The sequence below is a fragment of the Mycobacterium sp. genome (assembly GCF_965229105.1).
Taxonomy (GTDB): Bacteria; Actinomycetota; Actinomycetes; order Mycobacteriales; family Mycobacteriaceae; genus Mycobacterium.
Genome location: NZ_OZ245858.1, coordinates 4,105,296 through 4,220,397 on the forward strand (window position 1 = coordinate 4,105,296; position 115,102 = coordinate 4,220,397).

Below are 115,102 nucleotides of genomic sequence, written 5' to 3' on the forward strand. Positions count from 1 at the left end.
GAAACCCACCATCACGATGTTCAAGAGTGAAACAGCCAGCTGGGCTGCCGGCTTCGGCGGCCAGGGACCGGTGGCAAACGTCGTTGACTATCCGCTCGCGTAGCCTCGGGGACGTGTTCGAAGCACTGGAGGGTCTTCGCCAGAATGGAACCCACGAACCCGGCCTCGACCCCGGCCGAGTAAGTAAGGGAGGTCCGCTGTGGTCGCCGAGCCGTTTGAGGTCAGCATCACCGACGCCGACATCGCGGATCTGCGTGAACGGTTGAGACGGACGCGGTGGCCCGAACCCGAGCCAGTGGACGACTGGTCACAGGGAATGCCGCTGGCGTACACGCAGGAGCTTTGCCGCAGCTGGGCCGAGGACTACGACTTCGGATTCACCAATCGGCTCAACGCGTTTCCGCAATACCGTGACACCATCGACGGGCTGGGCATCCACTTCCTGCACGTCCGATCACCGGAGCCGGACGCGTTCCCGCTGGTGATCACCCACGGGTGGCCGGGCTCGGTGCTCGAATTCCTGGACATCCTGGGCCCGCTGACCGACCCGCGTGCGCACGGCGGGGACCCGGCGGACGCGTTCCACGTGGTCGCACCGTCGCTACCCGGGTACGGCTGGAGCGACAAGCCGTCAACGACCGGGTGGGGCGTCGACCGCATCGCGCGCGCCTGGGACACGTTGATGGTGTCGCTGGGTTATCAGCGCTACGGCGCGCAGGGCGGCGACTGGGGTTCGGCGGTATCCGGCGCGTTGGGGGAGGTGGCGCCCCAGCGGGTCGTTGGTGTGCACCTGAACATGGCGTCCGTGGCGCTGGGCACATTTGATGATCCGACGCCCGCGGAGCTGGCGAACCTCGCGGCCGCCAACGAGTTTCAGCGCACCGGCCGGGGATATTCGGGCCAGCAGGCGACGCGGCCGCAGACGCTGGGCTACGGCCTCACTGACTCGCCGGCCGGCCAGGCTGCCTGGATTGCCGAGAAGTTTTGGGCCTGGACGGATAACGACGGCCACCCCGAGGACGCGGTGTCGCGGCAGAAGATCCTCGACGAGATCTCGGTGTACTGGTTCACCGCCTCGGCCACGTCATCGGCGCGCCTGTACTGGGAGAGCTTTGGCAGCTTCCGTGACAAGGTCACCGCGCCGTCCGGGCTGTCGGTCTACCCGCGCGACATCACCCGGCCGTCGCGGCGGGAGGCCGAGCTGCGGTTCACCGACCTACGCTGGTTCGAGGAGCTGCCGCGCGGTGGCCACTTCGCCGCGCTGGAGCAGCCGGAGTCGCTCGTCGAGCAGGTGCGCGGGTTCTTCCGCCTCTTTCGCTGACTTTTTGTCAGCGCGAAATAGTCACGGCCAGTGACGATTACGAGGGCTTCCCGTCGGCGGGGGAGTCGGAACTCCTGGGTCAGATGCCTCCGGAGGCGGTGATGATCTGGCCGGTGAGCCAGCGAGCCTCATCGGAGGCGAGAAAGGTGGCCACGGCCGCGATGTCATCGGGTTGACCGGCACGCCGCAGGGGAGTCTGTTCGATGATGGCCGCCGCCGTGCTTGAGTCGACGAGTCCGTTGTTGCGGGTGGCTTCGGTCACCACCAGCCCCGGACAGATGGCGTTGACGCGGATTCCCCGTGGGCCAAGCTCTTTGGAGTGCACCTTCGTGAGCGTATTGACGGCAGCTTTGGTCGCGGCATAGATGCCGAGATTCATCGGCGCGAGCTGCGAGCCGTTTGAACTGATGTTGACGATGCTCGCACCGGCGTCGGCCTGGGCAGCGAATCGCTTCGAGGACAACAGCAGTCCGAGGACGTTGACGTTGAACTGATCGTGAAACGATTGTGCGGTCGAATCTTTCAGTGGGCCCGGCTGGAAGATCGCTGCGTTGTTCACCAGGATGTCCAGTGTTCCAAATGACGCGGCTGCGTGATCGTAGAGGGCATCGACCTCCTCCTCGATCGCGATGTTCGCGCCGATGGCCACCGCCTGCCCACCCGTGGCTTCGATGCGCCTGACGGTGTCGTCGCCTCCAGATCTACTGGTCGCGTAGTTCACGACGACGTTGGCGCCGGCTCGCCCGAGCGAAAGGGCGATGCCCGCGCCGATCCCTTTCGATGCACCGGTCACCAACGCCGTCTTGCCGCTGAGCGTGCTGTCGTTCCCGGAGGTCATGTGTCCGTTCCTCTCCGGCGTCGTGTGGTCCGTCCGTATCCTGACTTGACAGAAATACGGAGAAAGATTTCCGTTTTACTGTAGACAAAGCGGAGGATATTTTCAACTTTGTCATGGTTGGTCTCGAGCTCCGAAGATGTTGACAGCCAGCGCGAACCGCTGTGCGTCAGCGGCCCTGGGTCAGGTCGTTGAATTCCCGCTCCAGTGGCGCGTTCATGGGCAGCGGGGTGATGGCGGCGCGGTGGGGGACTAGGGCATCGAAAAGTAGGACGAGGTAACGCCGCCAGAGGTCAGGCTGCTCCGTCGAGCTCAGTAGGCTCAAAGCCATTGCCAGGGCTGCGATGTCGGCGCTTTCGATGTCCGGTCGCAAGGTGTGGTCACGTCTCGCTCGCGCGATGAGTTTGTCGACCGCCGGTGCCATACGGTTGCGTACATCCGGCATTCGTTCGTCCCGCGGCACTCGGCCGGCCAGCACGTCCCGCATCCCGCGGTCGAGTGACTGCACCTGAAGTAACTGCTCGAGAAACCATTGGAGCCCGGCGGCACCGGTGGGTTGATCCAGGGCTGCGGTGGCGAGCTCGACGAGGTTGTCGATCCGCGATTCGAAGACCGCCAGGACGAGGTCCGAACGTTGTGAGAAATGTCGGTATACGGTGCCGACCCCGACGCCGGCGCCGACCGCGATGAAGTCGTATCCGACATCCACGCCATGCTCAGCGAATGCTTCGGACGCCGCATCGATCACCCGTCGGCGATTGCGTACGACATCGCGCCGTACCGGCTTGGCGCCTTCGTCATTTTCTGACATCCGCCTCATGGTAACCGGGAATGGAAAAGTCATGGGGGAGTGAATCGGTGCTGAGTGCCGTGGAAGCTGACCGGTGTTGTGCGGTAGATGTTTTGGCCGAAATGCTCGCCGGTAGCCAATGTGCTGATCAGGACACCGGCTAGATCGTGGTCACCCGTTGTCCCGCCATGTGAGGATCTGCTTGAGAGACGTGAGGTCGTAACCGTCGTCGGCGGTGAGTTCGGTTTGGAACAACGTGACTCCTGCCTCGCGGAAGGCATCGGCGCTGTCGGCGTCCGCCCAGAGCGTTGAGCGTTCGATATCGGCGCCCTTGCGGCCGAACGTTGCTGCCAGCTCATCGACGCGGTCGCTGGACTTGCGGAACGCGTCAAGGTCCTGGAACGCGTGCCAGATATCGGCGTGCCTGGCAACAGCGGGCAGCGAGCGCTTGGGCCCCGTGCCGCCGATGAGGATCGGCAGTTTGCGCACGGGCGGCGGAACGAGTGCGGCGAGCCGCTTCTCGATGCGGATCAGGCTCTCATCGAACAGATCGAAGCGGGACCCGAAGGTGCCGAAGTCGTAACCGTAAGTGGTGTAGTCCTTTTCGTACCATCCCGCGCCGAGACCCAGAATGAGCCGACCGCCGCTGATGTGGTCGACGGTACGCGCCATGTCAGCGAGCAGGTCCGCGTTGCGGTAGCCGACGCCGGTGACGAGGAGCCCGATCTCGGCGTGTGAGGTGATCTCGCCCCACGACGCAAGCGCGGTCCAACCCTCGAAGTTTGCGACGTCGGGTTGCTCGTCGAACATGACCGGCTTGCCGTCGACGATGCCCTTCATCGCTGGGCGGTGGAAGTGGTCGTAGCCGAAGATCACGTCGACGCCAAGGTCGTCGGCGGCCAGGACGGCGTCGCGCCATGTGCGGTAATCGGGCGTGCCGCCGGGCTGGATCTGCACGGCAACGCGGACGGGACGGGTCATGGATGCTCCTGAGTCAGGGAAAGGCGACTCTTGAGCCAAGTGCAACGGCCGCGGAGTTATTCCGGATCGGCACCTCTCGGTTTTGAGCGAGTCATTCCAGAATCGCCCGCGCTGCGCGTTCGGCGATCAACATGACCGGCGCGTTGGTGTTCCCGGAGGTGATGGTGGGCATCGCCGAAGCATCAACCACTCGAAGACCGGCGACCCGGTACACACGACAATCGGTGTCGAGCACCGTGGCGGCCGACCGCGGCAGACCGCGGGCGTCGAAGGCTCCCATCGCACAGGTGCCGACCGGATGAAAGATGGTGGTACCGAGTTCACGGGCCGCCTGCTGCAGGTCTTCGTCGCTGACCAGTTGCGGGCCGGGAAGCAGCTCTTCTGGACAGTAGCGGGCCAGGGACGGCGCCGCCATGATCTGCCGGGTCATCCTCAAGCCCCGCACGGCGGCTTGGCGATCGGCGTCAGTGGACAGGTAATTGCAGGAGATTTGCGGGTAGGTCAGCGGATCTGCACCGGCGATGCGCACATGACCGCGCGAGGTGGGTCGCAGATTGCAGACTGAGGGTGTGATCGCTGCGAAAGGGTGCAGCGGTTCGCCGAACTTGGCCAATGACAAGGGCTGCACATGCCACTCCAAATCGGGACTGGCCAGCGCGGGATCGCTTTTGGCGAAAGCTCCCAGCGTGGAGGGCGGCATGGTCATGGGGCCCGACCGCAGCAGCAGGTACTGAAGTCCCATGCCTGCCCGGGTGATCCAGTTGCGGTACAGCGTGTTGACGGTCCGGGCGCCCCGCACCCGGTAGACCGTTCGCAGCTGCAGGTGGTCCTGGAGGTTTTCACCCACTCCCGGCAGATCGACGGCCACCGGCACCTGATGCTGGGTGAGTAGTGCGGCCGGGCCCAGGCCCGAGGCCTGCATGAGTTGCGGTGACCCAATCGCTCCGGCGCTCAGGATCACCTCCCGACGGGCCTGGACGTCGATGAGCTGGCCATCTTTGAGCAGTCGCACACCGGTCGCGCGGCGCTGGGCTGTAGTCCAGGCACCGCGACGCTGACCATCCTGGACCTGGTCGTCCATCAACAGCTTCAAAGCCTGGGTGTGGGTGTAGATGGTCAGATTAGGCCGATGGGCTACGGGATGCAGGAACGCGTCGGCCATCGACCAGCGGCGGCCGCGGCGTTGGTTGACATGGAAATACGCACTGCCAGCGTTGTTTCCGCGGTTGAACTCGTCGATCGGGGCGATGCCCATCTGGGCGGCGGCGGCCTGCCAGGCGTCCAGGATCTTCCAACGCACCCGCGGCCGCTCGACGGCGATCTCACCGCCGGCGCCGTGCCACTCGTCGGCGCCGCCGAAGTAGTCCTCCAACTGCTTGTAGATCGCCAGGGTTTCGCCGGCACCGTCCTGGCCACCCCACAGCCATCGGTCGTCACCGGTGGCCTGTGCCCACAGGTCGTAATCGCTGGCTTGTCCGCGCATATGGATCATGGCGTTGATCGACGAGCTGCCGCCGATCACGCGGCCCCGCGCATAGTGAATGCTGCGGCCGGCCAGACCTGGGTCAGCCTCGGTCGTGAAGCACCAGTCGGTGCGGGGGTTGGCAATGGTGTACAGGTAGCCCACCGGCACCTTGATCCAGAACCAGTCGTCTTTACCGCCGGCCTCAAGCAGCAGTACACGGTGATCAGGGTTGGCGCTGAGCCGGTTGGCGAGCAGGCAGCCCGCACTGCCTGCTCCGACAATGACGTAATCGAATTCAGCATCGAAGTCAGGGAGGGGGCTCATCTTCGGCATCGTTGCTCCATGGCGTACACGATCGCACGTGGGTGATCACGTCGTCGGGAGACAAGAGTGCGTCGCGTGTAGCTGTCGCCCTCCGGCAAGTGGCTACCAGAGAATGGTGACCCTGACAGTACCTGTATCACGGGGATCTCCTTGGCGTCGGGAATACCGCCTACCTTGGTCCAGTCCGACCAACACGAGAGGCGACATGTGGTAAACGGCCAATTCGCTACCCATACAGAACTTTTCGATCTCAGTGGTAAGCGCGCGCTCGTCACCGGTGGCACCAGGGGCATCGGGATGATGATCGGGCGCGGGCTCTTGCAGGCGGGCGCGCGCGTCGTCATCAGCTCACGCAACGCTCAAGCGTGCGCTCAGGCACAGGAACAGCTGTCCGAATTCGGCGACGTCTGGGCGGTCCCCGCCGACCTGACCCGCCACGATGAGTGTGAGCGCCTCGCTCACCTCGTCACGGGCGACTCGGGGCGTCTCGACATCCTCGTCAACAATGCGGGCGCAATGTGGGACGAGCCGTTGGCGACGTTCCCGGACGCAGCCTGGGACACGGTCATCGACCTCAACCTGAAGGCGCCGTTTTGGCTGGTCCAGGCGCTGCTGCCGGCACTTCGCAGCGCGGGTACCGCCGACGATCCCGCGCGGATCATCAACATCGGGAGCATCGCCGCCATCCACATTCCCAACCGGCCCAACTACTCCTACTCCAGCAGCAAGGCTGCGCTGCATCAACTCACCAGAGTGCTCGCCAAGGAACTGGGCCCGCAACACATCACGGTGAACGCGGTCGCGCCGGGACCGTTCCCGTCGACGATGATGGCAGCAACCCTCGACGAGCTCGGCGAGGCGATCGCGGCATCGGCCCCGCTGCGCCGAATTGGCCGCGACGACGACATGGCGGGCGTCGCCGTGTTTCTCGCCAGCCGGGCGGGCGCGTACCTTACCGGCACGATCGTCCCCGTCGACGGAGGGATTGCCACGACCGCGTGATGCTCCAGGGTATTGGCGGTACCTCCCTTCGCTTGCCGTGCGGGCCTACGGTGAGTGGATGGCCGCCACGCTTGATCTGCGCACCGAGATCCGAGAGTTTCTGAGGTCGCGTCGCGCCCGTATCGCGCCTGAAATGGCCGGACTGCCCGCCTACGGTGGGAATCGTCGGGTCAAGGGTCTACGTCGAGAAGAGGTAGCGCTACTCGCTGGGGTCTCGGTCGAGTACTACGTGCGCATTGAGCGCGGCGGCCTGGCTGGCACCTCAGAGGGCGTGCTCGACGCGCTGGCCACGGCCTTACAACTCAACGAAGCCGAGCGCGATCATCTGTTCCATCTCGCACGCCAGTCTGCGGCGCGCGGTGGTCGACGACACCGCAAGACTCCCGCGACGGTGCGGCCGGCGCTGCAAGATGTGCTCGACGCTATTACCGGTGCGCCGGCGTTGATCCGTAATGGGCGCTACGACGTACTCGCGATGAATCACCTTGGCCGGGCGTTGTATTCACCGGTGCTGGCCGACCCGCGACGGCCCGCCAACACCGCCCGGTTCGTCTACATGAATCTCAGCGAAGCCGAGACGTTCTTCGTCGACTACGGCCAGACGGCGCGAAATGCGGCCGCGATGTTGCGTATGGAACTGGGGCGAAATCCCCACGACGAGGAACTCATCGCCTTGGTGAGCGAATTGTCAACGTGCAGTGAGCTGTTCCGGCAGCAGTGGGCATCTCAGGACGTCCGAATGAAGGGATACGGGAGCAAGAGCGTGAACCATCCGGTGGTGGGCCGGCTTGACCTGAATTTCGAGTCCATGGATCTGCCCACCGAACCTGGCCTGCAGTTAAATGTCTACACCGCACCTGCGGGATCGCCGGCCGCTGACAATCTGGCCCTGTTGGCGTCGTGGGCCAGCCAGAAGACGTTAGCGACCGAGCTTCATGCCTCCAGCGGATAACCCGCCCTTGAGTCCGTCCGCGTCAGGGTAGGGCAACCGCGGTCTGTTCCTCGGCGGAGCCAATCGCACGCCGAGATTCCATCAAGAATCCGACAAGGGCGCTCAGCGATCCTTTTCTCAACGCAGCCGATTCCCGGCCCAGAGAGGAAAGACATCATGAACAAGACCTTCGCCCGCAACGTTGTCACCGTCGGCCTTATCGGTGGTGCTGCCATCGGTCTTTCCGGTGTCGCGCATGCCGAGACCTACGGGGATCCCGACGGAATGGCCGGATGGCAGATCGCGCAGGCATACAACGATTGCGCGATCATGGCCGCTGCTGACGTGATCGGCCAGATGACCGGGAACGAGCCAGCCGAAGACGAGATCGTCAACTACGCCAAGGACACTCGCAGCGTATCCCGGCCCGGAGACATGATCTTCCGCTTCGACAAGTTCGACGGCGACCCAGATGGCGGCACCGTCTTCGCGGATCTGCCGGTCGTGCTTGGTCACTACGGTGTCAGCTCAAAATTCATCGAGAACGCCAGCCTCGGTTCCATCGAGCATGTATTGGCCAACGACGGCGCCGTCATTGTGAACCTCAACGCCGAGTTGATCTGGGATACCGAAGGTGACCGCACCGAGTCCGACCACGCGCTGGTGGTTACCGGCGTCGACACCGATAACGGGATCGTGCACCTCAACGACAGCGGTGGCGACGACGGCGCCGATGAGCAGGTCAGCATCAGCACCTTCAACGCCTCTTGGGCCACGAGCGGAAACGAGATGGTGGTCACCACGTAGCCCCCGACATGGCGCGCAGAACACCGACACACCGTTGTCGCGCCAGTGTCTGAAGCTGGTGTCATGAACGAGAACGCAAACATGGTGGATAGAAATGCAACTGCTTCGGATGCGGCGCTGGCGGTGTGGTTGGAGATGTGGAACTCCGACAGTGAGATCGCACGTCGGATCTGTAGCAACGATTTCCGGGTTCATTTCCTGAACTCCGATGCCGATGGGTCGAACCCGGGCGACGACGTGCTGGGCGCGCAGAGTTTCGCTGGGTTCCTGGATGTGTTTCGCGAGCGTCATCCGGATGTGGTCTTCACCGAGGTCACGCGGGCTGTGGACGGCGCGCACGGGCGGATGCTGTGGAACATGCAGGTCGGGGATCTTGCGGTGGGCGGGATCGATGTCTTCGACTTCACCGACGATGGACTGATCCGCGAAGTGTGGTCGGTGAATGGGACGCGCGCGCACCTCACCTGAGACCGGGGGAGACTCACACTCATGAGGAGAGCCGAGCGGTTGTACGCGCTGGTCGATCTGCTGCGCGGATCACGCCGGCCGTTGTCAGCCGCTCGGCTCTCGGAGGAGTTCGAGGTGTCGAAGCGCACGATCGAACGCGACATTCAGTCCCTCCAGCTTGCGGGGGTCCCGATCTACGCCGACCACGGAGTGTCCGGCGGGTACTCGATCCTGCGGGAACACTCACTGCCGCCGCTGAATCTCTCGGTGCCGGAGTCGTTGGCGGTCCTCGCGGGGCTTGGTTTGTTGGAGAACTCGCCGTACGGTGCGGCGGCGCGTCGGGCGCGGGCCAAGGTCCTCGCGATCAGCCGCGAGGATCAGCTAGCGCCAGTCGACGAGGCGTTGGCGTCGATGTTCGTCATCGACGCCCAGGCGTCGTCTGAGGCGGCGATCTCGCTGATTCCCGAGGCGATCGCCGCGCGCCGCGTCATACGGCTGGATTACACCTCTGAGGACGGCGAGACCCACACCACCCGTGACGTGGAGGCGATGGGCCTGTTGCGCGGAGGTGATTCGTGGATGTTCGTGGGATGGTGTCGGCTGCGCAAAGGCATCCGCGGATTTCACCTCGACCGCATTCGGCACCTGGAGATCACCGGAGAGGTGTTTCCCGAGCGCGATCCTGCGGTGCTGGACACGGACCTGTCGCGGTGGCGCACTCGGCGGCTCGGATGACGTGTCAGGCCGCGTTGCGACGGTTCACGCAACACTGCTGACGATCGCCATAACCAGCCCACCCAGGGTCAGCACCCCGACCATCACCGCGGCGGCGATCGCCCGGCCCCGTCGGTGCCGGCGTGCGTCGTAGATCGCCACCGCGATGCCGGCGAAGATCAACGCTGCATAGGCAGCCAGGCCCAGCGTCAGCGTCGCCGTCGACGCGGCGCTGGCCAGGGTCTCGTTGTGCACGCCGTGAGCCTACGACGCGAACGGAAGTGTCACGCCGCCAGGCAGTTCGGACCCCTGCCTGACGATCCAGCGCCTTAAACTAAGCGTTACATGTAACATTGCTCCATGGCGGTGAGGGACAGGGTCGGCGAGTACCGACGACGGATGCGTGAGCGTGGCCTCAGGCCGCTGCAGGTATGGGTGCCTGACGTGCGGACCGAGACCTTCGCGGCCGAGGCGCACAGGCAAGCCTCACTGGTGGCGAGGGCGGAAGCCAACAGTGACGACCAAGACTTCATTGAGGCGATCTCGGCGCGGTGGGACGAGGAGTGAATCGAGGGGAAATCTGGACCGTGGCCGGAGGTGTTTACGCGGCGAAGCCGCGCCCGGCGGTAATCGTTCAGGATGACCTCTTCGATGCCACGAATTCGGTCACCGTAGCGCCGATGACCGGCACGCTGCTGGATGCTCCGCTGATGCGCATTCGCGTTGTTGGCGGCGGAGATGGGCGACTTTCGGGACTCGACCACGATAGTGACGTGATGATCGACAAGCTCACGACGGTCCGAAGGTCGAACGTCCACACCCGGGTTGGCCGGCTGACAGCCGAGCAACTCGTTCAGGTCGAGCGGGGAATGATGGCATTCCTCGGCCTTGCTCGATGAAACGCGCCGAGTACCACGTCGCGGTTTCGTAGCGGAACGATGCCGGGGGATCTGCAGACTTAACTCGACGAACGCAGGATGTCGTCCGGGGACACCGTTTCGACGAACGCGCGTGCCGCTGCGGCAAGTTTCGTGTCCACGGTGGCCGGCGCGTCCGCTTGCAGTTGGTTCAGTGCGATGTACTCGGCTGGGTAAGTGTCCGGCCAGTTCAGTTTGGTGGCTATTCGCCATGCGTGATCCTGCAGTGATCGGTCGCCGAGGAGCCGGATCCGCAGCCCACGGATGCTGTCGAGAACCTTCCTGCCCGTCCGTTCCTCGATCTCGCCGCGGTGCACCGACTCGTAAACGAGTGCGAGCACCTGAGAGCGCAGCAGCGTGGGAGTTCTGAAGGCGCGAGGTCTTGACCAAGGATGGAATGGCTCAGCTGAGCGACGACGATTTCGATGGCGTCGAAACCTTTGGTGACTCTTCGTGGCCAATCTCGGTGAGATCGCAATACAGAAAACCATCACGTTGTTGTTCCCCAGGATGGAGTTCACCCGAGGGCGCAACCGGATGTGCTCGCCGAACACACCGGTCCTTGTCACTGCTGTGTATCGCGCCAGGCCAGCATTTGTTCGACAACGGCGAAGTCGTAACCATCGATAGTGGGGTGAATCTCGGTGGTGAAGGTGGTGACGCCGGCGCGCCGAAACGCATCGGCGTTATCGGCGCCATGCCATCGCACCGAACGCTCAATGGCCGAGCTTTTGCGGCCCATCTCGGCGGCGAGGTCGTCGACCCGGGCGGCGGCGTCGCGGAATTCTTCTACAGTTTGCAAGTTGGTGTGCCAGATGTCGGCGTGCCTGGCAACGGCGGGCAGTGCGCGTTTGGGGCCGGCGCCGCCGATCAGAATTGGAATCTTGCGTAGCGGGGCGGGTTGAAGCATCGTTAGTCGCGCTGCGATGCGTTCCAACCCGGCGTCGAGCAGATCAAACCGCGACTTCACCGTGCCGAAGTCATATCCGTAGGTCGTGTAGTCCTTCTCATACCAGCCGGCTCCGATGCCCAGGATCAGTCGGCCGCCACTGATGTGGTCCACGGTGCGGGCCATGTCGGCGAGCAGATCGGGGTTGCGGTAGGCGATTCCGGTCACCAGAGTCCCTATGTCGGGGCGCTGGGTGATTTCGCCCCAGGTGGCCAGCGCGGTCCATCCTTCGAAATTGTTCACGTCGGGTTGCACCTCGTCGAGTACGGGCAGGCCGCCGGTGACACCGCTGGCCGCCGGCGCATGGAAGTGGTCGTAACCGAAGATGATGTCGACACCCAAGACTTCGGCATGGATCACCGCGTTGCGCCACGTCCGATAGTCCGGCGTCCCGCCGGGCCATAGTTGCACTCCGATGCGTATTGGTCGACTCATGTGCTTTCCCATCAATTCTGTTTCTGTAGTTCACGATTGGGCGTGCTCGGTCGTGCTCAGCCCCTCAGAGGGCAGGACCCGGCTGCCCCTCCCATGGCTGTCCTGCTTCGGCGCTACGCCGCGTCTTCACCACCGTAGGAGCGACCTGACATAGAGGCAAATAGTGGCAACGTATGCTCTGCATTGACATTTCCTATGGCAGACGAAGGTGGATGCGTATGAACCTGCGCCAATACGAATACGCACTCACCGTCGCCGAGGAGGGGTCCATGACAGCCGCAGCAGAACGTCTGCGGGTCACCCAGCCGTCGCTGTCGCAGCAGATCGGCACCTTGGAGAAGCACCTCGGGGTGCAGCTGTTCACGCGCACCCCGAGCGGGGTGACGGTGACGGTGGCCGGGCGGGCCTTCCTCGCGGAGGCGACGATCGCGACAACCGCCTCCCGGCGCGCCATCGCTGCCGCCCGCGCCGCCAACGGGGAACTGTCAGGCGAACTCGTCATCGCCGTCCACATGGGTCTCGGTGCACGCCAATTACCCCAGGCTTTGGGGCAGCTCCGCAATCGCCATCCGAAGCTGCAAGTGACTCTCCACGAGGAGCCCGATCCCGCGGACATGGAACGATTGCTGCGCCAGGGAGCACTGGACATGGTCCTTGTGCACCGCATCCCCGTCGGATGTTCCTTCGACACTCATCCGCTGGGTGAGGAAGCCTACGTCGCCGTCTTGCCGAAGGGGCACCCGTGCCATTCCGACGGTGCCGCTCTGCGCCTTGAAGATCTGGCGTCAGAGGGGTGGATCCGGTTCCGGCGCACCAGCCTGCTCGACGACTATCTCGCCCGGCTGCTGGCCACTGCGGGCCTCAGCCCGCACACGGTGGCCCGAGCGTCACAGATCTCCACTGCTGTGCGGCTCGTGGCGCAGGGATTGGGCGTCACAGTGGTCCCGGCGTCGGCTATTCCTGAAGGCTTCGAAGAACTAGCCTGCCCACTACTACCCGCCCTGACCGAGCCCGTTCTCGTCGGCGTGCGGCGCAATCCGGGTTCGGCGGAGACGGCCATGCTCGACCATCTCAGCCAACAGAACTGGTGCGGCACAAGCCTCCTCACATAGGGCCTCGGCGTCGACGACGTCAGCTGGCCCGTGCGGGTGAGGGAGGGCCGCTCAAAGTGTTCCTGATTCACCAGATGAAAACGGCGTACTTTACTGGTAACGCTGCATATTCGATTCCTGCATATTCGCGCGGGTTGAGCAGCTACGCCTCTCGTACCAGCGTCTCACCGGTGATACACTTGGCCGCATGGACACGGTGACGGTGCGCGATCTTCGGAACAACGGGGGAGAAGTCCTGCGTCGCGTCGAGCACGGCGAACGCATCGTCGTTACTCGCGACGGTGCGCCGGTGGCTGAGCTCCGCCCTCTGCCCCGATCTAGCGCCGGCCCGGCCGAACTCATTCGTCGCCGCAAGAATCTTCCGCAGGTGAGCCCCGATGCGCTCCGGCGCGACATCGACAATCTGATCGACCCGTCGCCGTGACAGAAGCTTCGAGCCAGGGGATGCTGGACACCTCGACGGTGATCCTTCTCGGCCAGATATCCGACCCCTCCGAGCTTCCCGATGAATCGGCGATTAGCGCGATAACGCTCGCCGAGCTTTCCGTAGGTCCGCACGTAGCGCGCGACGATACCGAGCGCAGCGCCCGTCAGCAGCACCTGCAGCAGGCCGAGGCGGACTTCGATGTTCTTCCGTTCGATGGTGATTGCGCACGGGCATTTGGCGCCGTCGCGGCGGCACTGCGCGCATCGGGGCGTAAGCCCGCGGCACGCGCGTATGACGCGCTCATCGCAGCCAGCGCGATCGCGCATGCGTTGCCGCTCTACACCTGTAACCCATCCGACTTCGCAGGAATCCCGCGACTTGAGCTCCGGTCGGTCACCCATCCTCATCACCAGTAGACGCGACGCTACTCGACTGCGCGGTGCCGAAAAACGTTGGGCAACAATAGAATATGCAGTACGCTACCGGTAACCCGCCATATTCGATTTCGCCGTATTCTCCGCTCCGCAGGCCGAGCTGACCCAGCACTTGGCGCGAGAAGCGGGCGAGCGCGGGATCGACCTACGGTGGGGGCACCGCCTCACCGGCTTCACGCAGCACGACGGCTCGGTCACCGCTCAGGTAGAGGGACCGGACGGCCCGTGGGAGCCAGCGAACGCTACCTGGTCGGCGCAGACGGCGGGCACAGTCGGACGGCCAGGAAACCCCAAGCCAGGCGGGGAGGAACCTACCCGTGAGGTAACACCGGGGTCGACCGTGCACTTCACGTGGGCCACCGGGGTTCGCCTGCAACCGTGCCGAGACGGCCCAACAGGCTACCTTCGTGCGTGTGAAGCATGCCCCGGCCCCGGACGTCTCCTTCGCAGGCTACCCGTCGGCCGGTTGCGAACGGGGGAGGGCGCGGAATGTGAACTGCTCAGGACCGCTTCCTGTGGGGCTGCGATGAGCCAGGGGTTGCTCGCTGTGATCGACTTCGGATCGTTCACCCTTATTGGCATCGGACTCGCGTTTGTCGTGCTCTGGGCGATCGATCGAAGTCGCGTTCATGCCTTGTTGTACGCGGCATCGATCCTGTGTTGCTTCGCCTCGAATTGGGTGCTGTCGTTTAATGGTGACGTAGCGCTTCTGTCGTCGATACACGGAATCTTGCTCCCGATCGGGTTCGTGTTGCTCGCCGACGGACTGCTGCGCCAATACGGTAAGCAGCTCGGCTGCGTCACCGCGATCGTAGTCGTCGTCGTACTGGCCGCCGGGGTGTGGTGCTTCGCGTATGTGGCGCCGATGGTAACTGGGCGCATCATCACTCAGAACCTTTGCCTCGGCCTGTTGCTGTCATTGACGACAGCACGCGTGTGGACGGCGTATCGGCGGCGACCCTCCGACCTGCTCGTAGTTATCGCCATAGTGCTGCTGTCGACCGGCATGTTCGGAAACGTCGTCCTTGCTCTGTTCTCGGACCTGCCACGTGAACTCACCACCGACGCTGCGATCGACCAGTTTGCGAAATCCCCTGTCGTGATCGGGATTACTGGTGTGAGCGCGGTCATTTTGCCGATGGCCTTGGTGGCTCTCCTCGCTGCGATCGCGGTCGACATAGTGGGCGACCTTCGTTTCGAACGGGACCGCGACGACCTCACTGGTCTACTCAACCGGCGCGGTTTTACCCAACGAGCTGAGAACATCCTGCGTAGTGCCTCCTCAGGCGCGCTGATCCTGGCGGATCTGGACTTCTTCAAAGAGGTCAATGACGAGCTAGGGCACGCTGGTGGGGATTTTGCGCTGACAACCTTCAGCGAGTTACTTCGCACTGCACCGGATATCGGCCAAGTGACCGGTCGCGTCGGGGGCGAGGAGTTCGCGGTACTCGCACCAAATGCCAGCATAAGGGAGGCGTATGCCTTCGCGGAGTCCGTGCGTGCCCGGCTCGCGGCGACGTCCATTTCGTATGGCAGCACTAGCACGTGGCTGACCGCGAGCTTTGGCGTCGCAACTGCGACGGCGCCAGTCTCTTTGCCTGAGCTGATGGATGCGGCCGACCGGGCGCTATATGACGCGAAGGCGATGGGCCGCAATTGCACGGCTCATCGCCAGTAGCCGTGGGCACCGAATACCGCGTGTTGCGCTGCGGCGGTTGCGGCCGGTAAGCCAAGCGCCGATGAGACTTGGCCGCAATCCGATGACCGTCAGGTCGATTGAGAAATCCGCCAACTCGAACGAGACCGGACAAGCGATAGGCGAGAATCGTTGGTCCGCAGCGCAATACCACGTACTCTAGTTGACATAATGTGGCTTATCGGCACAATATCTACGTGGGAAAACAACGCCGGGAACGGTTCTATGCGCACTTGTCCGATCCGGAACTAGTTGAGAGTAATCCGGGAAAACCTGAGAGCTGTCCGACTTCTCGCCTGCGTTCCAGAACTATCTGACAGCGCCACCCGCCTAGGCCTCCGCCCATGCACCTGCGCTTATTCGGCTGGCGAACCCATGGCGCCGAGCCTGAATCTCCGAATACCTGAGAGCGCCGGACCGGACGATTGACGGTCCAGAACTACCTGACACCGGCGGACACTCGCGACCTCGAAACCCTGCGCCCTAAGCTCAATTCGTCACAGTGACGTTACCACCGCGGTGCAGTGTCTCCCATTCGTCCAGCCCACAGCCGTGCAGATAACAATAATGTGGATAACGTTGATTATCCATCATTCATCTGGAAGCCTGATGCAGTGTCGAACGAGACAGATCCCGGACTCTCCGTCGCCGAAGACGCGCGCCAGGCCGCCTCCGCGCCGGCGGGTGCTGACTGCGAGATCCCCGAGTGGTTCCAGCAGTTCTCGGACCACCGGCAGGCCAGTAAACCCTCGGCGCACACGATGAAGGCCTATCGGCAAGACTTTATCGCCATCGCCAAACTGCTCGCAGACGGTGAACCAATCCAGCTCAGTCCAGCTGACATAACTCGCGATTCGATGCGTGCAGCATTCGCGGCATTTGCCGCCGATCACGAAGCCGCGTCGATCCGGCGCTGCTGGTCCACATGGAATGTGTTGTGCACCTTCCTCTATACCAACGAACTGTTGGCGGCCAACCCTATGCAGCTCGTTGGGCGCCCGAAGTTGAAGAAGCCGCTGCCGAAGGCTCTCCCCCGGACCGCGGTGGAAGCGCTGCTCTCTGCTGTCGCGCAGGAATCCGATACTCGCCGAACAGATTGGGAAGAAAGGGATCTCGCTCTCATTCTCACTGCACTTCTCGCTGGACTGCGGGCGGAAGAACTCCGACTGGTGGACGTGGGAGACGTGCGGACGCTCGACGACGGCTCTGCAGTAATCAACGTGAAAGGCAAAGGCGGCAAAGAACGAAGTGTCCCGATTGAGGCGGCACTGCTGGCGGTGATCGACACGTATATGGACAGTCGTGCCGGCCGGTTCCCTCAGGGGAAGAAACGCTCATCTACGTCGAGAAGCACGCCCCTGTCAGGGTGGCCATCTTCCGCACCGCTATTCGTCGGTCGAGATGGAGAACGAATCACGCGCGGCACTCTGCAATCTCGCATCAAGCGCGCCTTCAAGCGCGCCGGACCGGATGCGCGCCCGGTGCCGGGCGCCTTGGTACACGGCCTGCGTCACACCTATGCCACTGAACTCGCCACGTCGAACGTCAGCGTCTATACCCTCATGAAGCTCCTCGGCCACGAGTCGATGACGACATCGCAGCGCTACGTAACGGCCGCAGGTATCGAAACGCGAAGTGCTGCAGCGCAGAATCAGCTGTACGAATTGATTCCGACCACGAAAGTTGGTTCCCATGAACCCGCGTAGAGACTGCCAGGGGGCAAGGTGAAGCATGCCTAAGCAAGCAAGCGTCCAAGAGACGTTTGGCACCACGGGACAAAGTAGAGTGACCGCACAGTTCGAAAGAATGAATTGGGGCGTTGCGCCAAACCCGTACCACGATCTTGGAACAGACCTGTGGCTCATGGCTCGTGACGACCGCCGTTTCGACCTCGGTTTGCTCGTAGGCGCACAGGTCAAAACGAGCGAGTCGAAATCGGCGACGTCCAAATACTTCAAAGAGCCAAAACGCGAAGATGGCAAGGTCGTTGGATGGTGGTATCGCGAGTCGTCGCGCGATGACCACTTCGATGACTGGATAAAGCACACGATTCCGCACATCGTCGTACTGCATGATCTGAAGTCGGGCAAGTCGTACTGGGTGCACGTCACAAAAGATGCGATCATCCGGACCAAAGCCGGAACGAAGATCCTTGTACCGAAGAATCAGCAGATCAATGCTTCCAATGCGCAGCGACTTCTGGACGTCGCCATCAGTCAACGGGGAACGAAGAGCACATGGGAGGGGTCCATCTGGACAGACACTGCCGCACTCGGGCCCGAGGACCGTATTCGGTACGCACTGTTGACTCCCCGGCTCATGGCCAAGCGTCACCAGCCACGGGTCGACAACGATGAGAACCCCCCTGAAGCGATCGCGATGCTGGTCCAGCATCGACTGATGGAGCTGGATGGTTCTCGCGATCTCGCCGAGCATCTCCCGGGAATCGACCCGCCGCGGTTTCTGTCCGCACAGGAAGCAATGGCCTCCGACGATTGGGAGTGGAACCTGTACGGCGCCCTGCACAGTTACGTGCACAACGGCGACCCCGATGTATTCACGCCGCTGGTGGACGCGGCGGAACCAAGCACAGCGCAGCACGCGGCCGCCAGCGCAATTGGCGCTGCGACGTTAATTGAATCGGGCAGAATCCGTGAAGCGCTGGCCCTTTCTGCTGGCGCACTATCGAGCGCAACGAGCCTCGACCCTGTTAACTTCGCATGGATAGAGGTGCAGCAAGCGCGGTGCCTTCTCGAGCTAGGCAAGTACAAGAAGGCGCGGGAGTTAGCGATCCATGTTCAGCGCATTCAGGCGGCCGCAGCCGACGATCCGACCGCGATGGCGATCGCGGCAAGCGCCGCAGGCATCCTTTTACGTGCGAGCAACTGGAGCGTGCCAAGTTCAAACTTCCTGTCGGGCAACGACACTGCCGCGGGCTGGTGGCGAAACCAGACGATCGCTACAGGTCTGGAAATGTTCCTTGATGACAGGTTCGCATTGTGGGCCTCGGAGAGCGCTGAGTCTCCCAAACACCTGGGCGACACGTGGCGACAACTGAGGACGGCGACCCTGTTGAGCGGATTCGCCGGAGACCACGGCGCCTGGCGCACGGAGTACTCGCAGCTCGCTCAGTTCGTCTTTCAGGCTCACTCGGCCGGCGGCCTGTCTGCTGAAGCTTGCGCAGGCTTGCTGACCAACTTAAGGCTCGCTGGCGACGTCGACAGTGTTAAGAGTTGTGTCCAAAGACTCTTGATGGGCGGACCTGAGGAGGCGGTGCAGACGGCGTGCGCATCCGTTGACCTGCGAAAGTCGACGCATAGCACTGGAAGATCCGATCTAGAACTGATCGCTGCGGGCGTGGAGGTGCTTGACGAAGGTCGGATTGACAACTTCATTCGCGGATGCGTCGAGATCCTCGTGGATCAGCGGCGTTACGCGAAACGGGTCCGGCCCACGTTCCTAGTCCACCATTACGTGCTCCAGACCCTCGAAGCGCTTATGGGGAGTACATCAGCATCAGTGGAAGCTCGTCGAGTCTTTGTCGACTATTTCCTCGCGCTACCCGCGATCGAGGACCAGTCGATGGCGCACTCATTAGCACGTGTGCTGAAAGCGGTGCCCAAGAACGTAGGGACTGCCCCGAGTTCAGTTGACTCGCGGGGTGTGAATTTCAGGCCGCGGTTGCGGCTGGGGTGTGGAGCAGTTCGAACTCTATCGGGGTGAGCTTGCCAAGGGCGCGTTGGCGGCGGCGTCGGTGGTAGGTGCGCTCGATCCAGGTGACGATCGCCAGTCGCAGTTCGGCTCGGGTGGACCACCGTTGCCGGTCGAGGACGTTACGTTGCAATAGTGCGAAGAAAGACTCCATGGCGGCGTTATCTCCACATGCCCCGACGCGGCCCATGGAGCCTCGTAACCCGTTGTGCGACAGCATGTACACGAATTTCCGTGACCGGAATTGGCTGCCGCGGTCGGAATGCACGATCGTAGCGACGGGCGAGCGGACGCCGACGGCGTGACGCAGGGCGGCCACGGCCAGCGACGCCTTCATCCGCGAGTCGATCGAGTAGCCGACGATTCTGTTGGAGTACACGTCCTTGATGGCGCAGAGGTAGAGCTTGCCTTCATCGGTGCGGTGCTCGGTGATGTCGGTTAACCAGATCTCGTTGGCGGTCTGGGCAGAGAATTGGCGGCCAACGAGGTCGTCGTGCACGGGTGGCCCGGCCTTCCTGTTCAGTCCGCGCTTCTTGGCGAAGACCGACCAGATGCGTTCTTGCGAGCACAGTCGAGCCACTCTGTTCTCGCCGGCGATGATCCCGAGTGCGGGGAGTTCATCGGCGATGAAGCGGTAGCCGAAGGTGGGGTCGTCGGCGTGGATGTCGAGGGCGGCGTTGATGAGATGTGCATCGTCCAAGTCGCGTTGTGTCACAGGGGCTTTGCGCCACTTGTAGAACGCTTGGGTAGAGAAGCCAAGAACCCGGCAGGTCACCGTGACGGGGACACCGTCTGCGGCAAGATCAAGGACCAGCGGGTACATCATTTTGGGTTGACGTCCCGCGACAAGTAGCCGACGGCACGGCGCATGATCTCGGCTTCTTGCTCGAGGAGCTTGATCCGTTTGCGCGCTTCACGCAGCTCGGCAGAGACGTCACCCGCGGCCGCGGTTGCTCCTTTTCGGTCGATACCGTCTTCGCGGTCGGCGATCTTGAGCCAGCGATGCAGGCAGGCCTCGGAGATGCCGAAGTCCTTCGCGATCTGACGTAGCGGCGCCTCACCCTTGCGGGCTACAGCGATCACGTCAGCGCGGAACTCGGCGGGAAATGCTTTCGGCACGGAATTGATCCTTCCAGCAAGGACGAATCCTCACAGGTCAGGAGTCAACCAAACTGGGGGCAGTCCCGTGTCGAAATTGATGATGGACTGCGCCGACAAGTACAGCTGTGCGCAACGGCGATTGGGACCAGACGATTCCCGTGCGGTCAGTCGTTGGAGGGTCCTGCAGTCTCATGTCTTCCTGCATTTGCGCCGACACTCTCACCGAATTCTGGACGGCGCCGCTGAATACTTTCCGCGACTACTTGAGAGCTTGCAGCTCACAGGTTTACCGCGCTCTCAACATATCCAGGATCGGACAGCACTGACCTGCACTGACCCTTCATCGACCACGACGCCGACCACGCTTCTTTTGCGCAGGTGCGCGCCATTGCCGCAAGCAACTCCGTCATCCTCTTCGCTGCCAACCGCAAGTCGCGTGGTCCGGTGAGCCGTAGGTCTCTCGATGAACCACTTTGTCGGTCTGCCCATTGATTCCACGGCGGCCCCATCCACTGCTGTCGGGCCACCACAAAACGTCACTGTGACGAATGGCTATGTCCTGCTGGGTTATTGGCCATTTAGGTGAGACTGATTCTGCGATGGCTGCTGAGGAGCTTCCTGGCTTCGGCCCCTCGTGTTCCGCGTGCCGATGACGTTTCGCTGCCGGCCGCGCCGGCGGCGGTGCACGGCTTGATCCGGACGGAACAGTCAGTGGCGCAAAGCTTTCCGCGCACTCCCCTCAACTCTGCGCCCACTGACATATCGTCACTGTGACGATATGTCCGATCACGCGGGCCTCTCCGCGCAGTGCTTTTCGTGCAGATCTGATCGTTTCGATCTAAGCCAGTGCCGGCAGCACCACATCGGTGAGCAGTTGTACGGATTGCCAGGCATGTTCGACGGGCATCCCGCCGACCAAGGGATGCAGCACAATTGGCCCGAAATTCGGTGTCTGACGGACTTCGTCGACGAGCTGCTCAGGCGTCATCACACGATACCGGCCGGAGGCTCGCACCTCTTCGAGGGTTTGTACGCCGGGCAGGTGCATATGCGATCGGGTCGCGCCGTCAGCCCACTGTCCGTAGGTGACTGCTTCCCACAGGATGTGCTCACCGTAGTCGGCCCAGGCTTGGTCTGGATCGGGGTGCAGGTAGATCATCCCCCGCACCACCGGCGGCGGCATGATGACCAACGGCCGCACCCCAGCCGACCTGCAAAGCTCGGTGTAGTAGGCCGCCAAGTCCGGCCGGTGATCCGGAAGACTCAAGGGCAGTCCGAATCGCGCCGCACGCCGGGCTGTGGCACGTACCGCGCCTCCGACGTAGAGCGGGGGGTGCGGGCGAGTCCTGGTCACACAGCCATCCGAGGCGCCGCCATCCCACACGCGCAGCATCGTTTCGAGCAGCTCGTCCATGAGGTCACCGCGGCGGTCGAAATCGACACCGAGAGTGTCGTATTCGACGCGGCGATAGCCTAGCCCCAGTGTGGTGTGTAGTCGGCCGCCACTGGCGGCGTCGACCAGGGCGATGTCCTCGGCGAGGCGGACCGGATTCCACAGGGGCCCCAACGCGCAGTCCACGCTGGCGATCATGGTCCTGGTCCGTGCCAGGAACATCGACGCCGCCATGATCGGGTTGCAACTCCAGCCGTGCCCGGTCACATGATGCTCATCGACGCTCACCACCGAGACGCCCCGGGTATCGCCCCATTCGGCGAGTTCCAATGCCGTGGAGATCATCGTGCCTCGAACCTTCGGATCGCCTCCGGGCGAGGCGAAGTTGAAGCGCAGTACTGCCAGTGCCATTGCCGGGCTCCCTAATTGCTGAGTAGCTGTAGGAACGCCGCCCAGTCGCCGACGACGGCGCGATCGACGATCTCGATGCGGACACCGGCCGGATCGACGAAGTAGGCAAACAGCGAGGGCTGCGACGACGGCGAGTCTGCCGTGACTTCAAGCCGAAAGCCGCAATTGTGCAGCGCATCTGCAGTTTCGGTGAAGGAATCGGTGAAGTAACCCAAGTGGTGCACGGCGTTCCCGGGCGCACTCACCCACGGTGTGCCGGGCACGGCCTGGATCAACTCGATGTGCGGTGCTTGCAACGAGTAGACGAACGACATCTCGACGCGCCGGACGTCTGATCCGATGCGTACGGTCACGTCGTTGCTCATGGGTCTGGTCCAGCGGTAGCCGGCCATCTCGCCCAGGCGTGCCATCTCAGTTTCCAGGTCCGAGACGATGATCCCGGTGTGGTAGAGGTCAGAAGCGTTGAGCGGCAGGGCCATCGGTGAAAGTCCGTTTCTCTGTGTTAAACGCAATCGGATGCGGCGTCGACGACGAAGACCGCGCCACTGGTGTAGGCGCTCTGCTCGGTGCACAGGAAGGCGATGGTCGGTGCGACTTCGTCCACGGTGCCCAGCCGTCCGAGCGGGATGTGCGCAAGTTCGGCCGAGATGATGTCGGGCACCGTCTTGGCCGGCGCCATCATCGGCGTGTCGATGGTTCCTGGCGCGATCGCATTGACCCGGATCCCCTGGGGCGCCCACGTGACGGCGAGGTTGCGGGTGACATTGATGATCCCCGCCTTCGCCGCCGAATATCCCGGCACCAGCGGCACTGCGCGCAGCGCCGACATCGACGCCACATTCACGACGCTGGCTCCGCCAGGCATTTTCGAGGATGCCAACACCCGCCGTAGCCCGACGGTGAGCCGATAGGTTCCCGTCAGGTTCATGGCCACCGATAACGCAAATCCGTCGGGCTTGGACTCGTCGAGTCCATTCGGAAAGTTCGCGCCGCCGTTGTTGATCAGCACGTCCAGCTCGGTGATGGTGGCCGCGAGGTCGTCGACGGACTGCTCGTCGCTCAACGCCAGCCGGTGGTATCGCATGCCGGAGAGGTCGACGTCGTACTCCCCTGCCGCGGATCGGGTTCCGGTCACGACCACGGTGGCCCCGGCGTCGCGGAACAGCGTCGCGGTGGCCAACCCGATGCCACTGGTGCCGCCGGTAATGAGCACGTTGGTGCCGGTGAAATCGAAAGTGACACGAGCGGTCATCGGTATGCCTCGATCTGTTTGGTCAGCCACGCGCGTTCCCAGAAGTTGGTGGCCTCGGCGAGCAGGGTCTCATGGGCGGCGCACAGGAGCGCTCGGGCCTGTGCGTGGTCGGGGTCTACCGCAATCACGTTGTCAGCCAGGGCAATCGCACGTACCGCGCGGCCCGCGGCGAGGTGGTCCTGCGCACTCGCGAGCAAAGCGTCGGCACCGGCCAGTTCGACCACGTCGGTGGCAACGTCGGCGGGGCTGAGTGGGTACAGCTCACTGGTGGAGCGGTGGTGGAACCAACCGGTGTAGTTCTCCCAGATCGCCCTGACGTCCCAGGCGACCTTGCCGTAGCCTTGCCCGACCTCGAGGTGCGGTGGCAACGAGATGTCGCGCATCAGGGTCTGAACGTCTTTGCCGGCATTCATGCCGGCAACGGTTTCGTCGTGAATATAGGCGACAGCGTCGCGCAGCCGGGTGAGTTCGGCATGGATCCGGTCCGCGCCGGCGATTGCATCGAAGTGCCCGGTGATGAGTACTTCCGGACGCAGGTCACGGACCCGTTCGATTGAGGAGATCGCGGTCAGTGCGTCCCGGTAGCGGTCTCCACGCATGGTCACCAAGTTGGGGATGTGACCGAAGATCGGGCCGAAGACGTTGCCGCAGAGGCAGATCGACTGTTCGGGCAGCCAGACGACCAGCGAGTCGGTGGTTTCTCCACCGGGTGTGGCATACAACTCGATGCGGCGACCGCCCACGGTAAGGGCGCGGGTGTCCTCGACTTCGAGGTCGATGTCGGGGCTGGCCTGCGCCGGCAGTCGGCCCGGGAAGCGGCGTTGAATGGCCTTGATGCCCGCGGTGAGGGTGTCCGAGAAGGCGAAGGCGCTCTTGTGGGATCGGTAGACGGCCAGTCGTTCGTTGTCGTCGCGCCATTGGCGCCAGTTGGCCTGGCCGACGATCTGCGTGTCCGGGTCCCGCATGACGTCCACGCCACCAACGTGGTCGTAGTGGCCCTGGGTGAGGATGATGTAGCGCGTCGGTGAGGTGTCGACGGCGTCGAAATTGGCTCGGTGGACCGGGCTTTCGAAGCCCATGCCGGTGTTGACGATCACCCGCCCGTCGGAGGTGGTCAGCAGGTAGGTGTTGGACAGGCCTGGAGATTCCCAGATGCCGGGCGCGACTTCGACGGCTCGGGGTGCGGTCGCGGGAGCGAGGGCGTCGGCGCCCGGCCGGCTGCGGTAGACGGGTTCGAAGCCGGTGGGTGAGGTGGCGTTCATCGTCGTCTCCTAGTTTCTGCTGGCGTGTTCGGGGCGGACGTCGAAGCGATCAAAGTAGAAGCCGAACCGGGACCGTAGTTCGTCCGGACTGACGCCGAATTGGCCCTGCAGGTCGTATCGAATCGAGCCGTGCTTGCCGCGCGGGTTGGCGTCCAGGTACGCCTGCAGGGCCGTGCGCGCCGGCGCCGTCAGGTCCACCCCACCCTTGGCGTACAGCTGCTCGATCAGGTCGAGTTCGTGTCCGTTGAGGTTATGAAAACTGATGTCGATACTGCGGTCAGGCGAAACGAGTTCCCGATCGCGCACACACGCGCTCAACAGCCGGTGCACCCGGTCGGCCCAGTACTCGACCAACCATTCGGGATCTACGGTCTTGCGCCGCAACCGATCTGCATAGGCCATCATCGTGATCGCAGATTGGATGACCGCCACCGGGTCGCGGTGAGTAAAGGCCACGGCCGCATCGGGAAATGTCGCCATGAGTGGCCCGAGCTGTTCGCAGTGCTGCGGCGACTTCAGCACCCAGGTCCGCGGCCCCCGCAGAAACGTCAAGGCCTGCAACACCCTTTTCATATAGGCGTAGTGCACCGTCTGGTCGAGCTGGAGGTAGAAGTCGCGCCACCCAGGCACGCGGGCGTGCCATTCCAGAACGTAGGCCGCGAAGTCCAGGTCGAGAATCTCGACCTCTTCCTCGATGGCCTCAGGGAAGCGATCGTGCATCGCCGCCACATGGGGGGTGCTCATCATCATGGCGTCATGCTCGGCCTTGGCCGCGCTGTAACGCGGATCGACGCCGAACACGTCGGGTCCCCGTCCCGGCAGTGGCAGCGGTTCCTGACTCTCCCAGTAAGGCAGGGCCCGACGACGGGTATCGGCGGCCAGCAAGTTCACCAGATGTGTTGTGCCCGAACGTGGCATCCCGACCACGATGAACGGCTTCTCGATCTCGATCGCCTCGATCTCGGGATAGCGCTTGATCAGCGCCGCCAGGGACAGCCGATTGCGCAGCAGTCGCACCACTCGGGCTCGCAGCGTGCCCCTGCTCAGCTGCGTCAGCCCCTCGTCGCCCTCGATCGCCCGCACATAGGCGAGCAGCCGTTGGGTGACGCCGGGGTCGCCGAGATCGTCAGCGCCGGCCAGAACAACCGCCTCGCTGAGCAGGCGGTCCACGTCGAGGTCAACCGGTCGGGCCTCGGTGTAGTCGAGGATCTGACGCTGAACCTCGGTCAGCCGTGGTGCGGCCAGATCGTCGAACTCCAAGACACCGGTATCCATGAACGTCTCCCGTCGAGACTTGCATGCCGTCGAATATTCGACGTAGGCTTCGATATTATGACGCAGGCGACCGTAACCGGTGATGACGTTGACCGTCAAGCGACCTCTCCCCCGACCGAACGCGCGATCAAAATCGTGGAGCTCTTGGCCGCGGACAGCGCCGGCTCGATGACGCTGACCCAGATATCACGCACGCTGGAGATCAGCCGCCCGACGTGTCACGCGATCCTCGCCACCCTGACCGAGCATCGGTGGGCGGTTCGCGATGGGAACACCAACGGGTATTCGCTGGGGCCGGCCGTCGTGGCTCTGACCCGCAACGCCGGCGAGCGTCCCTTTCAGCACCTACTGCGCGAGTTACACACTGCCACTGGGCTTCCCACATTCGTTGCGCGGCGCGAAGCCGATATGATCGCGGTGATTGAGGCCGCCGGTGATGCGTCGCGCGGTCCGGCGTTGCAGCCCGGATTTCGGATGCCGCTGGTGGCTCCGTTCGGCCGAGACTTCGTCGCCTGGGCCGACGTCAGCACCCAGCAGCGCTGGCTCGACGGAATCGGTGAGCCATCCAGTGCGCTACGCGCTCGACTGTCTGAGGTGCTGGCCGAAGTGCGGGACCGCGGTGTGGTCCTGGAGCGACTCACCCCCGAATACGTGAGCGTCTATTCGGCCCTGCGTGCCATGGGCTCTCACGCCGGCGCCGACTCCATCACGATCCGGTTGGCGCAAGCCTTCGCTGACCTGACCGTGGTGGACTTCCTGCCTGGCGAACTCGACAGTCACACGACCGTCGCCATCGCCACGGTATCGGCGCCTATCCGCAATCCCGACGGCGCTGTCGTCATGTCGGTCACCGCCGCACCCTTCGGCGAACTCACCGCGTCAAAGGTCCGCTCCGTGAGCGCGCACGTGCTTGCCGCGGCCGCCGCCATGGAGGCAGCGCGTTGACCACCCTCGACTTTCGCAGCCGCCGACCTCACAAGAAGGGCCTGTCATGAAGAGAGCAATAGTCACCGCACCCGGAAAGATCGACGTGGTGGATGCTGAGCGGCCCAGCACCGGGCCGCGCGACGTGCTCGTTCGGATCCGCGCCTGTGGCATCTGTGGTTCGGACTCGCTCTACATCGCGATCGGCGGTCTTCCCCCGCACCACGGATGCATGCCGCTCGGGCACGAGGCTGCCGGTGAGGTCACCGAGGTGGGTGCTGAGGTCACCGGCATCGCCGTCGGCGATCATGTCGTCATCGACCCGATGGCCACGCCCGGCGACATCATCGGCAACGGCGGCGCCCAGGGCGGGCTCTCCGACTACCTGCTGATCGCCAACGCTCAGCGCGGCGTCGGCCTCGAAGTCGTCCCAGAGCACATTCCCTTCGAAGTCGCTGCCCTCAACGAACCCATGGCCGTGGCACTACACGCCGTCAACCGATGCAACCCCACACCTGGCGCCAAAGTGCTCATCTTCGGTGCTGGCCCCATCGGTCTTGGCGCCGTCCTGGCGTTCAGATCTCTTGGTGTGCACCAGATCGTCGTCGCCGATGTCATCGGATCTCGCCTCGAGAAGGCGCTGCAGGTCGGCGCCGACGCGGTCATCAACTCCGCCGAGGAGGACTTCGCCCAGCGCATCGTCGCCATCCACGGAGCCGGGGAAGCCATGTTTCCCGGAAAGGCTGACACCGACATCTACCTCGACGCGGCCGGTGTCCCCGCAGTCATCGAGTCCGCCATTGCCGTCGCCAAGAAGGGTGCCACACTCGGTGTCGTCGCGGTCCACAAAAAGCCGGTCCCCGTCGACTTCCTCAGCGTCATGAGCAACGAGATCACGTTGGTCGGCTCCATCGGGTATCCGACCGAAATCTTCGCTGTCACAGCGGATCTCGTGGCCAATTGGCAGAAGTACGCCCTCATCATCAGCCATACCATCGACTTCGCAGAACTCGATGACGCACTCACCCTTGCTTCCGACCCCGCCGCCGCAGACAAGATCGTCGTCACCATGAACTGACCGCGCCACTCCCCCTGCGCCTATGTCGCGTCGTGCAGGACATCAAACGGGCCAGCGCTCGGTGATCATCTCGGTCATTGCATTCACCCAGGCATCATCAAGGGCTGCGTCCTGGCGGATGAGGATCCGCAGAATCGCGGTGCCCGCCACCACTTCAGCGAGCATCGGTAGCTCGTCGTCACCGCGGCGTTCCTGACCGAAGTGGGATTCAAACGCCGCCAGATTCCCGGCCAAACGGCCGATCATCATGCTGTGCACGTCGGGGTCGGCGACGGTGTCGGCGATCAAACCCGGCAATGCCACCCGCACTTCCGGTCTGTCGAACATCGCGCGGATGGTCTCGACCAAGGCCCGGATGTCCTGACGGATATCAGTAGGACCGTCCGGCGTGGCGACCGCCTCGGCCGATAACACCGCCTCATGGACGAGCTGTGCCTTACCTGACCATCGCCGGTAGATGGCGGCCGTCGTCGTCCCGGCCCGTGCGGCGATCGCGGACAACGTCAACGCGGAATAACCCGTCTGAAGAATCAGCTCACGGGTGGCCGCGATGATCGCGGCGTCGATCCTGCCATCGCGTGGTCGCCCCGGCGTCGACCGCGCAGGCGCCTTGCCATCTCCGCGCTGATCTGCTGTCATGGTCCCAGTGTAGTTCCAATACAGTGCGCATCGTATCTGATGGAGAAATGTGTGAATCTGAGCCCGCTCGACGAGTACCCGATCCATCAGGCCCCGGCCCCGGTCTCGTCACCGGCCACGTCGGATCGCAATTTCTATGATCGGTCGTATTTCAACGTGCTCGACCGGGAAGGCCGCTTCATGGCCCTCACCGGAATTGGCTACTACCCGCGTCTCGGCGTGAAGGACGCCTACTTCCTGGTCCGGCGCGGCGACACCCAGACGGCCGTGCACTTCAGCGACGCGCTCGACGATGACCGTCTTCACCAGAACGTCAACGGTTACCGTCTCGACGTCATCGAACCACTGCAGGAATTACACCTGACGGTGGCCGAAACTGAAGGTATCTCCGCCGACCTGACCTGGCGCGGACTGTTCCCTGCCGCCCTGGAGCGACAGCACGAAATGCTGACTGAGCGACGAGTGACGTTGCAGGCGTGCCGTTTTGCCCAGGTAGGCAGTTGGCAGGGCTGGATCGACGTCGACGGTGACCGGTTGACCGTCGACCAGACCACCAGTGTGGGAAGCCGTGACCGGTCCTGGGGCATCCGACCCGTCGGTGAGCCTGAACCCGCAGGCCGTCCTGACACCGCATTTCAGGGAATGTGGTGGCTCTACCTGCCGTTGGCCTTCGACGACTACCAGTTGTTCCTGATCCTGCAGGAAGATCCCGACGGCCACCGCAGCCTCTACGACTGCACGCGGCGTTGGCGCGACGGCAGGGTTGAACAGCTCGACGGTGTGCGCGCGACGATCCACTACACCCCCGGAACGCGGATCCCCCACGGTGCCCACGTCGAATTCATGAACCGATCCGGAGATCGAATCCAGCTCGATGTCGAGTCTAAGCTGTTCGCGCCCATCGCTTTTGGCTCCGGCTACGGTGGCGATTCGTCATGGTCGCACGGCACCTGGAAGGGCGGACCGTTCGCCGAACGAGTCAGCTTCGACCTGACCGATCCGGAAGTGATGGCCAGGGCGGCGTTCAGTCTCATCGATCACGTCGGTACAGCGGTGTGTACCGAAGCCGACGGGACCGCCCGCAAGGGCGTCGGGCTGTTCGAGCACGCCATCATCGGCCCGCACCATCCGTCGGGCTTCTCCGACTGGACCGACGTGGCGGGCTAGGCGCGGCGAGATGAAAATCATGACAGCGTTGTTTGGCCCGACTGATGTGGTCGAACGAGCGGCACTTCTGCGAGAAGCCGGTGCGTCCGGCGTCTTCACATTCGAGGGACCCTTCGACGTGTTCACACCGCTGGTGCTGGCATCAGCGGTCAAGGGTCTGGACCTCATGTCCAACGTCGCGATCGCGTTCCCCCGCAATCCAATTCAGCTGGCACATCAAGCCAACGACCTGCAGCTGCTCGCCGAAGGCCGGTTCATCTTGGGTCTGGGAACGCAGGTGCGGGCACAGATCGAGAAGCGCTACGGAGCGGACTTCGACCGGCCGGTCGAGCGGATGAAGGAGATGGTGGGCGCGTTGCGGGCGATCTTCGCCACGTGGAACGACGGTGAACGGCTGGACTTCCGCGGCCAGTACTTCCACCACACGTTGATGACGCCGACCTTCAACCCCGGGCCCAACCCATTCGGTCCGCCACCGATTTATCTCGGGGCGCTCGGTCCGCGTCTGACCCGGGCGACCGCCGAAGTGGCCGACGGACTGCTGGTGATGCCGTTCGGGTCGAAGCGGTTCCTGCACGAAACGACGATGCCGGCCGTGCGTGCCGGTCTTGCCGCGGCCGGACGCAGCGAGAACGACTTCTCGGTGGTGCCCGAGATCATCGTCTCCGTCGGTTCCGGAGCCGACGATGACCACACGGCAACCCGAATGTTGTTGGCGTTCTACGGTTCCACTCCCGCCTACCGGCCGGTGCTTGACGCTCATGGTTGGGGCGATCTGCAGCCCGAACTCAACGCAATGTCCAAGCAGGGCCGCTGGCAGGAGATGTCCACGCTGATCGACGACGAGATGCTCCACACCATCGCAGCGTGCGGCACCCCGGCCGAGGTGGCCAAGCACATCCGCGACCGCGTCGACGGGGTGTCCGACCGGATCTGCCTGTACCAACCGGGCCCGATCGCGGTCGACGCACTGGCCGAGATCGTCGACGAGCTGAGTTGAGTCATGCCACCGACTGAGAACATGACACCGAGAACGATCGAGTTCGACGACATCACCGACGACCGCTTCGGCGGTAAGGCGGCGGGTCTTGCCGAACTGCGACGCCTCGGCCTGGCTGTGCCCGTGGGATTCGTCGTCGCGGATGCGTCCGCACCGGGCCCTCTTGATGCCGCGGCCGAACGGTATGCCCAGCTCGTCGGCGCCGCGGCCACCCCGGTGGCTGTCAGGTCCTCTGCGGTCGGCGAAGACGGCGCCGACCAATCTTTCGCCGGCCAATACGACACCGTCCTCGGCGTGGATTCGGTCGACGGTTTCGTCGCGGCCGTGCGAAAGTGCGCCGACTCGGTGGGTTCCCTACGCGCAGAGTCCTATAGCGGCCACAGTGCGGCCACCATGAACGTGGTCGTCCAGCAGATGGTCGATGCCCGTGCGGCGGGAGTGGTGTTCACCGCAGATCCAACGACAGGCCGGCGCGATCTGATGGTGATCGATGCCATCGCCGGGCTCGGCGAAGCTCTCGTCGACGGCTCCGCCTCCCCCGACCATCTTGTCCTGAACGCCGACGGCACCCCCGCCGTGCACGAGGTGGGAGAAGAACCGGTCCTGTCGTCCGACGAGATCGACGAGATCAGATCTGGTGCCCTACTCGCCGCCCAATACTGGGACAAGCCACTGGATCTCGAATGGGCGATCGACCAGTCCGGCACGCTGTGGTGGCTGCAGGCACGGCCGATCACCACGCTGCCCGGGGACCTCAACGAGATGGATTCACCGGTCGCAGGTGTCAACCACGTCTACACGCGCTGCAACATCGGTGAGATGATGCCGGGTGCATTCTGCCCGCTCACCGCGTCGGTGTCGGGATACGCCATCGATCACGCCATGCAGACGACCCAGGTGGTCGCACGAGCTCAGGACGGTTACGAGAAGCCGTGGCTTCAGGTCGGCTACTTCTACGGACACATGTTCTTGAACATGACCGAAGGTACGGCATTGAGCTCGGGCATCCTGGGGAACTCCCTGGAACAATTCTCGATGTCCATCTGCGGTCGGGTGGTTGACGAACTCGAGGCCAAACCGCCGAAACCGTTCGCCCGCAAGCTCGTCAACACGGTTCGGCTCGTCACTCATGCGTTGTCTGCCGGACCGGCGATCCGCCGGCTCGACAGCCAGATCGCTGGATTCCAGATCCCGTCCGGCAACGACCCACAATTGCTCTTGGATCAGCTGGAGTCCGGCGTCGACCTGTATTGCGAGGTCACGCTCACCCATGTGCGGTCATCATCGCGTGCCGCCGTTGCAGCCAACGTCCTGGAGAACTTTCTGACCAAAGAAGCGGTCAAGAACGGACGCAGCAAGGAGGAGGGCCAGGCCGAGGCGATGCGGTTGATGGCGGGGGCTTCCGACGTCGAAAGCGCCGTCATGCTCGCCGAACTCGACGCGGTCGTGCGGACCATCGCCGCCGACCGTGCGGCCGCCGACGGCTTCCTCTCTGCCGCACCGGACGACGCGATCAACAAGCTGAGTGCTGACGGCAACGCCAGCGGTATTGCGCTGCGGCAGTTCCTGATTCGACACGGTCACCGTGGATACCGGGAGCTGTGTATGCGTGACCCGTCCTGGGCCCAGGACCCAGGTGGTCTGGGATCGATGATGCAGGTCATGTTGCGGGCCGCGCTCGACCCGGCAGACCGCGGTCCGGTCCGCAAACAGCCCGACGCGCCCACATCGTCAGCTGTCAGATTCCTCGCCCGTCTGGCCCAAGGCGGTGCGCGCGGGCGCGAAGAGACCAAATCCAAGATGGCCCTGATGGCACACGCGCTCAAGCGCGGGTATCGCCATCTTGGCGAGGTTCTCGCCCAGATGGGACAGCTCCCCGATGCCGATCTGGTGTTCTTCTTCGACCGTGCCGAGTTGCACCGCATTGTCGCCGACGCGGACATTTCTGGGCTCGTGCAGCGGGCGCTGCGGCGTCGCGAGGCGCTGGCGTTCCAGGATTCGCTCGAATTCGACGATGTCTCGGTGGGACGGCCCAAGCCCATTACCGCGAAGCCACCCAGCGCCTATACCGACGATCAGATCGTCGGCCGGCCTGCCAGCCGAGGAACAGTGGAAGGCACTGTGCGCGTGGCGAAGTCAATCCGAGATGCGCGCGACGTGCAGCGCGGGGAAATCCTGGTCGCACCCGTCACCGACGTCGGGTGGACGCCGTACTTCACCGTCATCGCCGCACTGGTCACCGATATCGGCAGCTCGGTGTCACACGGCGCTGTGGTGGCGCGGGAGTACGGTCTGCCCTGCGTCGTCAACACTCTGGTGGCTACCCAGGTGCTGAAAACCGGTGACCGGGTGCGGGTCGATGGCGACCGCGGTCTGGTGACTCGCCTTCTGCCATAGCCGATTCCGCCTCGGCCGAAGCGCCAGCTATTCGGGATCCGGCTCGAATTCTGCTGCGGTGAATGCCGAGACGGGCAAGTCGCCCGTCGCGCTCAAGCGGTCGGACATCTCTCGCGCCACCGACTGCAGCTGCTCGACGAGATCGGCGTCGCGGGCCGGGTCGAGCTTGCCCAGGCACATCACGGCCGCCAGCGGTCGGTCGTTGGAGCCAAGCAACGGGACTGCGATACCGCGGCCGGTGTCGAACCTCTCGAAATCATCGACCGCGTAGCCCCGCGCCCGGATCATCTCGAACTCACGTTGCATCCGGTCGAAGTCGACGATGGTATTCGAGGTGAATTTCCGCAACTCGTTGGCCGTAAAGACGCGCCGGACCTCGTCATCGGGAAGGTATGCCAGCAGCAGCTTTCCGTCGGCGCTGGCGTGCGCCGGTTGTGGTCGGCCAGGCTCGAATTCGATGAGCTCGGTGTTGACCCCCGCGACACGGATGAGCTGTACGGTCGTGCCGCCGATGAGGGTGCTCAGCACGGTGTCATGCCCAGACCACTGCGCGACCCGGGCCAGGAACATCCGCGCGTCATGCACGACGGGGTTGGTCGTGACGGCGACACTGCCGATCCCGACCGCACCCATACCCAGGCGGTACTTGCTGGTGCGAGAGTTCTGCTCGACCCAACCGACCTGCACGAGCGTCGACAGCAACCGGTGCACGCTGGCTGGCGAAAGCTGGACGAACTGCGCCAATTCGACGATGCCCACTGGGTAGGGGTGCTCGGCAAGGGCGGACATAATGCTGGTGGCGCGTTGGACCGCACGCACATGCCCTGAATCCCGGCCGACGGGCTGGGATGAGGGTGGTTGCTTCACGTGACCTCCGATGCCGGATCACAGGATACCGACGTGTCACTGCGCCGCGCCGGGGCCGGTCAGCGCATGACAAGCCCGCCGTCCGCGCAGATCGTCTGTCCCGTGACGGCCTGAGCCCCCGGCGAGGCGAGAAACGCCACCACCGACGCGACGTCCTCGGGCACGAGCGGCCGAGGAAGTGCCTGCCGCAACACCACCGCTTCGGTCACCGCGCTGACCGGTCCAGGCCCGGTCTCCGGTGATGTCAGGCCCGGCGCCACACAGTTGACTGTGATGCCATCGGCGCCAAGGGACCGCGCCAGCGCCCGCGACGCCCCGACGAGTGCGCCTTTACTTGCGATGTAGGGCAACATGTCCGCCGCCGGCGGCGGGTCGAAAAACGTGTCAGACACGACCATCACCACCCTGCCGAAGCCGCGCGACGCCATCTGTGGCGTCAGTTCCTGGGCAAGCCACAACACCGACTCGACGTTGACGGCCATCACCTGGTGGAAGAGGTTCGCGGAGAGATCGTTCAGCGTGGATCGCGAAAAGTTGACCCCAGCGTGAACCAGTACGTCACAGCGACCGTGCCGTGCCAGTATGTCGCGGGCTGCCGCGCGGACCTGCGCCTCATCCGCCAGATCCACGCCCTCGTCCCCAACACGGTCCAGGGTCACCACCTGGTGGCCGCAATCCGCCAGGGCCGCGACGATCGCGCTCCCGATGAAGCCGGCACCACCGGTCACTACGGCGACGGGACTGTCGGCGACGTCATCCAAGGTCGACCTCATCCATTGAACTGCGAGGCCAGCCCCGCAAGTGCCCCGTCAATATCGGATCCAATCCCACCGCGGGCAAGATCGGCCATACCCTCGGGCACATCGACCTCGATCAGATACTCAACCTCGCTCCCGGTGCCGGACTCGGTCACGGCGAAGGTTGCGTCGAGCTTCGTCATCGGCGTCGGCTGACCGGGAACGAGACCGTAGGTAAGGGTGCGGGCGGCATCGTCGCGTGCGGTGATCCGGTCCAGGACGGTATCGCCGCGGGTGAAGGTCACCAGCCGATCGCCACCTGGTTGAACGGCGACCTTTTCGATGTGCGGTTGCCACGAGGCATAACCGCTGAAGTCACTGACGAACTCCCATACTTTGTTGGCCGGAGCTGGGAGTGAAATGGACTTGCTGACGGTGACGATGGTCATGGGTTTAACCTCTTCTTTTCGATGAAATGTGTTGCAGGACTCGGAATCAGTTCACTGCCGGACATCCGCACGGGCCAGCTCGAGGCGTGCCGTGGCTTCTTCGGGAGTGAGCATCTCCAGCGTTCCGGCCAACGGTCCTGACATGCCCTGCAACCAGCCGCCGGTATACAGATCGCCGGTGTCGACAGGCTCTGCACCGATACTCCTGAGGAGTTCACCGACGAGGGCCTTCGCGTCGGCGTCGTCGCCGGCGACGTAGACCGCTTTGGTCTCCTCCGAACCCAATGCCTCGACCATGAACGGGATCGGCGTGATATTGAAGGCCTTGACCAGGTGAGCGCCGGGGACATAGTCGGCGACGATCTCGCTGGAGATTCGGTCGCCGATATCGATGAGGCCATCCGGACCCGGCTTGCTGCGGTTGTTGGTGGTGTCGACCACCACTACCCCAGTCCAATCCGATACCACGGCAAGCGCTTCCGCGGTCTTGCCCCAGGGCGTCGCGACGATCACCAGGTCGCTCGCGGCGACCAGGTCGGGTACCTCCGCGGCGCTGCAGTGCGGTCCGAACCGGGCAGTCAGGTCGGCCAACGATGCGGGCCCTCGCGAATTCGAGAGCGTCACGTCGTGGTCTGCTGCCACGAAAAGCCCCGTGAGCGCCTGCCCCATCCGTCCAGCTCCGATGATTCCAATTTTCATGACGATCCTCTTTCTTGTGGTTGTTCGGCTTGTGTGTGTTCCTCGGCTTCGCTGGTCCGCTCGGGGCCACCCAGGTAACTGGCCTGGATCAGACCGCGGTCTCGGCGCAGTTCAGCGGCGTCGTAGCTTGCGCTACACGCACCGTGCGCCATCAAATGCGCTCGGTCGGCGATCTCGAGTGCGAGATGCACGTGCTGCTCGACCAACAGGACCGCGCACCCGCTGGCATCGGCGTACGCGCGGATCACCGGGAGAAGCTTCTCGACGATTACCGGCGCCAAACCCAGGCTGAGTTCGTCGAGCAACAGCAACGAAGGCTGGCGGGCCAGAGCTCGACCGACTGCCAGCATCTGCTGCTCACCCCCAGACAGGACTCCTGCCCGACGATCGGCAATCGGCTCCAACGCAGGAAAATACCGATAGGCGACGTTGGCATCGATTCGTTCCCCGCGGGGTCCGAGCCGAAGATGTTCTGCCACAGTCAATCCGCGAAACAGTCCCCGATCTTCTGGCACGTGAGCAATGCCGAGCCGTGCGCGCGCGGCGGGGCTCAACGCCGCCAAATTCTGGCCATTTATCGAAATGGAGCCGGCCGACGCCCGCGCCAGGGCCGAGATCGCACGCAACGTCGTGGTCTTTCCTGCACCGTTGGGCCCCAGCAGCGCCACCACCTCACCCCTGCCGAGTTCGATGCACACGTCGCGGATGACCTCGACCCGGTGGTAACCGGCGGTGAGCCGGTCGATATGCAATACCGTCTCGCTCACGCGTCCTCCACGATGCTGACGTCTTCAGATGCGGCCGAACCCAGATAGGCCGAGATCACCCGTGGATCTCGGCGAACCTCAGCAGGCGGGCCCGACGCGATCACCTGACCGAACTCCAGGACCACCACGTGGTCACAAGTGGAGAAGACGAAACTGATGTCGTGGTCGATGAGCAGCATCTGGTGACCCTGAGCCCGAAGACCCCTGAGTTGCCTACCAAGCGCCGCGCTCTCGTCGGTATCGAGGCCGGCCGCGGGCTCGTCCAGGCACACCACTTTCGGAATCTCGCCGACAAAGGCTCGCGCGATACCGACGAGCTTGCGTTGGCCCTCCGACAACTCCTCGGGCATCGCCTCGGAGATATCGCTGATGCCGAGTGCATTGAGTGCGTATTCGACTGGCGGACGGGATTTCTCGGCGTTGACAAAGAGTTCACGTACCGTCGCCCAGAGAGTGGGCTGGCGGGCCGCAACGGCCAGGTTGTCGGCCACCGTAAGGTCGTCGAACAGCTCCACCGCCTGCCATGTCCGCGCCAGTCCTGCGTGCCGACGGGCATGTGGACGCATTCGGCTGATGTCACGGCCGTCTACCTCGACCCGACCCGAGCACGGCGCGAAGCCGGTCACGGCGTCGATGAACGTGGTCTTGCCCGCACCGTTGGGTCCGATCAACCCGACGATCTGGCCGCGCCGCACCTCGATATCGACCTCGTGCAGCGCCCGGACCCCGTCGTAATGGACACTGATCCCCCGTGCTGACAAAACAGGTGTCGCCATCGTTTAGACGCCTTCCCGCTGGGTGGCCAGCACCAACGGCCGCGGCTCGCCGGTTCCTGAGTCCCGCTCGCGTTGTTTGCGTTTCGCGGCCGACGCCACCAGCACCCCGTCGGGCCAGACTCTGAGCTGGACGAGTAACCCAAGGCCGATCATCAGCTGCATATAGATCGCGACCTGGCCCTCGGGGAGCACCCAGGTCTGCAGGATGAGCGGTACCACCGCACCGGTCGCACCGAATCCGGCCAGCACCGCCCCCTGCGCCAACGTCATTCCCAATACAAAGACGCTGGCCACCAACATGAGCGCGATCATCGTGTCGTAGCTGCTCGCCGAGACGGTACGGAAGTTGTACGCGTACATCACCCCGGCCACTCCCGCCAGAAAAGATGCAATTGCGAAGCCCTGCAGCTTGATTCCCCGCACGTTGACACCTGCGGCTGCCGCGGCCCGTTCGTTGGAACGCACTGCCAGCATTCGGCGGCCGAGGTCTCCCCTACGAAGATTCGCCACGAACAGGTAGCACGCCGTAGCCACCACCAGGGCGAAGAACCCGAAGACCGGGCTGGGCAGGGATCCATCCAACCCGCGGAAGGCCGAATCCGGGCCGAGATTGAAACCCAGGAGCGACGGGGATCGCACGGGTGCGCCGGTCTGACCGCCACCCCAGTCCGCGTTGGCGAAGATGGCTTGTTCGATGGCGATCGCGGCCGCGAGGGTCACCACGACCAGGGTGACTCCCCGTACCCGCAAGGCGCTGGCACCGATGAGAACCCCAAGTCCGGTCGCTACGGCGACGGCGATGAGCGGGCCGAGCGGAAAGCCGATACCCCAGCCTGTTTCCAGGTGTGACAACGTGAACCCGGCAACTCCGGCCAACGCCAACTGCACCACCGAGAGCTGGCCGACGTAGCCCATGATGACAACGAAGGACAGGCACAGGATCGTCGCCACCAGACCCGTGGCGACGGCTTGGCGGAAGTTCGCCGGGAGCACCACCAAGGCGATAGCGCAGGCGAAGACGACGGGTGCGACGCGCACCAAGAGCCGATCCTGGCTGGGCACCTTCGGCAACGACCGTTCCACCAAATCCCCGCGCTGCGGGAGGCTTGAGCCACGCCACCACAGGGCGATGACCACCAAGAAGAACTCGGCGAGCTGTTGCACCCCAGGAAGAGCGAAGCCGTCTTGGGTGGGGAACCAAGACTGCTGCGAGGCGTAGAAGAGCAGTGACTCCCCCATCCCAATCAGCAGACCGGCCGCGCAGGCAACAGCGAACGAGGTGAAGCGAGCGAACAAAGCGGCGGCCAGAGCCGGGACGATCAGCAAGGGCAGCGTCGTGGCGCTGATGCCCACCACCGAGGTGGCCAGCACCCCCACGAACCCGGCGACCACATGACCCAGCACCGTGTTCCCCAGTGAGATCGTGTCCGGCGACAGCCCAGCGAGGACCGCTGAACTCTCGTTCTCCGAGGCCGCCCGGGAGGCCAGCCCAAAGCGGCTGAACCGGTAGAGAATTGCGAGTCCGCCAGCCAGAAGCACCACGATTCCGGCCAAGATGAACTGGGCTGCGGGGACCGCCACACCGAACACGGGCACGGAGCCCTCGGTCAAGACAGGTGGGCTGGACTGGGGCGAGGTGCCAAAGGAGAGCATCACCACGGCCTGGCTGAGCAATAGCACCCCAAGCGACGCCACAAGTTTGGCCAGCGGTGAAGCACTGCGCAATGGCCGCACGGCAGCGAACTCCACGAACAGCCCGTAGATGACCATGAGCAGCAATGTCACGATGATCGCCGGAACGGTCGTCAATTCGAACCCGAAGAAGCCGGTGCGCAGCGACCAGAACATATAGCCGGCGACCATGACGGTCGCGCCTGCGGCGAGGTTGATCACCCCGCTGCCGCGCCAGCTGAGCACCACGCCGATCGCGATGGCAGCGATCACCGCCCCCGACCCGAGCCCGAGCAGGGCGAACAGAACAAACGTTTGCATCAGGCAGGCGGTCCGACCTGCACACCGAAGTGCTCTTGGGCCAGGTCCGTTGCGAACGTCTCCCACTGCAACCCGATATTGGTCCGCGCGGTGGAGATGTCACGGTAGTAGCGCTGCATCCGCGAACCGTTGGTTCCGCCCTCGCTTGTCCCGGAGGTTCGGAACAGCAACTCGACGGCCTCCCAAGCCAGGTTGACCGCGTGGTGCGTGCTGGCATTGATCCGCATCAAACGCTCGGCAGGGAACCCGGTGTCATCGATGACGGCTTCCTGACACAACTGCATGTAGTACTGACTGGACCGGAGCAGTACATCCTCGGCTGCACTGATCTTGCCGCTGGCCAAACCCCAATAGCGTTGGTAGTCAGGAATATTGAACCGGGGAACACCGTGCGGTCCCGGCGTCTTCTTGGCCCGAATGATCCGCTCGTACTCGTCCAATGCGGCGTAGGCGCAGCCCACCAGGATCGCGGTGATCTCAAGTTGGAGGTAGCCCATCGGATTCCCGGCATACATGGGATTGCCGTGCAGTTCGTAGCCCGGCGTCTCCAGCCCGCCGCCGCGGCCCAGCAGGCTGCCACGGACCACGAACCGATCGGGTATCACGGCACCATCGACCTGGATGCTGTTGGAACCACTGCCGCGCATCCCGAACGACCGGTGCCGCCAGTCGTCCATCAAGGTCCAGTCGGCGCGGGGAACCAAGGCGAGCCCTTGGCTCCCTGACGCGCCGTCGCCCTCGTTCAGCCGGACCGCGAGCATTGCGTAGGTGGAGTACGGCGAGCCCGAGCAGTAGTCCCACGTCCCCTGCAGCTTCCACTGCCCGTCCCCGGTCCGGGTCGCAGTGCCCATCGGCACGCCACGCAAAGGAGCAGCGAAGTCGCCGTCGGCCGACAGAACTTTTGACTGGACCGCCTCGTCGTACAGACCGCCGAGCTGCAAACCGTGTCCGGCCGCCAGGCACAGGCACCAACCGGTGCCGGGGCATCCGCGGGCGATTTCGACGATCATGCGCAAGAAGGTGGGCACATCGAACTCGTAACCGTCGTAGCGACTCGGCAGCAGGGTCCGGTAGAAACCGGCCTGTTTGAACAGTTCGTGGGTCTCGGGCGAATAGGCGCCCCGCTCCTCGGTGGCGTCCTGCTCGGTGATCAGATGCTCACGCATAGCGGCCGCACGTTGCACCAGTTCATCGGGGCGCAGGCCCGGCTCGGGGGCAAGGATCGAGGTCTTCGACATTGTGGTCATCAGGACTCCTTAGGTTCGGTCGTCAAGAATTTGGGGGTGGTGGAACATCGGCGTTAAAGACCCGACGGGTCGAGCCAGCTGCTCGCTGCCGTGAATGAGTTGCCGCCGGTATGCTCGAACACCCGGGTCTGGGCGCCGCAAAGAGCCGGCCAGCCTGGGTACGCACCACATTTGACTGTCTGGCCGGCCAACACCATTGGCCCAGTGAATGATTCAGCACTCTGTGCCACGCTGGCGGGCGTCGAATTCGCGCCGCCCGCCTCGTTGAGCAAGCGCGTTGCTGTCATCACCAATCCCCAGGCCAGTGTGGCGCCGGAGTTGGTCTGGATGTCGCCGCTGAGCCCGGCGGCCCCGGACTGCTCCAGGTAGGCCTTCACATCCGGCAGTGAGCTGTCTGCGACGTTGCTCTGGGTGGACAGTTGCAGCCATGCGGGTGCCTCGCCGCCAAGGCCCTGGGCCACGTCCTCGGAGAAGCAGAATGACCCGCTGGAAATGATGGGGGCAGTTACCGCAAGCGATTTCAGCGCTTTCGCCGCGGCCACGCAGTCGGCAGCAGCAGAAACCAAAGGAACGACAACGTCAGCGTGTTGGACGTTGGCGGCCACCGCTGCTGCCGTCAGGTTGGTCGACGCTGGATCGAACCCGACGGCCTTGAGCTCAATGCCGAGCGGGCTCAGCACATTCTTGAGTTCGGCCACCCCGGCGGCGCTTTATGCATCCTGCGGATAAATCGCCGCCACCGTTTGCGCCCCGATACTTCGGAGGTAGGTGCCCATCCCGCCGAAGATCGTGCTGGGATTGCCGTTGTAGATGTAAACGTTCTTGCCTGCAGCGTCGGGCGGGCTGACCGAGTTGGCCATCAGAAGCGGTTTGCTGCCCTGCAGCACCGCTTGGAACGATCGGCCGCCCGCTATCAGCGTGCCGAACAAGACTGCTTTGACCTTGTCGTCGTTGGCCATCTGAAGTCCGCAGGCATTTCCCTCCTGCTCGTTGTCCACGACGTAGCAGGTGCTCAGCTCCAAGGGATGTCCGTCGATGCCGCCGAGTTTCTCGTTGACGTACTTGACTGCGGCTTGAGCACCTGCGGTCGCATCGGGAAATTCCAATGACCCGCCCTGCTGGTTGACCCAACCGATCGTGACCGGTTCCAGGCTCGTGTCAGCGCCACCGGACTTGCCTCCGACATACCCCACCAGATCGGTGATCGCCCACGGGTCTGGCGCAACGGTGCTGGCTGTTCTTGCGCTCTCGCCTGCGGTGACGCCGGCCGGAGTCGCACAACCGCCCGTCAGAGCGAGTGCCGTACTGATGGCGACGACGCCGGCGCTGCGGCGCCATCGTGGCCGAGGGCCCGCGATTGCTGTCGTGATGATGTGCCCGCTCCTCGCCCGTGTGAACCGTCGAATCGAGGCTCTGACATTGCCTCACATTTGCGGAACTTAATTCCACTATACGGAATCTAGCACGGATGATGGCACGGGAGCTGTGAGGGGAATATGAACTTCAACGACTGTCGGGTGTCCGGATGCAGCAGGGAAGGATCGTCGAAACCATTGCTATATAACAGGATCGGCTGCGCGCCCCAACTGTCCTGATCCCCGATCGTGCTACCGGTCCGCGTCAGAACCCCGGTTCCCCGCGACCAGCAGGCCTACGCAGGCGACCGCGGAGGCGCAGACCAGGATGATGCCGGCCGGTACCGCTGTGCGTTCACCGGCAATGCTGACCAACGGCGACACGATGGCCGCCAGCAGGAACTGGCTGGCCCCGAGCACCGCAGATGCGGTACCGGCTGCCCTCGGCGTTGCGCTGAGCGCCAGTGCGGTGGTGTTGCCAAAGATCAGGCCCATCCCGCCGACGATGGTGAGCAGTGGCAGTGCCAGCCAACCCGCCGCGACACCCGTGATCGCCAGCGTCAACACCGCGACACTCGAGGTGAATACGACGCCGAGACCGATGGCCGCCAGGTGGTGGACCTCACGGCGCCGCGCGAGCTTCGCCGACAGAGCGCTTGTCGCCAGTAGGGCCGTTGCGTTCAATCCGAACACCGCGCCGTACTGTCCGGCAGAGAGCCCCATCATCGTCTGGTAGATGAAGGGCGACGCCGAGATATAAGCCATCAGGGCGGCGAAAGCGAAGGCGAAGGCCGCCGTGTTACCCAGGTAGGTCCGCGACCACAGACTCATCAAAGGTGAACCGGCTGCGATCTTTTGCGCTCGCAACGCCGCGCGGCGTTGGTCGGTGTGGGTCTCGCGAACGACGATCAGCACGGCGAGCAACATCGCTACGGATAGGCCGAAAATAATTCCGAGGGCGCCGCGCCAGCCGATCGGCCCGACGAGGAAGCCGCCGGCCAGTGGCGCGATGACGGGGGCGATACCACCCACGATCATCATCAGACTGAAGGCTTGCGCCGCAGCCTTTCCGGTCGCCAGGTCACTGATGATGGCCCGGCCGATCACCATTCCGGCGGCGCCGGCAAATCCCTGGGCGAGGCGTGCGGCGATCAGTATCTCGACAGTCGGTGCCAGCACTGTCACCGCGCTGGCGAGCACGCAGACCACAGCGCCGGCAATCAGCGGCTTCATCCGGCCGAAGCGGTCCGAGAGCGGCCCAAAGACCAACTGCCCCAGTGCGAGTCCGATAAGAAACGCGGTGAGTGTGAGCTGGACGACCGATGCGGTGGTGTGCAGCTGGGAGACCATCGTCGGGAAGGCGGGCAGATATAAATCCGTCGCGAATGGCGCGACGGCGGACAGCAGTGCCAGCGTCACCAAGAGCGCCGAGGTGATGGTGGCACCTTCGTGTGTCGTCGGCGCTTTGGTCGGCATGCTGCCAATGCCTGGCATCGGAACTCCTGAATTAGTTATCGAATGATAATTATCATTGTATATCTACCCGGTAGAGTGTCGTTGTGAGCAAAGATGCGGACCGCAGCGGCGCGTACGTGGAGTTGGCCGATCAAGTCTTGGCGTTGGCTCGTGCCGTCAAGGCGCGTGACTATGGCGACCCACAGGTGGTGCGGCTCAACGCCACCGAGGTCAGCGTGATGCGTTTCGTCGCTGGGCATCCGGGGTGCAGTCCCAGTTCGGTGGCCACGGCCATCGGCTTGCAGCGCAGCAATCTCAGCAAGGCGTTACGCGGGCTGGAGGCCAAGGGCATGGTCGAGCGCGAGGTAGACACGCACGACAACCGGCAGGCCGGATTGAAACCGGGACCACGGGCCGCGGAGAACCTCACGCGCTTGCACCGGTCTTGGACTGGCCTGCTGGAAGTGGCCGGTCAACGGGTGTCAGATGCGGATCTCGAGACGGCGCTACACGTGCTGCGCACGCTCAATGGCGCGCATGACGGCTGACCACCAGGCGGTCAAGTCCCGTAAGTCATCATCCGTTGACATGCTGCGCATTGATGCCTACGCTAAGTCAACATTTGTTGACAAGTGCGGACTCACAGGGGATGACACTCATGATCGACCACACAACCGATTCGAAGAACAAGACCGTCGGCGCGCTGCTTGCCGCCGCGATGGCATCCAGCGCATTCGCCGCTGCCGCAGTGGGTTACGCGCCCACGGCCAATGCGACGTGTGCATCATTTTTCGGCATCGGAAACAGCGCCTCCTGCGTCAGTAACCTCACCAGCATCGCGATCGCGATCGGCGCGGGTGCAACGGCCGATGCCAGTGGACTGTTCGGGGCCGCCATCGCCGTCGGAACCGACAGCAGTGCCGGGAACGCCGTCGCGGGTGCGCTCAACTTTTCCACGGCGTTCGGTGAGCACGCGGTGGCCCTCGGTGGTGGTCTCGCTTCGCTGGCCGTCACGGTCGGCGACAACAGCGAGACCGCTGCCGGCATGTTGTCCGGAATACCTGAATTCGGCAACTCCGCGATCAATCTGGGTAACAGCTCGCAGGGAACCACCAACTCGGTGACAGCCAACGGCATCATCAGCAACGCAGTCAACGGTCTGGGTAATGCGATGACGCTCAACGCAACTGGCATCCTCACGCACGTCGGAACTCTCGGCGGCGATCACAGCGTCAACCACACCGATCCCAACACCCTCACGATCGCCAGCATGGGAATCCATGCCTTCGGCTCGAATAACGACGTCACCGTCGGAGGTCCACTCGCAGTCGCCATCTCGGTCTTCCAAACCGGCGCGACCGTCACCCAAACAACCCCAGGGGTAAACCTCAACGGGCTGTCCAATTCCGGCGCGGCCGCACCCAAGGGCGCTGCGGCGCGCACCGTCAAGAAACCGGCGGTTGCGAAGAAGGCGGCCAGCAAGAAGGCCAGCGCTGCGACCTCCAGCCGCCGCGACAAGTAGGCCCGCCACCAGGGAACTGGTTACTGTGCGATCTGATGAGACAGTCATGGCGCGACCAGTTCCCCCTGGCTCCAGAGATCGTCATGCTCAACCATGCGTCGTACGGATTGGCCACTGCGGACATGCTGGCGCACTGCGCAGCGCAGCGGCGTGAGCTGGAGTCTGATCCCAATATCAACCTCGGTGACGCCCTGCAGCAGCGCCTGGTGTCGATCGCCGAGCTGGTCGCCACCGAGCTGGGACTGCCGCATCCCGGGATATGCGCCCTGACATCAAGTGCCACCTCGGGCGCGGCAGCGGTCCAACGATCGTTACCGCTTGCCCCCGGTGACACCGTCGTGGTCCTGGACTGCGAATACTCGTCGGTCATCCGCGGCTGGCAGCGACGCTGCGATGACGTCGGAGCCCGGCTGTGCATCGTGCCGGTTGCCCTGCCGCTGCGCGACGACGCCGAACTGCTCGATCATCTGTCGCGAGCGGCCGGCGATGAGGCGACCATCCTGCAGTTCAGCGCGATCACGTCGTCTGCTGCGCTGGCACTGCCGGTCGACAAGCTGGCCCGCTGGGGCCACGAGCGCGGCGCAACAGTGGTTGTCGACGCCGCTCATGCGCCGTTCCACATCGACGTCGGACACTGGCAGGGCGTCGACGCGGCCTTCGGAACTCTGCACAAATGGCTTCCGGTCCCCCGCGCGGTCGGCATCATCTGGGCGACCCCAGCAGTAGCGCCCCGGCTGCAGCCCGCCGAGACGTCACTGACCGTGGACGAGCCACTTCTGGCCGAACGCTTCGGTTGGCCAGGCACATTCGATCCCGCATCGCGACTGGCCGTCCCGGCCGCGATCGGCATGCACAGGGAATGGAATTCAGTTGGCGCGATTGCCCATTGCGCGAGACTGGCCGACTACGCCGACGAGGTGTTGTCGGCGATCGGCGCCGTCCCCACCGGCGGGGTCGGTCTGCGTCCGCCGCGGCTGCGGGCGTATCTACTGCCGCACGCCAACCTCACTGAGCTGAAGCAGACACTGCTGGACAACAACATTCGCGCCTGGGCAGGTCAATACGACGCATCCTCATGTCTCATCCGGGTCGCCTCGCATGTGTACAACGATGACGACGATATCGACCTGCTCGCGCGCACCCTGCGAGGGTTGATGTCCGGCCATCGCGCGTAATAACCTGACCGACCGGCTTTGCCGTGAGAAGGTGGGCCTGGATGGACAACGCATCGCACGACATGAACCGCGCCACCACAAGCGCCGGGCACACCGTCCTCGCCGAGGCCGACAGTGGGTCCTACCGCTCCTTGCGGCAACGGCCCGTCACCAGGGCCGAGCGGTACGCGCTGGGCAAGCGCCTGCGCAAGAAAGTACCGCGCAGTTCGTTGGCGGACTGGACTCCCCCGGTGGATCGGCCCGACCCCGTTGACCTGATCAATGTCAGTCACCAGGGCAGAGTCGATCGACTCATCCCGGTCCGGGTGGGCCGGATGATCGCCTCTCCGTACGGTTTTCTGCGTGGCACCGCCGTGGTGATGGCCGACGATGTGGCCCGGCTGCCGTCCACGGGGATCACCCCGGTGGTATGCGGTGACGCGCATCTGGGCAACTTCGGTTTCTACGCCTCCCCCGAGCGGGATCTGGTCATCGACCTCAATGACTTCGACGAAGCGCACCCCGGTGGCTGGGAGTGGGACCTGCGGCGGCTGGTGGCCAGTATCTGGGTCGCTGGCCGAGAGAACGGAGCCTCGGAGCAGCACTGTGAAGACGCGGTCCGGTCATGCGTCAAGGCCTACCGTCTGGAGCTGCGCAGGCTGGCCGACCTGCCCCTGTTCTCGCGTGCCTTCGTCCGCTTGGACGTCGACAGATTGGCCGCCGAAACGGCAGGGTCGCTCCAAGCAGAGGTGGCTCGTTCGGCCGAGCGGGCACGTCATCGAACCGGTGACCGCGCGTTGCCCCGCTTCACCCGCGAAGTGGCGGGCGTGCGCACGATCGTCGAAGAGCCGCCGCTCATCACCCGACTGCCGGAATACGAGGCCGAGTTACTCGCACAAGCGCTCGACGACTACCTGGAAACGCTGTCCCCCTATTGGCGTCGGGTGCTGGGCGGCTACACCTTGGTTGATGTCGCGCACAAGGTCGTCGGGGTCGGCAGCGTCGGCTTGCGCGCCTATGTGGCGTTACTGGAAGGCTCCTCGCCGGAGGACGTCGTGTTCCTACAGCTCAAGCAGGCCCGCCGGTCAGTACTCGCCCGTTACGTGCACGGCGAGTCGGCGTGGCATGCGCATCAGGGGCAGCGGGTGGTGGAGTACCAGCAGTCTCTGCAGACGGTGAGCGATCCGCTGTTGGGCTGGACCAGCATGGCAGGCCGGCAATACTACGTGCGGCAATTCCGAAATATGAAGGGCCGCATCCCATTAGATGCAATCGATGCAGCCACGCTGTCAGATTATGCCGCCGTCGTGGGCGCGCTGCTTGCCAAGGGGCATGCCAGAACCAGCGGTGCCTCGATGATCGCGGGCTATCTGGGTGGTTCTAGTCGCGTGGACAAAGCGCTGGCGGTATTTGCGCGGCGGTACGCCGACCAGACCGAAGCCGACCACGGCGCCCTGGTCGCCGCCGTCGACCGGGGATTGCTACCGGTCGAGCGCGGGGTCTGACACGCGAGGCCGCGCAGGGCCGGCCCCAGGGTGTCGCGGTACCGTCCACCTGTGAGCCAAGGGCCCAATCCGCATGCCGTCCGCTGGCGGCTCGAAGAGCGTTACCGACAGTTGGCCGCGGCACGCCAGGTCCGGCCCATCGCGGCGATCCTCACCCGTTTCAGCGACATCGATGGGAGCACGCTGGGCATCTTGGTGTCGGTTCAGCTGTTCACCACGGTCATCCCGTTGATCATCATCGGATTCAGCTACCTCACTGGCTTTGCCGACAATGCCAGTCCCGGAACGGTTTTCACTCGCGCCCTCGGCCTGGTATCGCCACTGACGGACCATGTCCGCGACGCCTTCGGGCATTCGTCAGGATTGCGGTCCAGCTGGACTTTCATTGGTGTCGCAGGCTTTCTGGTGTGGGTGATCCCCATGGGGATGAGCATCGCCAGCATCTTCGCCAAGGCATGGCGCCGTGAACAATTCGGGCTCTTCGGCAAGGTCTGGCGCGGCGTAGCGTGGTTCGCGTTGTATCTGGCGATGATCGGCGTACGTGAACGGATCGCGTTCGGCGGTGATCACCACGGCGCCATGCGGGTGCTCCGCTTCACCGCTTCCCTTCTGCCATGCTGGATTTTCTGGTCGCTGACGCCCATCCTGCTGGTCCGCGACGGTGGTCACGGCCGGAAATATGTGGTGTTCGCCGGCCTGGCCGGCGTCGTCATCGATGGGACGATTCTGCCGATCGCCACCCGAATTCTGTTCCCGCCGCTGCTCAACGGATGGGATGAGTTGGGCGCGATGGGCGTGGCCATGGCGTTGTTGACGTGGTGTGGGGTGATCGGCACCGGATGGGTGGTCACGGCATGCGTGGGGGCCGTGTTATGGGAACGATCCGCCCCGCCCACGACTGTCATCGAGTCCCAGGAAGATGACATCAAGGACCGGGATTGAGCGGTCAGGGACGACTCCCTACGTTACGGTCCGGTCAGCGGATGATTCGGCAAACGCGAACGGAGTCTGGTTGGTATGGGGGCAGCGGCGCATATCGGACGGGTCGGCGGGCTGGCGGCGGCGTTGGGCATCGGCGTCGCGGTGCTGTACGGCTGCGGTGCGGCGTCCGCGGATACGGCTGGGCAAACCACCTCCACATCGTCGTCGGCGAATGCGCCCTCGCCCGGCCCATCGGCCAAACACACCGCGCCACGATCGCACTCAACCGCCGCGAAAACGGCATCACCCGGAAAGCGCCGCGCTGCAACGCTGTCCACAGTCAGCACGGCGGTACCCGGCACCCCGGTGACGCCAGCCCTTGATGTACCGGCGGCATTGGGCTTGGCCGTGGCGCGTAAACAGTCCGCGCCGGCCACGACACCGACCGCATCGGTATCAGCGACACCCGCCTTCACCCCCGGCGTGGCTGTCACACAAACTCCGCCGTTGGCTTTCCTGCAGGAAATCCCGGTACTGGGCCCGACTTTCGTGACCCCCATCGTCACGGCCATCCACCAGATTCCGATCTTCGGCGACCTGATCCACCCGCTGGTCGGCTACCCCGTCCTACCAGGGGCGCCGGCCAACGCGCCCGTCGCGCGCGACGTCAAACTCACCTCGTTCGACGGAACGCAGATTTACGTGCACTTCATGCCGGCCGCCGGCCTCCTGGACGGGCAGCAGGCGCCTACCATCTTCGAGGGTCCCGGCTTGGGGATGCCAGGCAGCACCAGCCTCAACGGCACCCCGCTCGACGGCATCTTGACCGACTTCCTTGGTGCGGTACAGGTGGGGACACTTCGCAATGCCGGTTACAACGTCGTCACCTGGGACCCGCGCGGCGAGTTCAGTTCCGGTGGCCAAGCTGAACTCGACTCCCCCGAGTTCGAGGCGAAGGACGTCTCGGCCATCATCTCCTGGGTCGCCACGCAACCCGAAGTTCAGCTCGACGGTCCCGGTGACCCACGGTTCGGCATGGTCGGCCCGTCCTACGGCGGCGGTGTTCAGTTGGTGACCGCGGCCACCGACCACCGGGTCGACGCCATCGTTCCCGCTATCGCTTGGAACTCGCTGAACACCTCGCTCTACAAAAGTGAGGCGTTCAAGACCGGCTGGGGCTCGCTGTTGACCCTCGCCCTGCTCGCCACCCTGGCGCGGCCGAACCCGGCGATCTACCCGGCAGCGATCTACGGCGCCCTGACCGGAACGTTGACGCAAGCCCAACAAGACCTCCTGACCGAGCGCGGCCCCGCCGATCTGCTCGGCGATATCACCGCGCCGACTCTGCTCATCCAGGGCACTGTCGACACGCTGTTCACCCTGCAGGAGGCGAACCGCAACGCCTTGACGCTGATCGGCAACGAAGTCCCGACGAAGGTGGTCTGGTTCTGCGGCGGTCACGGCCTGTGCACGAACAATCTGCTCGACGACACCGACGGCAAGCTGATCACCGCAGACACCCTGGCCTGGCTCGCGCGCTACGTCAAAGGCGACCAAAACGCAGACGTCGGACCGCAATTCGAGTGGGTCGACCAGAATGGGCAGTACTACTCGTCGACCACTTACCCCGCCCCGGCCGGCAGCACCATCGTCGTATCGAGCAATACCGGCGGCGTACTTCCCCTGCTGCCCTTCCTGGGTGGCTCGGGGCCACTGCTGGTGGTCCTACCCATCGGCGGGACGAAAGCGCTGAACGCCTACAACCTGGCGATCCCCGCTGCCACCAACACGACGTACATCGTGGGCACACCAGAACTCAGCCTGACCTACTCCGGCGAGGGCATCAGCACCCACGTTTACGCCCAGCTTGTCGACGACACCACAGGTCAGGTGCTCGGCAATCAGGTCACCCCCATTGCGGTCACGTTGGATGGGCAAACCCACAGCATCACCGTTCCGCTGGAACAGGTGGCACAAACTCTCAACCCAGGCCAAAGAGTGACTCTGCAGCTGGTCGCCTCGGCCGCAGATTACGGAACACTATGGACGGCAGGAACACTCAGGGTGTCGAGCATCCAGCTGACGTTGCCGACGATCACCGGCGCGGCGCCCCTGGCAACTGTGTGAAACAACCGCTTCGGGCCGAGCTGAGCCGGGTCGCCGAGGGGGCAGGGCCCGCGTCGGCTGATGCTATGACTGCCCTCGGCGACGGACCGGTCGAGAGGCGCCTGCGTGCGGCGATGTGTGCGTTGGCGCGGCACCGAGGCAGCGACAGCAGCACCTGCCCGTCTGATGCGGCCCGGGCAGTCGGCGGCGACAACTGGCGCGAGCTGATGGCCGGTGCCCGCGACATCGCCCGCGACTTGGCCAGCTCCGGTGACGTCGAGATCACGCAGCGGGGTGAGGTCCTTGATCCCGACGCCACCTGGCGCGGCCCGATCCGCATCCGGATCAGGGCCTCTTGATCAGATGTCGGTCTGCGAGCACTAGCTTGCGACGTAGACCGTATTGGTCGAATATCCGCCGGTGAGCGGGTTGGGGAAGCGCACGATCGTCGCCTCGGAACGGTCGAAGACCTCGGCGAGGACCGCCTCGAAGTCGGCGTCGGGTGGATCATCGGACCACAGCGCGAAGACTCCCCCGGGATGCAGGTGCCCGGCGAGCCTTCGCAGTCCCGCAGGCGTGTAGAACGTGCCGTGGCTCGGGTGCAGGAGGTGTCGCGGCGTGTGGTCGATGTCGAGCAGGACGGCGTGGAAGCGGCGGCCCGGCGCCTCCGGATCAAAACCGACGTCGCTGTCGGCCATCGCGAAGAAGTCGCCGTGTTGAAGGCGGACCCGCGGATCCGACACCAGTTCGGCGGTGTCGGGAAGTAACGCACGCTGGTGCCAGCCGATGACCTCTGCCAGTGCGTCGATCACGACGAGTGAATGAAGGCGGGAATCGTTGAGCGCCGTCACCGCCGTATAGCCGAGTCCCAATCCCCCGACGACGACATCCAGGTCGGCATCGACCGCCTCCGACAACCCGAGGCGCGCAAGTTCCACCTCGGCCACCGTGAACAGACTCGACATCAAGAACTCGTCGCCGAGCTTGACCTCATACACCTCAACGTTCAGCGATGGCTCGATACGCCTGCGCAGGCTGATGACACCCATGGGAGTCTGCGCCCAATCGAGTTCCACGAAGCGTGCACTCACGACCCACCACCGATCCGCCCGCGATATCGCTCGCCGAGAAGGCTCGGCTAGTGAACCCTACAGACAGTCAGCGGGTTGGCGCCGGGACCGTCGACGATCAGAAGAACCGTCTCGCCACCTCACCGAATGCCTCGTCGCTGGCGATCAGCACGGTGTCCACATCAGCCTCGGTCAAGGCAGTCGACATGAACCAATTGTGTTTGGGATGGACGAAGACGCCACGGGCGGCGCACTCGCCTGCCCAGGCCAGAGTGAGCTCATGGTCGGTCTCGCCGACGAACGACATGTACGGCATGGTGACCGGGCCGGTGATGTTCACCGCCAGTGAGTGCGCCGCCGCCTGTTGACGCAGACCCGAGACGAGCTGGTCACCACGCGCGAACATATGTGCCACACCATCGCACTCCTCAAGCAGCGCAACGGATGTCAGCGCGGCCACCATCGGCACCGCCGAGAACCAGAACGTCCCCGTGACGAAAAAGGATCCGGCCGCTTCGCGCAGCCACTCGGCACCCATCACCGCGGCGATCGGGTAGCCGTTGCCGATCGCCTTGCTCCACGACGAGAGATCCGGACGTACGCCGTACTGTTCCCAGCTGCCGCCGAATGACATTCGGAACCCGGTGCGTACCTCGTCGAGGATCAGGGCGGCGCCGTTCTCGTCGCAGATGCGCCGAAGTCCTTGCGCGAACGCCGGATCCACCATCTCCAGGTCGGAGCCGGCGGGATCGTGGCGGAACGGTGCCGCGATGATCCCGGCGAGATCACCGGCATGTTCGGCGACCAGTTTCTCGACACTGGCCAGATCGTTGTAGGTGTAGTACGCCAGGCCGGCGCGGTCGGAGGGCAGTACACCGGTCGTGTCGGGATTACACCAGGGCAGCGCACCGTGATAGGTGCCCTCTTCGACCAAGATGACGGAACGGCCGGTGTGGGCTCTGGCGATCGTCAGGCACAGCGTCGTCACGTCGGAACCGTTCTTGGCGAACATCGCCCAATCCGCATGCTCGACAACGTCGACCAACTTCTCGGCCAATGTCACCATGTGTTCGGACGGACCGTTAGCGGTGTCGCAGATCAGCCGTTGCCGATTGACGGCCTCTTCGATCCTGGGGTGCTGGTAGCCATGGATGATCGGGCCCCAGGAACAGAGCAGGTCGATGTACTCGTGGCCGTCGGCGTCCCAGATCCGCGAACCCGACGTGCGCGATACGAACTGCGGAGCCCCCGGCCACAGACCGCGCGCATCCTGATGGCCGTACATCGCGTTGGGAATGACCGCTTTCGCCCGGTCCAGCAGGGCGTCAGACACAGGATGGGCGGGTGCATTGAGAATAGAAGTCATGTGCGCCTTCGTGGGCAGGATTATCCGCACGGCGCCGTTGTCGTGGATGCTGATAGCAGGCTCGCAGAAGCACCGAGCCGCGGCAACCCGAAAGGCATGACCGTGTCATCTGAGCACACCTTCTGGCGCGACGCCGAGCAACATCTGGTGCGCTATGGCGCAGAGTTCGTCCCGCGGATCATCACCAGCGCCGAGGGCAGCTACGTCTACGACGACGCGGGCCGGCGCATCCTTGATTTCACCTCCGGCCAGATGAGTTCGATTCTGGGACACTCTCATCCAGAGATCGTCTCGACGGTGTGCGCGTCGGTGCAATCGCTGGACCACCTTTACAGCGGAATGCTCAGCCGGCCGGTGGTGGAACTCGCCGCCCGCCTGACGGGCACGCTGCCGCAACCGTTGAGCAAGATGCTGCTGTTGACCACCGGCGCCGAATCGAACGAAGCGGCCATCAAGATGGCAAAGCTGTACACCGGTAAATACGAGATCGTCTCGTTCGACCGGTCCTGGCATGGGATGACATCCGGCGCGGCGTCGGCCACCTTCAGCGCCGGGCGGCAGGGGTATGGACCGCCGATGCCGGGCAACCTCACCCTGCCAACACCAAATGCGTACCGGTCGCCGTTCCGTCGCACCGATGGCAGCTATGACTGGGAAGCCGAGCTCGACTACGGCTTCGATATCATCGACGCCCAATCCGCCGGCAGCCTGGCCGCCTGCCTGGTCGAACCGATCCTGTCCTCAGGCGGGATCATCGAGCCGCCGGATGGCTATTTCCGTCGACTCAAAGAGTTGTGCAGCCAACGCGGCATGTTGTTGATCGTCGACGAGGCGCAGACCGGGCTCGGCCGGACGGGTCAGTGGTATGCCTTCCAGCGCGACGGGATCGTGCCGGACCTGTTGACCCTGTCCAAGACCTTGGGTGCCGGTTTACCGGTGGCAGCGGTGGTAACCAGCGCGGAGATCGAATCGCGCTGTCACGAAAGAGGTTTCCTGTTCTTCACCACCCATGTGTCCGACCCGCTGGCGGCATCGGTGGCCTTGACGGTATTGACCGTGGTGGACCGGGACAACCTCGTCGCGCGGGCCGAGCTGCTCGGCAAGCAGTTGGCCCAACGGTTGGACGACCTACGAGACCGCTACGACCAGGTCGGCGATGTCCGCGGCCGGGGCCTGCTGCAAGGTATCGAATTGGTGACCGACAAAGTCAGCAAGAAGCCGGCCGATCAGCTCGGGAAACGTGTCACCGCAGCATGTTTGGATCGCGGCCTACACATCAACATCGTGCAGCTGCCAGGCATGGGCGGGATCTTCCGCATCGCTCCCCCGCTGACGGTCAGCGACGACGAATTGCATGCCGGAGTCGATATCCTCGACGAGTCGCTACGAGCTTCGTTACGTTGATTGGCCTGAGCCCAGCCGCACCGCGCGTGCACTCTGGTACATGCAGATCGCGGCGGCCGCGGCGACGTTGAGGCTCTCGGCACTGCCGGGCATGGGGATCCGCACCCGACGATCAGCCAGAGCAGCGACATCGGCTGGTAGTCCCTGAGATTCGGGCCCGAACAGCCATGCTGTCGGCGCCCCCAGCAGCGCCTCTGCGCCATCCAGATCGAGCTCGCCGTCCACGGTGGTGGCCAGGGTCTGCAGACCGGCGGCCTGTAGTGCCGCGACGGCAGCGGCGGCGTCGGGCTCTTCGACGACCGGGATGGAGAAGATGCTGCCGGTGGAGGCGCGCAGGCATTTCCCGTTGTACGGGTCGACGCTGTGTCCGGCCAGCACCACCGCGGCGGCGCCCATCGCATCGGCGATCCTGATCAAGGTGCCGGCATTGCCGGGCTCGGAGATGTCGACCGCCACCGAGATCAGTTGCGGCGTACCGGCCAGCACATCGGCCAGCGTCGTCTGCGGCACTTCGCACACCGCGACCAGACCGACCGGAGTAACGGTGTCCGACAGGGACTTCGCGGCCCGCTCGGTGACCAGATGCACCGGGGCGTGCACCAACAACGAACCGAATCGGTCAAAGGCGGCCTCGGTGGCGAACACCTCGGACACCAAACCGCGCCGTAACGCTGCCTCAACGAGGTTAGGTCCCTCGGCGAGAAAGCGTTCGGCGCTGCGGCGACCGACGGTTCGGTGCAGTTTGAGCGCTGCCGACACTCTCGCGGAGCGTTCGGTCAGCGGGCCTTCGGCCAGACTCAGGCGGCTTCCCCGGACGGCGCGTTGACGTCCTCGGGCAAGGCGGCCTTGGCGATCTCGACGAGCGCGGTGAACGCAGCGGGATCGCTGATGGCGATCTCCGAGAGGTTCTTGCGGTCGACCTCGACGCCTGCGAGCTTGAGGCCCTGGATCAGGCGGTTGTAGGTGATGCCGTTGGCCCGGCCAGCAGCGTTGATCCGCGAGATCCACAGCTTGCGGAAGTCACCCTTGCGGGCCTTCCGGTCGCGGTAGGCGTAGGTCAGTGAATGCAGCTGCTGCTCTTTGGCTTTGCGGTACAGCCTGGAGCGCTGGCCGCGATAGCCCTTAGACGCCTTGAGGACTGTGCGCCGCTTCTTTTGCGCGTTGACTGCGCGCTTCACGCGTGCCATGGGGTGTTCCTATTCTTCAGGTCTCGTTCAAACTACAAATCGGGGTACGGGATTAACCGTTCAGCATCTTGTTGACGCGCTTGGTGTCGTTCGCAGCCACAACTTCGCGGCCGTCGAGACGGCGGGTACGCCTGCTCGACTTGTGCTCGAGCAGGTGGCGCTTACCCGCCTTCTGGCGCACGATCTTTCCCGTACCCGTGCGACGGAACCGCTTCGAAGCGCCGCTGTGGGTCTTGGCCTTGGGCATGTGTCCTCAGTTCTTTGTCTTGATTCAGTGGTTCTTCGGTGAATCAGGTCTGCGGTGGATCAGGTGTCTCGGTGGGCTCCGCCGCAGCGGGCGCAGCAGGAGCAGCGGCGGCGGTGGCCCGCTGAGCCGGCGGCGCGGCGGCGTCGTGTGCTGCCCTGGCCTTGGTCTTGGCACCACGGTGTGGTGCCAGCACCATCGTCATATTGCGGCCATCCTGCTTGGCTGACGTCTCGACGAAGCCATAGTCGGCGACGTCGGCACCCAGCTTCTGCAGCAGGCGATAGCCAAGTTCGGGGCGCGACTGCTCACGTCCACGGAACATGATGGTCACCTTGACCTTCGACCCGGCTTCGAGGAAGCGGACGACGTGACCCTTTTTGGTCTCGTAATCGTGCGGGTCGATCTTGGGGCGAAGCTTCTGTTCCTTGACGACGGTCTGCTGCTGGTTCTTGCGAGACTCGCGCTCCTTGAGTGCCGTCTCGTACTTGAACTTGCCGTAGTCCATGATCTTGCAGACCGGTGGCTTAGCGTCAGGCGCTACTTCGACAAGGTCGAGATCGGCGTCTACGGCGACGCGGAGAGCATCCTCGATACGCACAATCCCTACCTGCTCGCCGCCAGGTCCAATCAGGCGAACTTCAGGTACGCGAATGCGCTCGTTGATACGGGTCTCAGTGCTGATGGGGCCTCCCGGGTTGTTCCTCTGGTCATGACCGACCACGGGAAACAACGAAGAACAGCCTGAGGAAATGCCGCACCATCAGCATTTTCTGTTCCATAGAACAGAAAAGCCCTGCAGTTGCAGGGCCCAATGCCGACCGGTCGCGGATAAACCGCCTGCGTAACACGCAGAACAGGCACCGTTAAGATGCCTATGACCGGACCGTTGAGCCGTAAAGCCAACGGTGGGAGTGGGACTCCACTTGCTGTCCTGGCGTTAGCCGGGACGGTCGCGCATGCCAGTCTAGCAGGCATGACCGATGATCCCAGAATCGCGCCAGACGATTCCGTCGACCCTGATGAGCTCCCGCTGCGGGAGCTCGCTGACATCCCTGCCATCGAGGTGATCACCAGGGCTGCGGTGATGTTGATGAGCGCAACCGCCGAGAAGCTCGGGTTGTCGTCACCAGACCCCGATGACAGCCCACACCGCGATCTCGACGAGGCTAGGCGCCTGATCGTCGCACTCGCCGGTCTGGTGACGGCATCCGTCGAATATCTGGGTCCACATGCGGGCCCGGTCCGCGACGGACTGAAGACGCTGCAGTTGGCCTTCCGGGAAGCCAGCGCCGCCCCAGATGAGCCCGGTCAGGGTCCGGGCGAGAAATACACCGGCCCAGTCTGGTAGGTCCCACACCCATTCCCAGGTTCTAGCGAATATCCTCGCGGCCTATGACCCTCGCTACCCGCTCGACGAGCAGGCCGACATCTCGGTATCGGTGGGTACCTGCCGCCGCCGGCTGGACCATCGGCGTCATCGCGACCCTGTCGCTGTTGGCGAGCGTGTCACCGGCAGTGCGCTGGGTCATCAAGATCCCGCGGGAATTCGTCAACGATTACATCTTCAACTTCCCCGACACGAGCTTCGCCTGGGCGTTCGTGCTGGCCCTGCTCGCGGCCGCGTTGGCGGCCCGCAAGAGCCTCGCCTGGTGGCTACTGGTGCTGTACATGGTCGCGGCCAGCGTGTGGAACATCGGCGACCTGATCACCGGCGACGTGTCGGTGATGGACGATGTCGGCGAAGTCATCGGCCTGGTCTTCCACGTCGCGGCGATCGCCTTCCTGGTGCTGGCCCGCAAAGAATTCTGGGCCAGGGTCCGCCGCGGCGCTCTGTTCAAGGCAGCCGCTGTCCTGGTGGCCGGGATGGCGGTCGGGATCCTGGTCGGCTGGGGTTTGTTGACGATGTTCCCCGGCTCGCTGGATCACGATGAGCGGCTGCCGTACGCGGCCAACCGGGTCGTGGTGTTCGCCGGTGTCGATGCCGACGCCTTCTCCGGGCACCACCCGCATGTCTTCGTCAACGCGCTACTCGGCCTGTTCGGCGCGCTGGCCCTGATGGTCGCGGCGGTCGTGTTGTTCCAGTCGCAGCGCGCCGAGAACGCGCTGACCGGTGAGGACGAGTCGGCCATCCGCGGGCTACTTGAGCTGTGGGGCAAGAACGACTCCCTGGGCTATTTCGCCACCCGCCGCGACAAGTCGGTGGTGTTCGCCCCCAACGGCCGGGCCGCAATCACCTACCGCGTCGAGGCGGGTGTCTGCCTGGCCAGCGGTGACCCCGTTGGTGATCCGAGGGCATGGCCCGCGGCGATGGCCGAATGGCTGGCGCTCTGCCAGGAGTACGGCTGGGCGCCGGGGGTGATGGGTGCGAGTTCGGCCGCGGCGCAGGCTTTCCGCGAAGCCGGCCTCAACGCGATCGAACTCGGCGACGAAGCCATCCTGTATCCCGACAGATACAGACTGTCCGGGCCGGATATGAAACCGGTCCGCCAAGCCGTGACCAGGGCCAGGCGCGCCGGCCTGACGGTACGCATCCGTCGCCACCGCGAGCTCTCCACCGAGGAGATGGCCGAAGTCACCAAGCGGGCTGACCGCTGGCGCGATACCGAGACCGAGCGCGGCTTCTCCATGGCGCTGGGGCGCCTCGGTGACCCGGCGGACTCCGACTGCCTTCTGGTCGAGGCCGTCCGTGCCGCAGCCGATGGCGACGGCGACGGCACGTCCGAGGGCGACGTCGTCGCTATGCTGTCGCTGGTGCCGTGGGGCACCAACGGGGCCTCCCTCGACCTGATGCGCCGCGCGCCGGATTCCCCCAACGGCACCATCGAATTGATGGTCAGCGAGCTGGCATTGCAGTCCGAAGGCATTGGGGTGAATCGGATTTCGCTGAACTTTGCGATGTTCAGGTCCGCCTTCGAAGAGGGTGCGCAGCTGGGTGCGGGTCCGGTGGCCCGGCTCTGGCGGGCACTGCTGGTGTTCTTCTCCCGGTGGTGGCAACTGGAGACGCTCTACCGGTCGAACATGAAGTACCAGCCCGAGTGGGTGCCGAGGTTCGCCTGCTACGAGGATGCGCGGCTGATCCCGCGCGTCGGCGTCGCTTCGGTAATCGCCGAGGGTTTCTTGGTGCTGCCGTTCAGTCGTCGCGGTAAACAGCACACCGGTCAACACTCGGCGGTACCGCAGACCCTGGTGGAGACTGGCCTGCTACATGAGGACGGCTCCACTCCCGACGTCAGCGGGCTCAGTGTCGACGGTCCCGAGGAGAATCGGGCACCCCGCCTTCCCGAACAAGTCCGGGTTCGGATGGCCAAGCTGAAGTTGCTGCAGGACAACGGGATCGACGCCTATCCGGTTGGCAAACCGCCGTCGCATACCGTGGCCCAGGCCCTGGAGAGCCCCGATGGTACGACCGTGAGCGTGTCGGGTCGGATATTGCGCATTCGAGACTACGGCGGGGTCCTGTTCGGACAACTGCGCGACTGGTCCGGTGAAGTGCAGTTGCTCCTGGATAACACATCGCTCATCGAGGGCGACACCGCCGGCTTCACCGCCGCCATCGACCTCGGTGACCTGGTCGAGGTGACCGGAGCGATGGGAGTCAGCAAGAACGGCACCCGCTCGGTGCTCGTCCACAGCTGGCGGATGATCGGCAAGTGCCTACGGCCACTGCCAGATAAGTGGAAGGGGCTCACTGATCAGGAGGCGCGGGTGCGTACCCGCTACGTCGACCTGGCCATCAACACCGAGGCCCGCGATCTGATCAGGGCCCGCAGCCACGTCCTGCATGCGATCCGGGAAACGTTGTTCGCCAAGGATTTCCTCGAGGTCGAGACGCCGATCCTGCAGCAGATCCACGGCGGTGCGAACGCCCGGCCGTTCATCACCCACATCAACGCCTACGACCTCGCGCTGTACCTGCGGATCGCACCGGAGCTCTATCTCAAGCGGCTCTGCGTCGGTGGGGTTGAGCGGGTGTTCGAATTGGGCCGGGCCTTCCGCAACGAAGGGGTGGACTTCAGTCACAACCCGGAGTTCACCCTGCTGGAGGCATACCAGGCACACGCTGACTACAACGTCTGGATCGACGGCTGTCGCGAGCTGATCCAGAACGCCGCGCTGGCCGCCAACGGTGCACATGTCGTCATGCGACCGAGGGAAAACGGCAGCCTTGAGCCCGTCGACATCTCGGGCCAGTGGGCGGTCAAGACCGTGCACGGCGCCGTCTCGGAAGCCCTCGGCGAGCACGTCGACACCGACACCGACCTTGCGACCCTGCGACGGTTCGCCGACGCCGCCCATATCCCGTACCAGACCCACTGGGATCCCGGTGCCGTGGTGCTGGAGATGTACGAGCACCTCGTCGAGGACCGCACGGAGAATCCGACGTTCTACAAGGACTTCCCGACCTCGGTGTCACCGCTGACCCGACCGCATCGCAGCCTGCCCGGTGTCGCCGAGCGCTGGGATCTGGTGGCCTGGGGTGTCGAGCTCGGCACCGCCTACAGTGAGCTCACCGACCCCGTCGAACAGCGGCGCCGGCTGCAGGAGCAGTCCCTGTTGGCGGCGGGTGGTGACCCAGAAGCGATGGAACTCGACGAGGATTTCCTGCAGGCGATGGAATACGCGATGCCTCCAACAGGCGGTCTTGGCATGGGTGTCGATCGTGTCGTCATGCTGATTACCGGCCGCAGCATCCGCGAGACATTGCCGTTCCCGCTGGCGAAGCCACGATGAGAAACGTTAGCTGGCAATCACCGGGACGGGTGACAGCTCCCTCACAGTGACCGGTAAGCAACGCCGTCCACGATGGAGCCCGTGACAGCTTCGCTGCCCCCGGTTGTGCTGGGCCACGCCACCTCTGTACTGGCCGATCCGGCCGGGCCCGCACAACACCGAATCTCGTTGATGCACGGCTGGATACCGATCACGGTCCAGGTGCTCGCCATGCTCCTGTTGCTGCTTGCTGTCGGCTGGCGCTCACGTCGCTGGCGTGTGCTGTGGGTGCCCGTGGCCGCCGGTATCGGTATCGGACTCGCCGGGTGGACGCACTGGTATATCGCCTCGGACGGGTTGGCTGATGATCCCGCTCCGAAACAGTTGTGGGTGTGGGTCGCCCTGACCGGCGCCGCGGCGGCCATCTTGCTGCTGGGGTGGCGCAGTGCCCGGTGGTGGCGCCGCGGAGTGTCCGTACTGGCGCTGCCACTGTGCCTGCTCAGCGCGGCCCTCGCCCTGAACCTGTGGGTCGGGTACTTCCCGACGGTGCAGACCGCGTGGAACCAGATGACCGCCGGGCCGCTACCTGATCAGACCGATCGCGCCACCGTCACCGCGACAGTGGCGCAGGTCCAGGCCCAGCATGTCCTGCCCGCCAAGGGCAGCGTCATCACCGTCACGATCCCGTCCACCGCATCCGGCTTCAAGCACCGCGATGAACTCGTCTACCTGCCGCCGGCCTGGTTTGCCACCAGTCCCCCGCCCAAGCTCCCGACAGTGATGATGATCGGCGGCGAATTCAACACCCCGTCGGACTGGCTGCGTACCGGCAACGCCATCAGCACCGTCGACGCCTATGCCGCCGCACACGGTGGCAACGCACCGGTACTGGTGTTCGTCGATGCGGGCGGCGCGTTCAACAATGACACCGAATGCGTCAACGGACCCCGCGGCAACGTCGCCGACCACCTCACCAAAGACGTTGTGCCGTATATGAGTGCGAGCTTCGGGGTCAGCACGAACCGTGCCAACTGGGGGGTCGTGGGCTGGTCGATGGGCGGCACGTGCGCGGTGGATCTGGTCTCGATGCATCCCGACATCTTCAGCAGCTTCCTCGACATTGCCGGTGACCTGACCCCCAACGCCGGTAACAAAACTCAGACGATCGACAGACTCTATGGCGGCGATTCCTCGGCCTGGGCGGCCTTCGACCCTGCCACCGTGATCGCCAAGCACGTTCCCTACCAAGGGGTGTCGGGGTGGTTCGCCATCTCGGGCACCCAGTCGACCCAGCCACACCGCAACGAACAGGCCGCGGATGCTGGTGCCGTCGGTCTTGGCGGCCGGGATGCCACCGGTAACCCCGGTGATCAGACGACCGCGGCCACCACCCTGTGCGGGTTGGGCCGGGCCAACGGGTTCACCTGTGCGGTCGTCGCGCAGCCCGGTAAACATGACTGGCCCTTCGCCGAGAAGGCTTTCGTCGCGGCACTGCCCTGGTTGGCCGGGGCGCTCGCCACGCCCGGCGATCCGGTGGTCACGCTGCCGGGTGCGACCGCGGGGATTACGGTGCTGCCCACACCGGTGGGTCCGACCAATCCGACCTTGCACGCCCAAGGCGCCGGTCCGTAGGTGTCGGACCCTGGTGTCGGAGGCCGGGCGTAGCGTGGCGACCATGCCTGAGGAATCGCGCGGCCGACATGCACGCCCCGACGAACCAGACGATGCGCTCGAGGTTGTCGATGCCGAGGTGCTTCCGACGGAGCCCGCGACATCGGTTCACACGCTGACCGTGCCCGACGCCGGATACACCGACCGCGGGGTGCCCACCTTCGATTCGGTGCGCGAGAAGATCGAGACCCGCTACGGCGCCTCGCTGGGCGCTGCCGAACTGGACGCCGAGACGCCGGAAGGCCGCACCGTCGAGCAGCAGTACGAGGACAGACATCAGGCAGCGGCGGCGCGTCTGGCTCAGATCCGAGCCGAGATGCACCCCGAACAGGCGCCGTCGGGAGAACACCGAAAGCCCTGACACGTGCGCTCATTCAGTGTTGAGGAACGCCGTGCACGTCTGGCGCGTCGGCACTTTCTGTCCGACGGCGCCCTGGGTGCATCCATCCCCGACCTGACCGGCGCACTCGTCGGCTGGCACGCCACCGACCCGGCTACCCCGTACCTCTCGCTGTGGGCGAGGCTGCCGGGTTTCACCATCGCCGATCTTGATGCCGAAATCTATGACCACCGCACCGTGGTCAAGCAGTTGGCGATGCGTCGCACGCTCTGGCTGGTCCAGACATCACACCTGACGATGGTTCAGCCCGGCGCCAGCGACCGGGTTGCTGACGATGAGCGTCGCCGGCTGATCGCCGATGTCGAGAAGGCCGGTGTCGCCGATGATGGCGGCCGCTGGCTCGATATCGCCTGCGCGCGAGTGCTGAGCTATCTGCGCGAACACGGGCACGGCAGCAGCACGGAACTGCGGGCCGCGATCCCTGAGTTGGCGGGCACGTTCGATCCCGCACCCGGAAAGCGTTGGGGCGGAGCCACACCGCTGGCGCCGCGGGTGCTCACCGTGCTGTCGGTCCGCGGCGATATGGTCCGCGGACCCAACGACGGGTCATGGACCCATTCGCGGCCGCGTTGGGTGGGCACCGCGGACTGGTTGGGTGCCGACATCGACGTGATGTCCGCCGATGCGGCGCGCGCGGCGTTGATCACCACGTGGCTGCGGGCTTTCGGGCCCGCCACCCTCACCGATATCAAATGGTGGTTCGGCAGCACGCTCACGGCTGTCCGCGCGGCACTGTCGACCATTGATGCCGTGCAGGTCGATCTGCACGGCTCACCGGGGTACGCGCTACCGGATGATCTGGAACCCGAGCCCGACGCCGAGCCATGGGTGGCGCTGCTACCCGGCCTTGACGTCACCACCATGGGGTGGTCGGAGCGCGACTGGTATCTGGGCGAGCATCGCAACCAGGTGTTCGATACCAACGGCAACGGCGGACCGACCGCCTGGTGCAACGGTCGGATCGTGGGCGGCTGGTATCAGGACGCCGACGCCCGGGTGCAGCTTCAACTCCTCGAAGATCCCGGGCGGGCCGGCATGAAGGCGCTTGCCCGCCGAGCCGACGAACTGACGGCGTGGGCCGGCGGCGTCCGGGTCAGCGCCAGATTCCCCTCGCCTTTATCGAAGTCTCAGTCCATAGCTGGCGCCGCCGCTAGGCGCTGACTTTGCGTTTACGCGGAGCCCGCTTCTTCTCAGGCGCCGCCGGTGTTTGCTTGCCGAGCACCTCGGCGAGGAACTTCCCGGTGTAACTGGCCGGCACTGCGGCCACATCCTCCGGGGTGCCCTCGGCGACCACGGTGCCGCCGCCGGCACCACCTTCGGGACCCATATCGATGATCCAGTCCGACGTTTTGATGACATCAAGGTTGTGTTCGATGACGATCACCGAATTGCCTTTGTCCACAAGTCCATTGATGACCTTGAGAAGCTTGCGGATGTCTTCGAAGTGCAGACCGGTGGTGGGCTCGTCGAGGATGTAGACGGTGCGCCCGGTCGACCGCTTCTGCAATTCGGCGGCCAGCTTGACGCGCTGCGCCTCACCACCGGAGAGCGTCGGGGCCGGCTGTCCCAGCCGCACATAGCCGAGCCCGACATCGACCAGAGTCTTCAGATACCGGTGGATGCTGGTGATCGGCTCGAAGAACCCCGATGCCTCTTCGATCGACATATCGAGCACTTCGGAGATGGTCTTGCCTTTGTAATGCACCTCGAGGGTTTCCCGGTTGTACCGGGCGCCGTGGCACACCTCGCACGGGACATACACATCCGGCAGGAAGTTCATCTCGATCTTGATGGTGCCGTCACCTGAACACGCCTCGCAGCGACCACCTTTGACGTTGAACGAGAACCGCCCCGGTTGGTAGCCGCGGACCTTCGCTTCGGTGGTGGCTGCGAACAACGTGCGGATCTTGTCGAACACCCCGGTGTAGGTGGCCGGGTTGGAGCGCGGTGTCCGCCCGATCGGCGACTGGTCGACGCGCACCAGCTTGTCGAGTTGGTCCACCCCGTTGATCCGCAGGTGCCGGCCGGGCACCTGCCGCGCACCGTTGAGTTTGTTGGCCAGCACCGAGGCCAGAATGTCGTTGACCAGGGTGGACTTACCGGAGCCAGACACCCCGGTGATCGAGGTGAGCACACCCAGCGGGAACGCCACGTCGATCTCGCGCAGGTTGTTTTCGCGCGCACCCACCACGGTGAGCTGACGACGACGGTCGATCGGCCTGCGGATCGCCGGAATCTCGATGCTCTCCCGACCCGAAAGGTAGGCGCCGGTGATCGAGTTGGGGTTGGTCAGCAGATCCTTGTAGGACCCACTGTGCACCACGGTGCCGCCGTGTTCGCCGGCCGCAGGTCCGATATCGACCACCCAGTCGGAATGGGCGATGGTGTCCTCGTCGTGTTCTACGACGATCAGCGTGTTACCCAAATCCCTTAGGCGCGTGAGAGTTTCGATGAGCCGACGATTGTCACGCTGGTGCAGTCCGATCGATGGCTCATCGAGGACGTACAACACTCCGGCGAGTCCCGAGCCGATTTGGGTGGCCAGCCTGATCCGTTGCGCCTCACCGCCGGAGAGCGTGCCCGCGGCCCGCTCCAACGACAGGTACTCCAATCCGACGTCGAGCAGGAACCCCAACCGTGACTGGACCTCTTTGAGCACCTGCCCGGCGATCGCCGCTTCACGGTGACCGAGGGTCAAGGCGTTGAGGAAGTCGGCGCAGTCTGCGATGGACAGGGCGCACACTTCGGCGATTGACTTGTCGCCGCGCTCCCCTCCGGACAGCGTGACGGCGAGGATCTCGGGCTTGAGGCGGGTGCCGTTGCAGACCGGGCATGGCACGTCGCGCATGAAGCCGTCGTAGCGCTCCTTCATCTGCTCGGACTCGGTCTGCTCCATCCGGCGGTGCAGAAACGGCATGACGCCCTCGAAGTCGGCGTAGTACGACCGGGTGCGCCCGTAGCGGTTCTTGTACTTGACGTGCACCTGCTCGTCGGAGCCCTCGAGCAGGGCCTTGCGAGCCTTGACGGGGAGCTTCTTCCACGGTGTGTCGACATCGAATCCGAGCGCCTCACCCAGGCCCGACATCATCCGGGTGAAGTACTCCGATGTGTGGCCCATCGACCACGGCGCGATCGCGCCCTCGGCCAGGGTCAGCTCGGGGTCAGGGACGACGAGTTCCGGATCGACCTCTTTGCGGATGCCAAGTCCGGAACATTCCGGGCAGGCACCATAGGGCGAGTTGAACGAGAACGATCGGGGCTCAAGGTCATCGACGGCCAGGGCGTGACCGTTGGGACAGGCCAGCTTCTCGGAGAAGCGCTGCTCGCGGTGCGCGGCGCCTTCTTCCTGGTCGACGAACTCGAGCACGACGATGCCGTCGGCCAGGTTCAGTGCCGTCTCCACCGAATCGGTGAGGCGCTGTTTGGCGCTCGCCTTGACGGTGAGGCGGTCGACGACGACCTCGATATCGTGTTTTTCCTGCTTCTTGAGCTTTGGCGGATCGGTCAGCGAATGGACGACGCCGTCGACGCGGACCCGGCTGTAACCCTGAGCGTTGAGCTTTTCGAAGAGGTCGACGAACTCACCCTTGCGGGTGCGCACCACCGGCGCCAAGACCTGGAACCGGGTGCCTTCTGGCATCACCAGAACCTGGTCGACGATCTGTTGGGGTGACTGTTTCGCGATCCGCTCGCCACACACCGGGCAGTGCGGGCTGCCCGCGCGGGCATAGAGCAGACGCAGATAGTCGTACACCTCGGTGATGGTCCCGACGGTTGACCGTGGGTTGCGGTTGGTCGACTTCTGGTCGATCGACACCGCGGGCGAGAGCCCTTCGATGAAGTCGACGTCAGGTTTGTCCATCTGCCCCAGGAACTGCCTGGCGTACGCCGACAACGACTCCACATAGCGCCGTTGTCCTTCGGCGAAGATGGTGTCGAACGCCAGCGACGACTTACCCGACCCGGACAGTCCCGTGAAGACGATCAGCGAGTCGCGGGGCAGATCAAGGTCGACGCCGCGCAGGTTGTGTTCACGCGCTCCCTTGACGATCAGGCGATCAGCCACCCGGCCCCTTCCAAAAACTCGTTCATGCAGTACACAAGGCGGTCAGTGGCGGCCATTCGGGCCACCACAGACGTCGCCGTCCATGCTAGGTGTCCCCACCGACAAGAAATCCCCGGCAGCGATAACGTGACCACCATGACTGTCGTCGACGATAAGTACACCGGCCACGTCGAGCCTGGTAGCGGCGCACGCCGCGTCCTGCCCGGCGCGTCGATCGTGAAGGTGTCGGTGGGCCCGATGGACAACAACGCCTACCTGGTCACCTGTTCCCGAACCGGCGAATCCCTACTCATCGACGCCGCCAACGATGCCGAGACCCTGGTCGATGTGGTGCACCAATACGCCCCCACAGTCTCCCTGATCGTGACATCACACCAGCACATGGACCACTGGCTTGCCCTCGAGGCGCTCGCCGCGGCGACTGGGGCACCGACCGCGGCACATGAACTCGATGCCGAACCGCTCCCGGTCAAGCCGACGCGGATCCTGGCCGGTGGCGACACCGTGACTGTCGGCGACCTGTCCTTCGACGTCATCCACCTACGCGGGCACACCCCGGGCTCGGTGGCGCTGGCGTTGTCGGGAGACGCCGTGGGCGGGATCACTCAACTGTTCACCGGCGACTGCCTCTTTCCCGGTGGTCCTGGACGGACAACACGCCCGGAAGATTTTCAAACGCTGCTCGGTGACCTGGAAACAAGGGTCTTCGATCGGTACGACGACGCCACGGTTGTCTATCCCGGTCACGGCGACGACACCACGCTGGGCAACGAGCGTCCACACCTCGATGAATGGCGCGCGCGGGGCTGGTGAGATTCGAAACTCAATTTTGGCGTTACGGGTTCAGTCGCTGCCGACCACGCGTGACGAAGAACTGCCGGTGGTCTTGATCCTCGATGGGGACGGCCATGGCGGTCGCGGACGGTTTCGACGCCGTACAAACCACCAACACGTACTTGAGCGCAGCGCGGGAGCCCTAACCTTGGCACGGCATAGGACCGTCAAGGGAGACACGAAATGAAGATCAAAGCAATGCTCGCTCTGTCGGTGGTGTTGGTGGGGTCCGCAGCACTTGCACCACAGGTTGCCGCCAACCCTTATTCCGGGATGGATGACGCGCATGTTCAGATCTTCAGATCCCCGTCGGGCAATATCCACTGCGAGATCGACTTCCAACGCGACCCGCGCATTCCTGACGGTGCGTACTGCATGTCGTTGAACCCCTTGCAGAATGCCCAAATCCGGGCTGATGGGTCACTGGCGAGTGTCTGCACCGATGGCGTAAGTTGCGGCAGTAATGGCCCGCAAGATGAAGGGGTCCTTGCCTATGGTGCGAGCGCCGTCCTCGGGCCATTCACCTGCTTGTCGGAGCAATCCGGGATGACCTGCACCGCCAACGGCCGGGGCTTCAAAATCTCGACAGCCGGTATCGCGCCGGTCTAACCGGAAGCCACTCCCATCAGGTGTAGTTGTCGCGCCGCAAGATCTCGTACCGGAGTCGCTTGATGATCGCCTTCCCCGGCTATCCGTTCTTTCCAGGCGGTCCTGGACGGACAACACGCCCAGAGGAGCTCGAGTCTCTGATGAGCGACCTCACGGCACGGGTGTTCGACACATACGACGACGCTACGGTGATCTACCCCGGCCACGGTGACGACACCAAGCTTGGCGCTGAGCGACCGCATCTGGCCGAGTGGCGCGAACGAGGCTGGTGATTCCATCCGAGGGCTGCCGACTACGGGAGATCAGGCCCGTGACCATCACCGAAGTAACACCAGTTCTGGCCAACGTGCCTGTACCAGTCGGCGCTACACACCGCACATGGCTTGAAGGTCCTGCGAGACTGCGCCTTTCACCTAGGCAGGACAGACCTCCAGGTCCAGATTCCACTCCGTCGTGACAGTAAGAAGCGGATCGGGTGCGGGGTCTATCAATGGAATGATCTCGCCCACGAGGTCCGCATCTCCGCAGCCCTCAAATAGGGCCACACACGGTTGAGCGTCAAGCCGAGACAAAAACCTCACGGCAGCCACACCGCTGTCGTAGAGGTCACCAGCAATCGTCTGGGTAACCACGCGACGACTCGTCGTGATTTCGTGCAGATCAAGGTGTTTCATGTCGTTTTCGATCAGAAGCGGGGCGTGCCTGTCTTCTATCTGTTGACGCACTGCCCCGTCCGTTAGGTCAATCATCGGGCCGTCAAGTCTCAGTAGCGCTGGAACTAGTACGTTCTGGCGGCGCCAGCTTGCAGTCACCGGCTCCGAGGCGAAGTCTTCAGCCGCTTCGGGCCCGTATCGCTCGATATGCCTGAGCTTGGCACCGAGATTTGGCCGGAGGTCTGCCAGCACTTCGCGGAGGCAGGTTTCGGGCAAGTCCGCCAGATAGAGAGTGCGGAAGCGGTGGTGAAGGTCGTCGAAGCGATGGTTGAAGCTGTATAGCTCGAGCGGCGTGAATGCAAGTGGACTTGCGTGGTAGCCAACTCTCCACAGCAGCAGTTCGGAGCCGACTTTGGTCACGCCTGAAAGCTAGCGACCTGTCTAGCCGCTTGCACGACCATCGCGAAATCAGCCGTGTCGGACGCGTCGCCGAGAACTTCGACTGGCGCACGATCGTCGAGACGTGTATTTGTGCCAAACAACCAGGCTCGAGCAGTCTTGTCGTCGTACGCATCAACAAGCATTCGGACAACTTTGTAGCCCTCACGCAGCCTGCGTTCGGCTACATCGTGCGGTTCCGGGCCGCCTGCCCGCGCGTATCGGCCGATCTGTTTAGCATCCGCAAGTCCTGCGAGGGCTGCGGTGATTCGTTGTCCGACCGTTTCCTGCAGGTAGCCGGCGATTTCACGAATTGAGCGGGTTGTCGCCTCGAAATCGAGCCTCTCAGCGGCGCTGGCTGTTAGAACAGACATTCTGGGACCTCCGGACGGGCTGTATCCAGCCACAAGGCTACCACTAGACCCACTACAAACAACACCTATAACAACACCATAAATCACCACGCCCGGTGGTATCGGCAAGACCTGGCAGCCCGGGGACTTCGAAAACTGCTCGACGACGTCTCCACCCGGTTGTTCAGCGTCTACCCGGACTCCACGGTGGTGTATCCGGGCCACGGCGATGACACGACCCTCGGCGCTGAGCGGCCGCACCTGGCGGAGTGGCGCGAACGCGGCTGGTAACAGCTATCGTGCCCACCCCCATTATTAACTAGGGCGTTAAATTGTATTCATCCTGCTGCGGTCAGATGAACTTTCAACGCCTCGATGACTCGCGTGGGTTTTCCGCGTGGGGTTCTGCGGGCTCACGGACGGGGTGGGGCGATGCAGAATTCATCAGGTACGGGCTCGGAATTGGCAACGACGAAGGCGCGCACCGGCAAGAAGACTGATCGCCGGCGTCAACCGTATGCGTGGTTGGGTGCGGGCGCGCTGACGCTGGGGGTGGGAGTGGCCCTAGCCGGTGCTGGAGCAGCCCATGCCGACGACAGTGCCACCACAAGTTCGGCGGCTGCGGCGAAGACTCAAAGTTCCACGCCTGCAGCCAAACCCATCCGTCATACCAGCGGCCCGAAAGCGAAAACCCGAACCGCCACAACGAGTTCGGCCAAGCCAACACCATCCGCCGGTGCCCTGACACCGACCGCGGTGAGCACCCCGCGACCGGTGAAGACCACCCCGGTCGCATCCGGACCTCGCACCCAAGCCGCTACGACACCGGCCGTCGCGTACGTCACCCACCCCGCACCACCGCTCAACCCCAACGACTTCGGTCCCGTCCTGGGCACGGTCGTGCGGATCGTCAACGAAATCCACTACGTCATCACCGATCAGAAACCGATCGTCAAACCGTTCCAACTCCCCTCGGCCCCAAATCAATCGGTGATTGTCGGCACCCTGGGCGCCTACACCGCCAACGGTGACCCCTACGCCGCCACCATCACCGGCGCCCCCACCAAAGGCACCGTCGCCATCGACGCCGCCAGCGGCGCCTACGTCTACACCCCCAACGCCGCCCTGGCCACCACCGGCGGCACCGACACCTTCACCATCACCGCCACCGACACCGCCAACCACCCCCTGGCCGGCCTACTCGAACACCTCTTCGGCATCGCCGCCCACAGCACCACCGCAACCGTGTCGGTGACCGTGGCCGCAGCCACGGCGACGACCGACACCACCGCCTACTACATCACCAACACCAGCTACCAAAACCTCCAAATCGCCGGATACGCCGTCAACCAAGCCGCCCTCTCACCCGCGGTCGGCCAAGTCATCCAATCACCGGCCACCGCCTCCAACGGCGACCTGACCCAGGCACTGTTCCAAATTGCCGACGGCAAAACCGTCACCGTCTACCTCAACCCCGTCGGCGTCATCCACGAAGGCGTCATTCAAAACTATTCGATCAAGAACCCGCTGACGTCGGCGGTAAGCGCAGACGGCAGCTACCTCTACGTCACCGGAGGTGACAATGGTGTCGCGACCGTATCGGTGATCGACACCACCACCGGCTTGATTGCCGCGACGATTCCCGTCGGCACTGACGTCAGCGGAATTGTGATCACACCTGACGGCTCTCGCCTCTACGTCAGGAATAGCGGCAGTGCGACGGTGTCGGTCATCGACACTGCCTCCAAACTCATAACCGCTAGCATTTCCGTGCCCGGCAACGTAAATCCATTCGGCATTGCGATCAGCCCTGACGGCAAATACGTCTACACCGCCAACGGTGACAACACGGTGTCGGTGATAAGCGCCAATCCCACTGACCCGCAGTACAACACCGTCACCGCCTCGATCGACATCGGTGTTGGCTTCAGCCCTAGGGCCATCGCAGTCAGCCCGGATAGCACCAAGGTCTACGTGATCAACTACAGCGATGACACCAAGGGCAACCTTACGGTGATAGACACGGCGAGCAACACAATCGTGGCGACTGCTGCCGGAATCCCGTATTCGGTGGATTTGGCGGTCAGTCCTGACGGCACACGCATCTACGTCACTGATGAGCCGACGAATGCTAGTTATTCGAATGGGTACGTGACCGTGCTCAACGCGGCCACCCTCGGCATCGAAACGACCATCCAGATCGGTTACCCGGTCGGCCTGGCGGTCAGTCCCGACGGCAAACACCTAGTTGTCGCTAACGCCGGCAACCCTTTTGAACACGGCACGAGCAGCGTCGCGGTGATCGACACTGATACTGCCAGTCCGGATTACAACACCGTGGTCAACAGTTACTCCGTTGGCGATGGCGCTTTGGGGGTGACCTTCAGCTCCGATGGCACCTCCGTGTACGTCACGAGTGCAGAAAGCGGTACCGTCGCGAGAATCGGTGTAGCGACAAGCGGTAAGCCCGACGACGGTGGGACTGCGAGCTACGTAGTCACCATGACCGGGGGGGCTACGCCGACCTGCTCGGCAACAGGCGGCAATCAATGCCCAACGGGCGGCACCAATACCTACCTTGAAGATGCGCCGGGCACGGTGTATCACATTCCGTCCGACCAGGCCCAGGAGCAATCGGACGTGTTACAGAACCTGGTCGACGACGACACGTCGAACGCCACCTTCTACAGCAAATCCCCGGCGACCATCGGCTACACCAACCCCCTGAAAGCCCAAGGCTTCAGCCCCTATATAAACAACACGACATCAGCGTCGACCAGTACGTACACCACTACCACCACCACGTCTACAGCGACCAGTACGACGTGGAGCGTCTCGGTGAAAACCACCGAGGAAGCCAAAATGGGCGACCTCACCTTCAAAGCCGAAGAGAGCGCAACCGACACGTGGGGGACGACGACGACCAACACCGCGACCTACACCCAAACGGTGACCCAGACCGTCCAGCCCGGTGAAACGCTCTACCTATACACCGAAACTCCGGTCCAGCGCTTCTACGGGGACTGGACCGTGGTGTACGGCAACACGACCTACACCCTCGAAAACGTCTGGTACGACACCCCGTACGCAGCCAACAGCATCTATCCCAGCTACATTGCGGCGTACACCTGCCAGACTGGATCCGCGCAGTGCAGCCAACTGGCCTCCGGTGACCTCAGTGGATACCCGGACTCATTTCCCACCAGCGCGCCGACCTACCCTGTCGCCGAATCCAACCCCGACTCCAGCTACACCTCCGGAACCGCCATCCTGGTCTGATCTCGCCCATGGTGAGATTGCGGCGGTATGCCCGGAAGTGCGAATGATGTTCCATCGCTTGCTGTTCACCACATCTACCCCTGCCGTCCAGTGCGGGGTGCGCGGTGGGGCGCTGGGCACTGCTACATTCCGCGTGTCATCTTCTTGCAAGCTACGGACAGGGTCGGGCAATGCTGAATCATCGGGTACACAACGGAATTCAGCACCAGTGACGGGCAAGAGCGCCGCCCGTCGCCGGCGTCAACCGTATGCGTGGTTGGGTGCGGGCGCGCTGACGCTGGGGGTGGGAGTGGCCCTAGCCGGTGCTGGAGCAGCCCATGCCGACGACAGTGCCACCACAAGTTCGGCGGCTGCGGCGAAGACTCAAAGTTCCACGCCTGCAGCCAAACCCATCCGTCATACCAGCGGCCCGAAAGCGAAAACCCGAACCGCCACAACGAGTTCGGCCAAGCCAACACCATCCGCCGGTGCCCTGACACCGACCGCGGTGACCACCCCGCGACCGGTGAAGACCACCCCGGTCGCATCCGGACCTCGCACCCAAGCCGCCACGACACCGGCCGTCGCGTACGTCACCCACCCCGCACCACCGCTCAACCCCAACGACTTCGGTCCCGTCCTGGGCACGGTCGTGCGGATCGTCAACGAAATCCACTACGTCATCACCGATCAGAAACCGATCGTCAAACCGTTCCAACTCCCCTCGGCCCCAAATCAATCGGTGATTGTCGGCACTCTGGGGGCCTACACCGCCAACGGTGACCCCTACGCCGCCACCATCACCGGCGCCCCCACCAAAGGCACCGTCGCCATCGACGCCGCCAGCGGCGCCTACGTCTACACCCCCAACGCCGCCCTGGCCACCACCGGCGGCACCGACACCTTCACCATCACCGCCACCGACACCGCCAACCACCCCCTGGCCGGCCTACTCGAACACCTCTTCGGCATCGCCGCCCACAGCACCACCGCAACCGTGTCGGTGACCGTGGCCGCAGCCACGGCGACGACCGACACCACCGCCTACTACATCACCAACACCAGCTACCAGAACCTGCAAATCGCCGGATACGCCGTCAACCAGGCCACCCTCTCACCAGCCGTCGGCCAAGTCATCCAATCACCGGCCACCGCATCTAGCAGTGGCCTGACCCAGGCACTGTTCCAAATTGCCGACGGCAAAACCGTCACCGTCTACCTCAACCCCGTCGGCGTCGTCCACGAAGGCGTCATCCAGAACTATGCGGTACAGGAGCCGATTGCTTTGGCGGTAAGCCCCGACGGCACCTACCTCTACACCGTCAATGCGTCCAACAATTCCGTGTCGTTCATCAACATCTCCACTGGCATCACCACTGCGACGATTCCGGTCGGCACGTTTCCCGACGGAATCGTGGCCACGCCGGATGGTTCGCGCCTGTACGTCACCAATCTCTCGGACTCGACGGTGTCGGTGATCAACACCGCCGCCAACCTCGTTGTCGCCACCATTGCCACCGGCGCGGGTGTGGGTATAGGTGGGATCGCGATCAGCCCTGATGGCGACTATGTGTACACCGCCAATGCCAGCAATAACTCGGTATCGGTGATCAGCGCCAATCCCACCGACCCGCAGTACAACACCGTGATCGCCACCATCAACCTGGGCACGGACCCTTTTGCGACCTATCAGGTAGCGGTCAGCCCGGACAATAACCGGGTGTACGTCTCGGGCACGGGCAAGCTCCAGGTGATCGACGCGGTCAGCAACACCGTCGTCGCCACCGTTGCAGGAATCGCTAATGCCGGCGCCGTGGCGGTCAGTTCCGACGGCGCCCGCATCTACGTCGCCAACGCCAGTAATTCAAACGGCTCCATCACCGTGGTCAACGCCGCGACCCTTGCCGTCGAAGCGACCATCGCGCTCCCTGCCGACCCGAGCGGTATGGCGGTCAGTCCCGACGGCAAACAGCTTTTGGTAACCAGCTACTACGGTGCCGTTGCGATCGTCGACACCGACACGGCGAGCGCGAACTACAACACCGTCATCAACACCGTCACCGTCGGCGACGGTGCGCTCCCGGTGATCTTCAGCCCTGACGGCACAAGCGCGTACGTTGGCAACTTCCTCAGCGACACCGTGTCGAAAATCGGCGTCGCGCCGAGCGGCTCGCCCACTGATGGTGGGACGTGGGGATACGTGATCACCATGACCGGGGGGGCCACGCCAACCTGCGCGTCCGCGGGTAGCAATCAGTGCCCGGTCGCCGAGACCACCGCCTACCTCGAGGATGCGCCCGGCACGGTTTATCACATCCCTGCCGACCAGGCGCAACAGCAATCGGATGTGCTGCAGAACCTGGTCGACGACGACATGTCGAATGCCACCTTCTACACCAAGTCCCAGCCCAGCGTCGGCTACACCAACGCACTGAAAGCCCAAGGCTTCAGCCCGTACTCAAACAACACGTCGAACCCGTCGACCAGTAACTTCACCGCGACCACCACAACCTCCACGGCGAGCAGTTCCACCTGGAACGTGACCCAGAAGGTCACGGAGGAAGAAAAGATGGGCAACCTCACCTTGAAAGCTGAAGAGAGCGCGTCCTACACCTGGGGAACAACGACCACCAACACCCTGACCTACACCCAAACAGTGACCCAGACAGTGGACCCCGGCGAAACGCTGTACCTGTACACCGAGACCCCGGTCCAGCGCTTCTACGGCGACTGGAGCGTGGTCTACGGCAACACCACCTACTACCTCGAAAACGTCTGGTACGACACGCCATACGCAGCCAACAGCCTTTACCCCAGCTATCTCGCGGCGTACACCTGCCAAACCGGATCCGCACAGTGCAGCCAACTGGCCTCCGGTGACCTCAGTGGATACCCGGACTCGTTTCCGACCAGCGCGCCGACCTACCCCGTCGCCGAATCCAACCCCGACTCCAGCTACACCTCCAGCATCAGTTCACGTATCTGAGCCATAGGCGCGCCGATCCAGACAACTGGCTGGTTGCACCCACCCGCCGACAACGCAGCCACCGCGTCAGTACAGTGCCTGCTCATGGAACGTGACGCCGACGTCATTATCGTGGGGGCCGGCCTGTCCGGCCTCTACGCCGCCAGGGAGCTCAAGAACGCCGGCTACCAGCCGCTGATCTTGGAGGCCAACGACCGCACCGGCGGCCGCATTCTGACCGAATCACCCATCCCCGGGATTCCGCTCGAGGTGGGCGCGCAGTGGATCGGTGACACCCATGCCCGGATGTTCCGCCTCGCTGCCGAACTCGGTGTGCAGACGTACCCGCAGTTCGAGGCCGGTGATACCAAATATGAGCTGTGCGGCACCGGGGTGCTGGGACAGACCGAGTTCCATCAGCGGTTCGGCGCTGATGTCGAATCGGTCAACCGGGTGCTGGCGACCCTGGATACCCTGGCCGCGACGGTCTCCCCCGAGGCCCCGTGGCTGGCTCCCGACGCTGCTGAGTGGGATGCGATCACCGCCGGCGCGTGGTACGACGCGCAAAACCTGAGCCCCATCGCGCGGACGCTGCTGGAAATCTGCACCGTCGGCATCCTTGCCGTGCCTACGGTCGAGGTGTCATTCCTGCATCTGCTCTTCACGATTCAGACCTGCGGTGTGGGCGCCGCCCTCTTCTCCGAGGCCGAGGGCGGCGCTCAGACCACCCGATTCGTCGGCGGCACCGCGCAGATCCCGGACCGGCTGGCCGCCCAACTCTCCGAGCATCTGGTGCTCGAGGCCGCGGTGCAGACGATCGAGCACACTCCCGACGGCGTCACCGTGCACTGCCGCGGTGGACGCACCTTCCGGGGCAAACGGGCGATCGTCGCGATCGCGCCGACCTTGGCGTCACGCATCCTCTATGAGCCGCCGCTACCCGGCGTCCGCGATCAGGTCACCCAGCGCATGCCGCATGGCTCGGCGATGAAGGCCTTCTTCGTCTATGACGAACCGTTCTGGCGCGCCGACGGCTTCAACGGCCAGTTCATTTCCGATGTGGGCCCGGCACACATGTCCAACGACACGTGCATCGAGGGCCGCGACGAGGGCGTCCTGCTCGCCTTCCTCGAAGGTGCGCAGGCGCGGACCTTCCACCAGTGGGACGAGACGGCGCGCAGAGACGCGCTGACCGAGCAGATGGTGCGCATCTTCGGACCGAAGGCCGCCCATCCGATCGCCTATATCGACGGTGAATGGACCGAGCGACCATGGACCCGCGGCTGTTACAACGCAAATATGGGCCCGTTCGTATGGACTACCTACGGGCATGCCTTGAGCGAGCCCATCGGGTCATTGCACTGGGCCTCGACAGATACCGCCACCCAGTGGAGCGCCTACATGGAAGGTGCCGTCGACGCCGCAGAACGGGCGGTCGCCGAAGTTGTTCAGTCCTTGGCTGGTGATTAGCCCGTCGTGTGGACGATCAGCACGTCGGTCTTGGACCGTCGAGCGACGTTCGCCGGCACAGAGCCCAGCAGACGACCGGCAATAGTGCTCAGGCCGACGTTGCCGACGACGAGCAGATCTGCGTTGGACTCCTCGGCGAGTTCCACCAGTGCATCGACGGGAGCGCCGACGACGGCCTTCTCCTCGACATTGGTGGCGCCGGCAGCTTTGGCCCGGTCCTTCGCCTCTCGCAGGATGGCGTAGATCGGTGCATTGCCGGAGAGCTTGTAGCCCTCGTCCTTGAGGACGTCGGATGCGCGGGAATCGTCGGACGACGGGAAGTACGCAGTGGCGATGATGACCCTCGCACCGGGCCCAGAAGCCAGTGCACCCGCCCGGTCGACAGCACGCAGCGACGAGTCTGAGCCGTCGGTGCCGACGACGACGGTCTTGTAGCTGCTCATCAAGTGCCTCCAAGTGTTCAGTTGCAACGCCGGTCGTGACATTAGCTCGTCGTGAGATTAGCCCGTAGTCACACGGCGATGGGCGCAATTGACGACAACCTCTGTCAACAACACAAGCATGTTTGCCGCATAACCAGCGGTGATGCGAATTGTCCAGTATGACGTGAGCTTGGCGACACGTGATGGGTATCGCACGCAAAAGTCAGACAGAACACAGTTTGCCCTGTCCAACAACATGACTCAGCGCACAATCCCTCGATCCCGGTGTCTGCGAACACTCCTGCGGCGCCGGTCAGCGCGCAACGTGGCAGGGAGCGGGTTACGGTGTGGCCGCCTGGACCCATCAAGAGCCGACACGAAATGGCAGGAGACTGCATGGTCGTCACACCGGCCCTCCCCCGTGTCGAAACCCTGCGCAGGCCTCACGGGTGGCACCAAGGCCCGTTGGACCCGGCCGTTATCGCGGTGCTGGCGATGGCGATATCTGCCATCGGCGCCGACCGCCCATCACTGTGGTACGACGAAGCCGCGACACTGTCAGCGGCCTCGCGATCGATACCCGAGTTATGGGCGATGGTGCACAACATCGACGCCGTGCACGGCCTCTACTACCTGCTGATGCACTGCTGGCTTGGGGTGTTCCCTCCGACGGAATTGTTCCTCCGCTTGCCGAGCGCCGTGGCGGTGGGCCTTGCCGCAGCCGGTGTTGTCGTTCTCGCCAAACAGCTTTCGACACGGGCGGTGGGTCTGACCGCTGGGGTGATCTTCGCCTTACTCCCCCGGGTGACGTGGGCGGGCATCGAAGCCCGTTCGTACGCGGTGACGATGGCGGTCGCGGTCTGGTTGACCGTGTTGTGCGTGACCGCGCTGCGGCGCCGGATCGCGGTGCTATGGCTGCTCTACTCGCTGGGCATCGTGGTGGCCACCGTGGCCAATGTGTATGTGCTCCTGATCATCGCGGCGCACGCCGTCTTGGTCGTCGTGGTGGCCCAACGCAGGCCCGCGGTGACCGTCCCGTGGGTCCTGGCCGTGAGCGCCGCAGTCATCACGGTCACGCCGTTTCTGGCCTTCAGCAGAACCCAGATCGGCCAGGTCCGATGGATATCGCCGCCCGGCTGGCACAACGTCGCCGACGTGCTGCGCGAGCAGTATTTCGACGACAGCATCCCGTTCGCGGCGATGGCGGGCACCATCGTGTTGGCGGCCGCGCTGCTCCGCAGGCCGAGTCGACTGCTACCCGAGAACGCGGGCTGGCGTCTGGTGCTTGTCGCCATCGTGTGGATGGTCGTTCCGACCGCGGTGATGCTGGGCTATTCGGTTCTGGGCACACCGGTCTACTACCCGCGCTATCTGAGTTTCACCGCACCCGCGGCGGCCCTGTTACTCGGGGTCAGTGTTGTCGCGGTCGCGCGCTCCACGGTGCCGGTGGCCGCCGTGCTCGCTCTGCTCGGAGCCGCCGCCCTGCCCAACTATTTTGTCGTACAACGTGGTCCGTACGCCAAGGAAGGGATGGACTTCAGCGAAGTGGCCGATACCATCGGCGCAAGGGCCGCAGCCGGTGACTGCCTGGCTTTGGATAACACCGCGACGTGGAAGCCAGGCCCGATCCGTGCGCTGACCGCCGCCAGGCCACAGGTGTACGACAAGCTGGTGGATCCCGGCAGAGGGATGCGTGCAGTCGAACGAAATATGTTGTGGGACAGACATCTTTCCATTTGGAGCTGGACCGATCGGCTGCGCAGGTGCACCGTGGTCTGGATCGTGTCGGATCGGGATAAGGCCCAACCCGACCATCACACCGGCGATGCGCTGGCACCGGGGTTGCGACTGTCCTCCGCACCTGCCTACCAAGCGGTCGCCGGCGCCGGGTTCCGCATCGTCGAGCGTTGGCAGTTCAATTTCGCGCAGGTGGTGAAGGCAATACGCTAGGTGGCCCCACCCCGTGACAAGATCATCACCATGGGGCCGTTTCTCATCCGTACCGCGCTGACCGGATTCGCACTCTGGGTCGTGACTCTGATCGTTCCCGGGATCGATTTCGTCGGTGGCGAGACCACGCTGCAACGAGTTGGCATCATCTTCGTCGTCGCCGTGCTCTTCGGTCTGGTCAACGCGATCATCAAACCCGTCGTGCAGGTGTTGTCGATCCCGCTCTACATCCTCACCCTCGGGCTGTTCCACATCGTGATCAACGCGTTCATGCTGTGGATCACGTCGTGGATCACCGATGAAACCACCCACTGGGGTCTGCATATCGACGAATTCTGGTGGACAGCGATCTGGGGTGCGATCGTGTTGTCGATCGTCAGCTGGGGACTGTCGATCATCGTTCCGGATGCCAGGACATCGGCCCGCTCGACCTGATCGATCGGCCACATCAGCAGATCTGAGCCGGGTCGCCGCCGGCTGGGCGATCATGATCTGGTGCACTCGCCAGCTGGTCGGACGCTAGAGCTCGGTGACGGGCGTGCTCTTGGTTGGGCTGAATACGGCGACCCCCTCGGTTTCCCGGTGGTCAATGCGCACGGCGGGCTGGCGTGTCGACTCGATGTGGCCGCGGCCGCACAAGCCGCGACCCAGACCCGCATCCGGCTGATCTCCCCCGATCGACCCGGCATCGGACTGTCCGACGCTCTGCCGAATCGCACCATTCTCGACTGGGCCGGCGATATCTCCGAACTCGCCGATCACCTTGAGATCGACCGATTTGCGGTCATGGGATGGTCGATGGGCGGTCAATATGCGGCGGCGGTCGGCTATCTGCTGCCACCTCGGGTGACCCGCGTGGCGATCATCGCCGGCGCGCTACCGCTCACCGAACACGGTGTCTTCGAACAGCTTCCACTGATGGACCGGGTATACACCCGGTTGTCGCAGCGGGCTCCGTCGCTCGCGCTCGGTTGCTTCAGGGCGATGAGCGGGGTGGCCAGGTATGCGCCGCAACGATACGGACGGTTGGCCGCCAAGGAGCTGGGACCCGCCGATGCGGCGGTGCTGCGCCGAGAAGGCTATGGGGCCTTCGCGCAGATGTCGGCCGAAGCGTTACGGCGCCCCGACGGCGTCGTAGAGGATTACCGGGCGTGGATGCGGCCGTGGGGTTTTGCTCCTGAAGACCTGACAGTTCCCGTCCACGTCTGGACCGGTACCGAGGACGCATTGGTGAATCGGGAATGGCCGCATGCGTTGGCGCGGCGGATACCCGGGGCCAAGCTGACGATGCGCAGCGGAGGACATTTCGTGGCGCACCTGCACTACCCGGAACTGTTCGAAACGTTGCGCGCCGACCCGCAGTGAGCAGTGAGATCAATCCCGATGCCGCGGGTCGAAGTTCGACGGTCTAGCTTCCTCGACATTCACCGCAAAGTCGCTGTCGGAGAACGTATAGCGATACCACGGCTCGTCATCACACCGCCCGAGTTGGTGCCGCAGATTACTGAATGCGCCGTAGACAGTGCGATACGGCTGTCCGATGAAGTGTTGCAGAATTTCCTTCCAGGTTCGCGGCGCGTCGCGGACAAACGCGGCCATCTCCGTCGTCAACTCCTGCTCCGTCAAGATGACGACATCGGCTGGCGGATCGCCGAGTTCGAACACGGTGCTGCGGTCGAAGTGCGACGGCGTGAACTTCGGGCTGATCGGGATGGTGCAGTCCAGACCGATCTTGGACGCGGTCCCCGGCGGGGCGTCCTCGGCGATCATCGGGTCCACGGTCATGGTGTTACCGCTCGGCAGGGTCACGGTGTCCAGGTGTGGCATGTACCGGAACGCCATCGCGAATTGCACCGCGTTGTCATCCCAGATGTCGACGTCTTCGTCGAACACCATGGCGATCTTCGGCAGTCCCTGCTTCGAACAAGTCAGCATCACCCCGAGCGCCTGTTTCGAGTCGCCCGCTCCCCTGGTCTTGATCTTGGCGTAGGCGATATTCGACAACCCGCCCAGCGGGGCCCGGACCTCTTTGACGTCGATCCCGGCCATCGCGAGCCCGCCGTAGAGATCGGACTCGATCATGGGCAGTTGCAGCATGTTGTCGGTGTACCAGGGGTGTAGGCCGCCGATCGTCGCGTGCTGGAAGATGCCGCCCTTGCGGAACGTCATCGCCTTCACGACTGCCCGGAAGTTGTGTTTGATGCCGCCGCCGTACATCCCGGTGAACTCACCGTACGGGCCCTCGTCGTGGGTCAGTCCCTCGGTCGCCATCAGTTCGCATTCGATGACGATCTCGGCATTGGCCGGCACCAACAGGTCGATGGTCTCGCACTTCACCAGCTTCGCGGGGTGCCCGTAAAAGTTGCCGAGCACCTCGAAATCGTCAGTGCCCGGCGGCACGCCCGTCAGGGCAGCCACCTTGTCCACCAGCGGACCACCGATCACGATGGCCAGCTCAAGGTTGTGCCCCTTGGCTTGCGCCGCTTGGGCATTCAACCGGGCACGGTGCGACGTGCACGTCATATCGAACATTTTCTCGGTCTTCGACCGGAACATGCTTCGGTAGATGCCCCAGTCGTAGACACCGGTGTCCGGGTGTTTGGTCACCACCAGGTTGTCGTTGGTGTAGGCATGCCCGTCCCGGTCGTGGTGCAGGAACAGTGGCAGCCGGGTCAGGTCGACCTCGTCGCCAGTAAGGATGACTTCTTTACACGGCGCGGTCTCGACGATCTCCGGTTTGATCCGGCCCTTGCCGAGTTCCACCATCCGGCGGCCGGTTTCGCTCTTCTCGCAGCCGAGCGCCCAGGCCGTCTGGTCCTGATTCGAATAGGCGTTGGCCAGGAACTGGAACTCGCAGTCGGTGACCTTCTCCACCAGCACCGCAGTCAGCGGATGGGCCTCCATGACGGCGGGCAGCTCGTCGACCCGCTTCTCGTCGGTGATGCGAACCAGCAGGCCCGCCTTCTCCATATCGTGGACGAAGTCACTGAGGCTCTGTTGTGGCATTGTGCATCCTTCACTCGAACGCCGGTGCAGCGTTGCCGGTCTCGACGTAGTCACGCAGGTGATGCAGCAGCACGCCCCAGGTGGTGTTGCACTTACGGAAGTTGCCATCCGTACCGGGCCAGCCGGCGTGCACATGTTGAACGAGTGTGCGACCGTCGGAGGTCGGCGTGAGGGTGAAGGTTGCGGTGGTGCCAGGAGAATCGCCGGGTCCGCGGGTGCAGCGCCAGCCGACTCTCCTCGGCTGGTCCGAAGCGGTTATCTCCCAACCAAATTCGGAGTGATTCGCAAATTCGAAGCGCCACTCGGTGCCCAGCCCACCGGTGCCGCACGCTGTGGGCGTGTGCCAGCCCTTGACGCCCTCCAGCGTCGTCAGGGCAGCATAGACCTGTTCGGGGGTGGCGTTGATCTTGAGTTCGTGCTCGATCTCGGGCATGTGTGCTCCCTATTTCGTGTCGAGTTCGGGGAAGTCGTAGTCACGCCAGCCAGGTACGTCGGCCACTTCGACGAACTCTTTGCCGTGCTCGGCCAGCGCCGGTCCACAGACGTCGCCGACCGTCTTGATGACGGTGCCGTACGGGTAGGTGGCGTCAATGCCCAGTGCCGATCCGGTCCGTCGATCCGGCGGTAGGGACTCGTCGGCAGTCGGGTCCAGAGCTCCCCCGGGAAGGTCGTCGACGATGATCACATCGCGGGCCGGTTGGGTGCGGAACGCCAACGCCCACTCCACTTCCTCGGAGTCGTGGACGTCGATATCGGGATCGACGACGATCACCGTCTTCGGTCGCATGTTGCTGCCCATCGCGGCCAGGATGGCGCTCCGAGCCTCGCCCGCGTAACGCGGCCGCATGGCGATGACGACACGGAAGAACACCCCGCCCGACGGTGGAATCGACACCCGCTCGATCGACGGGAACTGTTGGCGCATCATCTGGGTGAACGATGCCTCGAACGGCAGCAGCTTGAGGATGTGGTTTTCGGTGGTCGGGCGCCCGGTCAGGAGCGCCTGGAAGTAGGCGCCGTCGCGGTAGGTGATAGCGGTGGGGCGCACGACCGGCTTGGCAGACGCCGGGGTGTAGTAGCCGGTGTATTCACCAAGGGGTCCCTCGGAGACGGTCTGGGTGAAGTCGACTTCGAATTCGATGACCACCTCGGCATGGGCGGGTACAGCGACGTCGTTGGTCAGGCACTTGACCAATTCCACCGGGGCACCGCGCATGCCACCGACGACCTCCCAATCGTTGGTATCGTCGGTGGTCTGGATGGGGCAGGAGTATGCGATCATCGGATCGACACCGACCACCAGTGCGCCCCGAAACATCTTGTGTCCCAGACGTTGTGCCTTGGCCATATTCTTCGCGAACCGATGACCTGGAGCGGCCATCATCGACATCGTCTTGTTGTCGATGATCTCGCACCGGTAGTGGCCAATGTCGGGAACCCCGCTTTCGGGGTCGTGGCTCACGACGAATCCCGAGGTGATGTACGGGCCGCCGTCATCGGGGCTGTACCTGGGGACGGGCAAGATGGAGAGGTCGATATCGTCGCCGATGACGACGTTCTGGTGCACCGGCCCATCCGTGACGTAGCTCGGTGGGATGCGGTTGCTCAACCCCGCGATGATCTGCTCATACGCGCTGTCCTCGTCGCACCCGAATGCGATGAGCGCCTTGGCTCGCGAGTTGTAGACGCCGCCGACCAACGGGAAGTCGGTGCCGTTCTGCTGAAAAACGATGGCCGGCCCAGCCAGCGAGGCACTTTTGCGCAACGCCTTGGCGACCTCGAGGTCGAGGGCTACCGGGCGGTCGACGTCGATGAGCTCGCCGCACGAACGCAACGCATCGAGGAACTCACGAAAATCCTGGAACGGCACAGTTCGATGCCCCATACTCTTCTGCGATACGCGCTCAGCGCATATCAGAACACTTCGAGCGGCGGCCCGCAGCAAAAGCGATAATGCCATGAAAGTTCTCGATGCGGTCGCCGCGACGGCGGTATCGGATTCGGAATCGGGAGGGCAGCCATGAGCGTTGAAAGCCGCGACGATCTTCGACGTTTCGCGCTGGCCGTCTACGCCGCCGACGGCGTTCCCGCGGCTTGTCTGCTCCTGCAGAATCGCCTTGACCTTGACGTCAATTTAGTTTTGTTTGCCGCCTACATCGGGGCCGCGCATGACCGAAGCCTCACCGAGACCGCACTGACGATCGCACAGGAACGGGTCCGAGACTGGCATTCCGAGGTGGTGCGACCGCTGCGTGCGGTACGTCAGCGTCTCAAGAATGGGCCGTCTCCCGCCCCCACTCCAGCTACCATCGAGCTGCGCAGGAAACTGCACGATTTGGAAATCGAATCCGAGCTGATCGAACTCGACGAGCTCGACGATGTTGCGGCCAATGTCGGCGGCCCGACAGTCACCGGTGAGCCGGCCCAGCGGGCGGCGGCAGGCATCACCGTCGTCGCTGTGGCGGCGGCAGAGCGGGACCTCGATGACACCGAGCTGGAGGCTGTGTCGGTGATCGCCGCCGCTGCCGAGCGAGTGCGACCCTTGGAGGGCAGATGAAACGTCTGATCGTTGCGATCACGGGTGCATCCGGCGCGCTGTACGGAATACGGGCACTTCACATGCTTCGGGCTGTAACGGATGTCGAAAGCCATCTGATTCTGACCAGCTCCGCGAACAGGACGATCCTGCATGAGACGTCGTACAAACCGGATGAGGTTCGCGCGCTTGCCGACCGGGTGTACAGCCCCCGCGATATCGGTGCCGCGGTCTCGTCGGGATCATTTATCACCGCCGGGATGCTGGTGGCGCCGTGTTCGGTGAAGACGATGAGCGGAATTGCACACTGCTACAACGAGAATCTGGTGGTCCGCGCAGCTGACGTCTGCCTCAAGGAGCGGCGGCGGGTGGTGCTGATGCTGCGCGAGACACCGTTACATGCCGGGCATATCGAGCTGATGGCGCAGGCCACGCGCAACGGCGCGATCATCATGCCCCCGGTGCCGGCGTTCTACGCGCTACCGACAACCATCGACGATATCGTCGACCAGACCGTGGCACGCGCCTTGGAACTGTTCGATATCGAGGTGGCCGGCATCAAGCGCTGGGACGGCCTCGGCGCCAATCGCACTCCCCCGCCCGAGGAGCTGGAACGGGCCTATAACCCCACCGCATGAATGCGATCATCGGGCGATGACGGCATGGGGTCATTTCGAACAAGCGGAGCCTGATTTCGCGCGACGGGTTCCACGCCGACATCAGCGATGTCGTCCACACCCACTTGAACGACCAGGCAACCCTGCTGGTCGTCGAATGGTGGACGCCCGCAATCGGTCCGCGGCGCGTGGAGCGTGAGTAGAGTTACCTGCCGCGGGCCTCGCAGGCCGAGCAGCATCGCGTCTCGACCTCGATCGACGGATCGCCGTTCGCGAAATGGGTGGTCACCTCGCGCTCCTCGACTGGTTCGCCGTTCTTGCAGAGGGCCCCGGTCTTCTTCCATTCGGACATCGTCGTCACACGTCGGCACGCTACGCCGAGACACGCGTCTGTTTGACCGAATTGCTACCTCAGCGGGCGCGAGGGCAGGTTAACGCGCGTCTCCGGGTGACGAAGCCCACCGCATTCACACTCTCACCTAAGGTGAGAGTAGGGTTGGCCCCGGTCCGAAGGTTCGCATTGACGCGACTGCCTTATCGTCGTGCACACCTATCGAACGGAATACCGTGTCTTCGCAACAGATTTCACCCGAACTGAACGTGCGTGAGGCCGGCGACCCCAGCACGTCGGTCATGGCTGCGCTGCGATCGCCCTCGCGACTCAAGACCGAAGTGCTTGCGGGCCTCGTGGTCGCGCTCGCGCTCATCCCGGAAGCGATCTCGTTCTCCATCATCGCCGGGGTCGATCCCCGGGTCGGCCTCTTCGCGTCATTCACCATGGCGGTGACCATTGCCGTCGTCGGTGGCCGGCCGGCGATGATTTCCGCCGCGACCGGCTCGGTCGCCCTGGTGATCGCCCCCCTGGTTCGCGAGCACGGCCTGGACTATCTGATCGCGACGGTGCTGCTGGCCGGCGCATTGCAGATCGTGCTCAGCCTGCTGGGAGTGGCCCGCCTGATGCGGTTCATCCCACGCAGCGTGATGGTCGGATTCGTCAACGCGCTGGCAATTTTGATCTTTCTATCGCAGCTGCCCTATCTGATCGGCGTGCCCGCACTGGTCTACCCGTTCGTCGCGGTCGGCCTGTTCATCATGGTGTTTTTACCTAAGCTGACCACCGCGATCCCCGCTCCGCTGATCGCCATCGTGATCCTCACCGCCGCCGTCCTTGCCTTCAAAGTGCACATCCCCAATGTCGGCGACGAAGGAGAACTGCCCACCAGCCTGCCCTCGCTACTACTGCCGCACGTGCCCGTCACCCTGAACACCTTGTCGATCATTGCCCCCTACGCGTTGGCGGTGGCGTTGGTCGGGCTGTTGGAATCGTTGCTAACCGCCAAGCTGGTCGATGACATCACCGACACCCACAGCAACAAGACCCGGGAGAGTTGGGGCCAGGGCGTCGCCAACATCGTCACCGGCCTGTTCGGCGGCATGGGTGGCTGCGCCATGATCGGTCAGACCATGATCAACGTGAAAGTCTCCGGTGCCCGGACGCGCATCTCGACGTTCCTTGCCGGTCTCTTTCTACTGGGACTCGTTGTGGGACTGGGTGATATCGTCGGCCTGATCCCAATGGCAGCTCTGGTCGCGGTGATGATCATGGTGTCGGTCGGAACGATGGACTGGCACAGCGTCTCGCCCTCCACCTTGCGTCGGATGCCGCGCAGCGAGACGCTGGTGATGATCGGCACGGTGGCGGTCACCGTCGCCAGCAACAACCTCGCCTACGGCGTCATCGTCGGCGCGCTCACCGCGATGGTGTTGTTTGCGCGCCGCGTCGCCCACCTGGTCACCGTGCAGAAGGTGGAGCAGACCGACGAAGGCACCGTCGTCTACCGGGTGACCGGCGAATTGTTCTTCGCGTCCAGTAATGACCTGGTGTATCAGTTCAACTACACCGACGACCCGGCGAACATCGTCATCGACCTGTCTGCGTCGCATATCTGGGATGCCTCGACGGTCGCTGCGCTCGACGCGGTGACCACGAAGTATCACGCAAAGGGCAAGCACGTCGAGATCATCGGCCTCAACACCGACTCGGCTGATCGCCACGATCGACTCTCCGGGAAGCTCGGCGCCGAACAGTGAGCGACCAGCAAATGCAGATCGGACAGGTTGCCGCCCGCACCGAGTTGTCGATCACCACGGTGCGCCACTACGACGAGGTCGGACTGGTCACTCCCTCCGCCCGCTCGACCGGCGGCTTTCGCCTGTACACCGAAGCCGACATCGAACGGCTGCTGGTCATTCGGCGGATGAAACCCCTCGGGTTCACGCTCGCCGAAATGAAAGACCTGCTCGACGCACTCGACGTCCTCGCCGACGACGATGCGGCCGAAGAACAGCGCACCACCGCAGCGGGCTATCTCCAGGAATGCCGGTCAAAGGCAGGAGAGAGCGCCGTGAAGCTGAGGAAACAACTCGCCTACGCAGAGGAGTTGGGCGAGCTGCTCGAGGTCCGCGCCGCTACCCGAGCTCCCGCTGCGCCGCGAGAGGTGCCCCAGTGATGGTCGCCATCATCGAAGCAATGGCGACCATCGAGGCCAGCAATGACGCTGGTTTGGGTATCAGACCGGTCAGAGTCCGATCAGTTTCCAAGCCGCGCCACCGAACTTCGTCCCGACGAACTCGAAGTCTGTCCCGTCGAGCTTGAATTCGGCTCCGGTGGCTTCGTCGATGTAGCTATAGGCGGGCACGGTGAGCGTGATTGACCTCGCCGCGCCGAAAATCCCTACCGCTGGGATATGCAACTGCACAGCTGTTCCCGTTTCCGCGAGTTCGAACGGCACTGTCACCGTCTGATCGCCGAACAGAAAACCACTGATGAATTGCGGGGCAGCAGTGGTGAAGGCCAGCAGCGCCCCCACCACATCGTTGTTCTGCAGCGCGGTGATGAGCGCGTCGGCGGAGCCCGACGCGGATAGTCCACCGGCGAGGATCGCGCTTGCCGCACTTCCCAGTAATGCGGCCTGGGGCGATGTGACGACCGTCCCGCCGGTGAACGCGACCTCATTGCGCAGCGGGGTGGTGGTGAAGGTCTGCGCGCCGGCCACTGAGAACGCCAGCTCCCCCACCGGGGTGGACGCGTTCACATTGATGGACAGCGGACCGCTGGTGCCCACGTCCGGAGAGTTCACCGTCGTCACCACCGTGATGGGACCGAATGGCGTTTCGACCGTCTGGGTGGACTCCTCGGTTTGAGCGGCGGTCACGCTGGCCGCAGCGAGGCGGCTCGCCCGGGCCGGGCTCGGCCGGGAAGCCGCCGCGGCGGGGCGCACAGAATCGTCGCTGACCGCCGCCAGCTTGACCGAGCGTGAACCCGCTTGGTTGACCGAGGCCGCCGCAGCGTTGGCCGGACCGCGCTTGGGTCCGGCCGATGTGGCGGAGTGTTGCTTGTTCGCCGAGGACGACGTCGTGCCGTGATCGCCAGTGTCGGCCTGGGCAACGCCCGAGGCGCCTGCAATGGCAGCACCCACACCCACGGCAAGCGCACCCGCACCCAGCCAGGTCTTGACGCCCAGTGTGCGATGCGCTCCGCGCTCAGCAGGCCGAGTCGATCCCGATTTCTTATGTCCGTTAGTCATGTACATCCCCCGTTAGCGTGAAGCGACCCCCGTAATTGGGCTGACCGCCCTCGACTTCCGGGTAATAGTCGCAATCGTAAATTACCAACAAATTCCCAGTTCAGTGCGGCAATGCGGTGAATTGAGCGACGCGGGGGTGGCCGCGGAATCGATTCTGGGACGCAAGAAGCGGTGTCTTGATTGCGTCAAGACACCGCTTTCACCTTGCGTACACACGCGAGCGAGTGGCGGGATTCGAACCCGCGTGAACGGCTTTGCAGGCCGGTGCCTGACCACTCGGCCACACCCGCGTTGTGTCTACGAGGATGCCAGCGCGGAACCATGCTGCCCAGGTTTTGAATCGTCCTGATCCAAGCAGCATCAGTGTTATTCGCCGCTGATGGCACCCAGCCCAGCGCAGCTCCGTTGAGCCAGTGGCGGTGCGCATGCGACGCGGTCGCGTCCGCTGCTTTTTGCCTGGTATATCGCCATGTCGGCCCACTGAATCGAGGCGGCAAGTTCTTCGTCGATGCACACTTGGGCGACTCCCATGCTCACCGTGCCCTTGAGGATGGTGCCGGTGACATCGAACCCGGTCTCACCGAATGCCAGGCGGAGTCGATCGGCGATATCGACAGCTTGTGATTGATTCACACCCGGGAGTAGCGCGCAGAACTCCTCACCCCCGATCCGTCCCAGGACGTCTTCGTGACGCAGGTTGCTCTCCGCTATGGATGCGAAGCCCGCAAGAAGTAGATCGCCGGCGGCGTGCCCATGATGATCGTTGACGGCTTTGAATTCGTCGAGGTCCATGACGATGACCGAACACGGTTGTGAAAGTTGCTCGCATGCATCCGCCACCCGCTTCGCTTCGACCAGAAATCCAGCCCGGTTCAATGTCCCGGTTAGGCCGTCCACCACCGCAGCGCGTGCCAGTTGGTTGCCCAGCCGCTCACGTCCCACCAGTAGGAGGCAGATATTGATCACCGTTGCCGTGATGAATAACGCCACCAGGGGTGTGGCAGCCGATGCCGAGTTCCCCATCAGATCGTATGTCCCGCTGTGCAGTTGGGCGCTGACGGACCGCCAGATCACAGAAATGGCCGCGACGATGCATACGACAGCCATCACTCGCCTTATGGTCAGTCGTTCGGTGCGCTCGGCCCGAAGACAGTCCTTGGCAAGCAGCAGCAGATATGCGACGAGAACTATCGACACCAGATGAATACGCATCACGATGTTGCTGGTAAAAGGCGGGATGAATAGGCACCCGATCACGGGTAACAGCGGACCGGCCACCACGATCGCCCAGGGAATCGGTTGACCGGCGAACTCCCGCATCCCCGCCCAGACCAGGCTGAAGCAAAGGGCAAGGAAGCCGTCCGCAGCAGCCTCCGATAAGACATAGGGCAGTACGCCCTGGGCACTCAACAGGCCGGCGCCCACCCCGGCGGCGAGATTTGCGCAACCCCACAGGACCATCGCTGTATCACGCCGTTTGCCATAGCCGACCAAAACTTCGATCATCCCGAACAAGAACCCGGTGGTCGACAAAACCATCCACAAGGTCCGGACGTCAGCGATCATGCTTTCGTGACCATAGGTCGACGGGCCGTCCGGTCGCGGCAGCGGTACAGGCCGCATTGAGCTGGCCCATAGATCAGCGTGTTATTCATCTGCCTCGCTAATCTTCCATCCCGTCGGACGTGACCCTACCGTTGAATGACATGAAGTACGTCGGGGACATCACCTACCTGCCGTTGCCACCGGCGGGAACTTGTATTTGGCGACGGCGATCGACTGCTGTTCGCGGCGGGTGGCGGGTTGGGCGATCGCCGATCACATGCGCACCGAACTCGTTGAGAATACGCTCGAAGCCGCCGACGGCCTGCGGGGTGGTTTGACCTGCGCGGTGTTCCACTCGGATCACGGAAGCCGTTACAATTCAATGGATTTCGCTATTCGCGCGCCGCGATCTGAGTATCGCCCAGTCGATGGGTGCGGTGGGAATCGAGTACGGACAACGCGCTCGCCGAATCGTTCAATGCCCGCTACCGGCGCTGAATCTTAGTTGACCCTGCGCAGGTTTTGAATCGTCCTGATCCAAGCAGCTCAGTGGCAACTGCCGTCGGAAGGCACACCCGCGGCCACCCCGTCCTGCGGCCAACCGGCCGGCGCGTCCTCCCAGGCCTCCTGTCGGCCGTACGGCGTCAGATCCAGGAAGGGGTAGCCGACCGACGCGTGGTCCAGTCCGCGGGCGTAGGCGGAGTAGGTGTGGAAGACCTCGTCACCGCGGCGCAGGAAGACGCTGGCCCCTGGCATATCACCGCGTAACTCGTCGTCGGTGAAACCGGCGCTGTGCAGTTCGTCGAGCGAACGGTAGTTGTATTCGATCGGTGCCCGCGCAGGATCAAGGGTGACCTGGTAGTCGTAGGTGAAATCGCTGTCCCGCGACGAATACCAGGGGAACGTCCAACCGTGGCACTCCTTGTAGCGGGCGATGCTGGCATAGGGGGCACGAGATACGCAGGCGAGACTGAGATCCCTGGCGTGCAGCATGGCCAGCGTCTGCTCGTTGAACTGCAGATCGCCGGCGACAGTGCAGCTCGGGCAACCGGCATCGATGGCGTCGATCCACATGAAGTGATGGATGTAGAGCTGGCTGCGACCCTCGAACATGTCGATGAGCCGCACCAAACCGTCGGGACCTTCGAAGACGTAGTCCTTGTCCACCTTGACCATTGGTAGACGTTTCCGGTCGGCGTTGACGGCGTCACGCAGGTGGGTCACTTCGCGTTCACGGGCCAGCAGTTTCTTGCGGGCGGCCAACCAGTCTTCCCGGCTGGCAACAGTGGGATAGGCGGCAGAGTTCTCAGGCATGGTGTGTCCTCACATCGGCGTTACTCAGACAGACTGTGGTGCGTGTCAAAAGTCATCGCGAGCCCGATCCCGGTTAGCTTGTTGGAATGGAGATCTGGCTTGCAGACCCGCCCCTGTTCGGTGGTGCTGGGCAGGGCACCCGCCAGATCATCGAGCTGTTTGTCGCGTTCGGCCTGACGGCACTGATCGGCCTGGAACGGGAGATCCAGGGCAAGAGTGCCGGCCTGCGTACGCAGACAATCGTAGGTACTTCGGCCGCTCTTATCCTGTTGATCAGCAAGTACGGTTTCGCCGACGTCCTGGTCCCCGGCACGGTCATGGTGGATCCGTCCCGCGTTGCGGCCCAAATCGTCTCGGGCATCGGCTTTCTCGGCGCCGGGCTGATCATCACCCGTCGCGGCGCAGTGCACGGCCTGACCACGGCTGCGGCAATCTGGGAGTGCGCTGCCATCGGGATGGCGGCCGGCGCGGGGCTACTGCTGCTGGCGGTCACGGTGACCGCGATGCACTTCCTGATCATTCTCGGATTTGCCCCGTTGGCGCGTCGACTGACCTCGCGCCTGAGCGGAACTGTCCGGCTGCATATCACCTATCAGGACGGCCACGGCGCGATGCACCAGATCCTGCAGATCTGCGACCGGCATCGCTGGCAGCTCGCCGAACTGTCGTCCGATGCACCGACATCTGAAGGAGACGGACAGGTCGGAGTGCTCCTGACCTTGAGTGGCACGTCAATTCTGCAGGCCCCAGGACTGTTGGCCGAAGTCGCCGGTGTGACGTCGCTTCGTCAGCTCGACGATGAACCCGAGTAGCCAGATCAGCGATGCTGTCCGTGCCGCGGGCCGAAGGCACCTGTCGGAAAAACGTTGCCAGCCTGGACCGCCGACTTCAGGGCTACGGCCATGCGGGTGAGTTCGGCGGCCTCGTCATCGGACAATGTGCGCCACGGCGCATAGGCCAGGTCATCGGTGCGGTCCTCCATGGCGGCGCGCAGCTCGAGCCCGGCCGGAGTCAGGCCCCCGTCCTGATCGAGCAGGCCCCGACGGCGCAGGACCTCCACGGCGTCGTCCCACTGCTCACGCGACCAGCCGCGTAACCGGCGCCCGAACTCAGGATCGAAGCCGATACCCGTAGCGGTGTGGGTGATCAGCGCTTCCACACCGGACAGTCCGTTCGCCACCAGTACAGCGATATGGCCGTCGCCGCGGTACTCGCGCAGCAACGTAATGGCATGCCACACTTGCCCGTACGCTTCATCCGGCCAATCCAGTTCGGCGTGGCCGGCGTAGAGCGGTCGACCGTCGGCGGCCGGAATTGCCTCGGCAGTGCGCCGCAACAACACCGCCGCGCGCGCGAGCTCAGCGGACTGGGTGAGTTCCGGGCCGAGCAGTCGCGGCACGGCCTGCGCTACCACGTCGTAGCGGACCCGGGTGACGGCCTCGGGGGTGGCCACCTCCCACGCTGCAGGGATCATCGTGGCGATCAGCTCAGGGCTGAAGTTAAAGAAGGTGGCGGCAACGACTTTCGCGCCGACGGCCCCCATAGGGGCGGACCTCGCGGCGAAATAGGCCATCCGGCCCGGCAGTCCCAGTGCCCCGAATCGCTCACCCGCCTCAGGGACGAAATAGCTGGCCGAATGCAGCGGGTCCAGGGATCGGCTCAACTGGCCGGCGGCGAATGCGTCCACGGCTATCGACCCTAACCTGCGGCATCCCGGCCGCGGCCGGCGCGATAGGAGGCGATGCAGCCGAGCGCCGCCAGCACGGCAAAGATGCCGAACAGCCAACGCGGTGCGGTCACGTCGCCCCTGTCGGTCATGTTCACGATGACACCGGCAAGACCGGCACCGAACGCACCGCAGATCAGTTGCACGGTGCTGATGGCCGCGGCGGCGGTGCCACCCTCAGCCGGATCGTCCACGCCGCCCATCGCCCATGCCGACAGGTGTGGCCATGCCATGCCCACCCCGGTCCCGGCGATCACCAGCGCAACCGCCCAGACGATGATGGCGCCCAGCGGCGCGTGATTGAACTGACTCAGCGCTGCCAAGCCGAGTCCGACGGCCATCACCAGCGGCGCGACCGCGACCACCCGAACGGTCAGCGCGGTCTTCTTGATCGAGGCACTGACCAACTCCCCCGTCGTCCATCCGATGGAGATGGTGACGCCGAGGAACCCGGCCACGACCGGTTGCAGATGGGCGAGGCGTTGACCGAAGAGCGGCACATACATATCGGCCATCGTCGCGGCCATCAACAGCCCCAGTGTCACGTACATCCATTTCAGCGGGCCGGGGCGAAAAGCCGTGGCCGGCAACACCGATACAGTGGCGCGCCGGTCGACCACCAGGAACACCAAAACCAGCAGCACACCAAGGATCAGCAGGCAGGCGGTGATCGCCGGGTTGCGCGGAATGCCGGCCACCGATACGGCGAACGCCGCAGAACCCAACAGCAGTAGTGACCAGACGGGGATACGCAGTCCGGTCCCGATGGCTGCGGCGGCTTCTTCGGCGCTACGTCCGGGCAGCGCGATCGGAACCAGCGCCGTCATCGCCACCGTCAGGATCGCCAAAGCGCCGAACGCCCAACGCCACGAACCGAACTGGGCGAACAGACCACCGGTCGCGGGACCGACGAGAATGCCCACCCCCCACATCGCCGAGACCAGCGCCGAACCTTTGATCCACAGTGATGGCGGCAGCGCGGCGTTGATCACCGCATACCCCAGTCCGGCGACCAGGCCGCCGGCACCGCCCTGTACGGTTCTGCCGACCAACAGGATCTCCATGCTGGGCGCGATCGCGCACACGACCGAGCCCGCGACGAGCACGCTCAGTGCCACCAGATACGACCACCGCGGACCGAGCCGAACGAGGATCGGGTTGACCATGGTGGCGGTGACCACCGACGCCACCAGGTACACCGTCGTCACCCACGCATAGAGGCGTTGACCGCCGATCTCGGACACCGCGCTGGGCAGCAAGCTGACGGTGAGGAACTCGTTGGTGGAATACAGTGCGACGCCGCCGGCCAGAACAGTGGAGGCGCCAAGGTGCTTCGGACCGAGAAGCGCCCGCCAACTGGCGGTCTCGGTAGCAGCGGTCTCGGTCACCGCACTACCGTACGAGCTCAACCGTGGTTGAGATCAACTGCGTTTCACTTGGGGTTACTTCAACCCGGCCGCGTCCATCCCGCGCAGTTCCTTCTTCAGGTCGGCGATCTCGTCGCGGATCCGGCCCGCCAGCTCGAATTGCAGATCGCGGGCGGCGGCCATCATCTGCGCCGTCATGTCCTTGATCAGGTCCGCCAGCTCGGCACGGGGCATGTTGGCGGTGTCGCGCCCTTCGAAAACTCCGGCACTGACCGCGCGACCCGGTTCACCCGCAGCCCGACGTCCCCGCGACGAGTTGCGGCCGGAGCCACCGACTTCCACGGTGGCATCGGTGTCATCAGCTTCGCGGTAAACCTGATCGAGAATGTCGGCGATTTTCTTGCGCAGCGGTTGCGGATCCACCCCGTGCGCCTCGTTGTAGGCGATCTGCTTGGCACGGCGCCGGTCCGTCTCGTCGATGGCCTGGGCCATGGAATCGGTGATCTTGTCGGCGTACAGATGAACCTCACCCGAGACGTTTCGGGCGGCGCGACCGATGGTCTGGATGAGGCTGCGCGCCGACCGCAGGAAGCCCTCTTTATCAGCGTCGAGAATCGACACCAGAGACACTTCGGGTAGATCCAGTCCCTCGCGGAGCAGGTTGATACCGATCAGCACGTCGTACTCACCGAGCCGGAGCTGCCGCAGCAGCTCGACCCGTCGCAGCGTGTCGACCTCGGAGTGCAAGTAGCGCACCCGGATACCCAGCTCCAACAGATAGTCGGTCAGATCTTCGGCCATCTTCTTGGTCAGCGTGGTCACCAGCACCCGCTCATCGCGTTCGGCCCTGGCGCGGATCTCGCCGATCAGATCATCGATCTGGCCCTTGGTCGGTTTGACGATGACCTGCGGGTCGATGAGCCCGGTGGGTCGGATGACCTGCTCGACGAATTCACCGCCGGACTGGCTGAGCTCGTACGGGCCTGGGGTGGCCGACAGATACACAGTCTGGCCGATCCGGTCGGCGAACTCTTCCCAGGTCAGTGGTCGGTTGTCGACCGCGGACGGCAGCCGGAAGCCGAAGTCGACCAGGTTGCGCTTACGCGACATATCGCCTTCGTACATGCCGCCGATCTGCGGCACAGTGACGTGCGATTCGTCGATCACCATCAGGAAGTCGTCGGGGAAGTAGTCGATCAGGGTGGCCGGCGCCGTTCCCGGTCCGCGGCCGTCGATATGGCGGGAGTAGTTCTCGATGCCGGAGCAGAACCCGACCTGCCGCATCATCTCGACGTCGTAATTGGTGCGCATGCGCAGCCGCTGCGCTTCGAGCAGTTTGCCCTGACCCTCGAGCTCGGCCAGCCGCGCTTCCAACTCCTGCTCAATGCTGGAAATGGCCACCGCCATGCGCTCCGGCCCCGCAACGTAGTGCGTAGCCGGGAAGATTCGCAGCGAGTCGACCTTCCTGACCACGTCACCGGTCAACGGATGCATGTAGTAGAGCGACTCGATCTCGTCGCCGAAGTATTCGATCCGGACCGCCAGCTCTTCATAGGACGGAATGATCTCGACGGTGTCACCGCGGACCCGGAACGAGCCGCGGGTGAACGACATGTCGTTGCGGGTGTACTGCACGTCAACCAGCAGGCGCAGCAGCGCGTCCCGCGGCACCTCGGCGCCGACCTGGAGTTCGACCGAACGGTCCAGATAAGACTGCGGGGTGCCAAGACCGTAGATGCAGGACACCGAGGCGACCACGACGACGTCGCGACGAGACAGCAGGCTCGATGTCGCCGAATGCCGAAGCCGCTCGACATCGTCGTTGATGGAGCTGTCCTTCTCGATATAGGTGTCGGTCTGGGCGATGTACGCCTCAGGCTGGTAGTAGTCGTAGTAGGAGACGAAATACTCGACGGCGTTGTGCGGCAACATTTCCCGTAACTCATTGGCCAACTGGGCGGCCAGTGTCTTGTTAGGGGCCATCACCAAAGTGGGCCGCTGCAGCTTCTCGATGAGCCAGGCCGTGGTGGCCGACTTGCCGGTGCCGGTGGCACCCAACAGCACCACATCACGCTCCCCCGCGCGGATCCGGCGTTCGAGGTCTTCGATGGCTGCGGGTTGATCTCCGGCGGGCGAAAACTCACTGACCACCTCGAAGCGGCCACCTGAGCGCACCATGTCCTCGACAGGGCGGTGCTCTGAATGCGCGAGCACCGGGTGTTCGGTAGCGAAAGCCATGTTCACCAGGGTAGGCGGAGGCACCGACAGATTTCATTTCCAGGGACACACGCAGGGACTGCCGCCCTATGCTGGCACCATTCACGCTCCCAAACACGAGACGTTCGACGTCGGCGCCCGCACCAATACCGATCCCAAGGGGATCGTGCGGGCTGTGGACGTCTACACGCAGCGACCCTGGGGCCTGTACATGGCCAGGCCCACACCCGGCCGGGTGCAGTTCCACTACCTGGAGTCGTGGCTGTTACCGACCCTGGGGCTGCGGGCCAATATCTTCCACTGGACCCCCGGACACGAGCGCGAACAGGACTTCTATCTCGATATCGCCGACATCACCGTGACCGGTGATCTCTGGCACACCGTGGACCACTACCTCGACCTGGTGGTGCACACCGGACAGCAGACCGATCTCCTCGACGTCGATGAGCTGCTGGAAGCCCATCACATGGGCTTGATCACCCCAGAGGCGGCCGAGGGGGCGATCCTTACGGCGGTGACCACAATCGCGGCTCTGGCCAGGCACGATCATGACCTCCACCGGTGGTTAGCTAGTAACGCTATGGACCTGTCCTGGCGATAGGAACTAGTGTCTGCGAACATGAGGGCCTCGACACGTGCAGCGACCGCTGTGGCGTTGATACTCGCCGTTTGGGCGTCGCTTGCCCCCGTCACCGCGACGGCTGAACCGGAACCCCTACCGCCCGCGCCCACGCCACCGGCTCCGGAGCAGGGACTGCTCGCCAACATCACCTACCGTGCGCGGATCGACGGAGTCTCCCGCGGCGCGACGATCACCTATGCGGCCGAGGGCAACCAGCAGCAGACGGCCAACCCGACGATGATTCCGGGCCGGATATTCGAGGCGCAGACGGTCTTACCGGAATCGGCAACCGCCACCATGCGGGTCTCGATCCAGTGGCCCTATTCGGCCAACCTGCACTGCGAGATCCTTGTCAACGATGCGGTGGTCGCCCAAGCCGACGATTTCATCTCCCCGCGGGCCCTTCCCGTCAAGGACGACCCCGACTACGGCGCATTGACCTGCGAAGCGCCGGTGGCCGGTGTTCCAATCCCCGTCGATGCACCCGCTGACGCGCCGCCGGCGGATGCGCCGCCTCCGTCGGCCTGAGTCGTGCCGGCAGGCAACCCGGATCGAGTAATTGATTTCGGGATTGCCGTTTTCGTGGTTGCCCTTGCTTCTACATTGGGCGTGTGCGCCTACATTGGCCGCTCACCGGCCGCGCAGAGGAACTACGACTGATCGCCGCCGCGATAGCAGATCGCAATTCGTCGGGAGTGATTGTCCGCGGTTCTGCCGGCGTCGGGAAGAGCCGCATCGTCCGAGAAGCGCTCGCCGGCTTTTCCTCTGGCGGCGGTGAGGCCCGCTGGATAGTGGCAACAACCTCAGCGCGTGCACTCCCGTTGGGGGCGCTGAGCGACTGGGTCGAGTCCACCGATACCGGCGATCTTGGGGTGGTCCGCGAAGTCATCGATGCTCTCACATCTGCATCGGGTGACTCCCGCGTCGTCATCGGGGTGGACGATGTGTTTCTTCTCGATGACCTGTCCACCTTCGTCATGCACCAGATCGTCCAACGCGGTGTCGCCAAAATGGTGTTCACAGTCCGTGACGGCAGCCCGATTCCGGTTGCGACACAGGAGTTGTGGGAGGCCGGTCAGTTTGACAGCCTCGTTCTGCAACCCTTGTCGCGCGAGGAGAGCACCGCGCTGGTGTCTGCCACGCTGGGAGGTCCCCTCGATCCGGATGCCGCGCAGCGACTATGGCTGCTGACTCGCGGCAACGTGTTGTATCTGCGCAATATCGTCGAACAGGAAGTCGCCGACGGTCGGCTCGCGCAGCACGGTGGTCATTGGCGCTGGACCGGCGAACCTGTGATGCCTGATGGATTGGTGGAGTTGATCGAATCGCGGATGGGCGCTTTGCCGAATTCGGTCACTGATGTCATCGATGCGCTCGCGGTCGCCGAACCGATTGATCTTGCGGTGCTTGGCAGCATCACCGGCTCATCAGCGATCGAAGACGCTGACGAACGCGGCCTGATCACCGTCGAACCGACCGACCGCGGGATGGATGTGCGGGTGGCGCATCCGCTCTACGCCGAAGTCCGCCGCAAACGAGCGGCACCGACCCGACTTCGACGACTTCGGGGTTTGATCGCCAACCAGCTGGCCACTGTCGACAACGCCGAGGACATTCACACTGTCGTGCGGCGTGCCGCACTGAGTCTGGACTCCGACCTCGCCCCGGACGCCGCTTTACTGGCCAGAGCCGCACAGGGTGCCGTGTCGCTGGCAGATATGCCGCTGGCCGATCGCCTGGCCGGTGCAGCAATCTGCGCCGGTGCCGGGGTGGATGCGTACTTCACCCGGTCATGGGCGCTGGCCTGGATTGATCCGCAGCAAGCCGACGCGGTGTTGGCCAGCATCCCGACAAGCGGTTTCACCGAACACGACCGCGTGTTTCTTGCCTGCTTCAGAGCTAGCGGTCTGCTGTGGGGGCTTGCCGACCCCGACGGCGCGAAGAGGGTGATCGATGACGTCGCGCGGATAGCGGCATCGGAGCAGGCCCGCACCGTCTTAGACGCGTGGAATGTCATGTACCTGGCGTCGATGGCACAGCCGCTGGCGGCCAGCAGATTGGCGGCAGGAGTCGACTTTGAGCAGCTGCCCCCCGTAACGGGTGCAGCGGCGAGTTGGGCGCTCGTTGTCGCCCACGGAGACTCCGGTGCTACCACGGACGCTGTGGCCGCAGCACAGCACGGCTACACCATTGTGGCCCGTGCCCGCGAAGCTCCACATATGCATCTGGTGATCGGCGACCGGCACGTCGGCGCACTTCTGCAGTCCGGACGAATCGCGGAGGCACGGTCGGTGGCCGACGCACTCCACACCCAGACAGCGGATCTGCCTGGGGTCGCTGAATTGCTCAGCACAGCCGTGGAAGGGCGAGCCGCATTAGGGGCTGGGCGGCTTCTTGAGGCGCATTCGCTGCTGCAGCCAGTGCTTGAGATGTTCTTCGCGACTGGGGATGTCAACGGTTTCGGCTATCGCTATCAAATCGCCGACGTCACTGCGCTGGCGATGTGCGACTTGGTCGAGGAAGCCGGTGCCGGGCTCGCCCACCTCGAGCAGCATCGCTACCCGAGTTGGCAGTTTGTCGACTACGAGCGCTCGATGGCTCAGGCGTGGGTGGCCGCGTGTGAGGGTGCGGTCAGCGAAGCGCGCGCAATCTGCTTGATGGCCGCCGAGACATCAAGAGCCAATGGACAATTCGCGGCCGAGGTGTGGTGCCTACAAACCGCGGTCCAGTTCGGCGACCGCTCATGTGGGCCGCGTCTGGGTGAGTTGGAAGCGGTGGTCGAGGGGCCTCGGGTCGGTGTGGCGGCACGGTTTGCCGCGGGGCTCCATGATGGTGACGCAGCGAAGCTTGCCGTGGTGTCAAGACAATTCGAGGATATGGGTGATCTGGTCGCAGCCGTGGATGCCGCCGCGCACGCTGGGATCGAATATCGGCGGCAGGATCTTCGTGGCTCGGCCTTGGGTTGTTCCACCCGCGCCGATGAGTTGGCCGAGCACTGTGGTGCGAGCACACCGGCGCTGCGCCATGCCAGTGAGAGAGTGCCCCTGACTGTTCGGCAACGCGAAATCGTCGAACTGCTCGGACAGGGTTTGTCCAACCCCGCTATCGCTGAGCGTTTGACGCTGTCCCGCCGCACCGTCGAAGCCCACATTTATCGCGCCATGGCCAAGACCGGCACCGCCAGCCGTGCTGAGCTCGCGGCGCTGATCCCCCGCCGTGATCCGGTGCGCTGATTTTTGAGTATGCGCATACGTAGTCGTGCCCTACAGGGCGGGGGCACGCTGGTGTCATGGACAACCTCAGCGCTCATGAGGTCGCGTTACGGCGACTGCCCTTGCCGTATTCGCTGGCTCTGCGACTGCGTGACGCCGGCGTGGCGCCCGAGGTGGTGTGTGAGTATCTCGGTGTCGACGAAGCTGCTCTGAGTAGCCTGTACCGCCTTGCCGAAGGAAAACTGGCCGCCGCCGCCGCCGAAACAGCGACCCGTCCCGGCGATCACTAGCCCCTCAGCCGGTCGAGTCAGCCGGCCAGTTGGTGGCATCCGCCCAATGCCACGCGCGCCGATAGGCGTCGGCGAACCACGGTTCTTTGGCGTCGGTGTCTTCGACCGTGCGCTCGAGCTCTAGGTACTCCGCCTGCGCATCGGCATTGGCTGTCAACCAGTCGACGAACAGCAGCGCGAACTGCTGGTTGGGGTGGCCGTCCACCCGGAGGTGGATATTGGTCGGCCGGCCGGGGTCCGCCGAGCCATGAAACCTTTTGCCCCAGAACGTCGGATCATTGTTGCGGTCATAAGCCGGCACCGAACTGCGGGCCTCGGCCTTGGCGATATCGGTGGTGATCGACGCCACCCGCGGGTAACCGACGGCCAGCAATGATTCGGCCAATTCGTCTGCGGTATCCAAGGAATCGACCGTGACCTGGATATCGATGACATTCTTGGCAGCCAAGCCGGGGACGGCCGTGGAACCGATGTGATCGATGCGGATCGCGCGATGCCCACAGGCCGTATTCAGTCGGGCCAGGATGCGGCGCGCCTCGTCCGGCCATGACGGGTCGGACGGAACCACCTGCGGTGCACTGGGTGCGGGTTCGCGGGCCTCAATGTTGTGCGCGAACGGGATGATTCGGTGCTCCCACAGCGTGCGGGCCTGCTCTTTGAGATCGTCGGCGCTGCCGTGGTTGTCCAGCCAGACGTCGGCAACTAAGCGGCGGTGCTCCTCGGTCGCCTGGGCGGCGATCCGTGCGCGGGCGTCGTCCTCGCTGAAGCCGCGGTGCTCGATGAGGCGTTTGACCCGTAGCTCGGCATCCGCGTTGACGATGATGACCAGCGGGAAGAACGGTGCCATCTGGGACTCCACCAGAAGCGGAATATCCTCGACGACAACATCATCAGTACGTGCGGCGGCGACCAGTTCCTCGCGGCGGGCACCGACCAGCGGGTGCACGATGCCGTTCAGCGTCGCACGTTTGTCGTCATCGCTGAAGGCGATGGCCGCCAGCGCCGGTCGATTCAGCGCCCCGTCGGGCAGCAGGATGCCGGGACCAAAGGCCTCGACGAGCTTGGCCAGACCGTCGGTGCCCGGCTCTACCACCTCACGGGAGATGACATCGCCGTCGACGATGATCCCGCCGAGCTCCGAAAAAGTCGATGCCACGGTCGATTTACCCGCACCGATACCGCCGGTCAATCCGATCCTCAGCATGGGAAGTCCTTACGACGTATACAACGAACAACGCAGCATGTCCTCACGGACATGCTGCGTTGTTTCACTCGGCGAATGAGTGGTTCTTGTTAGGCGTTACCCGCGAGCTTCTCGCGCAGCGCTGCCAACTGTGCGTCGCTGGCGAGCGATCCGCCTGCGGACTCACCCGAAGAGGACGAGGTCGACGAACCGTTCGACGAACCGGCAGGCCTGCTGGCTTCCTCGGCCTCGGCAGCGGCGAACTTCTCCATCTGCGCGGTGTGCATCTTGTGCCGGCGTTCGGCCTCGGCGTACCGGGCCTCCCATTCCGTGCGCTGCTTGTCGAAGCCTTCCAACCATTCGTTGGTCTCGGCGTCGAAGCCCTCGGGGAAGATGTAGTTGCCCGCCTCGTCGTAGCTGTCGGCCATGCCGTACTTCGACGGGTCGAACTCCTCGGTGTAATCCTCGTTGGCCTGCTTGAGGCTCAGCGAGATCCGGCGACGCTCCAGGTCGATATCGATGACCTTGACCATCGCGTCGTCACCGACGGCAACAACCTGATCGGGCACCTCGACGTGGCGCTCGGCCAGCTCGGAGATGTGCACCAGGCCCTCGATACCCTCTTCGACGCGGACGAACGCACCGAACGGCACCAGCTTGGTGACCTTGCCGGGCACGATCTGGCCGATGGCGTGGGTGCGGGCGAAGTGACGCCACGGATCTTCCTGGGTGGCCTTGAGCGACAAGGAAACCCGCTCGCGATCCATATCGACGTCGAGCACCTCGACGGTGACCTCGTCGCCAACCTGCACGACCTCGGACGGATGGTCGATGTGCTTCCACGACAGCTCGGAAACGTGCACCAGACCGTCGACGCCACCCAAGTCCACGAAGGCACCGAAGTTGACGATCGAGGACACGACACCCTTGCGGATGGCGCCCTTCTGCAGCTGGTTGAGGAATTCGCTGCGCACCTCGGACTGAGTCTGCTCCAGCCATGCGCGGCGACTCAGCACCACGTTGTTGCGGTTCTTGTCCAGCTCGATGATCTTGGCTTCGATCTCCTTGCCGATGTACGGCTGAAGATCGCGCACCCGACGCATCTCGACGAGCGAGGCGGGCAGGAAGCCGCGCAGACCGATGTCGAGGATCAGGCCGCCCTTGACGACCTCGATGACGGTGCCCTTGACGGCCTCGTCCTTCTCCTTGAGCTCTTCGATCGTGCCCCATGCGCGTTCGTACTGCGCACGCTTCTTGGACAGGATCAGACGGCCTTCTTTGTCCTCTTTGGTGAGGACCAGGGCTTCGATCTCATCGCCGACGGACACAACCTCATTGGGGTCGACGTCGTGCTTGATGGAGAGTTCGCGAGAAGGAATTACACCTTCGGTTTTGTATCCGATGTCGAGCAAGACTTCATCGCGGTCAACCTTGACGATTGTCCCTTCGACGATGTCACCATCGTTGAAGTATTTGATGGTCTTGTCGATTGCGGCCATAAAATCCTCGGCCGAGCCGATGTCGTTAATGGCTACTTGCGGCGAGGTGATGGTGGGACTTGGCATATTGTTGGGTTGCTCCGGACAGGCTTGATCGTAGGGACAAGTTTGACGAGATTTGGGTGTATACCCGCGATGACGCACACAGGTACGTCCCAAGGTTACTCGACGGGGTACACGCAGGACAAACCCGGTCTGTTTGGTGCTCACCCGAGTACTCGAACAGGGGTGCCGGCCGCTGGGCCGAGACGAGCATCTGCGGCCTGTTTTCCCTTCGATTAGCGTCGTGCGGGTGAATGCGCCGATGCCATCCTCAGCAGCATTGCCCTGGCTGCCGATCGGCCCGCTGCCGAAGAAAATCCGCAAGGTCGGCGCGCCACTGGGCGTGATCATTGCGCTGGGCACACTGGCCGGGCTGGTCGTTATCTTGCTGACCGCGGTCAACCCGATCGGTACCGCGATCGGGTTTCTGCTGGCCAGCGTGGCCATGGCACTGGTGGTGCTGGCCTATATCTGGCTTGATCGGTGGGAGCCGGAGCCGCCGCGGCTGCTGGTGCTGGCCTTCCTCTGGGGTGCCTCGGTGGCCATCGTCGTATCCATCGGACTGGAGCTGTATTTCGGATCGGTGCTCGCCACCGGCGACGAGGCGACGGACAACTTCGTCAGCACCGGAATCGGCGCACCCCTGATCGAAGAAGCGCTCAAGGGCCTGTTCCTGCTGGTGATGATGACGGGTCGGCGCCGCAACGAGCTCAACTCACTGACCGACTGCCTGGTGTACGCAGGCCTGACCGCGGCGGGTTTCGCTTGGGTGGAGAACATCGCCTACATCGCCAACGGTGAATCACTGGGCGACTCGCTGGTGGTGGCGGGGATGCGGTTGATCATGGGGCCTTTCGCTCACCCGCTGTTCACCACCATGACCGCAATCGGTGTGTACTTCGCGCTGAATCGACGCAATGTTCTCGCCAAGACCGGCTGCATCCTGCTCGGATATGCCGGTGCGGTGATCATGCACGCGCTGTGGAACGGCTCCGCGCTCTTTGGGATCGGAACCTATTTCCTGGTCTACCTGTTCTGGATGGTTCCGGTCTTTGCGCTGGCGATCTGGCTGGCGATCCGCAGCCGCCGTCGGGAGCAGCACGTCGTCGCGGCCACGCTGCCCGGCATGGTGGCCGCTGGCCTCATCACCCCAAACGAGGCGACCTGGTTGGGCTCGATCCGCCACCGCAAGCTCGCCGCCGCGGCCGTCGGCCGCATCGGCGGCAAGCCGGCGACCAAGGTGGTCAACCGGTTCAGCGCGCAGGTGGTCGAGCTGGCCTTCGTCCGTGACCGCATTGATCGCGGGTTCGGCGATCAGCGGGTGTACGCGCTGCTCGACGACGAGACGCAGGCGCTGCGGGCCATCCGCGCGGCGGCCGCTCAACCCACCTTGCAGTGGTTGGCGGGCTACCGCATCCCGGCCGCTTAGCGCGCTTGCCGTTAGTGGGCGGCGGCGTCCCAGCTGCGGCCGTATCCGACAGACACCTCGAGCGGAACGTCCAGTGGATAGGCGCTGCCCATCTTGTCGTGCACCATAGCCTCGACCTGATCACGCTCACCGTCAGCGATTTCCAGCAGCAGTTCGTCGTGCACCTGGAGCAGGATGCGCGACCTTAGGTTGGCGTCGGCGAGTGCCTGGCCCACTTCGATCATGGCGACCTTGATGATGTCGGCGGCGCTGCCCTGGATCGGGGCGTTGAGCGCAGCCCGCTCCGCCGCCTCCCTGACATTGCGGTTACTGCTGTCCAATTCGGGCAGATAGCGCCGCCGGCCCAGCACCGTCGAGGTGTAACCGTCCTTGCGGGCCTGGTCGACGACCGATTGCAGGTAGTCCCGCACCCCGCCGAACCTGGCGAAGTACGCGTCCATCTGCACCTTGGCCTCTTCGGTGGAGATCTTCAACTGCGCCGACAATCCGTAAGCACTCAACCCGTAGGCCAGCCCGTACGACATGGCCTTGACCCTGCGCCGCAGTTCCGCGGTGACCTCGTCGATCGGGACGTCGAACGCCCGCGACGCGACGAAATTGTGCAGGTCCTCCCCCGTATTGAACGCCTCGATCAACCCGTCGTCCTTGGACAGATGCGCCATGATGCGCATCTCGATCTGGCTGTAATCCGCGGTCATCAGTTCGGCGTAGTCAGCCCCGTCGGATGAGCCGACGACGAAGGCGTCGCGGATCCGGCGACCGGCCTCATTGCGAACAGGGATGTTCTGCAGGTTCGGTTCGGTCGAGGACAACCGGCCGGTGGCTGCGATGGTCTGGTTGAAGGTGGTGTGGATGCGACCGTCGGACGCCACGGCGTTGAGCAACCCGTCCACGGTCACCTTGAGCCGGGTGACATCGCGATGGGTCAGCATGTGCTGCAGGAACGGATGGCCGGTCTTGTCGAACAGCGTCTGCAGTGCGTCGGCGTCGGTGGTGTAGCCGGTCTTGGTCTTCTTGGTCTTCGGCATGTCCAGCTCGTCGAACAGCACCGTCTGCAGCTGCTTGGGCGAACCGAGGTTGATCTGCTTACCGATCACCGCGTAGGCCGCCTCGGCGGCGTCGCGGATCTGCGCGGCGAACTCACTCTGCAGGCTGGTCAGCAGGTCGAGGTTGACGGCGATTCCCGCCGTCTCCATCTTGGCCAATGCTCGCTGAACCGGCAGTTCCATCTGCCCCAGCAGCGACGACGAATGGATGCGGTCCAGTTCCTCGTCCAGGGCGTTGGCCAGGTCGGCGACGGCACCGGCCCGCAGAATCAGCGTCTGCACCGCCTGATCGTCAACGCCTTCGTCGTCATCGAGCAGCGAAAGTTGTTGCTGTTCAGGGTTGTCCGCGCGCAGTTCGCGGCGCAGGTAGCGCACCGCGAGATCGTCGAGGGCGAAGCTGCGTTGCCCGGGTCGGACCAGGTAGGCAGCCAGCGCGGTATCGGAGGTCACTCCAGCCAGCTCCCAGCCGCGGCCCTCCAGGTCGTGCATGGACAGCTTGGCTTCGTGCAATGCCTTCGGCTGGTCAGGGTCGGCCAGCCACGCGGCCAGTGCGGCGTCATCGTCGGGGGTCAGGCTGGTTGTGTCGATGAAGGCGCCCTCACCGTCGGCCGCGACGATGGCCAGCGCGGTGGCGTCGGCGTCGAACGCGAGGTGGGTGCCCACCACCGCCAGCCCGAACCGTTCGCCGTGGCTGTGCTCGGACAGCCATGCCGCGACGGTGCCCGGCTCCAGCGCACCTCCGCGGACATCGAAGCCCTGGTCGACTTCGGGGTCAGCCGACGCCAGCGTCTCGAAGAGCCGGTCACGCAGCACCCGGAACTCCAGGTCGTCGAACAGCTGGTGAATCTGGTCTCGATCCCACGGCTGCATCCGCAGCGTGTCCGGGGTCTGCGCCAGCGGGACGTCCTTGACGAGCTCGGTGAGCTCCCGGTTCAACACGACGCCGGCCACGTTGGCCCGCAGCGAGTCGCCGACCTTGCCCTTGACCTGGTCAACATTGTCGACCAGGGACTGCAATGAGCCGTATTCAACGATCCACTTGGTGGCTGTCTTCTCACCGACGCCGGGTATTCCGGGCAAGTTGTCACTGGGATCGCCGCGCAGGGCGGCGAAGTCCGGGTACTGCGCGGGTGTCAGACCGTATTTGGTCGCCACGGCCTCCGGGGTGAAGCGGGTGAGCTCGCTGACTCCCTTGATGGGATACAGCACCGTCACGTCGTCGCTGACCAACTGCAGCGCATCACGGTCGCCCGTGACGATCAGCACCCGGTAGTCCTCGTTCTCGGCCTGGGTGGCCAGCGTCGCGATGATGTCGTCGGCCTCGAATCCCGGTTCGGCAAGCACCGTGATGCCCAGCGCCACCAGAACTTCCTTGGTGATGTCGATCTGCCCGCGGAACTCATCAGGCGTGGCGGACCGCCCCTCCTTGTACTCGGGGTACTTCTCCTTACGGAAAGTCTGGCGGGAGACGTCGAAAGCGGCGGCGATGTGGGTGGGACCTTCATCACGCAGCAGGTTGATCAGCATGGCGGTGAAGCCGTAGACCGCGTTGGTGGTCAGGCCGCTCTGGGTTTTGAAGTTCTCTGCGGGCAGCGCGTAGAACGCCCGGAACGCCAGCGAATTGCCGTCCAGCAGCATCAATGTGGGCTTGACGTCGGTCTTCTTCGCTGCTGCCGTTTTACCGGGGGCGGTCTTGGCGGGGCTCACGGCCAATACTCTATGGCCCCGCCCCGACACGCAGTAAGCGCCGAGCCTTCTCCACCAGGACGCGGGCCGCCGGACTCATCGGGCCGTCCGAACGCCACGCCAGTACCAGTCGCCCGCGCAGTTCCGGGACGATCGCCAGCCGATGGAGTCCGGGCCTGCTCTGTGACACCGAGCTCGGGACGATCGCGACACCGAGTCCGCGTTCGGCCAAGTCGGCCAATGCCTGCGGTGTGGTGGCCTCGAACGCCACCCGCACCGTGACCCCGGCCGCGGCGCAGGCCATGTCGAGTTGGTGCCGGATACCGGCTCCGGCGGGCAGCGCAATCAACGGGCGCTGCGCCAACTCGTCGAGGGTGACCGAGGACCGGTCAGCCCATGGGTCGTCGCGCCCCACCGCGGCGTCGATCGACTCGTCGGTGACGATCTCGATGTCGAGACCGTCGGGCCGTTCGGTCGACCCGATCGAAACGATGACAGCATCGAGCCGACCACTGCGCACGCCATCGATGAGGGCGTCGGAAGTCTCTGTGCACAAGGTGATTTCGACTCCTTGATGGTCGGCATGAAAGTCGGCCAGCAGGGCGGGGATGTCCACGTTGTGGGACGTGACGGTGCCGAGGGTCACGGTGCCGCGCACGAGATCGGTCAACTCCTCGACCGACCGGCGGGCGTCGGCCACCGCCTGCAGCGCCGCCCTGGCGAACGGCAGCACCGCCTCCCCCGCCGCGGTCAGCCGGACCTGACGCCGGGTGCGGTCGAACAGCAACTGCCCCAGCTCGCGTTCGAGCCGGGCGACTTGGGCGCTGACGGCGGGTTGCGCGACATGGATCCGTTCGGCGGCCCTGGTGAAGTTCGCTTCGTCGGCTACGGCGACGAAGTACTCAAGCTGTCGCAGTTCCATAAGCAATGATTATAGTTTGTGGCGTACATCTGTATTGGACTTATCACTGGCAGGTGCCGACGCTGGAGGTATGACCCCATCAGCAGAAGTGCTCATCGTCGGTGGCGGGATCGGCGGACTGACCGCAGCGCTGGCCTTGCACGCTCGCGGTATCAGCGCGACCGTCATCGACAGCGCGCGTGAGCTCACAACGCTCGGTGTCGGGATCAATCTGTTGCCGCACGCCGTCCGTGAACTGACCGAACTCGGCCTGGCAGAGCAGTTGGCCGGTGTCGGCGTGGCGCCCGCCGAGATCGCCTTTTTCACTTCCGGCGGCCAACTCCTGTTTCGCGAACCCCGCGGGATCGCCGGCGGTTACGTCCATCCCCAGTACTCGGTGCACCGCGGTGAGCTGCAGATGCTGCTGCTCGCCGCGGCGCGGGACCGGTTGGGCCCCGACGCAGTCCGTACCGGTGCCCGGTTGACGGGGTTCACCTCGGTCGCCGACAACGTGACAGCGCATACCGTGTCCGGCGACTTTTCCGCGCGGGTCCTGGTCGGTGCCGACGGCGTGCGTTCGGTGGTCCGCGCGCAGCTTCATCCCGGATCCGATCCATTGATGTGGTCGGGGGTCCGGATGTTCCGCGGCGCGACACCGGGACCCGCATTCCTCGACGGCCGCACGATGGCGATCGTCAAAGGGGACAACGATGTCGATCTGGTCGTCTACCCGATCGGCGGTGGGCTGATCAATTGGGTTGTGCAGGTGCCGGAATCGGTGCCCGGACCGCTGCGCGGCGATGCCCACTGGAATGCGCCCGCCGACCGCGACGCGGTGCTGGCATTGCTGGCGGACTGGCGGCTGGACTGGCTCGATCCGGCAATGCTCGAGCGCGAGAGCCAGACGGTGTTGCAGTACCCGATGGTCGACCGTGACGTCTTGGCCTGGTGGGGGCGGGATCGGGTGACACTGCTCGGTGATGCCGCCCACCCGATGTATCCCGTTGGGGCCAACGGGGGTTCGCAAGCCATTCTCGACGCTCGGGTGCTGGCCGACGAGCTACACCGCAGCTTCGAGACCGGCTTACGCGCCTATGAGAACACTCGCAGGCTCGCGACCGCTGACATCGTCGCCGCCAACCGGGAGATGCACGTATGCGGCGTTGGCGGCCGACGATCCGAGACCATCGCGGCGATCACCGAGAAGTACCGCCAGGACACCCACGCAGATAGGAGCACAGCATGACCACCTATGCCCTGATTCCCGGCGCTTGCCACGGCGGCTGGTGTTTCGACGACCTGGCGGCTGCGTTGCGCTCGCGCGGCCATCGGGTGCTGTCGTTCACATTGACCGGTATCGCCGAGCGCGCCCACCTGCTGCATGCCGGCGTCAACCTGGAAACTCACATTGCCGATGTGCTCGCCGGGCTGTCGGTCGAACGCGACGCCAAGGACCTGGTGCTCGTCGGACACAGCTACGGCGGCATGGTGATCAGCGGTGTCGCCGACCGGATCCCCGCGCGCGTCGACGCGCTGGTGTACCTGGATGCTCTGGTGCCACGTGACGGCGAATCCTGTTGGGACCTGGTCAATGACGAGGAACGACAGTGGTACATCGGCGTCGACGACACCGGCTACGGGGTGCCGCCGATGCCGTTCTTCGATGATCGGGCCACCGCGCACCCCCTGGCATCGTTCCTGCAGCGGATCCGCCTGACCGGCGATCTGAGCACGATCCGGCGCCGCGATTTCGTCTACGCACTGAAGTGGCCGGGCGACTCGCCGCTGCGGCCGTCCTACGAACGGGTGCGCGACGATCCCTCCTGGATCACCCATGAACTCGACGGGGCGCACAACCTGATGCGGGACAACCCCGGCGATCTGGTGCGCATCCTGCTGGAGGCCGCCGACCGGACCGGCTAGAAAAACTGCAACACGTTTCAGTTGCAGGCCTGCGGTCGCGTAGTCTGACCCCCGTGCCAGGATCTACGGACGCGCCAGCGCAACTACCGGCCATCGACGGGTGGTTCGCCACCGACGACGCCGGGTCTGCCCACCTGATCGGCGGGAAATGCACCCAGTGCGGGACCTTCGTCTTCCCGCCGCGGGCCAACAACTGCCCCAATCCCGCGTGCGACGGCGACCAACTCGACCAGGTGCCCCTGTCGCGTCGCGGGACTCTGTGGAGCTATACCGAGAACCGCTACGCTCCCCCGCCGCCCTATCCGGCGCCGGATCCGTTCGAGCCGTTCGCCGTTGCCGCGGTGGAGTTGGCCGACGAGGGAATCATCGTGCTGGGCAAGGTCGTCGAGGGCACCCTGGCCGCTGACCTCAAGGTCGGCATGGAGATGTCACTGACCACGATGCCGCTGTTCACCGACGACGGCGGCGTCGAGCGGATCATCTACGCGTGGGAGATCGCATGAGCCCTGAACCGGTATACATCCTCGGCGCGGGTATGCACCCGTGGGGTAAGTGGGGGCGCGACTTCACCGAGTACGGCGTCGTCGCCGCACGGGCTGCGCTGGCGGAGGCGGGTCTGGACTGGCGGCAGATTCAACTCGTCGCCGGCGCCGACACCATCCGCAACGGTTACCCCGGTTTCATCGCCGGCTCGACGTTCGCCCAGAAGTTGGGGTGGAACGGTGTGCCGGTCAGCTCCAGCTATGCGGCCTGCGCCAGCGGTTCGCAGGCCCTGCAAAGCGCCCGCGCCCAGATCCTCGCCGGGTTCTGCGATGTGGCATTGGTCATCGGTGCCGACACCACCCCGAAGGGTGCCTTCGCACCTGTTGGTGGCGAACGCAAGAACGACCCGGACTGGCAGCGTTTCCACCTGATCGGCGCCAGCAACCCGGTGTACTTCGCGCTCTTGGCGCGGCGGCGGATGGATCTCTACGGCGCGACGCTGGAGGATTTCGCCGGAGTCAAGGTCAAGAACGCCAAGCACGGGTTGCAGAACCCGAACGCCCGCTTCATCAAAGACGTGTCCGTCGAAGACGTCCTGGCCAGCCCCGTCGTCGCCGACCCGCTACGCCTGCTCGATATCTGCGCCACCTCCGATGGCGCTGCCGCGCTGATCGTGGCCAGCAAGGCGTTCGCCGAGAAACATCTTGGTTCGGTCGAGGGGGTGCCGTCAGTACGCGCGGTGTCCACGGTGACGCCCCGCTACCCCCAGCATCTGCCCGAATTGCCAGATATTGCAACCGATTCCACCGCAGTGGTACCCGGCCCGGATCGGGTGTTCAAAGACCAGATCCTCGACGCGGCCTATGCCGAGGCCGGTATCGGTCCCGAGGATCTGAGCCTGGCCGAGGTCTATGACCTCTCCACCGCACTGGAACTCGACTGGTACGAGCATTTGGGTCTGTGCGCCAAGGGAGACGCCGAGGCCTTGCTGCGCAGCGGCGCCACCACCATCGGTGGTCGTATCCCGGTCAACGCCTCTGGCGGGCTGGCCTGCTTCGGTGAGGCCATCCCCGCCCAGGCGATTGCCCAGGTGTGCGAGCTGACCTGGCAGCTCAAGGGCCAGGCCACTGGTCGTCAGGTCGAGGGAGCCACCGTCGGCGTCACCGCCAACCAGGGGCTGTTCGGCCACGGCTCCTCGGTGATCGTCGCGCGCTAGTTCGTTCGCCCACAACCGAACTCGGGATGAACTGACGCAGAAATCCGGATGAAGATCCGCCGATCGGTGCGCCAACTCCATCCAGCTCACCCCGCACCGTCGGCTGTGGTGTGCGACGCTGCGCACGTCCCAGCGCAGAGGAAGCACGGTCATGCCGCAGCACGATGTTCAAACCCCTACCGGCACAGCGAAAACCGTTCAGGAATACATAGACGAACGACCAGCCTGGGCAAACGGCACCAAGACACCCTCCACGCCGATGACCGGCATGCAGTGGCGCATATGGGGACTGGCCTCGGCGGGCAAGTTTTTTGAGGGAATGGTCGTCTTCATGTCGGGGGTCGCCCTTCCGCTGATCTCCATCGAGTTCGACCTGACGGCTGCGGACAAGGGATTGGTCACTGCAGCCTCCCTGGCGGGCATCTTGGTGGGTGCCAGCGCACTCGGAAGCCTAGCGGACATCTTCGGTCGCAAGCGGATGTTCATCATCGAGATGATTCTCTTCACCTGCTTTCTTGTTGCACTGACGTTTTCGCCGAATCTGCCGACGCTGGTCTTCTTCCTGTTCGGGGCAGGACTCGCTCTGGGGTGTGACTACCCCACGGCACATATGGTTATCTCCGAAAGCATCCCGACCTCGGTGCGCGGGCGGCTTGTACTGAGCGCGTTCGCATTCCAGGCCATCGGTGCGTTAGTAGGCACGGCAGTGGGTTTCGCCGTTCTGTATGCAAACCCGGACGTCGGCGCCTGGCGGTGGATGTACGCCAGCGCGATTCTGCCGGCTGTGCTCGTCATCATCGGGCGACTGTTTGTCACCGAGAGCCCACACTGGCTTCTGACCATGGGGCGCACTCAAGAGGCTGAACAGGCCACCGGGCGCCTGCTCCGGCGGCACCCGCAATATCCGAAAGATGTGTCCCTCGTGGGTGGTGACGCAGCAACGGAGGGGCATGGTGACTACCGCGCGCTCTTCACCGCGAAACACCGCAAAGCGACGATCTTGGCGTCAGTTCCGTGGTTCCTGCAGGACCTCAGCACCTACGGCATCGGTATCTTCACGCCCACCATCCTGGCCACGGTGATCGGAAAGACAACCCACTCCGACTCCTTGGCCGACACCATCCACAATGACCTGCTGGGAGCAAAAGGCTCGGCACTGATGGACGTGCTGTTCATTTTGGGCATTCTCGTCGCCATAGCGTTGGTCGATCGGGTGGGCCGGCTCAAGTTGCAGACGGTGGGCTTCGTCGGCTGTGCGATTGGCCTGCTGCTGGCTGCGTTATCGATCCGCCCAGGCGGTACCTACAACATGGTGCTTCTCTTCGCTGGCTTCATGTTGTTCTATTTCATGACGAACCTCGGGCCCAATTCAATGACCTACCTGCTGGCCGGCGAAGTCTTTCCGACCCGAATTCGGGGCAAGGGCGCGGGTTTCGCGGCGTCGTTCGCCAAGGTCGGTGCGGTGTTGACGGCCTTTCTGTTTCCCATCTTGCTGACCAGCATCGGGACCGAGGCACTGTTGTACATCCTGGTCGGCGCGTCCGTTGTCGGTGCTGCGGTGACGTTGCGCTTCGGCATCGAAACCAACGGGCTGAACCTGGAGAGATTCGACGACCCCAAACACGAGAAGCATCTCGACAAGAAACGTGAAGCCGACGCCGAGATTGCGCTCACCTGACTTTTCTTGCGGATAGCCTTCCGGCATGACCACGTTCGTTGTCGTCCGAGTCAAGCCCGGCAGCCGCAAGGGCCCACTCGTCGAGGTCGACGACGACGGTGCCCTGACGGTCTATGTCCCCGAACGCGCCGTCGACGGCAAGGCCAACGACGCCG

General features: G+C 64.1%; 105 protein-coding genes, 1 tRNA gene and 3 pseudogenes (1 of these 109 running past the window's edge). 59 read left to right on the forward strand and 50 right to left on the reverse strand.

The window, feature by feature from the left end; translation table 11 throughout:
- The first annotated feature begins 199 nt into the window (after positions 1-199).
- Positions 200-1,321: an alpha/beta fold hydrolase gene (locus ADBZ9O_RS19125; RefSeq protein ID WP_526524525.1), complete on the forward strand. Its 1,122-nt coding sequence runs from the start codon at positions 200-202 to the stop codon at positions 1,319-1,321.
- A 79-nt stretch (positions 1,322-1,400) separates the two neighbouring features.
- Here ADBZ9O_RS19125 and ADBZ9O_RS19130 read toward each other — a convergent pair whose 3' ends face one another.
- The 4 genes from ADBZ9O_RS19130 to ADBZ9O_RS19145 form a co-directional block, all read right to left on the reverse strand.
- On the reverse strand, positions 1,401-2,159 hold the full coding sequence (locus ADBZ9O_RS19130; protein ID WP_526524526.1) for an SDR family NAD(P)-dependent oxidoreductase: 759 nt from the start codon (positions 2,157-2,159) through the stop codon (positions 1,401-1,403).
- Positions 2,160-2,325: 166 nt separating this feature from the next.
- Positions 2,326-2,967: a TetR/AcrR family transcriptional regulator gene (locus ADBZ9O_RS19135; protein WP_526524527.1), complete on the reverse strand. Its 642-nt coding sequence runs from the start codon at positions 2,965-2,967 to the stop codon at positions 2,326-2,328.
- A gap of 150 nt (positions 2,968-3,117) precedes the next feature.
- Entirely contained in the window at positions 3,118-3,927 is an 810-nt protein-coding gene (locus ADBZ9O_RS19140; RefSeq protein WP_526524528.1) for an LLM class F420-dependent oxidoreductase, read from the reverse strand.
- A gap of 91 nt (positions 3,928-4,018) precedes the next feature.
- Positions 4,019-5,716 carry a GMC family oxidoreductase gene (locus ADBZ9O_RS19145; RefSeq protein ID WP_526524529.1) on the reverse strand — a complete coding sequence of 566 codons (1,698 nt, stop codon included), beginning with the start codon at positions 5,714-5,716 and terminating at the stop codon, positions 4,019-4,021.
- Positions 5,717-5,923: 207 nt separating this feature from the next.
- Between ADBZ9O_RS19145 and ADBZ9O_RS19150 the strand changes: the two genes are divergently transcribed.
- The 5 genes from ADBZ9O_RS19150 to ADBZ9O_RS19170 all read left to right on the forward strand — a co-directional run bounded on the left by ADBZ9O_RS19150 (position 5,924) and on the right by ADBZ9O_RS19170 (position 9,638).
- Positions 5,924-6,718, forward strand: coding sequence for an SDR family oxidoreductase (locus tag ADBZ9O_RS19150; RefSeq protein WP_526524530.1), 795 nt, complete (start codon positions 5,924-5,926; stop codon positions 6,716-6,718).
- Positions 6,719-6,776: 58 nt separating this feature from the next.
- On the forward strand, positions 6,777-7,670 hold the full coding sequence (locus ADBZ9O_RS19155; protein ID WP_526524531.1) for a helix-turn-helix domain-containing protein: 894 nt from the start codon (positions 6,777-6,779) through the stop codon (positions 7,668-7,670).
- Positions 7,671-7,826: 156 nt separating this feature from the next.
- On the forward strand, positions 7,827-8,456 hold the full coding sequence (locus ADBZ9O_RS19160) for a C39 family peptidase (protein ID WP_526524532.1): 630 nt from the start codon (positions 7,827-7,829) through the stop codon (positions 8,454-8,456).
- A 63-nt stretch (positions 8,457-8,519) separates the two neighbouring features.
- Positions 8,520-8,924, forward strand: coding sequence for a nuclear transport factor 2 family protein (locus tag ADBZ9O_RS19165; RefSeq protein WP_526524533.1), 405 nt, complete (start codon positions 8,520-8,522; stop codon positions 8,922-8,924).
- Positions 8,925-8,945: 21 nt separating this feature from the next.
- Positions 8,946-9,638 carry a helix-turn-helix transcriptional regulator gene (locus tag ADBZ9O_RS19170; RefSeq protein ID WP_526524534.1) on the forward strand — a complete coding sequence of 231 codons (693 nt, stop codon included), beginning with the start codon at positions 8,946-8,948 and terminating at the stop codon, positions 9,636-9,638.
- A 24-nt stretch (positions 9,639-9,662) separates the two neighbouring features.
- On the opposite strand, the gene ADBZ9O_RS19175 is transcribed toward ADBZ9O_RS19170, so the two are convergent.
- Positions 9,663-9,872 carry a hypothetical protein gene (locus ADBZ9O_RS19175; RefSeq protein ID WP_526524535.1) on the reverse strand — a complete coding sequence of 70 codons (210 nt, stop codon included), beginning with the start codon at positions 9,870-9,872 and terminating at the stop codon, positions 9,663-9,665.
- A 105-nt stretch (positions 9,873-9,977) separates the two neighbouring features.
- On the opposite strand from ADBZ9O_RS19175, the gene ADBZ9O_RS19180 reads away from it, so the two are divergent.
- Together ADBZ9O_RS19180 and ADBZ9O_RS19185 are read left to right on the forward strand one after the other, a co-directional pair.
- Positions 9,978-10,184: an antitoxin MazE-like protein gene (locus ADBZ9O_RS19180; RefSeq protein WP_526524536.1), complete on the forward strand. Its 207-nt coding sequence runs from the start codon at positions 9,978-9,980 to the stop codon at positions 10,182-10,184.
- Entirely contained in the window at positions 10,181-10,516 is a 336-nt protein-coding gene (locus ADBZ9O_RS19185; protein ID WP_526524537.1) for a type II toxin-antitoxin system PemK/MazF family toxin, read from the forward strand. Before ADBZ9O_RS19180 ends, ADBZ9O_RS19185 begins: the two co-directional genes overlap by 4 nt.
- Positions 10,517-10,575: 59 nt before the next feature.
- On the opposite strand, the gene ADBZ9O_RS19190 is transcribed toward ADBZ9O_RS19185, so the two are convergent.
- On the reverse strand, positions 10,576-10,875 hold the full coding sequence (locus ADBZ9O_RS19190) for a hypothetical protein (RefSeq protein WP_526524538.1): 300 nt from the start codon (positions 10,873-10,875) through the stop codon (positions 10,576-10,578).
- Between the two features lie 224 nt (positions 10,876-11,099).
- The gene (locus tag ADBZ9O_RS19195) at positions 11,100-11,918 is read right to left on the reverse strand and encodes an LLM class F420-dependent oxidoreductase (RefSeq protein WP_526524539.1); all 819 of its coding nucleotides are present in this window, start codon (positions 11,916-11,918) and stop codon (positions 11,100-11,102) included.
- A 218-nt stretch (positions 11,919-12,136) separates the two neighbouring features.
- Here ADBZ9O_RS19195 and ADBZ9O_RS19200 point away from each other — a divergent pair, with 218 nt between their 5' ends.
- The 6 genes from ADBZ9O_RS19200 (at position 12,137) to ADBZ9O_RS19225 (ending at position 19,310) form a co-directional block, all read left to right on the forward strand.
- Positions 12,137-13,030 (forward strand): LysR family transcriptional regulator, encoded by an 894-nt coding sequence (locus ADBZ9O_RS19200; RefSeq protein ID WP_526524540.1) that lies wholly within the window; start codon positions 12,137-12,139, stop codon positions 13,028-13,030.
- A gap of 187 nt (positions 13,031-13,217) precedes the next feature.
- Positions 13,218-13,454: a type II toxin-antitoxin system Phd/YefM family antitoxin gene (locus tag ADBZ9O_RS19205; RefSeq protein WP_526524541.1), complete on the forward strand. Its 237-nt coding sequence runs from the start codon at positions 13,218-13,220 to the stop codon at positions 13,452-13,454.
- Between the two features lie 20 nt (positions 13,455-13,474).
- Complete coding sequence (locus tag ADBZ9O_RS19210; protein ID WP_167159810.1) at positions 13,475-13,873, forward strand: type II toxin-antitoxin system VapC family toxin; 399 nt, start codon at positions 13,475-13,477, stop codon at positions 13,871-13,873.
- A gap of 544 nt (positions 13,874-14,417) precedes the next feature.
- The gene (locus tag ADBZ9O_RS19215; RefSeq protein ID WP_526524542.1) at positions 14,418-15,569 is read left to right on the forward strand and encodes a GGDEF domain-containing protein; all 1,152 of its coding nucleotides are present in this window, start codon (positions 14,418-14,420) and stop codon (positions 15,567-15,569) included.
- Positions 15,570-16,201: 632 nt separating this feature from the next.
- Positions 16,202-17,293, forward strand: coding sequence for a site-specific integrase (locus ADBZ9O_RS19220; protein WP_526524543.1), 1,092 nt, complete (start codon positions 16,202-16,204; stop codon positions 17,291-17,293).
- A gap of 79 nt (positions 17,294-17,372) precedes the next feature.
- A complete protein-coding gene (locus tag ADBZ9O_RS19225; protein ID WP_526524544.1) occupies positions 17,373-19,310 on the forward strand; it encodes a DUF4365 domain-containing protein in 1,938 nt (645 codons plus the stop codon).
- On the opposite strand, the gene ADBZ9O_RS19230 is transcribed toward ADBZ9O_RS19225, so the two are convergent.
- From ADBZ9O_RS19230 to ADBZ9O_RS19255, 6 genes are all read right to left on the reverse strand, one after another.
- A protein-coding gene (locus ADBZ9O_RS19230; RefSeq protein ID WP_526523762.1) for an IS3 family transposase occupies positions 19,258-20,417 on the reverse strand; the annotation gives its coding sequence in 2 pieces (ribosomal slippage) (positions 19,258-20,126 and positions 20,126-20,417; 1,161 coding nt in all). The genes ADBZ9O_RS19225 and ADBZ9O_RS19230 overlap by 53 nt on opposite strands.
- Positions 20,418-21,237: 820 nt before the next feature.
- The gene (locus ADBZ9O_RS19235) at positions 21,238-22,203 is read right to left on the reverse strand and encodes an LLM class flavin-dependent oxidoreductase (RefSeq protein WP_526524545.1); all 966 of its coding nucleotides are present in this window, start codon (positions 22,201-22,203) and stop codon (positions 21,238-21,240) included.
- An 11-nt stretch (positions 22,204-22,214) separates the two neighbouring features.
- Positions 22,215-22,682: a VOC family protein gene (locus tag ADBZ9O_RS19240; RefSeq protein ID WP_526524546.1), complete on the reverse strand. Its 468-nt coding sequence runs from the start codon at positions 22,680-22,682 to the stop codon at positions 22,215-22,217.
- A gap of 23 nt (positions 22,683-22,705) precedes the next feature.
- The gene (locus tag ADBZ9O_RS19245; protein ID WP_526524547.1) at positions 22,706-23,455 is read right to left on the reverse strand and encodes an SDR family NAD(P)-dependent oxidoreductase; all 750 of its coding nucleotides are present in this window, start codon (positions 23,453-23,455) and stop codon (positions 22,706-22,708) included.
- Positions 23,452-24,717, reverse strand: a complete 1,266-nt coding sequence (locus ADBZ9O_RS19250) for an alkyl sulfatase dimerization domain-containing protein (protein WP_526524548.1) — start codon at positions 24,715-24,717, stop codon at positions 23,452-23,454. Before ADBZ9O_RS19250 ends, ADBZ9O_RS19245 begins: the two co-directional genes overlap by 4 nt.
- Before the next feature lie 9 nt (positions 24,718-24,726).
- A complete protein-coding gene (locus ADBZ9O_RS19255) occupies positions 24,727-25,992 on the reverse strand; it encodes a sulfotransferase (RefSeq protein ID WP_526524549.1) in 1,266 nt (421 codons plus the stop codon).
- A gap of 57 nt (positions 25,993-26,049) precedes the next feature.
- On the opposite strand from ADBZ9O_RS19255, the gene ADBZ9O_RS19260 reads away from it, so the two are divergent.
- A complete protein-coding gene (locus ADBZ9O_RS19260; protein WP_526524550.1) occupies positions 26,050-26,937 on the forward strand; it encodes a helix-turn-helix domain-containing protein in 888 nt (295 codons plus the stop codon).
- Positions 26,938-26,983: 46 nt separating this feature from the next.
- The gene (locus ADBZ9O_RS19265) at positions 26,984-27,994 is read left to right on the forward strand and encodes a zinc-dependent alcohol dehydrogenase (RefSeq protein WP_526524551.1); all 1,011 of its coding nucleotides are present in this window, start codon (positions 26,984-26,986) and stop codon (positions 27,992-27,994) included.
- A 42-nt stretch (positions 27,995-28,036) separates the two neighbouring features.
- Here ADBZ9O_RS19265 and ADBZ9O_RS19270 read toward each other — a convergent pair whose 3' ends face one another.
- The gene (locus tag ADBZ9O_RS19270; RefSeq protein WP_526524552.1) at positions 28,037-28,633 is read right to left on the reverse strand and encodes a TetR family transcriptional regulator; all 597 of its coding nucleotides are present in this window, start codon (positions 28,631-28,633) and stop codon (positions 28,037-28,039) included.
- 39 nt (positions 28,634-28,672) lie between these two features.
- On the opposite strand from ADBZ9O_RS19270, the gene ADBZ9O_RS19275 reads away from it, so the two are divergent.
- From ADBZ9O_RS19275 to ADBZ9O_RS19285, 3 genes are read left to right on the forward strand one after another with little or no spacing between them, the layout of a single operon-like run.
- Positions 28,673-29,800 carry an Rv3169 family protein gene (locus tag ADBZ9O_RS19275; protein WP_526524553.1) on the forward strand — a complete coding sequence of 376 codons (1,128 nt, stop codon included), beginning with the start codon at positions 28,673-28,675 and terminating at the stop codon, positions 29,798-29,800.
- Between the two features lie 10 nt (positions 29,801-29,810).
- Positions 29,811-30,800, forward strand: a complete 990-nt coding sequence (locus ADBZ9O_RS19280) for a TIGR03617 family F420-dependent LLM class oxidoreductase (RefSeq protein ID WP_526524554.1) — start codon at positions 29,811-29,813, stop codon at positions 30,798-30,800.
- Between the two features lie 21 nt (positions 30,801-30,821).
- Complete coding sequence (locus ADBZ9O_RS19285; RefSeq protein WP_526524555.1) at positions 30,822-33,197, forward strand: PEP/pyruvate-binding domain-containing protein; 2,376 nt, start codon at positions 30,822-30,824, stop codon at positions 33,195-33,197.
- Between the two features lie 27 nt (positions 33,198-33,224).
- Here ADBZ9O_RS19285 and ADBZ9O_RS19290 read toward each other — a convergent pair whose 3' ends face one another.
- From ADBZ9O_RS19290 to ADBZ9O_RS19340, 11 genes are all read right to left on the reverse strand, one after another.
- Positions 33,225-34,064 carry an IclR family transcriptional regulator gene (locus tag ADBZ9O_RS19290; protein WP_526524556.1) on the reverse strand — a complete coding sequence of 280 codons (840 nt, stop codon included), beginning with the start codon at positions 34,062-34,064 and terminating at the stop codon, positions 33,225-33,227.
- Between the two features lie 59 nt (positions 34,065-34,123).
- Complete coding sequence (locus tag ADBZ9O_RS19295; RefSeq protein WP_526524557.1) at positions 34,124-34,837, reverse strand: SDR family NAD(P)-dependent oxidoreductase; 714 nt, start codon at positions 34,835-34,837, stop codon at positions 34,124-34,126.
- Positions 34,834-35,250, reverse strand: coding sequence for an SRPBCC family protein (locus ADBZ9O_RS19300; RefSeq protein WP_526524558.1), 417 nt, complete (start codon positions 35,248-35,250; stop codon positions 34,834-34,836). Before ADBZ9O_RS19300 ends, ADBZ9O_RS19295 begins: the two co-directional genes overlap by 4 nt.
- Positions 35,251-35,301: 51 nt before the next feature.
- Positions 35,302-35,949 (reverse strand): NADPH-dependent F420 reductase, encoded by a 648-nt coding sequence (locus tag ADBZ9O_RS19305; protein ID WP_526524559.1) that lies wholly within the window; start codon positions 35,947-35,949, stop codon positions 35,302-35,304.
- Positions 35,946-36,716 carry an ABC transporter ATP-binding protein gene (locus tag ADBZ9O_RS19310; protein WP_526524560.1) on the reverse strand — a complete coding sequence of 257 codons (771 nt, stop codon included), beginning with the start codon at positions 36,714-36,716 and terminating at the stop codon, positions 35,946-35,948. Before ADBZ9O_RS19310 ends, ADBZ9O_RS19305 begins: the two co-directional genes overlap by 4 nt.
- Entirely contained in the window at positions 36,713-37,492 is a 780-nt protein-coding gene (locus ADBZ9O_RS19315) for an ABC transporter ATP-binding protein (RefSeq protein ID WP_526524561.1), read from the reverse strand. Before ADBZ9O_RS19315 ends, ADBZ9O_RS19310 begins: the two co-directional genes overlap by 4 nt.
- 3 nt (positions 37,493-37,495) lie before the next feature.
- Positions 37,496-39,484 carry an ABC transporter permease gene (locus ADBZ9O_RS19320; protein ID WP_526524562.1) on the reverse strand — a complete coding sequence of 663 codons (1,989 nt, stop codon included), beginning with the start codon at positions 39,482-39,484 and terminating at the stop codon, positions 37,496-37,498.
- Positions 39,484-40,731: an acyl-CoA dehydrogenase family protein gene (locus ADBZ9O_RS19325; protein WP_526524563.1), complete on the reverse strand. Its 1,248-nt coding sequence runs from the start codon at positions 40,729-40,731 to the stop codon at positions 39,484-39,486. The genes ADBZ9O_RS19320 and ADBZ9O_RS19325 overlap by 1 nt, the downstream gene beginning before the upstream one ends.
- Before the next feature lie 53 nt (positions 40,732-40,784).
- A complete protein-coding gene (locus ADBZ9O_RS19330; protein ID WP_526524564.1) occupies positions 40,785-41,429 on the reverse strand; it encodes a hypothetical protein in 645 nt (214 codons plus the stop codon).
- 12 nt (positions 41,430-41,441) lie between these two features.
- Positions 41,442-41,924, reverse strand: a complete 483-nt coding sequence (locus ADBZ9O_RS19335) for an ABC transporter substrate-binding protein (protein WP_526524565.1) — start codon at positions 41,922-41,924, stop codon at positions 41,442-41,444.
- 414 nt (positions 41,925-42,338) lie between these two features.
- Positions 42,339-43,580, reverse strand: coding sequence for a multidrug effflux MFS transporter (locus tag ADBZ9O_RS19340; protein ID WP_526524566.1), 1,242 nt, complete (start codon positions 43,578-43,580; stop codon positions 42,339-42,341).
- Between the two features lie 65 nt (positions 43,581-43,645).
- Between ADBZ9O_RS19340 and ADBZ9O_RS19345 the strand changes: the two genes are divergently transcribed.
- The 7 genes from ADBZ9O_RS19345 (at position 43,646) to ADBZ9O_RS19375 (ending at position 51,108) form a co-directional block, all read left to right on the forward strand.
- Positions 43,646-44,089, forward strand: a complete 444-nt coding sequence (locus ADBZ9O_RS19345; RefSeq protein WP_526524567.1) for a MarR family winged helix-turn-helix transcriptional regulator — start codon at positions 43,646-43,648, stop codon at positions 44,087-44,089.
- A 110-nt stretch (positions 44,090-44,199) separates the two neighbouring features.
- Positions 44,200-45,063, forward strand: a complete 864-nt coding sequence (locus tag ADBZ9O_RS19350; protein WP_526524568.1) for a hypothetical protein — start codon at positions 44,200-44,202, stop codon at positions 45,061-45,063.
- Positions 45,064-45,098: 35 nt separating this feature from the next.
- The gene (locus ADBZ9O_RS19355; RefSeq protein WP_526524569.1) at positions 45,099-46,238 is read left to right on the forward strand and encodes an aminotransferase class V-fold PLP-dependent enzyme; all 1,140 of its coding nucleotides are present in this window, start codon (positions 45,099-45,101) and stop codon (positions 46,236-46,238) included.
- 62 nt (positions 46,239-46,300) lie between these two features.
- The gene (locus ADBZ9O_RS19360) at positions 46,301-47,722 is read left to right on the forward strand and encodes a DUF2252 domain-containing protein (RefSeq protein ID WP_526533286.1); all 1,422 of its coding nucleotides are present in this window, start codon (positions 46,301-46,303) and stop codon (positions 47,720-47,722) included.
- Positions 47,723-47,773: 51 nt separating this feature from the next.
- Positions 47,774-48,664, forward strand: coding sequence for a hypothetical protein (locus ADBZ9O_RS19365; RefSeq protein WP_526524570.1), 891 nt, complete (start codon positions 47,774-47,776; stop codon positions 48,662-48,664).
- Positions 48,665-48,739: 75 nt separating this feature from the next.
- Positions 48,740-50,770 (forward strand): S15 peptidase family protein, encoded by a 2,031-nt coding sequence (locus tag ADBZ9O_RS19370; protein ID WP_526524571.1) that lies wholly within the window; start codon positions 48,740-48,742, stop codon positions 50,768-50,770.
- Positions 50,771-50,835: 65 nt separating this feature from the next.
- Positions 50,836-51,108: a DUF3253 domain-containing protein gene (locus ADBZ9O_RS19375; protein ID WP_526524572.1), complete on the forward strand. Its 273-nt coding sequence runs from the start codon at positions 50,836-50,838 to the stop codon at positions 51,106-51,108.
- A 21-nt stretch (positions 51,109-51,129) separates the two neighbouring features.
- On the opposite strand, the gene ADBZ9O_RS19380 is transcribed toward ADBZ9O_RS19375, so the two are convergent.
- Positions 51,130-51,840: a polyamine aminopropyltransferase gene (locus tag ADBZ9O_RS19380; protein ID WP_526524573.1), complete on the reverse strand. Its 711-nt coding sequence runs from the start codon at positions 51,838-51,840 to the stop codon at positions 51,130-51,132.
- Between the two features lie 97 nt (positions 51,841-51,937).
- Entirely contained in the window at positions 51,938-53,185 is a 1,248-nt protein-coding gene (locus tag ADBZ9O_RS19385; protein ID WP_526524574.1) for an aminotransferase class III-fold pyridoxal phosphate-dependent enzyme, read from the reverse strand.
- A gap of 96 nt (positions 53,186-53,281) precedes the next feature.
- On the opposite strand from ADBZ9O_RS19385, the gene ADBZ9O_RS19390 reads away from it, so the two are divergent.
- The gene (locus ADBZ9O_RS19390; protein WP_526524575.1) at positions 53,282-54,589 is read left to right on the forward strand and encodes a class-III pyridoxal-phosphate-dependent aminotransferase; all 1,308 of its coding nucleotides are present in this window, start codon (positions 53,282-53,284) and stop codon (positions 54,587-54,589) included.
- On the opposite strand, the gene ADBZ9O_RS19395 is transcribed toward ADBZ9O_RS19390, so the two are convergent.
- The 4 genes from ADBZ9O_RS19395 to infC are packed head-to-tail and all read right to left on the reverse strand — an operon-like array spanning position 54,581 to position 56,705.
- Positions 54,581-55,369: a TrmH family RNA methyltransferase gene (locus ADBZ9O_RS19395; RefSeq protein WP_526533288.1), complete on the reverse strand. Its 789-nt coding sequence runs from the start codon at positions 55,367-55,369 to the stop codon at positions 54,581-54,583. The two genes, ADBZ9O_RS19390 and ADBZ9O_RS19395, sit on opposite strands and share 9 nt — an antisense overlap.
- A gap of 17 nt (positions 55,370-55,386) precedes the next feature.
- Positions 55,387-55,776, reverse strand: a complete 390-nt coding sequence (rplT, locus tag ADBZ9O_RS19400; protein WP_264067523.1) for a 50S ribosomal protein L20 — start codon at positions 55,774-55,776, stop codon at positions 55,387-55,389.
- A 52-nt stretch (positions 55,777-55,828) separates the two neighbouring features.
- On the reverse strand, positions 55,829-56,023 hold the full coding sequence (rpmI, locus tag ADBZ9O_RS19405; RefSeq protein WP_526524576.1) for a 50S ribosomal protein L35: 195 nt from the start codon (positions 56,021-56,023) through the stop codon (positions 55,829-55,831).
- A 43-nt stretch (positions 56,024-56,066) separates the two neighbouring features.
- Entirely contained in the window at positions 56,067-56,705 is a 639-nt protein-coding gene (infC, locus tag ADBZ9O_RS19410) for a translation initiation factor IF-3 (protein ID WP_526533290.1), read from the reverse strand.
- Between the two features lie 291 nt (positions 56,706-56,996).
- Between infC and ADBZ9O_RS19415 the strand changes: the two genes are divergently transcribed.
- The 5 genes from ADBZ9O_RS19415 to ADBZ9O_RS19435 all read left to right on the forward strand — a co-directional run bounded on the left by ADBZ9O_RS19415 (position 56,997) and on the right by ADBZ9O_RS19435 (position 63,965).
- Positions 56,997-57,371 (forward strand): DUF1844 domain-containing protein, encoded by a 375-nt coding sequence (locus ADBZ9O_RS19415; RefSeq protein WP_526524577.1) that lies wholly within the window; start codon positions 56,997-56,999, stop codon positions 57,369-57,371.
- A gap of 44 nt (positions 57,372-57,415) precedes the next feature.
- On the forward strand, positions 57,416-60,754 hold the full coding sequence (lysX, locus tag ADBZ9O_RS19420) for a bifunctional lysylphosphatidylglycerol synthetase/lysine--tRNA ligase LysX (RefSeq protein ID WP_526524578.1): 3,339 nt from the start codon (positions 57,416-57,418) through the stop codon (positions 60,752-60,754).
- Positions 60,755-60,826: 72 nt separating this feature from the next.
- The gene (locus tag ADBZ9O_RS19425) at positions 60,827-62,365 is read left to right on the forward strand and encodes an alpha/beta hydrolase (protein WP_526524579.1); all 1,539 of its coding nucleotides are present in this window, start codon (positions 60,827-60,829) and stop codon (positions 62,363-62,365) included.
- A 43-nt stretch (positions 62,366-62,408) separates the two neighbouring features.
- Positions 62,409-62,765, forward strand: coding sequence for a hypothetical protein (locus ADBZ9O_RS19430; RefSeq protein WP_526524580.1), 357 nt, complete (start codon positions 62,409-62,411; stop codon positions 62,763-62,765).
- A 3-nt stretch (positions 62,766-62,768) separates the two neighbouring features.
- On the forward strand, positions 62,769-63,965 hold the full coding sequence (locus ADBZ9O_RS19435; RefSeq protein ID WP_526524581.1) for a DNA glycosylase AlkZ-like family protein: 1,197 nt from the start codon (positions 62,769-62,771) through the stop codon (positions 63,963-63,965).
- On the opposite strand, the gene uvrA is transcribed toward ADBZ9O_RS19435, so the two are convergent.
- Complete coding sequence (gene uvrA, locus ADBZ9O_RS19440) at positions 63,955-66,870, reverse strand: excinuclease ABC subunit UvrA (RefSeq protein ID WP_526524582.1); 2,916 nt, start codon at positions 66,868-66,870, stop codon at positions 63,955-63,957. The genes ADBZ9O_RS19435 and uvrA overlap by 11 nt on opposite strands.
- 135 nt (positions 66,871-67,005) lie before the next feature.
- Here uvrA and ADBZ9O_RS19445 point away from each other — a divergent pair, with 135 nt between their 5' ends.
- From ADBZ9O_RS19445 to ADBZ9O_RS19455, 3 genes and pseudogenes are all read left to right on the forward strand, one after another.
- A complete protein-coding gene (locus ADBZ9O_RS19445) occupies positions 67,006-67,683 on the forward strand; it encodes an MBL fold metallo-hydrolase (RefSeq protein WP_526524583.1) in 678 nt (225 codons plus the stop codon).
- A 204-nt stretch (positions 67,684-67,887) separates the two neighbouring features.
- The gene (locus tag ADBZ9O_RS19450) at positions 67,888-68,313 is read left to right on the forward strand and encodes a hypothetical protein (protein WP_526524584.1); all 426 of its coding nucleotides are present in this window, start codon (positions 67,888-67,890) and stop codon (positions 68,311-68,313) included.
- A gap of 71 nt (positions 68,314-68,384) precedes the next feature.
- Positions 68,385-68,585 (forward strand): annotated as a pseudogene (locus ADBZ9O_RS19455) (MBL fold metallo-hydrolase); the annotation flags it as partial.
- A gap of 141 nt (positions 68,586-68,726) precedes the next feature.
- On the opposite strand, the gene ADBZ9O_RS19460 reads toward ADBZ9O_RS19455, so the two are convergent.
- Positions 68,727-69,386, reverse strand: coding sequence for an RES domain-containing protein (locus ADBZ9O_RS19460; RefSeq protein ID WP_526524585.1), 660 nt, complete (start codon positions 69,384-69,386; stop codon positions 68,727-68,729).
- Positions 69,383-69,778 carry an XRE family transcriptional regulator gene (locus ADBZ9O_RS19465; RefSeq protein WP_526524586.1) on the reverse strand — a complete coding sequence of 132 codons (396 nt, stop codon included), beginning with the start codon at positions 69,776-69,778 and terminating at the stop codon, positions 69,383-69,385. Before ADBZ9O_RS19465 ends, ADBZ9O_RS19460 begins: the two co-directional genes overlap by 4 nt.
- A gap of 91 nt (positions 69,779-69,869) precedes the next feature.
- Between ADBZ9O_RS19465 and ADBZ9O_RS19470 the strand changes: the two are divergent.
- From ADBZ9O_RS19470 to ADBZ9O_RS19485, 4 genes and pseudogenes are all read left to right on the forward strand, one after another.
- A pseudogene (locus tag ADBZ9O_RS19470) lies at positions 69,870-70,048 on the forward strand (MBL fold metallo-hydrolase); the annotation flags it as partial.
- A gap of 141 nt (positions 70,049-70,189) precedes the next feature.
- Positions 70,190-73,036, forward strand: a complete 2,847-nt coding sequence (locus ADBZ9O_RS19475) for a beta-propeller fold lactonase family protein (RefSeq protein WP_526524587.1) — start codon at positions 70,190-70,192, stop codon at positions 73,034-73,036.
- Positions 73,037-73,244: 208 nt separating this feature from the next.
- Entirely contained in the window at positions 73,245-76,001 is a 2,757-nt protein-coding gene (locus tag ADBZ9O_RS19480) for a hypothetical protein (protein ID WP_526524588.1), read from the forward strand.
- Positions 76,002-76,085: 84 nt separating this feature from the next.
- Complete coding sequence (locus ADBZ9O_RS19485; RefSeq protein ID WP_526524589.1) at positions 76,086-77,450, forward strand: flavin monoamine oxidase family protein; 1,365 nt, start codon at positions 76,086-76,088, stop codon at positions 77,448-77,450.
- Here the strand turns inward: ADBZ9O_RS19485 and ADBZ9O_RS19490 are convergent.
- Positions 77,447-77,893 (reverse strand): universal stress protein, encoded by a 447-nt coding sequence (locus ADBZ9O_RS19490; protein WP_526524590.1) that lies wholly within the window; start codon positions 77,891-77,893, stop codon positions 77,447-77,449. The genes ADBZ9O_RS19485 and ADBZ9O_RS19490 overlap by 4 nt on opposite strands.
- Positions 77,894-78,268: 375 nt before the next feature.
- Between ADBZ9O_RS19490 and ADBZ9O_RS19495 the strand changes: the two genes are divergently transcribed.
- Genes ADBZ9O_RS19495 through ADBZ9O_RS19505 form a run of 3 tightly spaced genes read left to right on the forward strand, consistent with a single transcriptional unit; the run spans position 78,269 to position 81,187 of the window.
- Entirely contained in the window at positions 78,269-79,822 is a 1,554-nt protein-coding gene (locus tag ADBZ9O_RS19495; RefSeq protein WP_526524591.1) for a glycosyltransferase family 39 protein, read from the forward strand.
- 30 nt (positions 79,823-79,852) lie between these two features.
- Positions 79,853-80,257, forward strand: a complete 405-nt coding sequence (locus ADBZ9O_RS19500; RefSeq protein ID WP_526533292.1) for a phage holin family protein — start codon at positions 79,853-79,855, stop codon at positions 80,255-80,257.
- A 60-nt stretch (positions 80,258-80,317) separates the two neighbouring features.
- Positions 80,318-81,187, forward strand: coding sequence for an alpha/beta fold hydrolase (locus ADBZ9O_RS19505; RefSeq protein WP_526524592.1), 870 nt, complete (start codon positions 80,318-80,320; stop codon positions 81,185-81,187).
- Between the two features lie 9 nt (positions 81,188-81,196).
- Here the strand turns inward: ADBZ9O_RS19505 and ADBZ9O_RS19510 are convergent, their stop codons facing one another.
- The 3 genes from ADBZ9O_RS19510 to ADBZ9O_RS19520 are packed head-to-tail and all read right to left on the reverse strand — an operon-like array spanning position 81,197 to position 84,713.
- Complete coding sequence (locus ADBZ9O_RS19510; protein ID WP_526524593.1) at positions 81,197-82,828, reverse strand: UbiD family decarboxylase domain-containing protein; 1,632 nt, start codon at positions 82,826-82,828, stop codon at positions 81,197-81,199.
- A gap of 10 nt (positions 82,829-82,838) precedes the next feature.
- Positions 82,839-83,261 (reverse strand): SRPBCC family protein, encoded by a 423-nt coding sequence (locus ADBZ9O_RS19515; RefSeq protein ID WP_526524594.1) that lies wholly within the window; start codon positions 83,259-83,261, stop codon positions 82,839-82,841.
- 9 nt (positions 83,262-83,270) lie between these two features.
- Positions 83,271-84,713, reverse strand: coding sequence for a UbiD family decarboxylase (locus tag ADBZ9O_RS19520; RefSeq protein ID WP_526524595.1), 1,443 nt, complete (start codon positions 84,711-84,713; stop codon positions 83,271-83,273).
- Between the two features lie 135 nt (positions 84,714-84,848).
- On the opposite strand from ADBZ9O_RS19520, the gene ADBZ9O_RS19525 reads away from it, so the two are divergent.
- Positions 84,849-85,385 (forward strand): TIGR02444 family protein, encoded by a 537-nt coding sequence (locus ADBZ9O_RS19525; protein WP_526524596.1) that lies wholly within the window; start codon positions 84,849-84,851, stop codon positions 85,383-85,385.
- Positions 85,382-86,002: a UbiX family flavin prenyltransferase gene (locus ADBZ9O_RS19530; RefSeq protein WP_526524597.1), complete on the forward strand. Its 621-nt coding sequence runs from the start codon at positions 85,382-85,384 to the stop codon at positions 86,000-86,002. The genes ADBZ9O_RS19525 and ADBZ9O_RS19530 overlap by 4 nt, the downstream gene beginning before the upstream one ends.
- 184 nt (positions 86,003-86,186) lie before the next feature.
- Here ADBZ9O_RS19530 and ADBZ9O_RS19535 read toward each other — a convergent pair whose 3' ends face one another.
- On the reverse strand, positions 86,187-86,342 hold the full coding sequence (locus tag ADBZ9O_RS19535) for a hypothetical protein (protein ID WP_526524598.1): 156 nt from the start codon (positions 86,340-86,342) through the stop codon (positions 86,187-86,189).
- Between the two features lie 206 nt (positions 86,343-86,548).
- Between ADBZ9O_RS19535 and ADBZ9O_RS19540 the strand changes: the two genes are divergently transcribed.
- Positions 86,549-88,072, forward strand: a complete 1,524-nt coding sequence (locus ADBZ9O_RS19540; RefSeq protein ID WP_526524599.1) for a SulP family inorganic anion transporter — start codon at positions 86,549-86,551, stop codon at positions 88,070-88,072.
- 11 nt (positions 88,073-88,083) lie between these two features.
- Positions 88,084-88,491, forward strand: a complete 408-nt coding sequence (locus ADBZ9O_RS19545; protein WP_526533294.1) for a MerR family transcriptional regulator — start codon at positions 88,084-88,086, stop codon at positions 88,489-88,491.
- A 69-nt stretch (positions 88,492-88,560) separates the two neighbouring features.
- Here the strand turns inward: ADBZ9O_RS19545 and ADBZ9O_RS19550 are convergent, their stop codons facing one another.
- The 3 genes from ADBZ9O_RS19550 to ADBZ9O_RS19560 form a co-directional block, all read right to left on the reverse strand.
- On the reverse strand, positions 88,561-89,568 hold the full coding sequence (locus ADBZ9O_RS19550; RefSeq protein WP_526524600.1) for a hypothetical protein: 1,008 nt from the start codon (positions 89,566-89,568) through the stop codon (positions 88,561-88,563).
- A gap of 219 nt (positions 89,569-89,787) precedes the next feature.
- A tRNA-Cys gene (locus ADBZ9O_RS19555) sits at positions 89,788-89,858 on the reverse strand.
- 76 nt (positions 89,859-89,934) lie between these two features.
- Positions 89,935-91,134: a GGDEF domain-containing protein gene (locus ADBZ9O_RS19560; RefSeq protein ID WP_526524601.1), complete on the reverse strand. Its 1,200-nt coding sequence runs from the start codon at positions 91,132-91,134 to the stop codon at positions 89,935-89,937.
- A 116-nt stretch (positions 91,135-91,250) separates the two neighbouring features.
- Here ADBZ9O_RS19560 and ADBZ9O_RS19565 point away from each other — a divergent pair.
- A pseudogene (locus tag ADBZ9O_RS19565) lies at positions 91,251-91,608 on the forward strand (DDE-type integrase/transposase/recombinase); the annotation flags it as partial.
- 51 nt (positions 91,609-91,659) lie between these two features.
- Here the strand turns inward: ADBZ9O_RS19565 and ADBZ9O_RS19570 are convergent.
- Positions 91,660-92,427 carry a DUF899 domain-containing protein gene (locus ADBZ9O_RS19570; protein WP_526524602.1) on the reverse strand — a complete coding sequence of 256 codons (768 nt, stop codon included), beginning with the start codon at positions 92,425-92,427 and terminating at the stop codon, positions 91,660-91,662.
- A gap of 86 nt (positions 92,428-92,513) precedes the next feature.
- On the opposite strand from ADBZ9O_RS19570, the gene ADBZ9O_RS19575 reads away from it, so the two are divergent.
- On the forward strand, positions 92,514-93,239 hold the full coding sequence (locus ADBZ9O_RS19575; protein ID WP_526524603.1) for an MgtC/SapB family protein: 726 nt from the start codon (positions 92,514-92,516) through the stop codon (positions 93,237-93,239).
- A 5-nt stretch (positions 93,240-93,244) separates the two neighbouring features.
- On the opposite strand, the gene ADBZ9O_RS19580 is transcribed toward ADBZ9O_RS19575, so the two are convergent.
- From ADBZ9O_RS19580 to uvrB, 3 genes are read right to left on the reverse strand one after another with little or no spacing between them, the layout of a single operon-like run.
- A complete protein-coding gene (locus tag ADBZ9O_RS19580; RefSeq protein ID WP_526524604.1) occupies positions 93,245-94,114 on the reverse strand; it encodes an SCO6745 family protein in 870 nt (289 codons plus the stop codon).
- Positions 94,115-94,125: 11 nt separating this feature from the next.
- Positions 94,126-95,541 (reverse strand): MFS transporter, encoded by a 1,416-nt coding sequence (locus ADBZ9O_RS19585; RefSeq protein ID WP_526524605.1) that lies wholly within the window; start codon positions 95,539-95,541, stop codon positions 94,126-94,128.
- Between the two features lie 54 nt (positions 95,542-95,595).
- Entirely contained in the window at positions 95,596-97,758 is a 2,163-nt protein-coding gene (gene uvrB / locus ADBZ9O_RS19590; RefSeq protein WP_526524606.1) for an excinuclease ABC subunit UvrB, read from the reverse strand.
- A 79-nt stretch (positions 97,759-97,837) separates the two neighbouring features.
- On the opposite strand from uvrB, the gene ADBZ9O_RS19595 reads away from it, so the two are divergent.
- The 4 genes from ADBZ9O_RS19595 to ADBZ9O_RS19610 all read left to right on the forward strand — a co-directional run bounded on the left by ADBZ9O_RS19595 (position 97,838) and on the right by ADBZ9O_RS19610 (position 101,861).
- Entirely contained in the window at positions 97,838-98,338 is a 501-nt protein-coding gene (locus tag ADBZ9O_RS19595; RefSeq protein WP_526533296.1) for a ribonuclease FAU-1 family protein, read from the forward strand.
- A gap of 18 nt (positions 98,339-98,356) precedes the next feature.
- Positions 98,357-98,887: a hypothetical protein gene (locus tag ADBZ9O_RS19600; RefSeq protein WP_526524607.1), complete on the forward strand. Its 531-nt coding sequence runs from the start codon at positions 98,357-98,359 to the stop codon at positions 98,885-98,887.
- An 83-nt stretch (positions 98,888-98,970) separates the two neighbouring features.
- Positions 98,971-101,592, forward strand: a complete 2,622-nt coding sequence (locus ADBZ9O_RS19605) for a helix-turn-helix transcriptional regulator (RefSeq protein ID WP_526524608.1) — start codon at positions 98,971-98,973, stop codon at positions 101,590-101,592.
- A gap of 56 nt (positions 101,593-101,648) precedes the next feature.
- On the forward strand, positions 101,649-101,861 hold the full coding sequence (locus ADBZ9O_RS19610; protein ID WP_526524609.1) for a hypothetical protein: 213 nt from the start codon (positions 101,649-101,651) through the stop codon (positions 101,859-101,861).
- A gap of 4 nt (positions 101,862-101,865) precedes the next feature.
- Here the strand turns inward: ADBZ9O_RS19610 and coaE are convergent, their stop codons facing one another.
- Positions 101,866-103,065: a dephospho-CoA kinase gene (coaE, locus tag ADBZ9O_RS19615; protein ID WP_526524610.1), complete on the reverse strand. Its 1,200-nt coding sequence runs from the start codon at positions 103,063-103,065 to the stop codon at positions 101,866-101,868.
- A gap of 89 nt (positions 103,066-103,154) precedes the next feature.
- Entirely contained in the window at positions 103,155-104,609 is a 1,455-nt protein-coding gene (gene rpsA, locus ADBZ9O_RS19620) for a 30S ribosomal protein S1 (RefSeq protein ID WP_526524611.1), read from the reverse strand.
- 172 nt (positions 104,610-104,781) lie between these two features.
- Between rpsA and ADBZ9O_RS19625 the strand changes: the two genes are divergently transcribed.
- Positions 104,782-106,014: a PrsW family intramembrane metalloprotease gene (locus ADBZ9O_RS19625; RefSeq protein WP_526533298.1), complete on the forward strand. Its 1,233-nt coding sequence runs from the start codon at positions 104,782-104,784 to the stop codon at positions 106,012-106,014.
- A gap of 11 nt (positions 106,015-106,025) precedes the next feature.
- Here the strand turns inward: ADBZ9O_RS19625 and polA are convergent, their stop codons facing one another.
- Positions 106,026-108,698 (reverse strand): DNA polymerase I, encoded by a 2,673-nt coding sequence (polA, locus tag ADBZ9O_RS19630; protein ID WP_526533300.1) that lies wholly within the window; start codon positions 108,696-108,698, stop codon positions 106,026-106,028.
- 79 nt (positions 108,699-108,777) lie between these two features.
- Positions 108,778-109,668, reverse strand: coding sequence for a LysR family transcriptional regulator (locus ADBZ9O_RS19635; protein WP_526524612.1), 891 nt, complete (start codon positions 109,666-109,668; stop codon positions 108,778-108,780).
- A 70-nt stretch (positions 109,669-109,738) separates the two neighbouring features.
- Here ADBZ9O_RS19635 and ADBZ9O_RS19640 point away from each other — a divergent pair, with 70 nt between their 5' ends.
- The 6 genes from ADBZ9O_RS19640 to ADBZ9O_RS19665 form a co-directional block, all read left to right on the forward strand.
- Positions 109,739-110,893: an FAD-dependent oxidoreductase gene (locus tag ADBZ9O_RS19640; protein WP_526524613.1), complete on the forward strand. Its 1,155-nt coding sequence runs from the start codon at positions 109,739-109,741 to the stop codon at positions 110,891-110,893.
- The gene (locus ADBZ9O_RS19645; protein WP_526524614.1) at positions 110,890-111,570 is read left to right on the forward strand and encodes an alpha/beta fold hydrolase; all 681 of its coding nucleotides are present in this window, start codon (positions 110,890-110,892) and stop codon (positions 111,568-111,570) included. The genes ADBZ9O_RS19640 and ADBZ9O_RS19645 overlap by 4 nt, the downstream gene beginning before the upstream one ends.
- 53 nt (positions 111,571-111,623) lie before the next feature.
- Positions 111,624-112,073 carry a Zn-ribbon domain-containing OB-fold protein gene (locus tag ADBZ9O_RS19650; RefSeq protein WP_526524615.1) on the forward strand — a complete coding sequence of 150 codons (450 nt, stop codon included), beginning with the start codon at positions 111,624-111,626 and terminating at the stop codon, positions 112,071-112,073.
- Positions 112,070-113,269, forward strand: coding sequence for a lipid-transfer protein (locus tag ADBZ9O_RS19655; protein ID WP_526524616.1), 1,200 nt, complete (start codon positions 112,070-112,072; stop codon positions 113,267-113,269). The genes ADBZ9O_RS19650 and ADBZ9O_RS19655 overlap by 4 nt, the downstream gene beginning before the upstream one ends.
- Positions 113,270-113,528: 259 nt before the next feature.
- Positions 113,529-114,947, forward strand: coding sequence for an MFS transporter (locus tag ADBZ9O_RS19660; protein WP_526524617.1), 1,419 nt, complete (start codon positions 113,529-113,531; stop codon positions 114,945-114,947).
- A 25-nt stretch (positions 114,948-114,972) separates the two neighbouring features.
- Positions 114,973-115,102: the 5' portion of a DUF167 domain-containing protein gene (locus ADBZ9O_RS19665; RefSeq protein ID WP_526524618.1), read on the forward strand. It continues 98 nt past the right edge of the window; the window shows 130 of its 228 coding nt (coding positions 1-130); the start codon lies at positions 114,973-114,975; its stop codon lies beyond the right edge, outside the window.

Coding starts and splice junctions, on each gene's coding strand:
- ADBZ9O_RS19130 (WP_526524526.1), bottom strand. CDS start 2,159: ATGACCTCCGGGAACGACAGCACGCTCAGCGGCAAGACGGCGTTGGTG.
- ADBZ9O_RS19135 (WP_526524527.1), bottom strand. CDS start 2,967: ATGTCAGAAAATGACGAAGGCGCCAAGCCGGTACGGCGCGATGTCGTA.
- ADBZ9O_RS19140 (WP_526524528.1), bottom strand. CDS start 3,927: ATGACCCGTCCCGTCCGCGTTGCCGTGCAGATCCAGCCCGGCGGCACG.
- ADBZ9O_RS19145 (WP_526524529.1), bottom strand. CDS start 5,716: ATGAGCCCCCTCCCTGACTTCGATGCTGAATTCGATTACGTCATTGTC.
- ADBZ9O_RS19155 (WP_526524531.1), top strand. CDS start 6,777: ATGGCCGCCACGCTTGATCTGCGCACCGAGATCCGAGAGTTTCTGAGG.
- ADBZ9O_RS19160 (WP_526524532.1), top strand. CDS start 7,827: ATGAACAAGACCTTCGCCCGCAACGTTGTCACCGTCGGCCTTATCGGT.
- ADBZ9O_RS19165 (WP_526524533.1), top strand. CDS start 8,520: ATGAACGAGAACGCAAACATGGTGGATAGAAATGCAACTGCTTCGGAT.
- ADBZ9O_RS19170 (WP_526524534.1), top strand. CDS start 8,946: ATGAGGAGAGCCGAGCGGTTGTACGCGCTGGTCGATCTGCTGCGCGGA.
- ADBZ9O_RS19180 (WP_526524536.1), top strand. CDS start 9,978: ATGGCGGTGAGGGACAGGGTCGGCGAGTACCGACGACGGATGCGTGAG.
- ADBZ9O_RS19195 (WP_526524539.1), bottom strand. CDS start 11,918: ATGAGTCGACCAATACGCATCGGAGTGCAACTATGGCCCGGCGGGACG.
- ADBZ9O_RS19200 (WP_526524540.1), top strand. CDS start 12,137: ATGAACCTGCGCCAATACGAATACGCACTCACCGTCGCCGAGGAGGGG.
- ADBZ9O_RS19205 (WP_526524541.1), top strand. CDS start 13,218: ATGGACACGGTGACGGTGCGCGATCTTCGGAACAACGGGGGAGAAGTC.
- ADBZ9O_RS19210 (WP_167159810.1), top strand. CDS start 13,475: ATGCTGGACACCTCGACGGTGATCCTTCTCGGCCAGATATCCGACCCC.
- ADBZ9O_RS19215 (WP_526524542.1), top strand. CDS start 14,418: ATGAGCCAGGGGTTGCTCGCTGTGATCGACTTCGGATCGTTCACCCTT.
- ADBZ9O_RS19235 (WP_526524545.1), bottom strand. CDS start 22,203: ATGGCACTGGCAGTACTGCGCTTCAACTTCGCCTCGCCCGGAGGCGAT.
- ADBZ9O_RS19240 (WP_526524546.1), bottom strand. CDS start 22,682: ATGGCCCTGCCGCTCAACGCTTCTGACCTCTACCACACCGGGATCATC.
- ADBZ9O_RS19245 (WP_526524547.1), bottom strand. CDS start 23,455: ATGACCGCTCGTGTCACTTTCGATTTCACCGGCACCAACGTGCTCATT.
- ADBZ9O_RS19250 (WP_526524548.1), bottom strand. CDS start 24,717: ATGAACGCCACCTCACCCACCGGCTTCGAACCCGTCTACCGCAGCCGG.
- ADBZ9O_RS19255 (WP_526524549.1), bottom strand. CDS start 25,992: ATGGATACCGGTGTCTTGGAGTTCGACGATCTGGCCGCACCACGGCTG.
- ADBZ9O_RS19260 (WP_526524550.1), top strand. CDS start 26,050: ATGACGCAGGCGACCGTAACCGGTGATGACGTTGACCGTCAAGCGACC.
- ADBZ9O_RS19265 (WP_526524551.1), top strand. CDS start 26,984: ATGAAGAGAGCAATAGTCACCGCACCCGGAAAGATCGACGTGGTGGAT.
- ADBZ9O_RS19270 (WP_526524552.1), bottom strand. CDS start 28,633: ATGACAGCAGATCAGCGCGGAGATGGCAAGGCGCCTGCGCGGTCGACG.
- ADBZ9O_RS19275 (WP_526524553.1), top strand. CDS start 28,673: ATGGAGAAATGTGTGAATCTGAGCCCGCTCGACGAGTACCCGATCCAT.
- ADBZ9O_RS19280 (WP_526524554.1), top strand. CDS start 29,811: ATGAAAATCATGACAGCGTTGTTTGGCCCGACTGATGTGGTCGAACGA.
- ADBZ9O_RS19285 (WP_526524555.1), top strand. CDS start 30,822: ATGACACCGAGAACGATCGAGTTCGACGACATCACCGACGACCGCTTC.
- ADBZ9O_RS19295 (WP_526524557.1), bottom strand. CDS start 34,837: ATGAGGTCGACCTTGGATGACGTCGCCGACAGTCCCGTCGCCGTAGTG.
- ADBZ9O_RS19300 (WP_526524558.1), bottom strand. CDS start 35,250: ATGACCATCGTCACCGTCAGCAAGTCCATTTCACTCCCAGCTCCGGCC.
- ADBZ9O_RS19305 (WP_526524559.1), bottom strand. CDS start 35,949: ATGAAAATTGGAATCATCGGAGCTGGACGGATGGGGCAGGCGCTCACG.
- ADBZ9O_RS19315 (WP_526524561.1), bottom strand. CDS start 37,492: ATGGCGACACCTGTTTTGTCAGCACGGGGGATCAGTGTCCATTACGAC.
- ADBZ9O_RS19320 (WP_526524562.1), bottom strand. CDS start 39,484: ATGCAAACGTTTGTTCTGTTCGCCCTGCTCGGGCTCGGGTCGGGGGCG.
- ADBZ9O_RS19325 (WP_526524563.1), bottom strand. CDS start 40,731: ATGACCACAATGTCGAAGACCTCGATCCTTGCCCCCGAGCCGGGCCTG.
- ADBZ9O_RS19340 (WP_526524566.1), bottom strand. CDS start 43,580: ATGCCAGGCATTGGCAGCATGCCGACCAAAGCGCCGACGACACACGAA.
- ADBZ9O_RS19350 (WP_526524568.1), top strand. CDS start 44,200: ATGATCGACCACACAACCGATTCGAAGAACAAGACCGTCGGCGCGCTG.
- ADBZ9O_RS19355 (WP_526524569.1), top strand. CDS start 45,099: ATGAGACAGTCATGGCGCGACCAGTTCCCCCTGGCTCCAGAGATCGTC.
- ADBZ9O_RS19360 (WP_526533286.1), top strand. CDS start 46,301: ATGAACCGCGCCACCACAAGCGCCGGGCACACCGTCCTCGCCGAGGCC.
- ADBZ9O_RS19370 (WP_526524571.1), top strand. CDS start 48,740: ATGGGGGCAGCGGCGCATATCGGACGGGTCGGCGGGCTGGCGGCGGCG.
- ADBZ9O_RS19375 (WP_526524572.1), top strand. CDS start 50,836: ATGACTGCCCTCGGCGACGGACCGGTCGAGAGGCGCCTGCGTGCGGCG.
- ADBZ9O_RS19385 (WP_526524574.1), bottom strand. CDS start 53,185: ATGACTTCTATTCTCAATGCACCCGCCCATCCTGTGTCTGACGCCCTG.
- ADBZ9O_RS19390 (WP_526524575.1), top strand. CDS start 53,282: ATGACCGTGTCATCTGAGCACACCTTCTGGCGCGACGCCGAGCAACAT.
- rplT (WP_264067523.1), bottom strand. CDS start 55,776: ATGGCACGCGTGAAGCGCGCAGTCAACGCGCAAAAGAAGCGGCGCACA.
- rpmI (WP_526524576.1), bottom strand. CDS start 56,023: ATGCCCAAGGCCAAGACCCACAGCGGCGCTTCGAAGCGGTTCCGTCGC.
- ADBZ9O_RS19415 (WP_526524577.1), top strand. CDS start 56,997: ATGACCGATGATCCCAGAATCGCGCCAGACGATTCCGTCGACCCTGAT.
- lysX (WP_526524578.1), top strand. CDS start 57,416: ATGACCCTCGCTACCCGCTCGACGAGCAGGCCGACATCTCGGTATCGG.
- ADBZ9O_RS19425 (WP_526524579.1), top strand. CDS start 60,827: ATGGAGCCCGTGACAGCTTCGCTGCCCCCGGTTGTGCTGGGCCACGCC.
- ADBZ9O_RS19430 (WP_526524580.1), top strand. CDS start 62,409: ATGCCTGAGGAATCGCGCGGCCGACATGCACGCCCCGACGAACCAGAC.
- ADBZ9O_RS19445 (WP_526524583.1), top strand. CDS start 67,006: ATGACTGTCGTCGACGATAAGTACACCGGCCACGTCGAGCCTGGTAGC.
- ADBZ9O_RS19450 (WP_526524584.1), top strand. CDS start 67,888: ATGAAGATCAAAGCAATGCTCGCTCTGTCGGTGGTGTTGGTGGGGTCC.
- ADBZ9O_RS19465 (WP_526524586.1), bottom strand. CDS start 69,778: ATGTCTGTTCTAACAGCCAGCGCCGCTGAGAGGCTCGATTTCGAGGCG.
- ADBZ9O_RS19475 (WP_526524587.1), top strand. CDS start 70,190: ATGCAGAATTCATCAGGTACGGGCTCGGAATTGGCAACGACGAAGGCG.
- ADBZ9O_RS19485 (WP_526524589.1), top strand. CDS start 76,086: ATGGAACGTGACGCCGACGTCATTATCGTGGGGGCCGGCCTGTCCGGC.
- ADBZ9O_RS19490 (WP_526524590.1), bottom strand. CDS start 77,893: ATGAGCAGCTACAAGACCGTCGTCGTCGGCACCGACGGCTCAGACTCG.
- ADBZ9O_RS19495 (WP_526524591.1), top strand. CDS start 78,269: ATGGTCGTCACACCGGCCCTCCCCCGTGTCGAAACCCTGCGCAGGCCT.
- ADBZ9O_RS19500 (WP_526533292.1), top strand. CDS start 79,853: ATGGGGCCGTTTCTCATCCGTACCGCGCTGACCGGATTCGCACTCTGG.
- ADBZ9O_RS19510 (WP_526524593.1), bottom strand. CDS start 82,828: ATGCCACAACAGAGCCTCAGTGACTTCGTCCACGATATGGAGAAGGCG.
- ADBZ9O_RS19515 (WP_526524594.1), bottom strand. CDS start 83,261: ATGCCCGAGATCGAGCACGAACTCAAGATCAACGCCACCCCCGAACAG.
- ADBZ9O_RS19520 (WP_526524595.1), bottom strand. CDS start 84,713: ATGGGGCATCGAACTGTGCCGTTCCAGGATTTTCGTGAGTTCCTCGAT.
- ADBZ9O_RS19525 (WP_526524596.1), top strand. CDS start 84,849: ATGAGCGTTGAAAGCCGCGACGATCTTCGACGTTTCGCGCTGGCCGTC.
- ADBZ9O_RS19530 (WP_526524597.1), top strand. CDS start 85,382: ATGAAACGTCTGATCGTTGCGATCACGGGTGCATCCGGCGCGCTGTAC.
- ADBZ9O_RS19545 (WP_526533294.1), top strand. CDS start 88,084: ATGCAGATCGGACAGGTTGCCGCCCGCACCGAGTTGTCGATCACCACG.
- ADBZ9O_RS19550 (WP_526524600.1), bottom strand. CDS start 89,568: ATGACTAACGGACATAAGAAATCGGGATCGACTCGGCCTGCTGAGCGC.
- ADBZ9O_RS19560 (WP_526524601.1), bottom strand. CDS start 91,134: ATGATCGCTGACGTCCGGACCTTGTGGATGGTTTTGTCGACCACCGGG.
- ADBZ9O_RS19570 (WP_526524602.1), bottom strand. CDS start 92,427: ATGCCTGAGAACTCTGCCGCCTATCCCACTGTTGCCAGCCGGGAAGAC.
- ADBZ9O_RS19575 (WP_526524603.1), top strand. CDS start 92,514: ATGGAGATCTGGCTTGCAGACCCGCCCCTGTTCGGTGGTGCTGGGCAG.
- uvrB (WP_526524606.1), bottom strand. CDS start 97,758: ATGGCTTTCGCTACCGAACACCCGGTGCTCGCGCATTCAGAGCACCGC.
- ADBZ9O_RS19600 (WP_526524607.1), top strand. CDS start 98,357: ATGAGGGCCTCGACACGTGCAGCGACCGCTGTGGCGTTGATACTCGCC.
- ADBZ9O_RS19610 (WP_526524609.1), top strand. CDS start 101,649: ATGGACAACCTCAGCGCTCATGAGGTCGCGTTACGGCGACTGCCCTTG.
- coaE (WP_526524610.1), bottom strand. CDS start 103,065: ATGCTGAGGATCGGATTGACCGGCGGTATCGGTGCGGGTAAATCGACC.
- rpsA (WP_526524611.1), bottom strand. CDS start 104,609: ATGCCAAGTCCCACCATCACCTCGCCGCAAGTAGCCATTAACGACATC.
- polA (WP_526533300.1), bottom strand. CDS start 108,698: ATGCTGCTGGACGGCAATTCGCTGGCGTTCCGGGCGTTCTACGCGCTG.
- ADBZ9O_RS19635 (WP_526524612.1), bottom strand. CDS start 109,668: ATGGAACTGCGACAGCTTGAGTACTTCGTCGCCGTAGCCGACGAAGCG.
- ADBZ9O_RS19640 (WP_526524613.1), top strand. CDS start 109,739: ATGACCCCATCAGCAGAAGTGCTCATCGTCGGTGGCGGGATCGGCGGA.
- ADBZ9O_RS19645 (WP_526524614.1), top strand. CDS start 110,890: ATGACCACCTATGCCCTGATTCCCGGCGCTTGCCACGGCGGCTGGTGT.
- ADBZ9O_RS19655 (WP_526524616.1), top strand. CDS start 112,070: ATGAGCCCTGAACCGGTATACATCCTCGGCGCGGGTATGCACCCGTGG.
- ADBZ9O_RS19660 (WP_526524617.1), top strand. CDS start 113,529: ATGACCGGCATGCAGTGGCGCATATGGGGACTGGCCTCGGCGGGCAAG.